The organism is Streptomyces sp. NPDC050264 (assembly GCF_040655895.1).
Taxonomy (GTDB): Bacteria; Actinomycetota; Actinomycetes; order Streptomycetales; family Streptomycetaceae; genus Streptomyces.
Map to the genome: position 1 here is coordinate 1 of NZ_JBFAKV010000024.1, position 114807 is coordinate 114807.

Below are 114807 nucleotides of genomic sequence, written 5' to 3' on the forward strand. Positions count from 1 at the left end.
CTCACGCTCGCCGCGTGACCAATAACCGCGTGCCCACCTTCGTGGGGGAAGGCCCTCAGCACTACATGGCACAGCGCACGCTCGCCCGCGGCATGGGCACCTTCTTCAAGGACTGCGAACACCCGGAGTCTCGCTGGTCCAAGTGCCCGCACGCTTACAAGATCCGATACCGCAGCGCGTCGGGCAACCAGACGGAAGAGGCTGGCTTCGCGACGCAGGATGCGGCGAAGGACCGTTTGACGGAGATCTACAACGAGAAGAAACGCCGACCGGGGTCCCAGGCGAAGGCGGAGCGCATAGCGAAGTACGGTGCCATGCGTTTCGAGGAGTACGCGGAGGAGTGGAAGGGGGGCCAGCGGCACCTGGCTGTTGGGTCCATTCGCCATCTTGATTCGCTCTTGGAGCACCACATCTTTCCAGCGATCGGCAGCCGGAAGATGCTGAGCTTCGATCACAAGGTGGTCGATGGATTCATTAGGTCCATGGAACGGACGCAGACGGGCCTGGCTACGCAGTCCAACGCCTTCGACAAGGTGCGCGCGATTCTCCTCGACGCTCATCGGCTCGGCCTCTACGCGGACAACCCCCTGGACGGAGTGAAGGCTCCGCAGTACGACCCGGATCGGGCCGTGATCCCCTCGCTGGAGCAGCTGAGGTCGCACCGGACGGCCGGGGACGACGCCTTCATGCTGCTGGTCGATCTGATGAGCGGCTGCGGACTGCGCAACGGAGAAGCGGCCGCCGTCAACCTCAAGAACGTCGTCGCGGACGACGTCTATCGCGTGAACGAGCAGGTGGTCCAGGCGACAGGGAAGTACGGGCCGTTGAAGCACCGCAAGGCGGGGGACTACCGCGACGTTCCGCTGCCGGCGCGAGTGCGGGAGACGATCGACTGGTACGCGGAGAAGTACGGCACGGTCGACGGGTACCTGTTGCGTCAGCCGACCAACGCGGCACGGCCGTATCCGCACTGGGGGTTGTCGAACCAGTGGAAGCGCATGAAAGCAGCGGTCGAGGTCGACATCCCAGAGGGGATGGTGATCTACGGATACCGCCACTTCTTCGCGTCGAACTGCCTGACCAACGGGCTCGCTATCACGGACGTCGCGGAGTGGATGGGGCACAAGAGCATCGACGTCACCTTCAAGATCTACCGGCACCTGATGCCCGGGTCGATCGGGAAGGCGGCGCAGATCCTCGACGTGGCGCTGGCTGCGTGAGATGGCAGCGGCTCAGGGTGAGCGAACTCCGGAGCCGCTGCCATCGCTATCCCAGTCGTTGCTGTCGTGTCCACGCGTCCACGTCGGAAACCTTGAACTGCAACTTGGCGTTTCGTCCGCCCCCGAACTTGTAGGCGGCGAGCCCCAAGCGAGGTGCGTCTCGATAGACCCAGGTCACGGACATGTTGAGGTACGTGGCCGTCTGCTTGGCATCCATGAACTGCGGGCGCATTGGACCTCCAGGATGGCGTGGGAGCTCAGTGTCGGTTCAATGCGCCGGCTTGGTCAGACCGGGAAGTCTTGGTACCGACGCGCTATACGACTGGTCAGTCCGCTTGAACTGCGTTCTTCGAGGAACTTCCGGAAAGTCGATGATCAGCCCAGGCGTCGCAGGCGTCGCAGGCTTCGCGGCGCTTCTGATGGAAGGAGGTGTGGGATGCACCCTCCAGGAACAGGACAGCCAGGCTCGCGAAGCCGCCGCGGTCTGTCCCGCAGCCGCTATCAACATCACTGACGGCGCCTGATCCTCCCCAGCACGCCGAGCTCACGGCCGGTTCCGGTGCATCACGGAGCCGGCCGTCCGTGCCCGGGCAGCCCGCACAGGTGCGCATGCCGTCGCCATCGTGGGGTGGCGTAGATCGATCGGGCCTGCCGTCGTTGTCCGGCAGGCCCTCTCCTGCTCCACCTACTCAATATTCAGTAGGCCGGTTGTCTGCAGCCGCATGACGACGTGGGAGGGCCTTTTCGCGAGGCTTAAGGGGTTCCCGAGAGAAGAAGTGGAGTCCCCTTCCATGGCGACATTCCTGTACCGGCTAGGACGTGCGTCCTTCAGCCAGCGCCGATACGTGGTGCTGTTGTGGGTCGCTGTCCTGGCGGCGGTCGGCTTTGCCGCGGCCACTGCCCCTGCGGCTCCCGACGACTCGTCCTCCATGCCCGGTACTGAGTCCCAGAGGGCCTTCGACCTCATGGAGGAGCGCTACCCCGGGGCGGCGGCGGACGGGGCGAACGCCCAGATCGTGTTCGTTGCTCCTGGCGGCCAGAAGATCACCGTGAGTGACAATCGCCAGATCGTCGAGAAGACGGTGTCGGCGGTGTCCGACGACGGGCAGGTCACGTCGGTTAGCGATCCGTTCAAGACGAGCGGAGTCAGCGAAGACGGTACGACTGCGTATACGAGCATCTCGTACAAGGTGGGTGCCGACGACCTCACCGACACGAGCAAGCAGCAACTGCAGGAAGCCATCGACGAGGCGCAGGACGCCGGCCTGACTGTTGACGCTCGCGGCACCGCCGTGGCGGGCTCGGTCGAGTCCGGCGGCATCGGCGAGGTGGCCGGTGTGCTGGTGGCCGCGTTGGTACTGGTGATCACGTTCGGCTCGCTAGCTGCGGCCGGTGTCCCGCTGCTGACCGCGATACTGGGCGTCGGCGTGAGCATGGCCGCCATCATGGCGCTCGGCAGTGCGCTCGGGCTGTCCTCGTCGACCGGCACGCTGGCGACGATGCTGGGCCTCGCGGTCGGTATCGACTACGCGATGTTCGTCATGGCCCGCTACCGGGAGGAGCGAGGCAAGGGACACGATCCGAAGGAGGCGGCGGGGCTCGCCGCCGGCACGGCCGGGTCCGCGGTCGTCTTCGCAGGACTCACCGTCATGATCGCGCTGGCCGGACTCCTGGTCGTCGGCGTGCCGTCGCTGACCAAGATGGGGCTGGCGGCCGCGGGCGCGGTGGGCGTCGGCGTGCTGATCGCGCTGACCCTGGTACCGGCGTTCCTGGGATTCTGGCCCAACGCTGTGCTCGGCCGCCGTGCACGCAAGGGCAAGAAGAAGCCGAAGCAGACGGGCCGGGTCGGCGCCGCTTGGGCACGCCTCGTCCTTCGCCGCCCCCTGCCGGTGCTGCTCCTCTCGGTGGTCGGCCTGGGCGTGATCGCCGTACCGGCGCTGGACCTGCAGCTCGGCATGCCGGGTGACGAGGCGAAGGCGACGTCGACGACGGAGCGTCGGGCGTACGACGCCCTGGCCGACGGATTCGGCCCCGGCTTCAACGGGCCGCTGACCGTGGTGATCGACGCGAAGCCGGTGGACGACGTGAAGACCGCGGTGACGGAGATCTCCAAGGATCTCGCCGCCACCAAGGGCGTGGTGTCCGTCTCCCCGGCTCAGTTCAACGAGGCGGGCGACACGGCGATCGTGGCGGTCACCCCGTCCACCTCGCCCACCAGCGAGGAGACCAAGGACCTGGTCAACACCATCCGGGGCGAGCGCTCCGGAATAGAGGAGAAGTCCGGAGCCACGTACGAGGTCACGGGCACGACTGCCGCGAACATCGACATGGCTCAGAAGATGAGCGACGCGCTGATCCCGTACCTCATCGTGGTCGTGGGCCTCGCCGTCCTGCTCCTCATGGTGGTCTTCCGCTCGATCCTGGTGCCGCTCAAGGCAGCCGCGGGCTTCTTGCTCTCGGTGCTCGCCTCGCTCGGCGCAGTGGTCGCGGTCTTCCAGTGGGGCTGGGCCGCCGACCTGCTCGGCGTCGAGCAGACCGGCCCGATCATGAGCATGATGCCGATCTTCCTGGTCGGGATCGTCTTCGGCCTGGCCATGGACTACGAGGTCTTCCTCGTCTCGCGGATGCGGGAGGCGTACGTCCACGGGGAGCGCCCCGGGCAGGCGATCGTGTCCGGGTTCCGGGCAAGCTCCCGGATCGTGCTGGCGGCCGCGCTGATCATGACGTCGGTCTTCGCCGGGTTCGTTACCGCCGGAGAGTCCATGGTCAAGACGATCGGGTTCGGCCTGGCCATCGCCGTTCTCTTCGACGCGATCGTGGTCCGCATGGCCTTCGTGCCTGCCGTGCTCGCCCTGCTCGGCGACCGTGCCTGGTGGCTGCCGCGCTGGCTCAACCGGGTGCTGCCGAAGGTGGACATCGAAGGCGAGGCACTCTCCCGACGGGCCGTCGACCCTGCCAGCGGGCAAGTCGCCGAGACCGACGACCGCACACCTGCGGGCGTCTGACCTTCACCCCTCCGTGCCCGGCAGAGCAGCAGCTGCCGGGCACGCAGGCGTACATTCCCGCACCGGGCCATGGGCCGCCCCGACCCCCGACGGAGACTTCCATGCTCAAGCAACTTCAGCGCTACCTAGGCACTCACCCACGCACCGCCGAGGCGGGGGCCATCACCGTCGCGTTCGGCCTGGCGGTCTACGCGAGCGCGGAGGGCACCTGGGGCACTACGCCGGACCAGCTCGCCTGGTGGCCAGGCGTGACACTGTCGGCGCTCGCCTGCGTCGCACTCTGGTGGCGCCGTAGCCATCCCCTCGCTGTCGCCCTGATCGTCGCTCTGTGTGTCGGCCCGGAAGTCATCTACGGCTACCTCACGACGCCGATCCTGCTCGCCCCGGCCATGCTCGCTCTGTACTGGCTGGCGATCGAGGGCGATCGCAAGACCGCCCACGTCTACGGCCTGGTCCTGGTCGTGCTGGTGGTGCCGCCTTCAGTCCTCGGCGACAATTTCGGCAACGCGGTCCTGGCAGCCCTCAACCCGGCGTTCTTTCTGTTTCTCCCAGTGGCATGGGGTTCGGCGCTTCAGGCACGTCGTGCCTACCTGGGGTCTCTGCGCACGCGTGCCGAGCTCGCGGAACGTACACGTGAGGAGGAGGCTCGGCGACGGGTGGAGGAGGAACGGGTGCGCATCGCCCGGGAACTGCACGACGTGGTCGCCCACCATCTGGCGCTGGCCAACGCGCAGGCGGGGACCGCTGCTCACCTGGTACGACGCAAGCCGGAGCAGGCCGAGAGCCTCATCAAGGATCTGGCGGGCACGACAGCGTCGGCATTGCGTGAACTCAAGGCGACGGTAGGCCTGTTGCGTCGTCCTGGCGAGCAGGGCTCTTCCACCGAGCCGAGTCCCGGCCTGGGGCGGCTGCCCGAACTGATCGATGAGCACGCGGCCATGGGCCTCTCCGTGACGGTGACCAGCGAGGGGGAGGAACGGCCGTTGGCCCCGGGCGTCGATCTGACCGCGTATCGCATCGTTCAGGAGGCGTTGACCAACGTTCGGAAGCACGCGCTGACGGAGGCAGCGCAGGTGGAGCTGTCGTACACGGGCAACCTGCTGACCATCACAGTCTCCGACGACGGAACAGGGGGAAAGGTCGCTCCTGCCGAGGACACATCCGGCGGATACGGCCTCATCGGTATGCGTGAACGTGCGCATTCCGCCGGCGGTCGGTTCGCGGCGGGGCATCGGCCCGGCGGTGGATTCACCGTCACCGCCGAGCTTCCCGTCAACTTCTGAAATTTCTTCTCTTGCACGACCTCAGGAAGGCTCCCGTCATGCCCCTACGCGTCATCGTCGTCAGCTCCCAGACGTTGACTCGGGAAGCTCTGTGCCGGGTCATCGTGGCCAGCGATGACATCACGGTGGTCGCGGCGGCCGGTGATCACATTGCGGCGGCCGACCTTGTCCGGGCCCACCGGCCCGATGTCGTCATCGCGGAGAGTCGCTCCCTGAGAGGCGATGCGATAGCGGCTTTGCGGGGCGGCACCGACGGGCCCGGCACCCGAGTACTCGTGGTGAACCACGATGCCGAGGACGAGGAGACCACCCGGGCTCTGCGTGACGGTGCGGGCGGGCTCCTCGGCGCAGGCATCACAGCGGCAGAGCTGCTGTCCGCCATCCGTGCCGTCGCCGACGGTGAGATCCCGTTGTCCTCCGGGGTCACCCGAATTCTGGTCTCCCGCTTCCGGTCCGCGCCGTCCCCCGGCCTTCGGAGAGCTCCGAGCCAGCTGCTTTCCCTCACCCCGAGAGAGCGCGAAGTGACCGCCCTTGTGGCGCAAGGCCGATCCAACGACGAGATCGCTGAGTACCTTTGCGTCAGCCCGTTCACCGTACGCACTCACATTCGTCATTCCCTGCGGAAGCTGAGCGCGAGCAATAGAGCCCAGCTTGTGGCCATCGCCTTCAAAACAGGCCTCGTGAGCCCTGTATCCGTAGAAGCGGTATGAATCAGTACGGATCTGTGAACACCTCATGTACCCACGCAACTGATGAAGGACCCCGTTATGCCCATCCGCGTACTCCTTGCAGACGACCAGGCCCTTCTCCGGGCCACGTTCCGCATGCTGATCGACTCCACTGATGACATCGAGGTCGTCGCCGAGGCGTCCGACGGCGCGGAAGCCGTCGAGTTGGTGCGCACACACCGCCCCGATGTCGTCCTCATGGACATCCGTATGCCCGGTACCGATGGTCTGGCGGCTACGGCCACCATCTGCGCGGACCCGGACCTGTCGGGCACCCGGGTGCTGATCCTTACCACCTTCGAGATCGACGAGTACGTCGCTCAGGCGCTGCGGGTGGGAGCCAGTGGCTTTCTGGGCAAGGACGTGGCGGCCGACGCACTGCTCGAAGGCATCCGCACCGTTTCCGACGGGGATGCTCTGCTGTCTCCGGCCGCCACCCGCGTGGTGGTCACTCGATTCCTTGCCACTCCCGAGCCCACCAACGACAAGGTCATGCCCGAGCGCTTGGCCGCGCTCACGGCCCGCGAACGGGAGGTGACAGGACTGGCTGCCGAGGGGAAGTCCAATGCGGAGATCGCCGAGGACCTCTTCCTCAGTCCGCTCACAGTCCGAACGCACATTCAGCGCGCCATGACCAAGCTCGACGCCCGTGACCGTGCCCAACTCGTGGTCTTCGCCTATCAGTCGGGGCTCGTGGAACCCGGCTCTACGGCTTCACAGTGAAGGGGACCGTGCGGTGAACGGCGAGAACGGCGATGTCGTCGTGCTGGCCCCGGCCGGAGAACCGGCGGGCGTCTTCGTAGAGTGACAGCGGTAGTTCATCCGGGGCGAGGTGTGCACGCTCTCGCAGTCGCTCGTCGAGTGGGTAGAAGTTGCCGGCGGAGTCGCGGATCTCGGTGAGTCCATCCGTGGACAGCAGGAGCGTCGCCCCAGCGGGCAGACCGACCTGGTCGATGGTGTGGGGCGCGTCGGACAGGCCGGCCAGCCCCAGCGGCAGGGAAGCGCGCAGTGATGAACCTGGTGTTCTCGGTCCGTGTGACGGCGGAGAGGAACTGTGGTGAGCGGGTGCGAGGCACTCGTACTCCTGTGGCGCGGCCAACTGATGGCCCACACGATGCCACCGTCGCGGATGGCAGCGTCCACGGCCCGCCGATCACTGGTTTCGCTGTGTGCTGCGACGGGCGACGACACACCGGCGGTAAGCCGCGTACTGCGCAGCGGCATCGCGGACCATGGGCATCCCCCTCTGACCGGAGAGTGCGATGCGCAACCGCTTCCTGCACCATCTGCGCGACCACCCGCGCTCGGCCGACGCGCTCACCATCGCGGGGGCGTTGGCGCTGTCCGTGTACTCCAGCCTGCAGGGCACCTGGGGAACGGCGCCGGAAGCAATCGCCTGGTGGCCCGGTCTGGCCCTGTCAGTGGTCGCCTGCACCGCCTTGTGGTGGCACCGCAGCAATCCGAGAGCCGTGGTCGTCGTCACCGGCGTCTGCGCGAGTGCCGCCTCCGGATACGGATATCTGACGACGCCCCTGCTGTTCGCGCCGGCCATGGTTGCCCTGTACTGGCTGGCACTCGAAGTCGACCGCAAGGCGGCGCATCTGTACGCGCTGGGGGTAGCGGTGCTGCTCGTTCCTCCGGCCCTGCTCACGGACACGTACCGGAACCCGGTTCTGGCAGCCATCAACCCCGCGTTCTTCTTGTTCTTGCCAGTTGCCTGGGGCTCGGCGGTGCAGGTGCGCCGCGCGTATGTGGAGTCATTGTTCACGCGGGCTGAGCTGGCGGAGCGTACGCGGGACGAGGAGGCCCGTCGACGGGTGGGGGAGGAGCGGGTGCGGATCGCCCGGGAACTGCATGACGTGGTCGCCCATCACCTGGCGCTGGCCAACGCCCAGGCAGGCACCGCCGCGCGCCTGGTGCGGAGCCGACCGGATCAGGCGGAGTATTTGATCACCGAATTGGCGGGGACAACGGCATCGGCGCTACGCGAGTTGAAGGCCACGGTGGGGTTGCTTCGTCGACCGGAGGAGACGGACGCGCCGCTGGATCCGGCTCCTGGGCTGAGCGGGCTGTCGGAGCTGATGGCGGTGCACCGTTCTGCGGGACTGTCGGTCTCGGTGGTGGTCGAGGGGGAGGAGCGAGCTCTGGCGCCGGGTATGGATCTGACGGCGTATCGGATTCTCCAAGAGGCGTTGACCAACGTGAGCAAGCACGCGGTGGGGGCGACGGTGCGGGTGACGCTGGCGTACGCGACAGATGCTCTGACCATCACGGTGCGTGATGATGGCGGCGGGGGTTCGGCGGGCGTGCCGGGCGAAGAGGTGAGCGGGTACGGGCTGATCGGGATGCGGGAGCGAGCCCAGTCGGCCGGCGGCCGTTTCACGGCGGAGCCCAGCACTGACGGCGGGTTCACGGTCACTGCGGAACTGCCGATCCATCCCTGAATCCATGCGAACTCATGCCAACGGACCGAACTCACGTCAACGAACCGCTACCGGATGGACCATCCCGCCCGTGCTCCACAAGAACTTCTCCGGTGTGGCGCTGAGCAGGAAGGTATAGCGGCCGTCGCTCGCGCAGGCGGTGGCTAGGTCCTCCAGGACCCAGTTCTGCCCCTGGATCATGCCCATCATGATCAGACACAGGACATGGACCGGCAATCCCAAATCTGTCACGTGCGAAGGCAGCAGCTCCATCGGCATGTTGTCGATCGCCACGGCGGCCGCGCCCCGCTCGTGGAAGAACAGCGGAGAGTCGTACTCCAGCGCGGGGACGGAACTCCGGTAGCGCGGGACATCGCCTTCGAGGAAATATGCGGCCTGACCTGTGCGGACCAGGACGATGTCGCCCTCCTCCACGCTGACGCCCTGCGCCTGCTCGACCGCTTCCAGGATCTTCCGGGTCACCGCGAACTTGCCGGGCAGACGATCCACGCCTTGGTGGCGCGCCACATCGAGCAGTACTCCGCGCGACACGATGTCGCCGGCTGCCTCGATGCCGAGCCTGGTGGCTCCGAACGCGTCGATCGCGTTCGCCGGTATGCCGTTGTACATCACGCCGCGGTGGCTGCAGTGGGAGAGGGCGTCCCAGTGGGTGGCCGCCTGGGTCGGAGTGACCACGATGTCGTCGCTGTACGCGCAGGCGTCAGGTGCGTCGAGCATGGGTGTGTTGACGGCGAGCATGGTGCGTACGGGATTGATCCGGCCCGGCACGGCGGTGCCCGGTATCTGAGGGCCGTTGAGTGACAGGCCCATGGACAGGGAGTACGTGTCACCGGTGACGACGGACGCGGTGGCCTTGCGGACCACTTCCGGGGTGACGAGGTTCAGGGTGCCGCGCTCGTCCTCGTGGCCCCAGCGCCCCCAGTTGTTGACCTTCTCGGCGAGCTTGTCGAATTCGGCCACGGTCAGCATGGTGTCCGCCTTTCGGAAGTGGTGGGCGTCAGGTCGGCATTCCGGGCTCGTGCGGAAGACCGAGTACCTGCTCGGCCAGGGTGTTGCGCTGGATCTCCGCGGTACCCGCTCCGATCGTCGAGGCACGTGTGCGCAGGAAGCCGTTCAGCCAGCGTCCCCGCTCCACCGCTTCGTCACTGCCTCGGGCCAGCAGCCCCGCGGTGCCGAGTGCGTCGAGCGCGAACTCGTGCAGGTCCTGCTCGAAGGCGGAGATGTGGAGCCTGGACACCGAGGAGACGGGTCCGGGCTCGCCGCGACGCATGATGTCGGCGATGGTGCGCTGCGCGTTGTATCCCATGATCCGCACGCGGACCTCGAAGTCGGCGAGGCGGTCGCGGATCACGGGGTCGCCGCCCAAGCCTCGTTGTGCGACGAGTTGTTCGAGCTCGGTGAGAATGCGTCGGTAGGCGGCTGCCTGGTTCATCGCGCCTGCGGCGCGCTCGTGACCCAGGCTGGTACGTACGAGGGGCCAGCCTCCGTTCTCCTGTCCGACCCGGTCCGCGACTGGGACACGTACCTCGTCGAAGAAGACTTCGGCGAAGAGATGGCCGCCGGTCAGGTCACGCAGCGGGCGTACGTCGACGCCCGGGGCGTGGGCGTCGACGATGAGGTAGCTGATGCCGTGCTGGCGGGCAGCCGTGGTGCCGGTGCGGACGAGCGTGAAGAAGACGTCGGCTCGGGAGGCATGACTCGTCCACACCTTCTGACCGTTCACTATGTAGTGGTCGCCGTCCCGACGGGCCTGGGTGCGCAGCGCCGGCAGATCCGACCCTGCGCCGGGTTCCGAGTAGCCCTGGGCCCATACCCGGTCCCCGCGCAGCATGGGGGCGAGCCATCGTTGTTTCTGTTCCTCGGTGCCGTACCGGATGATCGTCGGAGCGGCGATGCCCAGCCCGGTGCCGAGGGGAGCGGGGACCCGGGCCCGCGCCAGTTCCTCCTGGTAGACGACCTGGTGGGCGAAGGGCAGCTCCATCCCTCCGTACTCCTTGGGCCAGGCGGGTCCCGCGTAGCCGTGGTCGAAGAGCGTGGCCTGCCAGGTGCGAGCCCAGGCGAATCGTTCTTCGAGACCACGCGGGCGGGGGCCCGGGCCGTGACGACTCAGGAAGTCACGCAGTTCGACGCGGAAGTCGTCCAGGGTTGTGCTGTCGTCGGTGACACGAGGTGAGGCCACCCGGTCTCCCCTTCCTTGTAGAGCCCGACCCGTGTTCACGCGCCGACGTCAGCAGACGAGGCTTCCCGGTCGACCAGCACGGCGAGTCTGGCGCGCTCTTCTCGCGGAGAGGAGAACAGCAACTCGTCGGTCTTGGCGCGGCGCAGGAAAAGATGGGCGTCGTGTTCCCAGGTGAAGCCGATGCCGCCGTGGATCTGCAGATTCTCCTTGGCCGCGTGGGTATAGGCCTCGGAGCAGTACGCGCGCGCGACGGCTGCGGCCGCCGAGGCTTCGCGCCCTGGCCGGCCGACGGCGGAGCAGGCGTAACGGGCCGCGGAGCGGGCGCATTCGACGCGCACCAGCATGTCCGCGCACTTGTGCTTCACCGCTTGGAAGGAGCCGATCGGACGCCCGAACTGCTCGCGGGTGCGGGCGTAGTCGACGGCCATGTCGAGGCAGGCGGCGGCCCCGCCTGCCTGCTCAGCGGCGAGGGCGGCCCGTGCCAGATCGCGCACGGAGGCGAGACCCTCGGAGGCGTCCCCTGGACTGACGCGGACACAAGGGGTGCCGTCCAGTTCGATGCGGGCCATGGGGCGCGTGAAATCCAGGGTGTCCAGCTCGGTGCGCGTGAGGTGGGAAGCGTCGGCCGATACCGCGAACAGGCCTACGCCTTCAGGGCACAGGGCGTTCACCAGCAAGAGGTCCGTCGTGTGGCCGTCCGGTACGTAGGCCTTCACGCCGGTCAGCCGCCAGGCATCTCCGTCCGCCACGGCCCGCGTGGCAGGAGGGGCGTCCCAGCCGGCCGTCGGTTCGGCCGTGCCGAGCGTGGCGGTCAGCCCGCCCGAGACGAGTGAGGGAAGCCAGCGTTCGCGCGCGGTCTCGTCGCCGCACTGCAGCAGGGCCGGGCAGGCGAGTGCCGTCGTGGCGAAGTAGGGACCGGAGTAGAGCGTCCGTCCCATCTCCTCCAGTACGACCCCGAGTTCCTCGGTTCCCATGCCCGCTCCGCCGTACTGTTCGGGCACGGTGATTCCGGTGAGGCCGAGCTCCGTGGTCAGGCGGTGCCAGACGGTCCGGTCGTAACCGGCGGTGTCGGACGACAGGCGCCGGGCTTCGGACACAGGCGCCTTGTCGTCCAGGAATCTGCGTACAAGACCGCGGAGTTCCTCCTGGTCACGGTCCTGCTGAAGAGTGCGGCTCATCGCGGGTCCTGCGAGGTTGTCGTGGCCGTCATGCCGCGGACATTAGCAGAGTAATAAGTAAATGAGTAAGCTATATGCGAGGGGTGAGTCCGGAGCGCCCGGAAGCTCGGTCGGGCAAACATCCATCCAGTAGACTCATTGTTATGAGTGCTACATCTGGAACGAGCGTTGGCCGCCTTGTCCGCGCGCCCAAGACCGCCGAGCTGATCGCGGAGCAGCTGCGCCGTCGGATCGTCCAGGGGCAGCTCAAGCCGGGGGAGACGCTGCCGCCGGAGACGCAGCTCATGGAGCAGTTCGGGGTGTCGCGTCCCACGCTCCGCGAAGCGTTCCGGATCCTGGAGGCCGAAACCCTCATCAGCGTGCGGCGCGGCAGTCGGGGCGGCGCTCAGGTGATGGCGCCGGAGGTGTCGGTCGCGGCCCGGTACGTCGGTCTTCTTCTGCAGTTCCAGGGCACCACCGTCGACGACGTCTACGAGGCCCGCATGGTGGCCGAGCCCGTCTGCGCCCGGCTGCTCGCCAAGCGGCGCACGAAGCAGGACCTCGCCGACCTGACCGCCGTGGTCGACGAACTCAAGGCGGCCATCGAGGCCCCCGACGAGGTCGTGGCGCCCACGGTGGAGTGGTCCGGACTCACCTACCGGTTCCATGAATTGGTCATGCAGAGATCAGGCAACAAGACGCTGGCTTTGCAGGGCGCGGTGCTGCAGGACATCGTCGCGACGCACACCGAGGTCCGCGTGACCCGCAGCTACGACCGCACCGCATCGCCGGAGCGCTTCCAGCGCGCCATCCGGGCCTACGGCAAACTGATCACGCTGGTCGAGGCCAAGGACGCGGACGGCGCCGAGCGCCACTGGCGCGCTCACATGAAGGCGGCCGCCGCGTACCTGCTCCAGGACGACCTGCACAACAAGCCGGTGGTCGACCTCTTCTCCTGATCCGCGAGTCGCACTCGGCTCTCCGGATCTTGTATGCATGGCGCCATCCCTGCCTGGGGTGGCGCCATTTCACATGCGCGTGCGCGGAGTCCACGAGGCCGAAAAGGATCTGTTCCGGTGACCGGAACGACGGCGGGGCCGCGAAATATCGCGCCTCTACTCTCTGTCCACGGCCGAGCGGCGAACGACGCCCAGATCACATCAAGGGGTCGTGAGCGGCCGGTGTCTGAACCGCCGAGGGCCCCGGCGGCAGGCCGGCATACGACGGATCAAGGGAGATCGTCATGGACGTGGGACTGAAATTCCGGCTGTACCGCTTCTCGGTGTGGTGCGGCGTGGCGGTAGCGGTGGCCAACACGCTCGCCTTCTCCGTCATCGGCAAGCTGACCCCACCTCCCGCTCCGACCGACAGCGCCGCGACGGTGGCACAGTTCATGTCCGACAACCGCACCGGCATCCTGTGGGCCGTGGTCCTCATGGGTCTGGTCGTGCCCCTGTTCTATCCGTTCGCGGTGATCACCAGCTTGCAGATGAGGCGCATCGAGGGCGGTTGGGGCCTGCTGTCGATGGTTCAGCTGACCACCGGGGTCGTCGCCCCGACCGGCTGGCTGTACCCGCTCGCCGTGCTGGCCACGGCCGCCTACCGGCCCGAGCGGAGTCCGGAGCTGATACGGCTGCTCAGTGACCAGTTCTGGCTCACCTACGTCGGCGTGGCCGTCATCTTCGTCGTCAACGTCGCGTCGATCGGCATCGCGGCACTCATCGACCGCAGCCCCAAGCCCGTGTTCCCGCGCTGGTTCGGTTGGATCAACATCGTGCTCGCGATCATCTTCCTTCCCGGAGTCTTCGTCTACGTGGTGACCGACGGCCCCTTCGCCTGGGACGGCGCCTACGCGTTGTACGGCCCGACCATCGCGTTCGTCGTCTGGAAGATCGCCATGATCGTCGTCCTGCTGCGCGCGGTGAAGAGCGAAGAGCGCGAGACCCTGCAGCAGCCGGAGGCAGTGCCGGCCGGGGCCTGAACGTACCTGTCAGGCGGCGGGATCGCTCCTGCCGACGGGAGAGCGGCGCGCCTCCGGTCTGCGGGCGCCGTCACACCACACCTGCGATCACCCGCCAGCGGCCCTCGAGGCCTGACGAGGGGACCACATCCATGTCGTCGCCCAGTGAGACAGTCGAGAGAATCCGTCCGTCACGGCCCGTCGCCCTCGTCATCGGAGTGCTGATCTTCGCCGATGTCGTCAGCGCGTTCGAGTCGACCATGATGCTCAACGCGCTACCGCACATTATCGGCGAGTTCCAGGTCTCGGCCATCGACGCCAGTTGGACGCTCACCGCGTTCGCACTGGTCGCGGCGACGTCCGCGGCGGTGTGCGGGCGCCTCGGCGACATCTACGGCCGCCGCACACTGCTCATTCTCCTCCTGCTGGGCTCCGCGGTCGGATCGGTCGTCAGTATTTCCTCCGGCACACTGAGCGGGGTGATCGTCGGCCGGGCGATCCAAGGAGTGTCGGGTGGCATCCTGCCGTTGTGCTTCGGCATCGTCCGGGAAACGGTGCCGAAGCACCGGGTCTCCGTAGCCGTGGCGATGGTCGCCAGTGCCGCGATGCTCGCCGGGGCGTCCGGGACCATCGTCTCCGGCGTACTCATCGACTCACTCGGTTGGCACTACATCTTCGTCTTCGCGGCCGGCGTCGCCGTACTCGCGGCGGCCTGCGCCCTCACGCTGCCCCGGTCGACCATGACGGTCGGCGCGGTCCGGATCGACTGGCCCGGCGCCCTGCTCTTCGCTCCGGCCATCACCCTGTGCTTGCTCGGCGTCACCAACGCCCCGCGATGGACATGGGGCGACTTGCGCACCCTCGGGACGATTCTAGCGGGTGTGGTCATCTTCGCCCTCTGGGTCTGGCGGGAGGCGCGGATCGAGAGTCCGTTGATCAACGTCCGTCTCTTCCGCGACCGGAAGCAAGGGCTGGCGCTGCTCGCCAACTGCCTCCTCTCCGCTGGGGTTTTCGGCTCCACGGGGCTGGCGATGCAGCTGATGATGCAGACCCCTACCAACGCGCCGGTCGGTCTGGGGATGAGCGCGTCAGCCGCGGGCACGGCCGTGTTCTGCGTCTCGATCATCGGCTTTCTGCTGTCGCCGTTCAGCGGCCGTCTTTCGGCCCGCTTCGGGGCCCGTCTTCCGCTGGCCATCGGCAGCACTTTCGGCATCGGCTCAGCCTTTGCCCTCGTCCTGCTCCACGACACCGTCACCCAGATGGTCTGGGCCATCATCGTCCTGAACGTGGCCCTCGTGTTCATGCTGACGTCGCTGCCCAACTTCGTGATGGAGGGGGTACCGGCCGAACACACCAGTGAGGTCACGGGCGTTCACGCCGTGGCCCGTACCGCCTTCTCGGGAGTGGGGTCCTCTGTCGCCACGCTCCTCTTGAGTCTCTCCGTGGCGCCGGGCACACAGTTCAGCACCGAGCACGCCTACAACAACGTCTTTCTGCTCGTCGGCGGATCGAGCGCGGTCGGACTCCTCATCGCCTTCGTCATCGGACGCCGAGGCGGCGAGAGGTCCGCGAGGGGCACCGCGCCTGTGGCGACCTTGGTGGCGGAGGTAACCGAGTGATGGTGACGACGCACGAACTGGGGACCAGCCGACGGCCCGACTGGCAGCTCGCCGTGGTGATCGGCGCGGGCGGACTGGGAACGGCGGTGGCGCGAAGACTCGGCCAGCAGTACCGCGTTCTCGTCGTGGACCTCGACGACGAGCGGGCGAAGACCGTCGCACGCGCGCTGTGCGACGAAGGCGGCGACGTCGAGCCGTTCACCTGTGACATCACCCGCCCCGAGGCGGTGGCGGAACTGGCCGACGAGGTGCGCAGGCGCGGCGGGCTGCGGGTGCTCGCCCACGTGGCGGGTCTGTCGCCGGTCGCCGGAGACTTCGACCGGATCATGCGGGTCAACCTGACCGGCCCGGCGCTGGTCGCCCGGGCGCTGCTGCCCTTGGCATCGACCGGCGCGGCAGCCATTGTCATCGCCTCCCTCGCATCACACACCTTCCGCCCGGCTGCCGACGTGGAGGCCCTGCTGAAACAGCCGCAGGACCTTCGCACGGCCGAGAGGGTGGCAGCGGTACTGGAACCCGAGCAGCGAACCGGCGCCATGGCCTACCAGATCTCCAAGTACGGGCTGTTGTCGCTGTGCCGGCGCGAGGCACAGACATGGGGCGAACGCGGTGCTCGCATCGTGTCCTTGTCGCCAGGGCTCATCGCCACCCCCATGGGAGCCATGGAGTTCGAACGCAGCCCGATCAAGCGAGAGCTCTACGACCGGACGCCGCTCGCTCGCGAGGGCACCATGCTCGAAATCGCTAACGCGGTCGACTTCCTGGCATCCGATGCCGCGTCGTTCATCTCCGGCACCGACCTCCTGGTCGACGGAGGACTGGCCGGAACGTTGCGCGGTGACTGAAGCCGCTTCCAGGAACCCATCCGCCGAGACCTGTGCTCACCCCCTGAGAGAAGGGACCTCCCGATGAAGTCCGCCATCTACAACGGGCCGCTCGACATTGCCCTGACCGAGTTGCCGACACCGACCTGCGGCCCCCACGATGTCCTGCTGCGCAATCTGCACGCCGGAATCTGCGGATCGGACGTGTCGGTCTTCAAGCACGGTCCCGGAGCACACCAGATCCTGCGAGGGGAGCAGTTCGGGCACGAGGTGGTGTCCGAGATCGCAGAGATGGGCAGCGAGGTGACCGGCCTCGCGGTCGGCGACCGCGTCTACCCCTACCCCTTGCTGGCCAAGGGCGACCCGAGGCGGGCCGGCTGCCTGGGAGGCTTCTCGGAGTACATCCATGTACCCAACTGCCGGGTCGGCGAGCAGGTGTTCAAGGTAAGCGACGCGATCCCGACACCTGTCGCGGGGCTGATCGAGCCGTTCACGGTCGGCCACCGGGCCGTGCGCCGCTGTGGCCCCCAGAAGGGTGAGAACGCCGTGGTGTTCGGCGCCGGAACCATCGGCATGGGCGCCGCGGTCGCGCTCAAGAACTTCGGTGTCGACGAGGTCATGGTCGTCGACCTCTCGGACTTCCGCTTGGAGAAGGCGGCGGGCCTGGGCTTCGCGACCTGCAACTCTGCCCGCGAGAACGTCCAGGAGCGGGCCATGGAGCTGTTCGGTTCGGTGACCACGCTGCTGGGCACCTTCCCCGACGTCGACATCTACATGGAGGCAGCCGGCGCCGACGAACTCATCGGGCAGATTCAGTCCATGGCCAAATCGAGCGCCCGGATCGGAGCCGTCGCGGTGCACCCGAAGCCGGTGCCCATCGACCTCGTACGGCTCGCCTATGGCGAGCAGTCGATCATCGGGCCCGGCGGCTACCGGCTCGAGGACGTCATCGACGTCATGAAGATCATGGAGAGCGGTACGTACGACCTCGCCTCGCTCATCACGCACACCTACGAACTCGATCGCATCGTCGAGGCCATCGAGAAGGCGGGCGACCGCGAGACGGCTCTCCACGTCGCGATCGCCTACTGACGCGCTGAGGCATCCAGGCCCCGGGGCCTGGAACTGAGGCCTTTGGGCCGGGAAGGGACGGAAGAAGTGACCGCAACCCTGGGACTCATCGGAGCGGGCCGCATAGGAAGCGCGCTCGCGAAGCTCGCTCTCGCCGCCGGCATCGAGGTGGTCGTGAGCAACTCCCGAGGGCCGCAGACCCTCACCGACCTGGTGGCACGTCTGGGAGAGGGGGTGCGGGCCGCGGATGTGCGAGGCGTCGCCCGAGCGGGCGACGTCGTGGTGGCCACGATTCCCTTCGGCCGGCACCCGGACCTCCCGGTCGCCGAACTGGACGGCAAGGTCGTCATCGACACCATGAACTACTACCCCGAGCGCGACGACCGGTTCGCGGAGCTGGACGCTCAGAAGGTGACGTCCAGCCAACTGACACAACGGCACCTCCCGGGATCACGGGTCGTCAAGGCGTTCAACAACATCGACTTCCTGCGTCTCGAAGTACTGGCAAGGCCGTCGGGCGCGCAGGACCGAACCGCGCTTCCCATCGCGGGTGACGACAACGGCGGCAAGGACGAAGCCCGCGGGCTGCTCGACCGGCTCGGTTACGACGCCCTGGACACCGGGACGCTCGGGGACAGCTGGCGCAGCGAACCGCAGACCGAGATCTACGTGAAGCCGTATCTCCCGGATCGCCCAGCCGAGTTGACCGACCCGTCGGCCGTCATGGACTGGTTCCTGCAAGGTTTCGGAGTGGCGGTCCCGGCCGATCGCACCGAGCGGCTGATCCGCGACACGGCTCGCCAGTCTCCCGCCGAGGCACGCGAAAGCCTCGGATAGCGCACCGGGCCCTGTGCTCCCCAGCCCATCTGTCCTGAACGTCGGAACCTCTCATCGGAGGCAGCACGCCAAGCAGCCGGTCAGTCTCGGCCGTGCCAAAGGCGACCGGGTGGAGGAGTACTCCCTGCCGGTCTCCCGCACCTTCCTCACCGACGACGAGGAGCTGATCGCCCGTCGCGTCGATCCGCTGCCCGAAGGGTTCCTGGATCGGGAGACGATGAACTTCCGTTTCTCGAATCGCAGTTGGGTCGCGCGCGCCGATGGCCTGACGGTCCTTGTGGACCCCTGCACGGGCAACGGCCGCAAGGGCAGAGGGCCGTACTTCGACGATCTGGACGTCCCCGATTTTTGCGCGGGATGAGTACGGGCGTTGGGGCACCACGAGTCCGGCTCGGCACCCCAACACGTTCAACCCGGACGTATTCGACGAATGCGTGCGTCCGGTCGTGGAGGCCCGACCCGCTCGCGTCGTCGCCCCGCCTGAGGCGTACCCCGGAGCCGTTGTCCGGGCGCGCGTCGACTTCGCCGACGTTCAGTACGAGGGCATCACGTCGCGGAACACCACAAATGCTCAATTGGGCGTCCGCTGACCGGAACAAGCGCTCTGCGCGCCATCACCGTCGAAGGAGGATCGGCGTCACGTGGTGACCCCGACGGCAGTTACATGTACAGTCCCAAGAAGTAGATGAGTGCAATCAGTAAGCGGATTGAACCTAGGGTGGATTCGCATGCGCCGTCAGGCCGCGAGAGCCGTCCGAGGTCATCGAGGGAGGGAGTCACATGACCGTGCACAGTGCGTCCGGAGCAGCCGCGTCCGGGCCAGTGGACGAGGCGTTCATCCGGCGGGCGCTCGACGACGCCGACCTCAACGCCCTGCGCATGGCGCTCTACCAGGCGACCGGCGACGAGGAACTGCTCGCGCTGCCCCTGAAGCAGACCCCGATGTACGGCGGTGCTCTCAAGCAGACCGTGATCGAGGGGGGGGCGGCTCAGGCCGTCAAGGACAGGGCGCTCCGTTTTCTGCTGCAGCTTCCCGCCGACTTCACGCCGGTGCAGCCCTCCGACCCGGACCTGCGCGCCATGTACGAGGCGTTCCGCGACGAGAGCCTGACCGACAAGGACTGGTCGTACCGCCGGGACCTGGCCGCGTTCGACGAGCATCCGCGGCTGGCGCGATGGAACGGAGAACGGCCCGCGATCCCCGAGGACTTCGAGGTCGCGATCATCGGCGCCGGCTTCGGCGGGATCGCGGTCGCCGTGCAGCTGCAGAAGCTGGGCATCCCGTACACGGTGTACGAGCGGCGCACCGACCTCGGCGGCACGTGGACGATCAACGCCTACCCGGACGTCCGGGTCGACACCACCAACTTCCTGTACCAGTACTTCTTCGAGAAGAACTACCCCTGGACCGAGTACTTCGCGCGGGCCGACGAAGTGCAGGGCTACCTGGAGCACGTCGCCCGCAAGTACGGGGTGTACGAGCACATCCGTTTCGAGAGCGACGTCACGTCGGCCGTGTTCGACGAGGACGCGGGCAACTGGCGCCTACAGGTGGCCGCCAAGAACGGCACCGCGCACCTGACCGCGACCGCCGTGGTGAGCGCGAGCGGTCTGTTCTCCACGCCGAAGCGCCTCTCGGTCCCCGGCATCGAGGAGTTCGGCGGCGAGATCGTGCACACCGCCGAATGCACCGGCGAGGAGCGGATCGACGGCCGGGACGTCGCCATCGTCGGCAACGGGTCCACCGGTGTCCAGATGATGTCCTCGGTGCGCAAGCGCGCCCGCAACGTCGGTGTCTTCCAGCGCACACCCCAGTGGATCAGCCCCCGTGACCGGTACGGAGAGCCGATCGACCGGGAGACCCGTTGGCTGCTCGACACCATGCCGTACTACTGGAACTGGTACTGCTACTCGATCGCGACCATGCGTCTCGGCGGGCAGCTCCTGCAGGAGCCCGACCCGAAGTGGAAGGCGGCGGGCGGCCTGGTCAACCAGGCCAACGACTCGTACCGCGAGAGCCTCGTCAAGTACGTGCAGACCAAACTCGCCGACCGGCCGGAGCTGTGGCCCAAGGTCATCCCGGAGCACGCGCCCATGGCCCGACGGCTCATCGTGGACAACAACTGGTACGGCTCGCTCCTGGAGGACAACGTCGAGCTGGTCACGGACAAGATCGAGCGGTTCACACCGACCGGCATCCGTACGGCCGACGGCAAGGAACGGCTCTTCGACCTCGTCTTCACCGCCACTGGGTTCGCCGTGCAGAAGTACCTGTGGCCCACCACGTACCAAGGCCTCGGCGGCGCGACACTGGAAGACCGGTGGAGCGACCCCGCGGGCGGCGGCCCGCGCGCGTATCTGAGCCTGACCGTTCCCGACTTCCCGAACTTCTTCATCATGTACGGGCCCAACTCGCAGAACAGGGCCGGCTCGCTGATCGTGTGGATGGAGTCCTGGGCCCGCTACATCGCGCAGTCGATGATCGCGCTGATCGAGGGCGGCCACCGGCATCTGAGCGTGCGCCACGAGGTGTTCGAGCAGTACAACGAGCGCCTGGACCAGGCCATGCTCTCGCTCATCTGGTACGACGAGGGCTCCAAGGACCGCAACTACTACGTCAACGAGTTCGGCCGTCAGCAGGTGAACGTCCCCTGGCGGCTCGAGGACTATCACCAGTTGCTGGAGCGGTTCGACCCGGCCGACTACGACTTCGCCTGACCCGACAGCGGGCCGGCGCGTCCACGGGCGGCGCGCCGAGACAGGCGGGAAATGTGCAGGAGGCGCAGTGACGACGCAGACAACCGCGGACAAGGTCACCATCGAGGTGGTCGACCCCACCCCGGAGAAGATGCAAGCGACCGTGACATCGCTCGCACCGCGGCTGACGACGCTGAACGGGAAGGTCCTGGGCCTGCTGTCGAACAGCAAGCCCAATGCCGACAACGCCCTGCGAGCGGTCGCGGAGAAGATCAAGGAAACCTACCCGGAGATGGAGATACGTCTCTATCCCGGATCGATCCGGTTCGAGCCCGCGCTGCTGCAGCGCGCCATCGAGGAGAGCGACGCGCTGATCGGCGCCACCGCCGACTGCGGCGCGTGCACCTCGTGGCTCATCCACGACGGCGCCCAGGGTGAGAAGGGCGGCGTACCCCAAGTAACCATCGTGGCGCGCGGGTTCGAGAAGGACACGGCCGCCAGCGCCAAGGTGTTCGGTGTGCCGGATCTTCAGTCCGTGGTGGTGCCGCGGGTGTTCACCGCGCTCACCAAGGAACAGGCCATCGAGCAGACCCTGCCGCAGGTGCCGGAGATCATCCGGCTGCTCACCACCGACCCCGATCCCAGCAAGGTGGTCGAGGCGCCAGAGGCCGAGGAGGAGCGACAGGAGTCGTACACCTTCCACGGAACGAGCGCGGCCGAGGCTGTCGAGGCGTTCAACGAGTACTACCTCGACCAGGACTTCAGCGACGGGCTTCCGCTCCACCCGCCCACCCGCGAGCGGGTGGAGGAGCTGATCGCGGCGCAGGGGACGGCGCGGGACGAGCTGATCGTGACGGTGCCGCCGGGGCACGGTCACGGCACCCTGGAACGCATCGCCGTCAACGCGGCCATGGCCGGCTGCCGCCCGGAGGAACTGCCCGTCGTGATCGCCGCGTTGAAGGCGATCCACGACTGCCCGCCGCCGATGAACCTCTCCGTGCTGATGTCGACCGGGGCCTTCGCGCCGGTCATCATGGTCAACGGGCCGGCCGCGAAGACGCTCGGCATCAACAGCGGCCGTAGCCCGCTCGGTCCCGGCCGCGCCAACCGGGTCAACATTCGCATCGGCCGCGCGGTCTCCCTGGCCCTGCACAACCTGGGTCTGTGGACGCCGGGCCGCATGGACCTCGACACCATCGGCACGGTCCGCAAGAACATCCAGGTCCTCGGTGAGAACGAGGACGAGAGCCCTTGGGAGCCGTATCAGGTCACCGCGGGATTCCGCCCTGACGAAAGCACGGTCACCGTGCTGCACACGACGGGGGAGTGGGACCTCGGTTCCAACCACGGTGGGCCGGACCGTCGCATCCGTTCCATCGCCGCCCGAACGCCCACGGCGACCCAGGTCGGGTTCATGACCAGCACGCTGGGCGGCCTGCGCGGCAACGAGGACGGACTGTTCTACCTGCTGCCGCCGGAGACCGCGAAGCGCCTCAACGAGGCGGGGCTCGACAAGCGCGCCGTGCAGCGCTTCCTGCTGCACAACGTCCGGTCCAGCATCAGCGACGTCATCGCCCCGTTCCTCGATTTCCGCGACCGGGGGCTCGTCCGCCCGGAGTGGCAGTGGATGTTCGAGCTGTCGCCCGCGGAGCAGCGCAGCCAGACCGTCCCCGTGTTCGTGGACCCGGAGACGATCAAGGTCGCTGTCGCGGGGCACGGCACGCCCAAGGAGTTCGTGTTCGGGACGATGACGACCCCGATCACCCAGAAGATCGCCATGATCAACCGATGACGGGCCACGAATCCCGCCGGGGACTTTCGGACGGAGGGAGCAGCCCGTGGCAAATGTGCGCGAGCTGACCGATGACGACTTCGACGAGATCGTCCTGGGCGCCGGCCGTGCGGTGCTGGTGGACTTCTGGGCTCCGTGGTGCGGGCCGTGCCGGGGCGTCGCGCCCGTGATGGAGGCGATGGCCGATGACCACCATGACCGCATCGACGTGGGCAAGGCGAATCTGGAGCACGTTCCCCGTGCCGCCGAGCGGTACGGAGTCACCTCTCTCCCCGCGCTGCTGATGTTCCAGGACGGGAAGGTGGTCGCGACGCTCGTCGGCGCCAAACCGCGTTCGCTCGTCGAGAAGGCGTTCGCCGCGTACCTGTGAGGAGAGACCGAGGGGCGCTCTCCGCGAGGAGGCGCCCCTCCTTCATGCCCGCCGTCGCGAACCGACTTGCCGGAAGGGTGAGAGACATGAACAGAGCCTCGAAGCTGGGGACGTGGGTGACGGCGGTGGCCCTGCTGTCGTTGACGGCAACAGGATGCGGGTCCTCCGACGCGGCCGACAGCGGCCCCGCCGCGCAGAAGTTGAGCACCAAGGAACTCGTCAAGAAGGCCAAGGCCGAAGGAGAAGCCGTCTGGTATGCGGGCGGCGTACGCGCCCAGGACGCGGCAACCGCCTTCGAGAAGAAGTACGGCATCAAGGTCCACGTGGAACGGTTGTCCGGCGGAGCACTGAGCCAGCGCGTCCAGGGCGATGTGAAAAGCACGGGCCACCTCGGCGCGGACGTGATCGACAACGCGAACATGGACCTGCTGAACGAGCTGGTCAAACAGGGCCTCGCCCGCCACCTCACCGCCAAGGACATTCCGGGCTACCCCGTGACCGGCGAGGTGAAGGGCGTCGGGAACACCTGCCGGATCAGCGTGGCGGTCATCGGCTACAACACGGACCTGCTCGGGAAGTGGCGGCCGAAGACCTGGCGCGACCTCCTCGATCCCCGACTCAAGGGCAAGCTCATGGTGAGCGACCCGAACGACTCCGACGCCTGGGCCACTCTCTGGTCCCAGGTGCTCCGCACACCCGCCCTCGGCCGCGACTACCTCAAGGCCGTCGCCGCACAGGGCATCCAGCCCGTCGCCTCCAGCCTGGTCGGTGCCGAGCAGCTCGGCGCGGGACAGGGCGCGGCCCTCGTGGCCGCGACCACGTCCCTGCTGGAGGACCAGCAGAAGGCGAAGGCGCCGGTCGGGTTCTTCGTCCCGAAGGACCCCTCTCCCGTCGTCCCCACGGTCTGCATGCCTGCGATCGGCAGTGCACACCCCTACGCCGGTGAGCTGCTGGAGCGCTATCTGCTGAGCAAGGAGGGCCAGCAGGTCCTCAACTCCACCGAGCGTGCGGCATCGGTGTACACCGGGTTGAAGGGAACCCTGGCCCTGCCCCCGAACGCCGCGCCGATGCCGCACGACAAGGACTTCACCGCGCAGACCGCTCGCGTGCGCAAGGACCTCCCCGAGATCAACAAGCTGCTGGGAGTCGGACAGTGACGCGGGAGGCGACGAAGCAGAAGCGGTCGCGGACCGAGGCCGTGGAGCCGGCGCCCGCTGCCGCTGAGGCCACCGCGCGGGCGTCAGCGGCTCTCAGTGTCGAACACCTGCGCCTGACGTTCACGCGCGCCGACGGTACCCACGTGAAGCCGATGGACGACATCTCCTTCAGCATCGAGCGAGGCGAACTGCTCGTGCTTCTCGGCCCCAGCGGCTGCGGGAAGACCACGCTGCTGCGCGCCATCGCGGGCCTGGCCGCTCCCGATGAGGGGACGATCGCCATCGCGGGGCGCACCGTCTTCGACGCGGCCACAGGGAGGGCGCGCGCCGTACCGCCGGAGAAGCGCGGTGTGGGCATGATCTTCCAGTCCTACGCACTGTGGCCGCACCTGACCGTCGCCGAGAACGTCGCGTACCCCTTGGCCGCTGCCAAGGTGCCGCGCCGCGACCGTGCCGAGCGGGTCGAACGTGCGCTGGGCATGGCGGGGATCGCGGAAGTGGCAGGACAGTTGCCGGGGCGACTGAGCGGGGGACAACAGCAGCGCGTGGCACTCGCCCGTGCGCTGGTGGCCGAGTCCGAACTGGTCCTGTTCGACGAGCCCTTGTCCAACGTGGACGCCAAGGTCCGCGAGGAGCTGCGCCTTCAACTCCGCGAGACACAGCGCCGGGTCGGGTTCACGGCCGTCTACGTCACGCACGACCAGGTCGAGGCCATGGAGATGGCCGACCGGATCGCTGTGCTCGACCGAGGACGCGTCGTTCAGATCGGTCCGCCCGACCAGCTCTACCGGCAGCCCGCGTCCGCGTTCGTCGCGCGCTTCATCGGCACGGCCAACGAGCTCACCGCCACCGTCGTCGCCGCTCACGGCGACTCTGTGACGGCGGAGCTGCCGGGCGGCCTGGGACGCTGCGAACTGCCTGCCCCCGCCACCGGCCCCCTCCCCGCCAACGGCACGCCGGTGCACGTCATTTGGCGACCGGAGCACACGGTGATCGACGGTCGTGTACCGGAGCCCGGGGCCCTCGTGCTGCCGGGGAAATTCATCCTGGGCCGCTATCTCGGCGCCTTCAGCGAGGCACTGGTCGAGCTGACCGACGGCACACGGGTGCGGGCAGCCACTACGGACCAAGAGTTCCCCGAGACGGGCCGGCAGTTGAGAGTCGGCGTCGCCCGCGAGAACCTGCATGTCTTTCCGGCGGAGGCGTCGGCATGACCGGTCTCCCCACCCTCCGTCTCCGACGCAGTGACCGCGGGTGGCCCCGGCCGACGACCATGTCCGCGCTGGTGGTCGGCCTCCTTCTGGCCGCGTTGCTGGTGTATCCCCTGGCGAGACTGATCTACGAGGTGTTCGGCACCGACCCCGCCGAACCGTTCCGCAAGGCTTTCGCGCTCCCCGACACCGGCGCGATGCTCCTGCACACGGTGCTGGTGGTCGGGGTGGCGACCGTCTGCTCCGTGCTCGTCGCCGTGTTGTTCGCCTGGCTCAACGAGCGCACCGACGCCCGCCTCGGCGCCGTCACCGCGCTACTGCCGCTCACTCCGCTGCTCGTCCCGCCGCTCGCGGGCACCATCGGCTGGGTCTTTCTCGGCGCGGACCGCGCCGGGCTCCTGAACGTCGTACTGCGGGACATGCTCGATGTCGTCGGCGTGCACATGGACTCCGGGCCGTTCAACATCTACAGCGGTTACGGCCTGGTGTTCCTCTACACCCTGCACATCGTGCCGTTCGTGTATCTGCCCGTTTCGGCGGCGCTCTCCCGGCTGGACCCCGGCCTTGAGGAAGCGTCCCGGATGTGCGGTGTGGGACCGTGGCGCACGCTGCTCAAAGTGACGGTTCCCGCGGTCCGGCCGTCGATCGCCGCAGGAGCGCTGCTCGGAGCCGTGATCGGCCTCGCGACCTTCTCCATTCCGCTGATCGTCGGCACCGGCGCGCGGATCGACGTGCTGGCAGTACGCATCTACCGCCTGCTCACGAACGGATTCCCGCCCCGGACGCAAGAGGCCGTTGCCCTCAGCCTGATCCTCCTCGTCGCGGTGGTGATTCTCTCGCTCTTGCAGCGGCGGGTTTCGGTGCGCGGCGGACACGCGATGATCGGCGGGAAAGGCCTGCGCGCGGAACCGGTGAGCCTGGGCCGGGCCCGCCTGCCGGCCCGCCTGTTCATGCTGGCGTTCGTCGCCGCCTCCTGCGTCCTGCCGTTCCTCGGGCTGATCTATGTCTCCGTGCTGGGACGCTGGGAGCCGCGGCTGCGCCTCGACGGGCTGAGCCTCAAGGCCTACCGGACGACTCTGCTGGACAACCCGCGAACGCAAGACGCGCTCACGAACAGCTTCGTCCTCTCCCTGGCCGGCACCGCTGTGGTTCTGATCGTCGCTGTTGTTGCCGTCAACTACGTTGCCCGACAGGGCGGTTGGGGAGCACGGCTGCTCGACGTACTGGCCAAGGCGCCAGGCGGCCTCTCCCACCTGGTGCTGGCCATCGCGATTCTGACCGCGCTCGCGGGGCCCCCGCTGCGTCTGGGCGGTGGGAACACCATCCTGCTGCTTGCCTTCGCAGTCTTCTTCCTGCCGCAGGCGTACGTCGCCACGGGTTCGGCCCTTGGACAGATCGCGCCGGAACTCGCCGAAGCCTCCGCGATGAGCGGAGCCGGCCCGGGCAGAACCTTCGCCCGGATCACGTTGCCGCTGGCCCGCCCGGGGCTCTCCGGTGCCGCTGTGGTGCTGTTCGTGCTGATGATGAGCGAGGTCACCGGCTCCGCTCTCCTGTCGGGCACCCAATCGCCGGTGGTCGGCTTCGTGATGATCGACTTGTGGGCCAACGGCAGTTTCGCCACCATCGCCGCACTCGGCGTCGTCATGACCGTGGTGACATCGGCGGTGGCCGGGTTCCTGCTTCTCGGCGGGCGCAAGTCGGTGTCACTGCGCTGAGCGATATCGACGGGAGAGTGGGGCGGCGTACTCGAGTACGCCGCCCCACTCAGCCATATGGTGCCGGAAACTCCGCGGATGAGCCGGAGTTGGGTGTGAGCGGTATTGATCAGACACGTCCGGCAGCTTCCGGACTCGGGGATGCGGAGCGTGGGACGGGTCCAGCCGAGCGATCGCTCCATCAGTCGGGAGGTCTGTCGACCAGCTGCCGCCCGTCCAGACGGGCGGTCGGCCCGGCTTCCAGCTCATCGGCAACAGCGACTCAAGGAGCGATCCGTATCGCAGGCCTCATTGCTTCGGCGGGGTTGGCGGATCGGTGGCTGCTCGGGATGTCAGGTCCGCGGCGCGGGGAGTGCGGGTGAACTGTTCATCCAAACCGTGTCGAACTGCTTCAAGGCGATGAAGTACAAGAGGCCGGGGCCCGGGCGTAGAGGCACGGGGACAGTCAAGACCGCACTCGAACCCGCCATCACGGTGTGTCGTACGCGAACCTGCGCCCCGTACCGCCGTCGACGACCAGCGTCTGGCCCGTGATCCATTGGGACAGGTCGCTGAGGAAGAAGAGGATCGCCGAGGCGATGTCGCGCGGCTCGCCCACGCGGCCGAGCGGGACCCTGGCGCCGACCTTCTCATAGTAGTCGGGCTCCGGGTGACGCTCTGCCACGCGCGGGGTGTAGGTCTGCCCCGGGGCCACGGCGTTCACGCGTACCGTGGGTGCGAGTTCCAGTGCCGCCGTGCTGACGAGGTTGACCAGTGCGGCCTTGGCGGCGCCGTACACGGCGTGGTTCGGGGCGGAGCGCTGGCCCGAGATCGAGCCGACGAACACCATGGAGCCTCCCGCCGGCATCGCCCGCGATCCCGCTTGGAGGGCCAGCAGGACGTGTCGCAGATTGAGGTCGAGGCCGCGTTGCCAGGCGTCGTCGCTCACCTTCGTCAACGGTCCCTGTTCCGAGATGCCAATGATGTCGGCGAGCCCGTGCAGCGGCCCGAACCGGTCGACCGCCTCGGAGACGGCTCGCTCGATGTCGGCGCGGGCGGTTGCGTCGGCGACGAGTGCCAAGCCCTTCACCTCCTGGGCCACGGCCTCGGCGCGCTCCGGCAGTGTGTCGACGACTGACACACGGGCGCCGAGTGCGGCAGCCGCGAGACAGGTCTGCCGACCTATTCCCTGTCCACCTCCGAGCACGAGGACGTGTCGGTCCGTCAGGTCGATCAGCCCGCGGTAGTCGGGAGTGGTGTCGTGCCAGGAGCTCATCTGTTCGTCCCTCGCAGAAGTGGGGTTCAAGGCTGCAGCACTGCTTGACGCCGTACGGAACTCTACGGTTAGGATATCAATCAGTGAACCCATTTAAATAAGTAAACCAAGGGCGCTCAAGGCTCCCGGAGCCGCGATGCGGGGCGAGCCGCCCGAATGAGAGGTGGCTCTCCATGGATTGCACGGACGCGGAGCCCTTCGTCCGGGGTGTGTTGCCCTCGTGGGTGAGCGAGGGCTCGCGCCTTCCGGGCGAGTTGTGTCGCAAGCTTCCGATGGACACCGTGCGGGCCGCGCGTATCGCCGCCGGTGTCCATCTCGCCTTCCGGGGGAGTGCTACAGCCGTCGAACTCGCCCTGACGCTCGGGCAGAAGACCACGGTGCCCGCGCCGGCGGCCCCGAACGCTCTGGTGGTACGCGGTGCGCGCCCGCCCTCCGTCCGCGTCCCGCTTCCGCCGGCGCCGGGCGAATGCGTCGTCCGCGTACCCCTGCCCGACCGCGCTCCTGGCGAGGTGGTGAAGGCCTATCTGCCGGAGACCGTCGAGGTGCGCGTCGACGGCGTCGTGGCGGTGGGAGGAACCCTGGAGCCCGCACCGCCGCAGCCGCTGTGGGTGGTCTACGGCGATTCCATCACCCAGGGCTGGTCGGTTTCCGAACCGGGCCTGGCCTGGGGTTCCTTGGTCGCCGAGCGGCTCGGTCTCGACCTGGTCAATCTCGCCTTCGCGGGTGCCGCGCGTGGGGAGGTGCTGGCCGCTGACGCCGTGGCGGGGTCCGGTGCGGCGGCCGTCGCGATCGCCTGGGGCACCAATGCCTGGTCGTCCCTCCCGACCGATGCCGGTGCCATCGCGGAGACGGCCCGGCTGTTCCTGACCGCCGTACGGCAAGGCCTCCCACAGGTACCGCTGGTCGTGGTGAGCCCGCTGCTGCGTCCCGATGCCGAGCGGAAGAAGAACCGCTTCGGCGCCACCCACGCGGACATGCGTACCGCGATGGAGACGGCCGTGCGGCACTTCGCCCGGACCAACGGTGATACGCGCCTGAAGCTCGTCCGTGGGGCGCATCTGGTGCCGACCGATCAACTGGCCGACGGGCTGCACCCAGGGGACGCCGGCCACCGGAGCCTGGCCGACGCGGTGGCGCCCGCGGTGGCGGAAGGGCTCGGGCTCGACGTCGGGGCCCCTGGCGGGCGGCCCCGCGACACGGCGGCACGGCATGCGACGTCACACCCCTAGATTTGATCGACCGGTCGGTCTAACGTACGACGCAGGTCGAGTCCCGGCCACCCCCGCCTCATCTGCGCCTTGTGGCGCGGTGGATCAGTGGAGTCCTAACGCATTTGATCCAACTGGCCCCTGCGGGTCGCCGGTGGTCACGACTTGATGTTCTTGGCGCTGGCGACGGCGCGTCGATTCGGAAGTAGGTGGAGATGGAACTGGCAGAGGTGTTCCGGTTCACCGGGATGACCGCGGTCGTCACCGGTGCGGGCAGCGGGATCGGCAGGGAGACCGCCACCGTCCTCGCCGAGGCCGGAGCCCGGGTGATCGTCGCGGATCTCGACGGCGGTGCCGCGGAAGACACGGCGGCCCACATCGTCAAGGCGGGTGGACAGGCTGAAGCTCGGCAGGTCGATGTCTCCGATCCCGCCGATGTCGCGCGACTGGTCACGGGCGCAGTGGAGCAGACAGGGCGCCTGGACGTGATGGTCAACAACGCCGGAATCATGCTGCGTAAACCGGCGCTCGACATCACGCCGGAGGAGTTCGAGCGGGTGCTCTCCGTGAACCTCAAGGGCGTTCTCTACGGCTGCCAGTCGGCGGCCCGTGTGATGAAGCCGGGGGGCAGCATCGTCAACACCCTCTCCACGATTGTTGACTTCAGCACGGCCGGCACTGGTTCCTACGCGGCGTCGAAGAAGGGCGCCGAGGCGCTGACCCGGACCTTCGCGGTGGAGCTGGGGCCGCGCGGGATCCGCGTCAACGGCGTCGCACCCGGCTGGACGGACACCGGGATCACGCGTGGGCGGAGCTTCGACGAGAACGGCGCGTTCGATCAGCAGGGCTTCGACGCGCTGGCTGGCCGCATGGCCGGATCCGCACCGCTCGGCGCTGTCGCCACCACCCGGGACACGGCCCTGGCCGTGCTCTACCTCGCATCGCAGGCGAGTCGCTGCGTCACGGGACACGTGGTGCGCGTCAACGGCGGAGCCTCCATGGCCTGAGGAGCCGAGAATGACGCAGAGACTGCAGGGCAGAACGGTCCTGATCACCGGCGGAGCCCGCGGGCAGGGCGCGAGCGAGGCCGCGATGTTCGCCGAGGCCGGTGCCCACGTGCTGGTCGGTGACGTACTCGACGAGGAGGGCGTGAGGACGGCGCGGGAGGTGGGCGGCGACTTCTTCCACCTCGACGTGACCTCACCGTCGGACTGGAGCGCCGTGGCCGACACGATCCGAGCCGACCACGGCAGGCTGGACGTCCTGGTCAACAACGCGGGTGTCGCCCCGTCGAAGCCGGGCGGTTTCCACGAGATCACGGTCGAGGAACACCTCCGCCTGTTCGACGTCAACGTGCACGGTGTGTTCCACGGCGTGCGGGCGACGCTGGAGCTGTTGCGGGCCGGCCACGGAGCCTCGGTCGTCAACATCTCCTCCATCGACGGGCTCGCCGGGGTCAGCGCCATGGCCAGTTACGTCGCCTCCAAACACGCGCTGACCGGGCTGACCCGGTCGCTGGCTCTCGAACTCGGCCCCGAGGGTATCCGCGTGAACTCCATTCATCCCGGCGTGATCGACACACCGATGGTGAGCACCGTCAGTCAGGCGCGCCGCGACCGGTTGACCAGGACGGTGGGCCGACAGCCGATCCGACGCATGGGCCGCCCCGAGGAAGTCGCCGCCATGGCGCTGTTCCTGGCATCCGACGAGGCCTCGTACTGCACCGGAGCTCAGTTCGTCGTCGATGGAGGGCACCTGGCGGGCCCCTATCGAGAACCAGCTGTGTGACCTCCTCGCCCCCCGGGGGGGTGGACGGGTCGCACCAGCGTCAGCAAGCACCGTCGCCACCACTTCGTACACAGACAGACCGAGCCGTTCCACCGCTACCGGGCTCCCGCGGGAGCCACTGCCCGGTGATGCCGCGCCGGACGGAGCTTCCCGAAGGGACCGGGACGCGCCGCCACACGCACGGTGTCGCGCATTGGCAAGCAAGGAGGTCGCAGATGTCCGATATCCCCTCGAGCATGGTCGACAGGGTCGTGCTGATTCTCGGCGCCTTCGAGCGTTCCGGCGGCACACTGACGCTGGGACAGATCGCCGCGCGGTGCAGGCTGCCGCGATCCTCCGTCCATCGGATCCTGCAGCAACTGGTCAGCGCCCGCTGGATACGGCGTGACGACAACGACTACACCCTCGGCCTCCGCATGTTCGAGCTCGGCAGCCTGGTCGTGCAGCGCAGCCGACTGTGCGAAGCGGCCAGGCCCGTCATGCAGGAGCTGGCCGCGGCGACCGGTCATGTCGCACACCTGGCCGTCTTGGACGAGCTGGACGTCGTGTATCTGGAGAAGATGATCGGGCCGCTCGCCCCTCCCCTTCCCTCGCGGATAGGGGGACGCATGCCCGCGCACTGCACCGCCGTGGGGAAGGTGTTGCTCGCGCACTCCCCGAGAGCGTTCGTGGAGAGCTACCTGGCGGAGGGGCTGAGCCGCAGGACGGGGGCGAGCATCACCAACCGTCAGGCCTTGACGCAGTCGTTCACGGCCATTCGCGAACACAGCTACGCCACGGAACGAGGCGAGGCCGCTGTCGGTGTGGCGTGCGTGGCCGCTCCGGTCATGGAGTTCGGTATCGCCACCGCGGCTCTCTCGGTGAGCGGGACGCAGGAACGCATGCGCATGCAGGAGCTGAAGGTGCGCGTGCAACTGAGCGCGGCCGAGATCTCGCGCCGGCTCACGGCGTCCTTCCACGCTCGCGACGAACGGCCCTCGGCGCCTGTTCCGCTGACCGGACACCTCGCGGCCACCGTCGGGGCGGCGGCCGCAGGATGAGGAGGCGGTGGGCCGGAGGCCTCGCGGGACACTCCGGTCCACCGCTCGAGTCCGCCGTCGGTGGGACAACGAGCGTAGGGGAGAGAAGCACGTTGCGTACGAAGACGACCGCGGCGCGGGAGGCGGCGGATGCCGCCGCGCGGCGGCTGGAGGAGGCGCAGGCCACGGGCCGGGCGTGTGAGCCGATCGCCGATCTCATCGGCGGCGACGACATCGCGCTGGCCTACGAGGTGCAGCAGAGAGTGACACGGAATCGTCTGGATCGCGGCGCTCGCCTCATCGGCCGCAAGATCGGGCTCACGTCCAAGGCGGTGCAGTCACAAGTCGGGGTAGATCAACCGGACTTCGGTGTCCTCTTCGACGACATGCGGTACGCCGACGGCGAGGTGATCCCGTACGGCCGGCTGCTCCAGCCGAAGGCCGAGGCGGAACTTGCCTTCGTGCTGGGCCGGGACATCACCGACGTCGGTGACCCCCGGACGGTGCGGGAGGCCGTCGAACTCGCCCTGCCCGCGGTGGAGATCGTGGACAGCCGGATCGCCGACTGGCGGATCGGCATCACCGACACGGTGGCCGACAACGCCTCGTCCGGGGTCTTCGTGCTGGCGGACGAGGGACTTCCGCTGGATCTCTTCGCGCCCGCCGACGTGCGGATGACCATGCGGCGCGGAAAAGAAGAGGTCTCCTCGGGCTCCGGCCGCGACTGCCTCGGCGACCCGCTCAACGCTCTCGCGTGGCTCGCCGCGACGGCGATCGACGTCGGCGCACCGCTGCGCGCGGGCGAGGTGGTGCTGTCCGGCGCGCTCGGCCCCATGGCGGCCGTGTGCCCCGGCGACGAATTCGAGGTGTCGATCGAACCGTTCGGCACCCTCACCGCGCGCTTCTCCCAGGCGCAGGCGGACGGAAAGGAGGAGGTATGAGCGGCAGGACGGGCGTGGCGATCGTCGGTTCGGGCAATATCGGAACCGACCTGATGATCAAGGTCATGCGGACCTCGGAGAGTCTGGAGGTGCGCGCCATGGTGGGCATCGACCCGGAATCCGACGGGCTGGCCCGCGCGGGTCGGATGGGCGTGGCGACCACCGCCGACGGAGTCGAAGGGCTCCTGGCCATGCCGGAGTTCGAGGACGTGGCCATCGTCCTCGACGCCACGAGCGCGGCGGCGCACACGGCCAACGCCGAACTTCTCGCACCTCACGGCCGCAGGCTCATCGACCTGACCCCCGCGGCTCTCGGGCCGTTCGTCATTCCGGCGGTCAATCTCGACGAGCACCTCGCAGCACCGAACATCAACATGGTGACCTGCGGCGGACAGGCGACGATCCCGATCGTCGCCGCCGTCTCCCGGGTGACCGACGTGCCGTACGCGGAGATCGTCGCTTCGGTGGCCTCGCGGTCCGCGGGCCCCGGTACACGGGCCAACATCGACGAGTTCACCGAGACCACCGCGCACGCCGTCGAGGCGGTCGGCGGAGCACGGCGGGGCAAGGCCATCATTATTCTCAATCCCGCGGAGCCCCCGCTGATCATGCGCGACACCGTCTTCTGCCTGGTCGGCAACGCGGATCACGAACGGATCCGCGAGAGCGTCCAGAAGATGGTGGCCGAGGTCGCCGAATACGTGCCCGGCTACCGCCTCGTACAGGACGTGCAGTTCACCCCGGTCAAGCAGGACGAGATGACGACCCTGCTGCCCGAAGGGACTGGCGACGTCGACACCCAGGTCTCCGTGTTCCTTGAGGTCGAGGGCGCGGCCCACTACCTGCCCGCCTACGCCGGAAACCTGGACATCATGACGTCCGCCGCGCTCCGCGTGGCGGAGCGGATCGCCCGCAGTGAAGGAGAGGCGGCCGCCCGATGACACCGAACCTGTACATCACGGATGTGACCCTGCGGGACGGCATGCACGCCATCCGGCACCGCATCACCCCCGAGCGCGTCGGAGAGATCGTCTCGGCCCTTGAGCGCGGCGGGGTGACCGCCATCGAGGTCAGCCACGGCGACGGCCTCGCCGGAGCCAGCCTGAACTACGGCCCCGGCAGCCACTCCGACTGGGAGTGGATCGAGGCGGCCGCGGCTCACTGCGACCGTGCCGTTCTGACGACGCTCCTGCTGCCCGGCGTGGGCACCATCGCCGAGCTGAAGCGGGCCTACGAGCTGGGCGTGCGGTCGGTGCGGGTGGCCACTCACTGCACCGAGGCGGATGTCGCGGCACAACACATCGCCACTGCACGCGAGTTGGGCATGGACGTCGCCGGGTTCCTGATGATGGCGCACATGCTCGAACCCAAGGAGCTCGCGGCGCAGGCCCGGCTCATGGAGTCGTACGGCGCACGTTGCGTCTACATCACCGACTCGGCCGGCCGGCTCACCATGGAAGGCGTACGGGCTCGTGTGCGCGCCTACCGGGACACGCTCGACGACGCCACGCAGGTGGGAATCCACGCGCATGAGAACCTGTCCCTCGGCGTCGCCAACGCCCTGACAGCCGTTGAGGAAGGCGCTGTCCGCGTCGACGCGTCGTTGGCGGGACAGGGCGCGGCCGCCGGCAACACCCCCATCGAGGCGTTCACCGCCGTGGCGGCGCTGAAGGGCTGGGACACCGGCTGCGACCTGCTCACGCTCCAGGACGCCGCCGACGACCTCGTGCGGCCGTTGCAGGACCGGCCGGTCCGGGTGGACCGGGAGACGCTGACCATCGGTTTCGCCGGTGTATACGGCAGCTTCCTGCGCCACGCGGAGAACGCGGCCCGCATCTACCAGGTCGACGCGCGGCAGATCCTCATCGAGGCCGGACGGCGCAAGCTCGTCGGCGGCCAGGAGGACATGCTCGTCGACATCGCGCTCACGCTGAGCACCGCCGCTTCCTGAACTCTTCATGCCGTGACGCCCGGTGGCGCCAGGAGAAAGGCACACACGACGATGACGACGACCGCGACCTACGAATCGACCAGGGTGAGCAAGGACGTCGGGGGACTCGGCTTCAGCTACCACGAGGCGGGCGAGGGCGAGCCACTGCTCATGCTGCACGGATCGGGCCCCGGCGTGAGCGCCTGGACCAACTTCCGTGACAACCTGCCCCATTTCGCCGGCCGGTTCCGCGCGATCATGCCGGATCTCCCGGGCTTCGGCGCCACCGAGCTGCCCGACCTCGACGAGGTCTATCCCGTCGCGGCGGCGCGCTGGATCTCCCGGCTCATGGACACGCTGGGCCTCGACTCCGCGTACTTCGTCGGCAACTCGATGGGAGGCGCGGTCGCCGCCGAGCTCGCGGCACTCGAACCGGCACGGGTACGCAAGATGGTGCTCATGGGATCGGGCGGCCTGTCGATGAACACCTTCGCCCCGGAGCCCAGTGAGGGGTTCAAGCGACTGGGCGAGTTCCTCGCGGACCCGACCCGGGAGCGGATGATCGGCTGGATCCGGACGATGGTGTACGACCACACCCTCATCACCGACGAGTTGGTCGACGAGCGGATGCGCAACGCGCTGGCGCCCGGAGTCATCCCCCGCATGCAGGCGATCTTCGGGTCGATGTTCGACCCCAAGCGCAAGGCCGGGTACACGCCGCTCTGGACGAAGGCGGCGAGCGTCGCCACCCCGACGCTGATGGTGTGGGGCCGGGACGACCGGATGCTCCCCTACGACCAGGCGCACTTCGCCAACCGGCACATGCCGGACGTCGAACTGCACACCTTCGCGCGGTGCGGCCACTGGGTGCAGGTCGAGCGCAAGACGGACTTCGAGCGCGTGGTGACGGAGTTCCTCACCCGCGAGTCGCCCGAAGTAGGCAACTGAGACGGTCCATCGCCCGTGGCCCGCGCGGGGCGGGGCGATGAACGCAGTACGAGAGTCGAGGCCGCCTGGAGGCGGTCCCACGTGGCACAGGCAGTGGGGAGAAAGTGCGATGGCGCACGAAGTGGTGGAGCGGGTCGAGCAGATCGGCCCGAAGCTGGCCGCGCTCGCGGACGAGAACGAGAAGCTGGGCAAGCTGAGCGGTGAGACCGTCGCGCTGCTGCGCGAGGCGGGCGTCATGCGGCTGTTGCAGCCCAAGCGGCACGGCGGTTACGCGGCTCACCCGCGCGACTTCGCCGAGGCGGTCATGGCGGTGGCCCGGCACGACGGCGCGGCCGGCTGGGTGTGCGGTGTCGTCGGCGTCCACCCCTGGGAGATTGCCCAGATGGACCCGCGCGTGGGCCAGGAGATCTGGGGCGAGAACCAGGACGTGTGGGCCGCGTCGCCCTACATGCCGAACGGCATCGCGGACCCGGTGGACGGCGGATACGTCCTCAGCGGCCGCTGGCCGTTCTCCTCGGGGACCGACCACTGCGACTGGGTGTTCCTGGGCGCCCTCGTGGGCGACGGCAAGGGCAAGCCGGCCTCGCCCCCTGCCGTCATGCACGTGGTCCTGCCGCGCTCCGACTACGAGATCGTCCAGGACTCCTGGAACGTGATCGGACTGTCCGGTACCGGCAGCAAGGACGTCGTGGTCGACAAGGCGTTCCTGCCCGCTCACCGCACGGTCGACCAGGACGAGGTCTCCGGCGGAGAGGCAGCCCTGCGCAACGGCGTCGAGGAGCCGCTGTACCGGCTGCCGTTCACCTCCATGTTCCCGCTCGGCATCACCGCGGCCGTGATCGGCATCTGCGAGGGCGGTCTCGAGGCCCACCTGGCGGCACAGCGCGACCGTGTCACCGTCATCGGAGTGCAGGTGCGCGACGATCCGTACGTCCTGTCCGCGGCGGGCGAGGCGGCGGCGGAGATCGCGGCCTCCCGGGTCCAGCTGATCGAGGGCATCAGCGCCCTGCACGAGCGGGTCGCCGCGGGCGAGACACCGACGATGGAGGACCGGGCCCGGATCCGCCGCAACCAGGTCCGCTGTGCCTGGCGGGCGGTGTCCGCCCTGGACGAGATCTTCGCCAGGTCCGGGGGCAACGTGATCCGGCGCGACAACCCTCTGCAGCGCTTCTGGCGAGACGCCCACGTCGGTCTGCAGCACATGATCCACGTGCCGGGGAGCGCCTATCACTCGAGCACATTGTCACAGATGGGGATCGAACTGCCGCCGCAACTGCGCGTGATGGTCTGACGGTGGCAGGGGAGAGGAGCAGGGCCATGAAGACGGCGAGTGGGTCGCAGCGCCAGTCCGACGGGGCGGGACAGGAGGCGGAAGAGTTCGACGCACGGGCCTTCCGCGACGTCCTGGGCAACTTCCCCACGAGCGTCGTCGCCATCACCGCCGCGGGGGAGGGCGGGCGGCCCAAGGCGATGATCGTGGGCTCGTTCGCCTCGGTCTCCCTCGACCCACCGCTGGTGTCGTTCCTCGCCGACCGGTCCTCGACCACGCTCGGGAAGATCCTGGCGGCGGGGCAGTACTGTGCGAACGCCCTCGCCGCCGACCAGGAGGGGATGTGCCGGCGGATGGCGGCACGGGGGGCGGACCGGTTCGCCGGTACCGGCTGGCAGCACTCGCCGCTGGGGAATCCCGTGCTGGAAGGGGTCGTCGGCTGGGTCGACTGCACGATCGAGAAAGTGGTGGAGCTCGGCGACCACTTCCTCGTGGTCGGCAGGGCGGTACACCTGCGGACCGAGTCCGAGAAAACCCCGCTGTTGTTCTTCCGCGGCGACTACGGCGACTACTTCTCCACCACGTCGTTGCTCCTGGACCGACTCACGGGTTGGTGACCGGGGCGGCGGAGGGTGTCGCACGCAGGGGTGGGGCCCAGCACGGATTCCGTGCTGGGCCCCACCCCATGACCCGTTGTGCCCGGGTCACGCCCCGGCCGCGGCCGAAGCCCGCACGGTGACCTCGTCGACGGGTACCCCCCTGGTCTGCAGGCCCTCCTCTATGAACGCCTTGAGTGAATCGGCGTCCAGCACACATGTGGAGCAGGCGTCGTTGGTCCCTCGGGCGTAGTCGACGACGAGACGGGACGGCTCTGCGGAGTACTCCGCGAGCCGGATCGAGCCGCCGTCCGGCTCGACCATCGGTTCCAGCAGGGAGAGCACTTCGCGAATGGTGTCCTCGGACTGTGTCATGACCGGCCTCCTCGATTCAGAACGGCTGAAGGTGACGATGTCGTGCGTTGACGTGCGGGAGCTGCTCGGGTGCGGCTCAACTCAATTCATTCTGAGCGGCTTTGAGCAGCGGCAGGCTGGCCCGGGCGTACGCGCTGCGTCGCCTCGGGCTGACCATGAAGGATGGCGGCGCGAGATAGGTGACGTCGCGGGCGAGAGAGTGCCGGCGTCGGCGCAAGGCGGAGCGCACGTCGCTCGTGGTCCCGCACAGGCCGATCGCCTCGACCATGTCGTCGGTGACGGCCCGGGCCATGTCGTCGGTACGGCCGTCGGCGAACGCCTCGCGGATCTTCTCCACCTGGGCGGTCCAGCCGTGGTGGGCCGCGTACGCGTCGTAGGTGCGCACCGTGAGGTAGAAGGCGATCATCCGGCGCATGTCGGTGACGGCCCGCTCCGGATCGTCGTCGTCGATGGCGGTGAGCAGCCAGCCGTGCTCCAAGGGCCTTACGTCGCGGTCGGCTTCGCGGGCTCCCTGCTCGACGGCGGGTCGCACGACGTCGTCCCACCAGACGTCGGTGAACAGACCGTGACCGATCACTCCGTCGGCGCCCTTGCCGGCGAGTGCGGCCATTCGCTTCTGGAAGCCGGCCAGCAGCACCGGCGCGTCGATCCGTCCGAGGACGGGGGCCTTGACCCGTGCGCTGATGCGGTAGAACTCACCCTCGAAGCTGACCTTTTCGCCGTTCTCGGCGTGCAGCCAGGTGCGTACTGCCGCGATCAGCTCCGTCATCCGCGCGACGGGCCGGTCGGCCTCGACCCCGCACCAGTCGCGATTGATCGCGAACGCGCCGGAGCCGAGGCCCACGAACACCCGCCCGGGGGCCTGCGCCCACAGGCTGCGTACCGCGGCCGCGTGGGCGAACGGCGTGCGCGAGAACGCGTAGGCGATGGCGGAGCCCACCTGGGCACGTTCCGTGTTGAAGGCCATCTCGGCGACGGTGACATAGGCATCGTGGTCGGCGAACTCGCCTGTGCAGAAGGCCGCAGAGCCCGCCGCTTCCGCTTCTTTGCCGGCCTCGGCTCCGGGCCAGGGCATCCCGAACTCAGTCATGATGGCATCGTAGCATTCAGTTAGCTATTTAAGTTGATCGAGATGAAGGGTTGCGAGTGGATACCTTCACATGATTTACCTCTCCTTATAAAGTCAACTACTGCTTCGCAACGTGGATCGACTCGACCCGCGGAGGGGACTAGGGATGCCGCACACCGCGACCACATCCGACGACCTGGAGCGTGCCCGCAGCAAGTACCGGGCGGAGCGCGACAAACGACTCGACTCCAACCGCCGTGAACTGCTCGACGTGAGCGGCCATGAGGAGTGGGTGGGCGATCCCTTCACTTCCACGGTCGAGCGCGAACCCTGCCACGACGAGGTGGACGTCCTCGTGGTCGGCGCCGGGTTCGGCGGGCTGCTCGCCGCGGCCCATCTCCGCAAGGCGGGAGTGCGCCGGATACGTCTGGTGGACCGCGCCGGTGACGTCGGCGGCGTGTGGTACTGGAACCGGTACCCCGGCGTCATGTGTGACGTGGAGTCCTACGTCTACCTGCCCATGCTGGAAGAACTCGGATACATCCCGCGGCATCGATACGCGTACGGGCCCGAGATCCGCGCCTACACGCGCAAGATCGCCGAGCACTTCGACCTGTACCCCCTCTCCCTCTTCCACACCGGTGTCACAGGGATGGAATGGAACGAGCAGGAGGGTGTGTGGCGGGTGACCACCGACCGCGGGGACGACTTCCGCGCCCGCTACACCGTGCTCGCCCACGGTTCGTTCACCTCGCTCAAACTCCCCGCGATCGAAGGCATCGAGACCTTCCGAGGCAAGATGTTCCACACCTCCCGCTGGGACTTCGAGTACACCGGCGGCGACACCCTCAGCCCGCTGAACAAGCTCGGCGACAAGACCGTGGGCGTCATCGGAACTGGCGCGACCGCCGTGCAGATCGTCGCCCCGCTCGCCGAAGCCACCCAGCAGCTGTACGTCTTCCAGCGCACCCCTTCCACCGTCGCCCCACGGAACAACCGGGAGACGGACCCGGAGTGGGCGGCCACGCTGCAGCCTGGCTGGCAACTGCGCAGGCGGGACAACTTCACGACGCTCACGAACGGGGAAGGAGCCCCGGAGGACCTGGTTCAGGACGGGTGGACGATCTTCTACAACGCGATGCTGCGTGACGACACCCGGGGAAGGAGCCCGCAGGAACTCGGCGAACAGCGGGAACTGATCGATCTGAGGCACATGGAGGATGTCCGGGCCAGGATCGACACGATCATCGAGGACGAGTCGACCGCCGAGGCCCTGAAGCCCTACTACCGGTACCAGTGCAAGCGTCCCTGCTTCCACGACGAGTACCTGCCGGCCTTCAACCGGCCCAACGTCCAGCTGGTGGACACCAACGGCCAGGGCGTACGGCGCATCACCGAGAAGGGCGTCGTCGTCGGAGACGAGGAGTACCCCCTGGACTGCCTGGTCCTCGCCACGGGATTCGACCAGGACTCGCTGTACACGGACCGGATCGGCTTCGACATCGTCGGCGTGGGAGGCCGAAAGCTCTCCCAGAAGTGGGCGGACGGCCCCGAGACCTTCCACGGAGTCATGAGCAGCGGCTTCCCCGATCTCTTCCTCTTGCCGCCCAACTACACCCAGGGCACCGCCGCGGTGAACTTCGTGCACACTCTGGAGGAGACCGCACGTCATGTGGCCTTCCTCATCGGCGAGTTCGACCGGCGCGAGGTCGTCGCCGATGTGCACGAGGACGCGGAGCGAGCCTATGTGGACAGCGTCGTCGACGGATCGGGACTCGCGCTGCTCGGCGGCGGCCAGTTCCTGCGCGACTGCACGCCCGGCCGGTGGAACAACGAGGGTGCCCCGGACAGCCGCCCCGCTAAGAACGTGAACTACCCGGGCACGTCCACGGCGTACTTCGCGATGCTCGAACAGTGGCGCTCTGCGGGCGACTTCACCGAACTCGGCCTGACCGCGAGGCCCTCGCGCGCGAGCGGAGAAGGCGCATGAAGCACGAGATTTTGGCCGCGCCGCTTCCTGACAGTCCGGTCAGCCGTCGCTTCGAGGGGCAGGTGGTGTTCGTCACCGGCGCCGCTCGCGGTCAGGGCCGGGCCGAGGCCGTGCGTTTCGCGGCGGAAGGTGCGGACATCATCGCGCTCGACATCTGCGCGGATCTGCCCACCACCCAATACCCGGGAGCCACCGAAGAGGACTTGGCGCAGACGGCCCGTATGGTCGAAACGCTCGGCCGCCAGGTGCGGACGCACAAAGCCGACATTCGGGACTACTCCGCGCTCAAGGCGGCCCTCGACGAAAGCGTCCGGGACCTGGGGCGACTGGACGTCGTCGTGGCGAACGCGGGCATGACGACCCAGGCGCCGGCCTGGGAGATCGACCTGGAGAGCTGGGACGCCACCATCGGCATCAATCTCACCGGCGCCTTCCTCACCGCCAAAGCGGCCATTCCGCTGATGCTCGACCAGGGAACCGGCGGTTCCATCGTGTTCATCAGCTCGGTGGCAGGCCTGCGGGGTCTGCCCCTGCTGGCCGACTACGTCGCCGCAAAACACGGTGTCACGGGCCTGGCCAAGACGCTCGCCAACGAACTGGCCCCGCACCGTATCCGGGTCAACTCGGTCCATCCGCACGGAGTCAACACCGATCTTGTGCCGGGAATTCGGACCCGCTTGGAAGCCGACGCGGACCTGTCCGCCTTCTTCCAGGGAACCCTGCCCGACGGAGTCAGTGAGGCCGAGGACATCGCGGCGGCGGTGGCCTGGATCGCGTCCCACGAAGCCCGCCACGTCACCGGCATTCAACTGCCAGTGGACCTGGGCCGCACCAACCGCTGACCGTCGAACGGCGACGTTCGCGCTCGTGTCCCGCTGACCGGTCGCCGAGGCTTCGGGGGCCGTCGGCGGCGGCCAGAGTGGCCGTGGCCAGCTGGCGTTCGAGGCGTCGGGACCGCGTCCGAATCCGTGAGCACAGGAGGAGTTTGTGGTGGGCAGAGACGAGACGTACGACACCTACGACGTGATCGTGGTCGGCTCGGGCGGAGGCGGGCTGATCGGCGCCTACACCGCGGCCGCCCGCGGCCTGAAGACGCTGTGCATCGAGAAGACGGACGTGGTCGGCGGCACCACCGCCTACTCCGGCGCGGGACTGTGGTTCCCCGGCGCGGCACCGATCGACCGCGCCGACGCGGAGAACGACATCGAGGCGGCACGCCGCTATCTGCGGGCCGTGGTTGACGACCCGGACCGTGAACGCCTCCAGGATGCCTACCTGAGCACGGGCGCTCGCCTCATCGACGAGCTCGAACAGAACCCGCACTTCGGGGAGTTCGCGCACCAGCCCGTGCCCGACTACTTCCATGACGCACCGGACGCCTCGCCCGCCGGCCACACCGTATTCCCACCGGACATAGCCGTCGAGGAACTGGGTGAACTCGCAGGATGGGTGCGTACGACGATCTACGCGGAGCGGTTCGGGGAAGACCCCGGGCCGGTGCTCAGCGGCGGCCGCGCGCTGATCGGACGGGCGCTCGCCGCCTTCCTGGCCACCGGACACGGCACCGTGGCCAGGAACACCGCCCTGGAGAGCCTGATCGTCGAGGAAGGCAAGGTCGTCGGTGTCACCGCGGCTCAGGACGGCGGTCAGCTGCGCATCCGTGCCCGCCGCGGCGTACTGCTGGCCGCCGGCGGTTTTGAGCGCAGCAAGGAGCTGCGGGACACCCACCAGCGGCTCGGCCTGACCGGCGAATGGTCCAACGGCGGTCCGGGCAATACCGGAGACGCGCTGCTCGCCGGCCTGGCCGTCGGAGCGGACGCACAACTGCTGGACGAGGCGTGGTTCGTCCCCGGTGTCGTCCAGCCCGACGGCCTGCCGATCTTCCACAGCGGCACCCGCAGCGGTATCTGGGTCAATGCCGAGGGCGAACGGTTCGTCAACGAGACCGCTCCGTACGACCAGGTCGGCCACGAGATGGCCAGGCTGCACCGCGACACCGGCGTGGACCACACGAGCTGCCACTGGGTGTTCGACCAGGCCCACGCGGACCGGGACGGCTTCGGCGGCCCGCCTGAGGAAGGGATCCAGCCGTCGTGGCTGGAGTCCGGGGCGGTCCGTCGGGCCGACACACTGGAGGAACTTGCCCAGATCATCGGCGTACCGGCGAAGGCGCTCGCGGCGACCGTCGAGGAGTTCAACGGGTACGCGAGCACCGGCGTCGACGAGAAGTTCCGGCGGGGTGAGTCGCCGTGGGATCAGATGTACTTCCACATCGTGGGCTTCCCGGCGCGCAATCCGTTGAACTACATGGGCAAGCCCTCACCGCACCTGACCAACCCGCTGCTCATGCCGCTGGAGAAGCCGCCGTACTACGCGGCCCGCGTCGTCCTCGGCGACATCGGGACCAAGGGCGGACTCCGTATCGACGAGCACGCGCGCGTCCTGCGGCACGACGGCAGGCCGATCGAGGGGCTCTACGCCGCGGGCAACACAGCGGCACCGATGTCGGGCCGTGTCTACCCGGGCGCGGGCACGCCGATCGGATCCAGCATGGTCTTCGGCCACCTTGCCGCGCTCGGCATGGCAGACGTGGGGGAGTGACACGAGCCCGTTACGTCCCGCCGACCGCGGCGGGACGTAACGACGGCATCCGATGAGCCAAGTGCTCCGCGCCTCTGGCGTCACACGTCCGCTGTGGTGCGGGTGACGGGGGCGCTCCATAGGCCGGTGAGGGCGTCGATCAGGGTGAGGGCCGTGTCGTGCCAGCCGGATCGGAACAAGGAGCGCCCGTCGGCGAGGGCGCGTTCGCGCTCAAGGCACAGGTGAACGATGAGATGGCGGCTCATGGTGTCCCGGACGGCGTGGACCTCGGGCGGCATGTCGGGCAGGCAGGCGTTGAATCCGTCCATCAGGCCGCACACGGAGGGATGGGCAGCCGATTCGGCTGCGACGGCTTCGTAGAGGGCTGGATCGGTGGAGACCTGGGCGTTGAAGCGGGCGTACCAGGTGGGACCGCCGAGGGCCGCCAGGTGTTCGGTGACGGGGAGAACCATGCAGGTGACCCAGTCCCTCAGACGGGCGGACCCATGGGTCTGGATGACGAGCCGTTCGCGGATCTGCTCGATCTGCTGGGCGTGCCGGCCGGAGATGGCACGCATCAGGTCGATCTTGCTGCCGAAGTGGTAGGTCACAGCCGTCGTATTGCGCTGCCCTGCCGCTTGGCCGATCCGACGGCTGGAGACGTTGTAGATGCCTTGCTCGGCGAACAAGCGCTCGGCGGCGGCCAGGATGGCCTCCCGAGTCGCGTCGACCTTGCTCTCGCGCACCCTGTTGCCTGGCATGATCACCCACGCTGCTGGGTTGGGAATGGGTCCCCGTGCGTCATCGGCGGGTGTCGGACGAGGCCCCGGTGAGCAGAGCGCAGAGCCGGTCCTGGTGCAGGGCCGCGTCACCGTGCAGGACGGCGTCCGCTCGTGCCCGGCGCAGATACAGGTGCAGGTCGTGCTCCCAGGTGAAGCCGATGCCGCCGTGCAGTTGGAGGGCTCGCCCGGACACCTCGGTGGCGCCTTCGGCGGTGAACGCGGCGGCGGCGCTGACCGCTCGGGCGGCGTCTTGGCCCTGCGGGTCGTGATCGGCCGCCATCGCGGCGTAGTAGGTCGCCGCGAACGCACCGTGCACGGTCAGCGCCATGTCGGAGCAGCCGTGCTTGACCGCCTGGAAGCTGCCGATGGGGCGCCCGAACTGGACGCGGGAGGAGGTGTGCTCGACGGTCAGTTCCAGCAGGCGCTCCATCGTGCCGAGCGCGTCCGCGCACCGCAGCACGGACCCTTTGTCGAGCAGCCTCTGCACTGCCGTCGGTCCGCCGCCCAACCGCCGACCTCCCAGGACACGTACCCCCGCCAGGCGGACCTCGTAGAACGTGCGCGTCGGGTCGATCACCCTCTGGCGGCGTACGGTCACGCCCGGAGCCGCGCGGTCCACAAGGAAAGAGGTCGGCTCGCCCCCGTCCAGAGCGGTCACGAGAATCCAGCGTGCGCCACCCGCGTCCTGCACGGCTGTCTTGACTCCGTCCAGGACGTACGACCCGTCGGAGTCGCGGCGGGCGACGGCCCGCACCCCGTCCAGGCTCCACGCCATACCGGGCTCGGCGAAGGCCCACGCCGCCCACGCGCGGCCCGCGACCAGTTCCGGCAGAACTTCGGCGGCCGTACCGGCCTCGCCCTCGTCCACGAGAGCGGCGCCGACCAACGCGGTGCCGAGGTGAGGGCCGCGCGCGAGAGCGCGTCCCCCTTCCTGTGCCAGCAGCGCGAGTTCGACCAGACCCAGTTCCGCTCCGCCGAAGCGCTCGGGCAGGGTCAGCCCCGTCCACCCTGCCTCGACGGCCGCCTTCCACAGGTCGGAGTCGACGTCCTGGTCGCTGTCCAGGAGTTCACGCACCCGTGTGATCGGCGCACGGTCGGCCAGTAGCTCACGCACCGAGTCGCGGATAAGTACCTGTTCGTCGTTGAGCTCGAAGTTCATGTTCCACTCTCCGGTCCTGACGCGACGTGCGGGGTATGACCCGCGGGGTTCACCGGGCCCTCCACTGGTCGCGCGCCACCGCCGAGCGATCCACTTCCGCCTTGCCCAGGGGATTGCCGAGCTGGGTGTACGACAGCCCGGTGCGCAGTGCCTGGGTACGGGTGGAGTCCAGGGACTCCCAGATCGCACGTACGGTGCCCTGGATGGCGGCAGGGGGTTTCGCGGCGATCGCGGCACCCAGCTCGGCGGCCCGTTCCCACAGCTGATCGTTCGGCACGACCTCGCTGACGAGTCCGATCTCCAGGGCACGGCGCGCGGTGACACGCTCGTCGAGGCCGAGGAGCGCGATCCGCAGGGCCTCGCCGAGGGGTATGCGCCGGGCGAGCCCGATGGGCTCCAAGGCCGCGGTCAGCCCATAGCTGACATGCGGATCGAAGAACGTCGCATCCTGCGAACAGATGACGATGTCGGCCTCGTTGAGCCAGTAGAAGGCGCCGCCCGCGGCCATGCCCTGCACCGCGCACACGACGGGTTTCCAGACCTGGTTCAGCTTCGGCGAGAGGTATTCGCCGGGGTCGGTCTGCGACCAGACGTTGGAATGCCGGTCGATGCCTTCCTTGACGTCCATGCCGGTACTGAAGGCACGGTCCCCGGCGCCGCGAAGGACGACGACATGCACATCGTCGTCGTCCTTGACGGTCCGCCAGATCGCCGCGAAGTCCTCCAGCATCTCCTGGGTGAAGCTGTTCAGCGCCTGTGGCCGGTCCAGAGTGATGGTGGCGACATGTTCTGCGACGTCGTACAGGACGGTCTTGAGATCCATGCGACTGCTCCGATCGTGGTCGTCCTCAGCGGGGTTCGCGCGGCATACCGAGTCCGCGCTCCGCGATCTGGGTGCGCAGGACCTCGTTGGCGCCGCCCGCGATGGTGTACGCCCGGGCGTACAGGAAGGCGTCCTGCCACCAGCCCCCGGCCTCCGCTTGCGGATCGTCCTCGGTCAACAGTCCGTCGCTGCCCTGGACACGTGTGCCGAACTCGGTGAGGTCGTGGTTGAGCTCACTGAAGAGGATCTTTCCGAGGGGCGCGTCGGCCGGCTGCTCCGTGCCGTGTGTCGTCCGGGACCGCATGAGGGCGAGCACCGCGCTGTTCACCTCGACCCGGGCAGCGAGAGCCCCCAGCTCGCGACGGGTCGCGGGGTCGTTCAACGCACCCCGCCGCGCTGCGAGTTCGCACAGTTCGGCCAGGTGCATGTGTAGCTCGACGCCGCGCGCGGCCACCCCCGAGCGTTCGCGGGACAGGCTGCTCATGGCGACTCGCCAGCCGCCGCCGACCTCGCCGATGACCTGGGAGGCCGGGATGCGGACGCTGTCGAGGAAGACTTCGTTGAAGTCGGTGGTGCCGGTGATCTCCCGCAAGGGCCGCACTTCGACGCCCGGCGAGCGCATATCCAGGGCGAAGGCGGTGATCCCGCGGTGCCGGATCGCGTCAGGGTCGGTGCGCGCCAGCAGATAGCCCATGCCGGCGTGCTGCCCGTTGGTGGTCCACACCTTCTGTCCGTCGACGACGAAGACAGCCTCATCGCCGTCGCCTTCGCGCCGGGCACGGGTCCGGAGCGCCGCGAGATCGCTGCCTGCCTCCGGCTCGCTGAAGAGCTGGCACCAGATGTCCTCACCGGACCTGATGCGGGGCAGAAAGCGGTCGCGCTGGGCACGGGTGCCGAAGTCGATGAGTGCGGCGGCCGCTAGGGTCGCGGCCCCTATGGGCGGCCATGTGCGAGCCCGGGCGATCTCCTCGGCGACGACGAACGGCTCCAGCGGGTGCGCGTCGGGGCGGCCCCCGTACTCGGCCGGCCAGTCGATGCCCAGGTAACCGGCCGCGTACAGCTCAGCCGTCCACGAGCGGATGGCCGGCAGCTGCCGTGGTGCCGGAGCACGCACTCCCGTATGGAACTTGATGCCCGGCGCGTGAGTGGCGATGAAATCCCGTACTTCGCGCCGGAACGCGTCCAGTAGGGGTGTGGGCTCCAGCTGCATCGCTGTCGGCTCCTATGGTGACCCGGTCGTCCATTGCCAGTCCGAAGGGCGAAGCGCTGGGGCGGTGCGACGGACCGCCCCAGCACAACCTCAGCCCGCCGGCTGCGGCGGCGGAGTGAAGTGGTGACCCCAGAAGGCCCCGTCGGTGATCTCGTAGACGGGCGTCGGCTCGGGCACCTGCAGGCCCTGCCAGCCGAACTCGACGGCGTAGTTCTCCGGCGACCACACATAGAAAGAGACCATGCGGTCGTTGGTGTGCTTGCCGAGCGAGTGCATCATCGGCACTTCCATGCGTTGCGCCCGGTCGAGGGCGAGGCCCACGTCGTCCAGGTCGGCGCCTTCCACCATGAAGTGGAGGAGCCGGCCGGGCCCGGGGGCAGGGGTGATGCCCAGCGTGTGGTGGCGCGGGTTGCAGCCCATGAACCACGTGGTGCCACCGGGGCTCTTCATCGTGTTGCGCTCGATGAAGCCCAACGTCTCCACATAGAAGTCGAAGGCCGACCGCGCGTCCTCGGCCGAGACGATCGCATGCCCGAACCCCTGGTCACCGGTCACGAACCGGGACACGAGCGGCGTGCGGACCGGCACATGGTTCAGCACGGCGCCCCAGTAGAGCTCCACCGGGTTGCCGCCCGGGTCGTTGAACTTCACGAAGCCGCTCACATTGCGCTCCGCGCACTCCTCCGGCGTGCCGGCGGCCACCTTGATGCCGGTCTTCTCGACGGCCTTGGCCAGGCGGGCCAGTTCGCGCTCGTCGATGACCTCGAGGCCGAGCGCCGTCATCCGGTCCTGCGCGCCGGGTGCCACCGCGATGCGTGCGGGGTGATCGTCCATGCGGAAGGTGAGGGTCTCGGTCTCGGCGTTCTCGACGGGCATCAGCCCGAGGAAGTCGGCACCGAACGTCTTCCACTTCGTGGTGTCAGTGGATTCGAGGCGTAGGTAGCCCAGAGAGCTGACGGCCATCCGAATTCTCCCATCATGCTGATGATGTATTGACATCGCTCGCATAGTGCTTGCGTCAGGAATGCACCCGTTGGTTGAACGTAACCAGGGGGCGTCGGCCTCGGGCCGAGGTGTTCCGCTCACCGGGAAACCCGATCGAGCGGGGTGTGCCGGAGCGCTCAGCGAGCGGTCCAGCCGCCGTCCACGGTCAATGTGGAACCGGTGGTGAAGCGTGCCGCGTCGGAGGCCAAGTAGACGGCGGCGCCGCCAAGTTCGTCCGCCTCTCCGACTCGGCCCATGGGGGTGGCGTCCGTGATGCGCCGGCCCCAGCGGCTGTCCAGCAGCCCAGAGCTGAGGTCGGTGCGGAAGTAGCCGGGGGCGAGCGCGTTGACCCGGACCGAGCGGTCCGCCCATTCGACTGCCAGTGCGCGGGTGAGTGCCTCGACCCCGCCCTTGCTCGCCGCGTAGGCGGCGATCCGCTCGAACCCGGTACTGGCGTGTACGGAGGTCACATTGATGATCGACCCCGAGCGTTGGTCCAGCATGACCCTGCCTGCCTCCCGGCAGCAGAAGAACGTGCCCTGGAGATTCACGTCGACCACGTGGCGCCAGTCGTCGTCGGACACGTGCTCGCTACGGGTGAAGTGCGGGCTGATTCCGGCGCAGTTGACAGCGACATCGAGGCGTCCGCTCCAGTCCACGACCGACCGGATCATGTCGCGTACGGCCGCAGGCTCGGCCACCGAACCGGGCAGCACCAGTACCTTGCCGCCGCCTCGGGCGAGTTCGGCCTCCAGGTGATCGAGGTCGGATCGGGTGCGCGCCGTGACGGCCACCTGAGCGCCCGCGTGGCTGAGCGCCGTCGCGATGGCACGGCCGAGCCCCTTGCCTGCGCCGGTCACCCAGGCGGACTTCCCGTCCAGGCGCAGCTCGCCGTGCGCCGTGCTCATGCCTGGTCCTCCCACGGGGTGTCGCGCAGTTCGCGCTTGAGAACCTTGCCGGACGGGGTGCGGGGCAGGAGCGCCACGAAGTCGATCCGGGCGGGCGCCTTGAACTTGGCGAGCCGTTCCAGACAGAAGGCGCGCAACTCGGCCGTCTCCGCGACCTGCCCGTCGCGCAGCACCACGAAGGCGCGGGGCACCTCGCCCCACCGCGGATGGGGCATGCCCACGACGGCGGCCTCCAGCACCGCCGGATGCTCGTAGAGCACCCGCTCCACCTCGGGCGTGGCGATGTTCTCCCCGCCCGAGAGGATCATGTCCTTCTTGCGGTCGTCGACGTACAGGAAGCCGTCGTCGTCGACGTGTCCCATGTCTCCGGTGTGGAACCAGCCGTCGCGCAGGACCGCGGCTGTGGCGGCCTCGTCCCGCCAGTAGCCCGCGAAGACCTTGGGTCCGCGTAGCGCGATCTCACCGATCGCGCCCGCCGGTACCTCCTTGTCGTGTTCGTCCACGATTCTGACCCGGGTGAGCGGTACCGGGCGGCCGACCGAGCCGAGCTTGCTCAGCGCGTGGTCGCGGTCGAGGAAGGTGTCTCCGGACACTGTTTCGGTCAGCCCGTAGGCGTCGGCGAACCAGGCGTTGGGGAACGCCGCCATGATGCGCCGCAGCACGGGTTCGGGGGTCTTCTCGCCACCGCCCAGGATGAATCGGACGGAGGAGGTGTCGTACCACTCGCGGTCCGGGACGTTCAGCACCTCATTGACCATGGCGGGTGCCAGCCACACATTCGTCACGCGGTGTCGCTCGATCCCCTCGATGACATCTCGGGCGTCGAACTTGCGTTGCAGCACCACGCTCCCGCCCGCGTGGAGCACCCCGAGTGCCGGCATGTCCAGGCCGCCCACGTGGTACAGCGGGCCGCACACCAAGGTCGAGTCCTCGGCCGTGATTCCGAAATGCACGATGTGCGCCGTGTTTTTGGCGTGCACGTTCCCGTAGGTGACACGCACGCCTTTGGGGCGTGAGGTGGTACCCGAGGTGTACATGAGACGTTGCAGGTCATCGGCGGACACGTCGGCCGGTTCGACATGTGCGCCTGGGTGGCGTGCCACCAGGTCTTCGTATCCGGTCCAGGGATCCGGAACCGGCTCGGTGCCCGTCACGACACGGGTCCGGAGCTCGGGCAGCGAGGGCGCGAGTCGGTCGACGGCCGGGAGGAACTCGCGCTCGGTCACCACGGCCGTGGCGCCTGCGTGATGCAGGATGTACTGCCATTCCGCCTCCGAAAGGCGGTAGTTGAGCGGTAGGAACACCGCGCCAAGACGGTTGACAGCGTGCACGAGTTCGAGGAACTCGGGACGGTTGTACATGAGCAGCGCCACGACGTCATCGCGGCGTACGCCCAGTGCGCTCACACCAGCGGCCAACTCGTTGACCCGTCGGTGCAACTCGCGGTTGGTCAGAGCGTGTTCGCCCTGCGTGATGGCGACCGAATCGGGCCGCTGCTGCGCGTGGTAGTCGAGGATGCTGGCGGAATTGTGCACGGCGGCTCTCCCGTGTCTGAACCGAATGTTCCAGCCGGTCTGTTGCTCGTACACCGAATTTCGTGTACCCATTGGTCTATAAAACCTTGGGCGCACTGTACGGGTGCCGGGGCCCACCGACAACCGGTCGTGCGCCTAGCGCTTCGACCTGTGAGGACGAGGAGGGCAGCGCGTGGCGCGTATCCGTGCCGACGGCGATGAATCGGTGGTGACCATTCGTCTCGACAATCCGCCGATGAACGCCTTCGATTCGACACAGCGGGATGAACTCGTTGACTGTGTCAGGGAGTTGACCGGCGCCTCCGGTGTGCGGGCGGTGGTGGTCTACGGCGGTGAGCGCTTGTTCGCGGCGGGAGCGGACATCAAAGCGCTGGCCGCGATGGACCCCGGGCAGGTGCGTGGGTGGAACCGCGCGTTGCAGCGGGTCTTCGACGACGTCGCCCGCCTCCCCGTTCCGGTCATCGCCGCGGTGACCGGCTACGCACTGGGCGGTGGGATGGAACTGGCACTCGCCGCCGACTACCGGATCGTCGCCGAGGACGCTGTGTTCGGCCAGCCCGAAGTCCAGTTGGGGATCATGCCTGGTTCCGGTGGCACTCAGCGACTGACCCGCCTGGTCGGCCCGGCCCGGGCCAAACACCTGCTCATGACGGGACGACGGGTGAAAGCATCGGAGGCACTGCGGCTCGGTCTCGCGGACGAGGTCGTCCCCGCCGCCGACGTGTACCCACGAGCGTGCGCCTACGCCCGAGAGCTTGCGAAGGGCCCCGCGGCGGCGCTCGAAGCCATCAAGGAGGCCGTGGACAACGCGGCCGACACTTCCCTCGCCGCGGGGCTCGCCCTGGAGCGATCCCTGTTCACCGGCGTGTTCGGCACCCGTGACGCCACACACGGCATCCAGTCCTTCATCGAGCACGGACCCGGACGCGCCAACTTCGAGGTTGCGCCCGACGGCCGGACCAAGGAGGCGGGCGAGGAATGAAGGCGTTGCGCTGGCACGGCAAGGGCGATCTGCGGCTCGACGACGTACCGGAGCCGACCGCCCCGGCGCCGAACGAAGCCGTGGTGGAGGTCGCCTGGTGTGGACTGTGCGGTACCGATCTGCATGAGTTCCTGGACGGGCCGCACATGATACGCACGGGGCCCCACCCGCTGACCGGACAAGGCCCGCCGCTGGCCCTCGGGCACGAGCTGAGCGGCAGAGTCGTTGCCCTCGGCGGCCCCGCACCCGGCATCGAGGTTGGCGACAGGGTCACGGCGGATCCCGTCTGGAGCTGCGGCAGTTGCTGGTGGTGCCTGCGGGGCGACTACCACATCTGCCCGCGGAGCGGCTCGGTCGGTCTCGCCTCACCGGGCGGGTTCGCCGAGCTGGTCACGGTGCCGCTCTCGGGGCTGACCCGCCTGCCGGACAATGTGAGTGACGAACACGCCGCGCTGGCCGAGCCGTTGGCCGTCGGGCTCCACGCGGTCGACCGTGCCGGCGTCCGGCCGGGCGACAACGTCCTGGTGCTCGGCGGAGGGCCCATCGGCACGGCTGTGGTGATGGCGGCACGCCTCGCCGGAGTGAGTGGACTCTACGTCAGCGAACCGCTGGCGGGACGGCGCGAACTGCTGCACGGCATCGGCGTGACAGAGGTGTTCGACCCCGGCGCGACGGACGTGCGCCGGGAGGTGTTCCTGCGCACCGCGCGCATCGGCCCCGACGTCGTGATCGACGCCACCGGCATCCCGGCATTGGCCGCGCAGGCCGTCGCCACAGTGCGCCGCGGCGGCCGCGTCGTGCTCGCGGGCGTGGGCCACGGCAGCGTGGAGTTCGACATGGGGCAACTCGTCTTCTACGAGCGGTCGGTGCTCGGGACGCTCGGCTACAACTTCGACATCCCGCGGGTCATCGGCCTGATGAGCACCGGCCGGCTGGACCCCGCCCCCCTGCTTACCGGGCGCTTTCCGCTCTCGGCGGGTGCCGGGCTCTTCGCCGAGCTGGCCGCCGACCGGGCCCGTCACCTCAAGGTCGTACTGACCCCGAAGGGACTGTGACATGGACTTCGACCTGCCCGAGGAGACGCGCCAACTACAGCGCATGGTAAGGGACTTCGCCTCGAACGAGATCGCACCCCGTGCGGCGCAGTGGTCCGAGAATGCGGAGTTTCCCACCCACGTCTTCACCAAGCTCGGCGAGCTCGGCCTCATGGGCATGTTGGTCCCGGAGGAGTACGGCGGAGCGGGCTCCGACATGGTGTCCTACGTCGCCGTGATGGAGGAGCTCGGCGTCGCCGACCAGTCCGTCGCGTCATCGTGGAACGCCCACTCGACCATCGCCACGCTGCCGTTGCTCACCTACGGCACTCCCGAGCAGAAGCAGCGGTGGTTGACTCCGCTGGCACGCGGCGAGGCCATCGGCGCGTTCGGGCTCACCGAGCCGGGGGCGGGCAGCGACGCCGCCGGAGTCACGACCACGGCGCGTCGCGCGGACGGCGGCTGGCGCATCAACGGCGCCAAGACGTTCATCACGAACGCCGGCACGGACATCAGTCAGGGCGTCACTCTGCTCGCGACCACCGGCCACGACGAGAACGGGCGTAAGCGTTTCGCCACCTTCTACGTGCCCACCGACACCCCGGGCTACAGCTGCGGCCGGAACCTGAAGAAGCTGGGCTGGCACGCCATGGACACTCGCGAGCTCCTGTTCGAGGACTGCTGGATCCCCGAGGACCATCTGATCGGCGAGGAAGGGGGCGGGCTGCGCCAGTTCCTCGCCGTCCTGGACCGCGGGCGGATCAGCGTGGCCGCGCTCGGAATCTCCCTGGCGCGCGCCGCACTCAGGCTGGCGATCACCCATGCCAATGGGCGGCAGCAGTTCGGCAGGCCGATCGCCAATTTCCAGGCGGTGGCGCACAAGATCGCGGATATCGGGACCGAGTACGAGGCGGCCCGCTGGCTCGTGTACCGAGCGGCGTGGCTGGCCGACCAGGGACGTCCTTACAGCAAGGAGGCCGCCATGGCGAAGCTGTTCGCCTCAGAGGTGGCCAACCGGGCCGCGTCGCAGGCGCTGCAGATCCACGGCGGATACGGCTTCGTACGGGAATCCGAGATCTCCCGCTTCTTCGCGGACGCCAAGATCCTGGAGATCGGCGAGGGCACCAGCGAGATCCAGCGGAACGTGATCGCGAAGGAACTGCTCGGACAGCGGTGAGCACGCCGGGTCATGCCCCCGTGGGTGACGATTCACCACGGGGGTCAAGGTCAACCGATCGCGGCGGACGCGGAGTCGGGAACGACGTCCTGCTCCCACGCGTGCTCGGGGTCCAGGGGGTGACCGGGGTGGCTGCGCTTGAACTCCGCGGCGCGTTCCTCCACGATCGGCAGTGTGTGGTCGGGAGCTCCGAAGCCGCGGAAGAGCGTGGCGCAGTACTCCTGGGAAAGGTAGGCCGGGTCCCACGCGCCCTCCGGCTGCACCCACTGATACGTGTGGTTATGCAGGTTGAAGAACTGCAGCATGGCCAGGCGCGGCGTGAATGCCCGGAGAATCCCTCGGTCCATCGCTTCACTGAGGAGCGTCATCACCAACTGCTCGAACTCCGCGCGCTGGTTGAGGAGCGTCTGCAGTTCGTCCCCGGTCAGGCTGCGGTAGTCGTGCTCGTAGACCCAGATGTGGTCCAGCCTGCGGAAGATGATGGTGAGCAGGGACTCGGAGAGGAGCCGGAGCCGCACCAGCGGATCGGCTTCCAGCCCGGCGATCTGCCGGGCGCGGGCCACCAGCGGCCGCATGACGCGTCCCTGGATCTCGATGAGCAGGTTCTCTTTGGAGCCGATGTAGTAGTACAGCGCGCCCTTCGCCAGCCCCACGGCCCGGCCGAGGTCATTGACCGAGGTGGCGGCGTATCCCTGACTGGCGAACAGGGAGGCGGCCGTGTCGATGATCTTCTGGCGCCTGATCTCGAATTCAGGTCCGTGTCCTGGTGGTCGTGGCAAGGCAAGTCCCCCTGGTCGGACGGCCCCTGACCCTTGCTGCGGGGCTGTCATCGGCGTGGGGAAGCCGTGGTGTCGCCTCCCCGTTTTCCATTGTTAGACCAGACGGTACATTATCCGCGAGTGCAGCGTGCGCCTTGATGCGTCCTGCCACGGCCAGCAGAGCGAGGTCACCCGTGAACGAGTCGCCACGGTCCATGTACGCACCTTCTGGACATGCCGAGAATATTCTGGAGATGTACCGCCGTATGAGCCGCATCAGGCGGTTCGAAGAGCGCGCGGCCGAGTTGTACAAGGCCACCGAGATCCCAGGATTTCTGCATCTTTCCATCGGTCAGGAAGCCAGCGCGGTGGGCGCCTGCTGGCCGTTGGGGGAGCGCGACGGCATCACTTCCACCCATCGAGGTCACGGCCACGTCCTGGCCAAGGGTTTGGACACGGCTTCCATGATGGCCGAACTGATGGGCAAGGAGGCGGGAACCTGCCACGGCCGGGGCGGCTCGATGCACATCGCGGATCCGGGCCAGGGTATCTACGGCGCCAACGGGATCGTGGGCGCCGGTCTGCCCATCGCCGCGGGGGTGGCGACCGCCGCCAAGCTGCGCGCCGCCGGTGATGTCGTCGTGGCGTTCTTCGGTGACGGAGCGGTCGCCCAGGGCATGTTCCACGAAGCCGTCAACCTGGCGGCCGTATGGGACCTGCCGGTTGTCTTCCTGTGCGAGAACAACCACTACTCGGAGTTCTCGGCCGAGGCCGACCAGCACCGTGCGCCGATGTCCGCGCGCGCGGCCGGCTACGGCATCGGCTACGCGCACGTGGACGGCAACGACGTCCTCGCGGTCGCAGGCATGATGACGGACATCGTGGAGGGGCTGCGCGCCGGCGGCGGGCCCGTCCTGATCGAAGCAGAGACGTACCGCTGGCACGGCCACTACGAGGGCGACCCGGAGCGCTATCGCAGCGCGGAGGAGGTCACCGCGGCCAAGGACCGCGATCCGCTGGTGATCGCCCGTCGGCATCTGACTGCGGCAGGAGTGGACGAAGGCCGGATATCCGCTGTCGACGAGGAGATCGGGAAGGAGATCGATGCGGCCGTGGAATGGGCGCGCGGCCTGCCCGAACCGGACCCGGCCGACCTGTACGACTTCGTCAGCGCCCCCAGGCCGGTCCTCGCCGAACCGGCTCCTCCCGCCGCGGACGCGGAAGTCTTCCGCACCATGGACGCGGTCCGCCTCGCGCTGCAGCACGAACTGAGCGCCGATCCGGACGTGTTCGTGGCCGGCATCGACGTCGGCGCGGGCGGGAACGTCTTCGGGCTGACCCGCGGACTCGCCGACGAATTCCCCGGACGAGTACGGGACACCCCCATCAGCGAAAGCGCCATTGTGGGCTCCGCCGTCGGCGCGGCCATGGCGGGCATGAGGCCCGTGGTCGAAGTGATGTACATGGACTTCATCGGCGTATGCCTGGACATGCTGCTCAACCAGGCAGCCAAACTGCGCTTCATGACCGGCGGCCGGGCCACGCTGCCACTGGTCGTCCGTACCCAGTTCGGCGCCGGACGTTCCTCCGGGAGCCAGCACTCGCAGAGCTTGGAGGCACTGCTGGCGCACATCCCCGGGCTCACGGTGGTGATGCCCTCCAATCCAGCCGACACCTACGGGCTGTTGCGCGCGGCCATTCAGGACCCCAACCCGGTCGTCTTCGTCGAGAATCGCCTGCAGTACGGCCTGAAGGGGCCTCGCCCACCGGCGGATCACCTGGTCCCACTGGGCAAGGCCAAGGTGGTGCGGGAGGGGGACGACATCACGCTGGTCACCTGGTCCCGCATGGTCCAGGAAGGCCTCGCCGCGGCCGACGTCCTGGCGGGCGAGGGCATCGGGGTCGAGGTCGTCGATCTGCGCACCATCAGTCCACTGGACCGCGAGACCGTCCTCACCTCCCTGGCCAAGACCAATCGGCTGGTCGTCGCCCATGAGGCCGTACGGGACTTCGGGGTGGGCGCCGAACTGGCTGCCCTCGCCGTCGACGAAGGCTTCTGGCACCTCGACGCGCCCGTCACACGGGTGGCGGCGCCTCCCATGCCGGCGCCGTACGCGCCCTCCCTCGAAAGGGAGTGGCTGCCCTCGCGCGACTCCATCGCCGACACGCTGCGGCGGATCGCGGCAGTCTGAACGGTTGAAGGGGTGCCGCCCGACGCGACCTGTGTCGAGCGGCACCCCTTAAGGGGGACGCCGAGTCAGACAGTGGCGACCGGCGTGAGGGGGCTGCCCTGCGTGCCGGGCAGATTGAGTGGGGGAGCGGTGAGCATGAACCGGCTGCGCCCGTGCTCGCGCAACCAGACGGCCAAGTCATGCAGATACCAGAGTTCGCCGAGGGGCACACCCAACTTGAACAGGCAGAGGTTGTGGATGGGCAGCAGAGTGTGCGGCTCGGTCCGCTCGCTCGCCATCACCCCTTCCACGGCGTAATTGTCCGCGATCAGCGCGGATATCTGTGAGTCCGCGATCCACTGCAGCAACTCGGGGTCGTGCGCATCGAGGTAGGGGGCCGTGGTGTGGATGGCCACGGGATCGGGGTCGCGCTCCCACGCGAGGATCTGCGTGGCGAACCCGGTGTGCAGGAGCAGCATGTCGCCCGGCTCGACCGTGACGTTGTCGGCGGCCATGATCTCGCGGAGCGTCTTGAGGTCGACTGGTTGCCAGGTCGTGCCGAGGTGATGCGCGAGGTCGATGAGTACACCGCGGCCCTGCACGCCATGACTCGCCATGTGTTCGAGACCCAGGTGGCGCGCGTGACTGAGACTGCCGCTGCCGTCCCCCTTGACGTCCTCGCGCGGCCCGATCACATCAGTTCCCGGCCGGTAGCCGTTGTAGTAGACCGGCTCGGCCACTCCGTCCGCGTCGGCATCGAACTCGGCGCCTTGGTGCGACAGCGAGTCCCACTGGGTCGAGTACTGCAGCCACAGGGTGACGACGTCGTCGGACCAGACGTCGATCAGGTGGGGGCTGATCTGCTCGCGCGCCACGACGTTGTAGAAGACGTCCTGGTTGTGTTGCAGGTCCTCGGTCGGCCGGAGGATCGGCGGATATCGGCGCTGGTTCAGGGCCGTCCCGCCCGGGTAGTCCAACGGGAGGCTGAGGCTGAACGTGATGCCGTGCTCCACCTCCCGCACCCCCTCCAAGACCTTCGCGGGGGTCAGGAGGTTGATGCGTCCGAGCTCGTCGTCCTCGCCCCAGTCGCCCCAGGTCGAGCCCGAGGGACGCTGCTTCCAGCGCTTCGTCACGTGTGGTGCCTCCTTGAAGCGTGGCGGCCCCATGAGGCGCCACCTCAGTCGGTGGCCGCATGCTATGAACGTTAGACCACTCGGTCAACTACTCGCGCACAAGCCGATATTGGCTTCTCTTCAATTTCTGGCAGGAGAATAGACTGAAGGGTCGAAATATGGTGCAGTGAGCACTGCCTGGCCAGAGCCGCTCGAAGGGGAGTGCTACATGAAACAGTCCACCGAAGGCGTCGCCGTAGCTGTGCGGGCGGTCATCGCCGCCCACGCGCAGGCCCAGGACGCCGGCCGGACCGACGACATCGTGGCGCTGTACACGGCCGACGCGGTGCTGGAGGTGCCCGGCATGCCAACGGCGAACGGGCGCGAGGCGCTGCGCGCGGCCTTCAAAGGATGGGCCCCTGCACAGCCCCAGCTCCACATCGTGTCCAACACCGTGCTCACCGACAGAGGCGCCGAAGAAGACGGCGAAGTGACAGCCGTCAGCGATGTCGCATTTCTGCAGCGCGGCGATTCAGGCTGGGCAGTGCAGTTGGTCGGCCGGTACGAGGACACGCTGTTCCACGAAGAGGGCGCCTGGCGCTTCAAGCGCAGGAGTTCGACCTTCACGGCGTGAAAGCCCGCGATCAGTTGACGCGAATCCGACCCAGGCAGGGAGAGTTCCATGAGCGAGCGCGACAGTCGGCCGGAGTGGACGGAAGAGGCGGTCACCGCACAGATACAGTCGGCCATTGCCGCGTACGCGCACGCGTTGGACGCAGGGGACCTGGACGGCATCGTCGACCTGTTCTGGCCCGACGCGGTCGCGGAGATCGCCGGTGTGGGCGAGTTCGAAGGACTCGAGGCCATCCGGCAGGCGTACGCGGGGTTCGCGCCGACAGGGCCGCAACTGCACATGGTGGCGAACACTGTTGTCACGCGGAACGACGGTCGGGAGGCCACGGCTGTGAGCGATCTCGCCTTCATGCAGCGCGGTGAATCCGGCTGGGCGGTGCAGCTTGTCGGCCGCTACGACGACACGCTGCTGCGCCGGGGTGACGAGTGGCGCTTCGCGCGCCGGGTCACCACCTTCCGCGGCTGACCGATCCGGACGACGGGCGAAGCCTGCCACTGCTCCCCGCGTTGCCACGGCCCCCGTCGTCCGGACTGCACACCTCGGAACACACCTCACCGCACAGAGCGCCGGTCTCACCGGCCGAGAGGAAAGGTCATCGCCTGCCCATGAAGCCGTACTTGACGAAGCGGGCCTACTTGCCGATCGGCGCCGGGTGTGACGAGGTGCGGTCATGACGGGGGTGTCGCGCGTCGTGGTGGTGGGTCTGGGCGCGGCTGGGCTCGCCACCGCCGAAGCCCTGCGCCGCAAGGGGTACACCGGAGCGCTCACACTGCTGGGGGCCGAGCGGCACGCCCCGTACGACCGTCCTCCGCTCTCGAAGCAGATTCTCTCGGGCGCATGGGAGGCGGATCGCGTCGCTCTGCGCCCTCACGAGGCACTTGCCCAGCTCGACGCCGAACTCCGCCTGGGCGAGGCCGCAGTGGCTCTGGACGTGTCGGAGCGAGCGGTCGAGACCGCCTCCGGAGAGCGAGTGGAAGCGGACGCGGTCGTCATCGCCACGGGCGTTCGGCCACGGCAGTTGCCCGGGGCGGACCGGCTCGCCGGCATGCACGTGCTGCGCACGCTCGACGACGCGCTCGTGCTGCGTGAAGGCCTCGCTAAGGGAACGCGGCTGGCCGTGGTCGGTGAAGGCGTACTCGGTTCGGAGATAGCCGCCACCGCTCGGACACTGGGCGCGGACGTCACGCTCGCCGGACCGCTCGCGGCACCGATGGCTCTGCAGGTAGGCCCTCTGGTGTCGCGGCTCTTGGGCGAACTCCACGTGGAACGTGGTGTACGGCTCCGCCTCGGCGAGGGTGTTGCGGGGGTGCTCGGGACGGACGGCCGGGTCAGCGGGATCCAGCTTAAGGGAGGCGACGTCATACCCGCCGATCTCGTGGCGATCGCCATCGGCGCCACGCCTGACACCGACTGGCTCGCCGAAAGCGGACTGCGCCTCGGCGATGGCGTGGTGTGCGACGCGCACTGCCGGGCGGCCGAGGGCGTCTACGCGGTCGGGGACGTGGCCCGCTGGCATCACGAAGGACTGGGGCGGACGATCCGGCTGGAGAACCGCACCAACGCCACGGAGCAGGCCATCGCCGTCGCCGGGTCGATCCTCGGCGACGATCGACCCTACGCGCCCGTGCCGTACTTCTGGACGGACCAGTACGAAGCAAAACTCCAAGTGCACGGCATGATCCCGCCCGGAGCCGACGCGGAGGTGGTTGAGGGCAGCCCCGCCGACCGTCGGTTCGTGGTGCGCTACGCCGTCGACGGCAGTGTCGTCGGCGTTCTCGGCTGGAACATGCCCAAACAGGCACGGCTTCGCCGCGCCGAGATTCTTGAAGCGCTCGGCTCACCGGCCGGCACGCGCTGAACCATCGCCGGACGACGATCAGGAGAACCGCGATGAAGGTTGTCATCGAGCAGGACAAGTGTGTGGCCGCCGGACAATGCGTGGCCGCGGCCATGGACGTATTCGATCAGAGGGAGGACGACGGCATCGTCGTCCTCCTGGATGAATACCCTGCTCCGGAACTCGCCGACGACGTGCAGCAGGCGGCCGCGGTGTGCCCGGCGCTGGCGATACGTATCGAGGACTGAGTCACATGTTTCTGCCGTCCGCTCAACAGGCGCCGGGCGAATAGGCGGCCCTGGCCTCCTCCCGCAGCCCCCGGCGGATCGCGGCCACCGTGTCGCGGACCATCTGCCGGCTGATCTCGGCATCCTGGATGATCCCCGAGGCGTGGAAGGTCCCCGGGTACACGTGCAGCTCCGTGGGAACTCCCGCGGCGAGGAGCCGCGTCGCGTAGGCCAACGCCTCGTCTCGCAACGGATCGAATTCGCAGGCGGACACATAGGCCGGCGGCAGGCCACTGAGGTCGCTCGCCCGAGCGGGTGCGGCATAGACGGAGACGTCTGTTCCGCCTCGCGCTCCGGCGCCCAGATAGTTGTCCCACATCGCCACGGCATCGGCGCGCCGCAGGCCGGGAGTGTCGGTGAAGGCACGCATCGACGCGGTCTCCAACCGGTCGTCGAGCACCGGCATCCCGAGATATTGAAAGGCCGGGACCGGACCGCCACGGTCCCGTGCGAACAGGGACACAGCGGCTGCCAGACCGCCGCCCGCGCTGTCACCGCCGACACCGATACGGGCAGGATGGACGCTCAACTCGGCGGCGTGCCCGACCAGCCAGTCAAGGACGGCCCAGCAGTCGTCGATCGCATCGGGGAACGGGTTCTCAGGAGCAAGGCGGTACCCGACGCAGACCACCACCGCACCTGTCTCCGCCGCGAGCATGGCCCCGATACCGTCGGCCGAGCCGAGGTCGCCGAGGCAGAATCCGCCGCCGTGGAGGTAGACGAGCGCGGCCTTGATCCGGTCCCCGCCCGTGGGCGTGTAGACACGGACCGGCACCTCGGGCACACCTTCGGCACCTGCGACGTTCAGTGTTCGCACGTCCACGAGGCCGGACGTCTCGCGTGGCGGCCGCCCGGCCGACAGCTCGGCACTCAGGGCGCGTGCCCTGGGGACGTCGTCGAACGGCATCGAGGGCACTTCTGCGGCCCAGGGGGCCAACTCGGGGTCGAGCGCGTAGGGCACGGGATCCTCCCGGAGGGATACGGGCGTCGGCATGAGAACTCCAGCAGCGTGTGGGACGAGGCCGGCCTGATGTCTTCTCCTTCCCGGCCAGTGGAACGGCTCCGCTACCGATCTCCTCGTTGTGCTTAAAGTGACCGAGGCGGTACCGCCGGGAGCCAGTCTGCAGTCGAGGATCCGTCGGGGTCACGGAGGGTGCGTATGCGTCTGGACGGCAAGGTCGCGGTCGTCACCGGAGCGGGTTCCGGGATCGGCAAGGCCATCGCGCAGCGGTTCGCAGCGGAGGGCGCCAAGGTGGTCTGCGCCGGGATCACCGGCAGATCGACCGAAGTGGCGGCCGGTATTGGGGAGGCCGCAGTCGGAGTGCAGGCAGACGTGAGCGAGGAAGATGACGTCCGGCGCATGTTCCGTACGGCCGAGAAGGCGTTCGGCCGCGTCGATGTCCTGGTCAACAACGCCGGCTTCGGCGGGGGCCTGCTGCCCCTGCACGAACAGACCACGCAGACGTGGGACCGGGTCCATGGTGTCAATCTGCGGGGGGTGTTCTTCTGCATGAAGTACGGCATCCTCGCCATGCGCGAGACCGGCGGCGGCTCGATCGTGAACGTCTCTTCGGCGACCGGTGTGATCGGGTGGAAGCATCACGGGGTGTACGGCGCGGCCAAGGCCGGGGTGAACCAGTTGACGAAGGCCGCGGCGCTCGACTACGCCGGAGAGAACATCCGGGTGAACGCCGTCTGCCCAGGTACGGTCTGGACCGGCCTGGTCCCGATGTCGAGCGAGTTCCCCGAGCCGCCCCCGGGGATCCCACGAGTCCCCGGGATACCGATGGACCGATGGGGGAGTTCGGACGAGATCGCCGCCGCTGCCCTGTTCCTCGCGAGTGATGAAGCCTCCTACGTCACCGGCACGCTGATGCCGGTCGACGGCGGGTACTCCGTCGGCTTCTCGGGCCTGGGAGCGGAGATCACCGGAGCGTCCGGCACGTGAGCCGGAGGCCGGAGCGCATCCGCTCCGGCCCGCGTCACCGCGCCGTGGCGCCAGGCTTGATCCGGAAACGGCGGACCTTGCCGACGCTGGTTCGTGGCAGTTCGTCGATGAGGTGCCACTCGCGCGGCCGCGCGGCGGGGACGAGATGGGCCTCGGCGTACTCCCGCAGCCGGTCGGTGGAAGGGGGCGTCGCTGGATCCTTCGGGACCACGTACGCGACCGGCACCTGATCCCGTATCGGATCGGGACGGGCGACAACGGCGGCCTCCAGCACCCCCGGCGCCTGTGCGATGACGGCCTCGCTCTCGGTCAGGCTGACGTTCTCTCCGGATACCTTGATCACGTCGTCGATCCGGCCGGCGAAGCGCAGCGCGCCCGAGCCCTCTGCCGTGGTGACGAGATCGCCGGTCCGCAGCCAGCTGGTGCCGTCCGGCAGGTCGACGAAGCACCGAGCGGTCGTCGCGGGATCGTCGAGGTATCCCACGAAGAGGTCGCGTCCGCGCACGCCCCGGACCCACAGCACGCCCGGCAGCGACGGATCTCTCACCGGCTCATCGTGTTCCGTGTCGGTCACTTTCACCTCACGTCCGGGGAGCGGGTGACCAATGACGTCGTGCCGTGCCTTCTCGCCCCGGTCGGTGGTGACGACCGCGACCGTCTCGGTCATCCCGTAGAGCTGCCGAGGGCGGCAGCCGACCAGCGCGGCGAACTGTTCGTAGTGCGAGTGGCCCAGACTCTGGGCGAACCACACGTGCTCAAGACGCAAAGGCGGGGGAGTGCCACCGCAGCGGGCCAGGATCATCCTGATAGGAGCCGCGAAGAGGCTCGCGTGCGTGACCGACAGTTCCTGTGCCTGCGAGGCCCACCGTGAGGCGGAGAAGGCGTGGGTCAGGGCCACGCTCGCACCGACGGCGATGGCCGGAGCGAAGCAGTAGTACTGCGCGTTGGCGTGGAAGAGCGGCAGCGTGACGAGCCAGCGGTGGCGTTTCCGCAGCCCGGCTGCCGAGGCCATCTCGAGCCCCGCAGTCGCGTAGTTGGCCTGGGTGAGAACGACGCCCTTCGGCGCGCTCGTGGTCCCCGAGGTGAACATGACGGCCAAACGCCGGCCCGGCTCGGGAACCTTCGCCGCGGGCTCTCGCGGCGCGTGGGCAACCAGGACACTGTCTCCACGCAAGTCCGCCGCGGTCTCGGCCAGTTCCATCGTGCACGAGACGGTTTTCCTCGCGGCCTGCCGGTAGGCCGCGGACCGGGCAGCCGCACATATGCCGACCGTCGGCCGGGTCCTGCGGATCTGTGCTTCGAGGTCACGGCGAGTGGATGCGGGGTCCACCGGCACGAGCCAGGCGCCGAGGCGCGTAGCGGCGAGCCAGATCGCGACGAAGGCGGGGCAGTTGCGCAAAGCGACGTGGATCGACGAGCCGGGCCCGACGCCACCGGCCGTCAGCGCGCCTGCCACCCGGGCGACGATGCCGTCGAACTCCGCGTACGTGTAGGTGGTGGTCTCGTTCTCGCCCTGGAACACGAGGAAGGAGGCATCACCATGGCTGTGGACAGCGCGGGACCACAGTGAATGGAAGGTCCTGTTCTCCGGTGGATCCCCTCCCCGGGACGACCGCGTCACTGGGTGAATCCCGGGTCAGTGCGCTCGAGCCGACGGACGAGGGAGGGCCACTCGCGGTCGTTGGACCCGGCCAGATCGGTGGCCCAGGTCCGCGCTGTCAGTTCGACGACCTCCGTCGGAGGTATCCGCAGGGGACGGCCAGTCGCCTGGGCACGCAGTTGAGCGCCCGCGGCCTTCTCGAGATAGAACATCTCCGTGAAGGCTTGAGCCACACTGCGGCCCACTGTGAGGGTGCCGTGATTGCGCAGGACGAGTGCGGTGTTGTCGGCGAGGTCGGCGACGAACCGCCGCTGCTCGTCCAGCGTGAGCGCGATGCCTTCGTAGTCGTGGTAGCCCACCTTGCCGTGGAAACGCATGGCGTGCTGAGTCAGCGGCAGCAGCCCTTCCTCCAGGGCGCTCAGCGCCATGCCGGCCTCGGTGTGCAGGTGCATCACGGATCCGGCGTCCTCGCGTGTGCTGTGGATCGCCCCGTGGATGACGAACCCAGCGGCATTCGGCCGGTGCGGGCTGTCGCCGACGACGTTGCCATCGATATCGATCTTGACCAGGTTGGATGCGGTGATCTCGTCGAAGCCGAGGCCCAGCGGATTGACCAGGAAGTGGTGCTCCGGACCTGGCACCCGGGCCGATATGTGCGTGTAGATGAGGTCGTCCCAGCTGAACAGCGCGCACAGCCGGTACGCGGCGGCCAGATCGCGCCGCACGAGAGTCTCCTCCTCCGTCACGGGCCCGGACTCCGCGATGCGAGTGACCGGCAGCTCGAAGGAGGTGAAGTCGAGTGCTGCGTTGCTTGTCATTGTTCGCCTCTTCTCGGTGTTGGTGTCTCCGCCCGGCAGTGGTTCAGCGGCTGGAGACGGGTGTCTGCGTGGGCCACGGCGAGTTGTCGGGCCGTGCGGAGCCGGCAGGGGGAAGGCGGCGCCGGCTCGACCGTGCCAGGAGCACGGTGGCCAGGGCCGCGGAGACCATGCAGAGCCCTACGGCCCACAATGCCGGCCGGTTGGTCCCGGTCGCGTCGAGGAGAAAGCCGCTGATGTACGGCGCGGCGAACCCCGAGACGTTGCCGAGCGAGTTGATCAGGCCGATGCCTGCGGCGGCCGCCGCGCCGGTGAGATGGCTGGTCGGCAAGGCCCAGAAGCCGACGATCGAGCACAGTACGCCGCAGGCGCACACGGTGACGGCGGCCGTGGCGAGAAAGGGGTTGGACAGATACAGCGTCACAGGAATCGCCAGGCCACCGAATGCCGCCGGGAGAGCGACGCGCAGAGTGTCGCTGAGCCGGACACGGCTCCAGCACAGCATCGCCACCGCGGCGACGGCGAACGGAACGGCGTTGATCAGCCCTCTTTCGACCAGGCTGTACTGCGTTCGGAACTGTTCCTGGAAGCCGTCGACGATGGTGGGGAGGAAGAAGCTCAGCGCGTACAGACCGTAGGTGGCGCCGAAGTACACCCCCGCCAGCGTCAGCACACGACCGCTGGTGAGCGCCTTCCGGACGGATCCCGGACCACTGGAGGCCTTTTGTTCCTGCTCGGCACGGAGCCGTCGGTTCAGCGCTTTACGCTCCGATTCGCTCAGCCAGGAGGCTTTCGCGGGACCTTCTGTCAGGAAGAACCAGGTGATGAAAGCCAGGACGACGGCGGGAACCCCTTCGAGCAGGAACATCACGCGCCAGCCGGACAGTCCGAAGAAACCGTCGGCCGCCTCGATGATGTTGGTGGAGAGTACGGCCCCGAGCGCCGTCGACACGGGCAGCGCGGTCAGGAAGAGCGCGGTCACACGTGTCCGGTGCGCGGTGGGGAACCAGTACGTCAGATACAGGATGACGCCGGGGAAGAAGCCGGCTTCGGCGACCCCCAGCAAGAACCGCAGGGCGATGAGCGTCGTCGGGTCGGGCACGAAGGCCATGGCCGTCGCGACGACGCCCCAGGTGATCAGGATCCTGGCGATCCACCTGCGGGCCCCGAACCGGTGGAGGGCCAGATTGCTCGGCACTTCCAGCAGGAGATAACCGGCGAAGAAGACTCCGGCGGCGACGCCGAACAAGGTCGAGGTGAGGCCGAGTTCGGAGTTCATCCCGTTCGGCCCCGCGAACGCGATGTTGACCCGATCCAGGTAGTTGACGAGGTAGAGCAGCACGAGGAGGGGGAGCAGGCGTCGTGTGGCCCGTCGCACGGCAGAGTCCACCAGGGCTTCGCCGCTTCCAGAGGAGCTGCCCTTCGACCGATGAGCTGTCACACCAAGTCCCTTCTCCTGTGGACCGAACGCCTTGTGATCCCTCGGGGAGCCACGGCGGGAGCGGCTCGGCCGACCCGGCCGCTCCGCTGCCTGCCGCGGGGGCTGTATTGAGATGACCACAGCGGACGACGCGCGGGGGATGGGGAAAGTGCTGCGGATGGCTTCATGAGGTGGTGGGAAATCCACATACTGAGGGAGTGACGACGGACGGGCCCTGCGAGTGGCTGGAACTTCTAGACGACCACCGGTCCCTGGACACCCTCGACGCGCTGCGGCGGCGGCGCCTGGCCGACGGCGCCGCTCCTGACGCGGTGCACTCGGACGCGGACCGCGCCCAGCGCATCCACCGCCAACTCGTGGACCGCAAGCGGCACGGAGACGAGCTGACGGTCCTGAACGACCTGGCCCGCAGACTGACGGGGCTGCGTGACCCCCGGGAAGTGCTCGACGAGGTGGCGGCACAGGCGCGCCGTTTGCTGGCCGTCGACATCGCCTACCTGATGCTGGTCCAGACCGACGGGCGACTGCGCACGGAGGTCGTCTCCGGCACCTTCGGCACCGCGCTCCAGGGCATCGTCCTGGACCGCGGGATCTGCCTGGCAGGAGAGGTGCTCCGCACAGGACGTCCGCTGATGAGCGACGACTACCTCGGCGACCCGGCTTTCTCCCACATTGAAGCCGTCGACGACGCGGCGGCCAGCGAGCACCTCGGAGGGCTGCTGGCTGTCCCTCTCCTTCTCGGCGATGACACGATCGGAGTGCTGTGCGCCGCCGCCCGCGAGCGTCGCCACTTTGTCCACCGGGAGGTCGAGCTTCTGTCCGGTCTCGCCTCGCACGCCGCCGTGGCCATCGCGAACGCACGCCTCTTCGAACAGAACAGCCGGACGCTGGCGGAGCTCGAACAGGCCAACGCGACCCTGCGACGCACGGCCGAATCGCGGCAACAGGCCAACGCCCTCAGGGACCGGCTCACCACCTTGCTCATCCGCGGGAGCGGATTGACGGACCTGGTGGAGGAACTGAGCCGTTCCCTGGGCGGTGCGCTCACCGTGTACGACACCGATGACGCGCCGATCGCCGGTGACCGGGGCCTCTCACTCAGGGAGGCGACGGGCTGTGGTTCAGGGTCCGACATCGCCGCGAGCCCGACGGAACGGCTGATACTCCGGGGGCCGAGCGGGCCGCTTCTCGTCGCGAAGATCAGCCTCGCCACCGGCTACGAAGGTTGCGTGGTCAACATGCGCAGCGGCGAACAGGAGGCCACCGAGGAAGCGGGCGGCCTGCTGGCCGTGGGGGCGACCGCGCTGGCGCTGTACATCGCCTCGCAGCGGTCGGTCGCCGAGGCGGAACTCCGGTCCAGGGGCGAGTTCGTGAGCGCGTTGCTCTCCGCGGACAGCGAAGAGCACGTCATCCGGCGCCGAGCCGGCGTCGCGGGGATCAACCTCGACCGCGTCGTCACGGTTGCCGTCTTCGAGCGCGTGGACCGGGACGCCGGTCCTGTCCTGCGTCTGGCGGACCGGCTCAGCGGCCGACTCGACGGGTGGAGTGCGGAGCACGCCGGACACGTCGTCGCGTTCCTTCCGGATGTGTCGCCGCAGGCGGTCAAGGAAACGCTGATGGACCTGTCCGGATCCGTGCTCCCCACGTCGGTGGGTCTCGAAGACTGTGTCGGAGGGGTGCGGGATGTGCGGCGCGCGTACGAGACGGCCCGACAAACCGTGCTGATGCTCCGTGCATTGGACCGGGACGGCACCTGCGCGCTGAGTGCTGAGCTCGGCCCTTACCGTCTGCTGTTCAGCGCCGGCGGCCGGGGCGAGGTCCGCACGTTCGTCGACAGCACCATCGGGCCGATCCTGGAGCACGACCGCCGCCACCACACGGACCTGGCCGCCACCCTCACGCGTTTCCTCGCCATCGGACAGAATCACACGAGGGCCGCCGCTGATCTGCACATCCATCCGAACACGCTGTACCGGCGCCTCGAACGCGTCACGGCGTTGCTCGGTGCGGGCTGGCGGACGTCTCCCCGACCTCTGGAGGTCCAGATCGCGCTCGACCTGCACGGACTTCTCCGTAAGGTGTGAAGGTCGCGCCTGGCCTCCCGCGGATCACCTGGTGGGACGCGGTCCCGCCAGATCGCGTCCGATGATGTCCTTCATGATCTCAGTCGTGCCGCCGACCAGGGTCTGCACCCGGGCGTCCGCGTACGCGCGTGAAATCGGATACTCGTCCATGTAGCCGTAGCCGCCGTGCAGTTGGAGGCAGCCGGTGACGACGCGGTTCTGCAGCTCGGTCGCCCACCACTTGGCCTTGGCGCCGGTCACGGCGTCCAGGTCGCCTTCGTTCAGGCGCAGGACGCACCGTTCCAGGAAGCTGCGCGTGACATCGGTCTCGGTGGTCATCTCGGCCAGTCGGAACCGGGTGTTCTGCAGGTCGGCCAGGCGCTTGCCGAACATCTGGCGTTGCCGTACATGGTCAAGGGTCCACCGCAGGGCGGCCTCGGAGGCCGCCAGGGCGCGCCAGGCGATCGACAGGCGCTCAAGCGGGAGTTGGGCGGTGAGATGCGCGAATCCGGCGCCCTCTTCGCCGAGGAGCGCTTCCGCGGGCAGACGCACGCCGTCGAAGAACAGCTCCGCCGTGTCCTGCGCGTGCAGACCGAGCTTCTTGAGCTTCCGGCCGCGTTCGAACCCCGGGGTGTCGGTCGGCACGAGAAACAGCGAGAGCACCGCGCGCCCGCGCTCTTCACCGGTCCGGGCGGCGACGATCACCAGGTCGGCGCCGAAGCCGTTGGTGATGAATGTCTTGGCGCCGCCGAGCAGCCAGTCGTTGCCGTCACGCCGCGCCGACGTGCGCATACCGCGCAGATCGCTGCCGCCGCCCGGCTCCGTCATCGCGATCGACGTGACGAGGTCCCCGGTGGCCATCGGCGGCAGCCAGCGCTCTTTCTGTCGCGCCGTGCCGAAGCGCGTCAGGTAGGAGCCCACGATGTCTTCGTTGATGGAGAAGCCGGATGCCGCCGCGGCCGCGCCGACCGCGGCGAACTCCTCCTGCACCACGCACCGGAACCGGTAGTCCGAGCTGCCCGCGCCACCGAACTCCTCAGGTATCCGCAACCCGAGGAGGCCCGAGGCGGCAGCGGCCTTCCAGGCCGCTCGGTCGACCAACCGGTCCTCCTCCCAGGCCTGTTGATTCGGGACGACGGAGCGCTCCACATAGGTGCGTACCGTCTGGCGGAAGGCTTCGTGGTCGTCCTCGTAGAACGAGAAAGGCATGGTCTTCTCCCGGTTCCATCAGGTTAAATCGCTTACTAATATAGCGACTAAGGTTCTGCAGGCGGAGGTTCTGTGATGGAGGAGGCGCGATGACGGCTGATCCACCCCTTGCCGGTCTGCGTGTGCTGGAGTTCCTGGGGCTGGGGCCGGGCCCGTTCGCGGGCATGATGCTCGCCGACCTGGGGGCGGACGTCGTGGCGATCGCCCGCCCTGGGACACCGCGTCCCGCACTCGCCGAGAACCGCCCCGTACTCGAGGTGGATCTGAAGGACCGGCACGGGGCTGACCTGGTCCAACGCCTGGCGAGCCGGGCGGACGTGCTGGTGGAGGGCTTCCGGCCGGGAGTGATGGAGCGGGCGGGGCTCGGGCCCGAACCGCTCCTCGCCCGCAACCCCGGGCTCGTCTACGCGCGCATGACGGGATGGGGCCAGGCGGGCCCGCTAGCCGCACGGGCCGGGCACGACATCAACTACATCTCCATCACAGGGGCGTTGCACCACGCTGCCCGCCGCGGCTCCGCTCCGGCTCCGCCCGCCAATCTTCTCGGGGACTTCGGGGCGGGCGGCCTGTACCTGGTGGCCTCGGTGCTTGCCGCCGTCCACGAGCGGCACCGTACGGGCCGCGGGCGGGTGATCGACGCGGCCATCGTCGACGGCACGACCTATCTGACGTCGATGCTGCACGAGTACCGCTCGCGCGGCACCTGGTCGGACGAGGCCGGAACCAACCGCCTGGACACCGGAGCCCCCTACTACGACGTCTACGCGTGCGCCGATGGGCGATACGTCGCGATCGGCGCCCTCGAAGACAAGTTCTTCACCGAACTCGCCAAGTTGTTGGACCTGGACCGGGCATGGATCGAGCGTCGGCACGACCCGGGGAGCTGGCCCGAGCTGCGGCGGCTGACCGCCCAGGCGGTGCGGCGGCGAACGCGGGACGAATGGTCCCGCCTGGCCGAGGGCACCGATGCCTGCCTGACTCCTGTGCTGTCGCTGGACGAGGCCGCAGGCCATGCGCACATCCGCGCCCGCGATGTCCTCGCCCCGGCGCCACCGGCGCAGGACGGATGGAGGCCCCGACTCACCGGCTGGCCCGCCCCGGAACCGTCCGGCACCGACGACGCCCTGCGGCGATGGGACGTAGAGCGCGCTGAAGACCCGCACACATCCCCGGACCATCCTGAGCGCCATGAGAAGCACGAGGAAGGAAGCAGCCGATGACGGCTCGCGAGGCAGTGATCGTGGACGCGGTACGCACCCCGATCGGCAAGCGCGGCGGAGCGTTGCGAGAGATCCACCCGGTGGATCTCTCGGCACTCGTCCTGAACGCTCTGGTCGAGCGGACCGGCGCCCCCCCGGAATCGATCGACGACGTCGTCTGGGGATGCGTCACACAACTCGGGGACCAGTCCAGCAACGTGGGGCGGTTCGCCGTGCTCGCGGCAGGCTGGCCCGAGTCCGTTCCCGCGTACACCGTGAACCGGGCCTGTGGCTCCAGCCAGCAGGCGATCGAATCCGCCGCACACGCCGTCACCGCGGGAGCGTACGACTGGGTCGTGGCGGGCGGGGTGGAGTGCATGTCCCGGGTGCCGCTCGGCGCGGCCCGCGCGACCGGATTCCCCTACGGGCAGACGGTGCTGGACCGCTACGAGACGGACGAGCTCGCCCAGGGACCGGGAGCCGAGGCGATCGCCCGGAAGTGGGGCCTGTCCCGCCGCCGACTCGACGAGTACGCCTCCCGCTCGCACGAACTCGCCGCGCACGCCATCGACTCGGGCGCGTTCGACCGGCAGTTGGTGAGCGTCGATCCACTGGCCGACCTGAAGCAGGACGAAGGCCTGCGCCGGGGCACCACGCCCGACTCCCTCGCCAAGCTCAAACCCTCCTTCCGGGAGGACGGCGTGATCCACGCGGGCAATGCCTCGCAGATCTCCGACGGAGCCGCGGCCCTGCTCATCACCACGGACGAGCTCGCCCGCGCCCACGGCCTGCGTCCCCTGGCCCGCATCCGTGCGGGCGCAGTGGCGGGCGACGACCCCGTGATGATGCTGACGGCGCCCATCCCTGCCACGCAGAAGGTGCTCGCCCGAGCCGGGCTCTCCATCGCTGACATCGAGGCCTTCGAGGTCAACGAGGCTTTCGCGCCGGTGCCACTCGCCTGGGAGAGCGAGCTGGGCGCCGACCCCGCCCGTGTCAATCCACTGGGCGGAGCGATCGCCGTGGGCCACCCGCTGGGGGCCTCTGGTGCGATCCTGGCGACCCGCCTCCTGCACCACATGCGCGACCGCGGCCTGCGGTTCGGACTGCAGACGATGTGCGAAGGCGGCGGAACCGCCAACGCGACCGTCTTCGAACTGGCCGAGTGAGGACACCGTGACCCCTGAACTCACCGACGACACACGGCGTACAGGACGGGTGGCCGGCCCGGTCGCCCGCGAGCGGGAGCGCGACCTGGCCGTCCTGCGCGCACGCTGGTACGACGAGGGCCTCTATACGACAGCCACGGTCGGCGACACCGTGCGCGATGCCGGCCGACGATTCACCGACACGCGGTTCATCTTCGCCTCCGAACAGAGCAGAGACGTCCTGACCTTCCCCGACGTGCTCGCACGGGCCCGGCGTGCGGCCCTTGGACTGCGCAGGCTCGGCGTCCGGCCGGGCGACACCGTCGCCGTGCAAGTGCCCAACAGACCTGAGCTGGTGGTGTCCTACTTCGCGGTATGGCTGGTCGGCGCCGTGCTCGTTCCGGTCACCCACATCTACGGTGCCGCGGAAGTGAGCCTCATCCTGCGCAGCTCGCGCGCCCGCGTGCTGATCATGCCCGACGCCTGGCGCTCCATCGACTTCGTCGACCGGCTCGAGCGTATGGACGCGGGGCCGTGCCTGGAGAAGGTCGTGGTGATCGGGGAACGTGTGCCGCAGGGCGCCGTGAGCTGGTCGGAACTCGTGGCGGAGGACGGCCCGCTCCCACCCGTGACCGGTGTGACCTCCGACGACGTGTGCACCGTCATCTACACCTCGGGAACCACCGGAACCCCCAAGGGAGTCCAGCACACGCACAACTCGTTCCTGTACGAGCTGCGCAAGGGAGAGCTGCTCAACGAGGCCCGCCCGGACGACCGGCGCCTGATCCCCTGGCCGGCCGGACATGTCGCCGGACTGCTCGCCGTGTGCTGTGGTCTGCCCCGCGGCATGGACGTCGTGCTGATGGACCGGTGGGACGCGGCGCTCGCCGTCGACCTGATCGACGAGTTCGGCTGCACTCTGACCAGCGGCACGCCCCTCCATGTGTCGGCGCTCATCAGGGCCGCGCACGAGCGCGGCCGTGACGTCTCGGCCCTCCGCTTCGTCCAGGTCGGCGCCGCCAATGTGCCGCCGTCCCTGGTGGCCGACGCGGACGCGGCCGGCATCACGGTGGCCCGCGCGTACGGCAGCACCGAACACCCGCGCTGTGCCACCTCGCCCTTGGACGCCGGCCCCAGGCAGCGTGCGGGTACCGACGGCCTGCCACGCTTCGGGGACGAAGTGCGCATCGTCGACGAGCGGATGCGGCCCCTGCCCGTGGGGAAGGAGGGCGAGATACTCACCCGCGGCCCCAGCCAGTTCAGCGGCTACCGCGATGCCCTGCACGACGAGAAGGCCTTCGTCACCGGCGGCTGGTTCCGGTCGGGTGACATCGGACGCCTCGACAAGGACGGACACCTCACGGTCACCGACCGGATGAAGGACATCATCATCCGGGGAGGCGAGAACATCGCGTCCAAGGAGGTCGAAGACATCCTCGTAACCCATCCGCGGGTTCGGCACGCCGCCGTCGTCGCCGAGCCGGATCCCAAATACGGGGAACACGTGGCGGCCTTCGTCGTCCTGGACGGCGGCACCTTGGACCCGGACGAGGTGCGCGAGCTGTTCGCCCGCCATGGTGTCGCGCCGCAGAAGGTGCCCGAGCGGATCGAGGTGGTGGCCGACCTGCCGCGCGCCCCGTCGGGCAAGGTCCGCAAGTTCGAGCTGCGCGACCGGCTCCGGGGCGGGGCAGACCTCCGCCCGGACGAGAGCGGGGCCGCCGATGGGTGACACGGGCCCGCACCAGGTATCCGTCGCGAGGCCCGAAGAGAGGCGCCCGATGCACATTGGTCTGTTGCTGAGCCATAGCGGGCCGTTCGCCGAGACCGCGCGCCAGGTCGTCGACTTCGAGGCGGTGGGCGTCGACACCGTACTGCTTCCCGAGGCCTACACCTTCGACTCGGTGAGTCGCCTCGGCTATCTCGCCGCCCATACGAGCCGGATGGGGATCGCCTCCGGGATCATCAACGCGTACTCCCGTTCACCGGCACTCATCGCGATGACGGCCGCCGGACTCGACGATCTGAGCGGCGGGCGCTTCACGCTGGGGCTCGGTGCGTCGGGACCGCAGGTGGTCGAAGGGTTCCACGGGGTTCCCTACAAGGCGCCGTTGTCGCGGCTTCGTGAGGTGGTGGAGATCTGTCGCACGGTGTGGCAGAGGGATCCGCTGCGCCACGAGGGCCGCCACTTCCAGGTGCCCCTCACCGCGGAGCGCGGCGGCACAGGGGCCGAGGCCAAGGCGCTGCGGCTCATCAACCATCCCGTCCGTCCGCGTATCCCGATCGTGCTCGCCGCACTGGGAGCGCGGACGGTGGAGCTCGCCGCCGAACTCTGCGAGGGCTGGCAGCCGACGTTGTATCTGCCCGAGGCGGCGGGGGAGGTGTTCGGTCCGGCACTCGAAGCGGGACGGGCACGCCGGGACAGCAGCCTGCCGCCCTTGGAGGTGCTGGTCGACATCAAGGTCCGGATCAGCGAGGACGAGCGGGAGCTCGAGGAGGGGCGGCGCGCCGTACGCGACTACCTGGCCCTGTACATAGGCGGCATGGGCGGCCGAGGCCGCAACTTCTATCACGGGCTCGTCTGCCGCTACGGCTTCGAGACGGAAGCGAACCTGGTCCAGGACCTGTACCTGGCGGGGCACAAGGAAGAAGCGGCGGCGGCCGTACCGGACGCTCTGGTCGACGGACTCTCGCTCGTGGGTTCACAGGCAGCCGTCACGGCACGGATAGAGGCTCTGCGAGCGAGTGGTGTCACCGGCTTCCAGGCCTCGCCGGTGGCCCGCACGCACGAGCAACGGGTGCAGGACATCGGCCTGTTGAAGAAGCTGACGGTGTAGGAGTAAGGAAGGGGCCCTGTGGACCAGGCGGTCCACAGGGCCCCTCTGCCTGGTTGACGAACTCGGCACTTTCAGGAAGCGAAATGCTCGATCTCCGATTGCAGGAGATCCTGCAGCGTGGCGGCCGGCGGTTCGGGAAGACGCACGGTGCCGCCTCGACGCGTGGGCAGCAGGACGACGGCCCGGGCGGGCGTGGTGGTCTCGCCCCGCTGATTCGTACAGGCGAGTTCCACATGCACCTCGGCGCGTCCCTCGGTCTCCACCTTGTCCACCACCTTCCCGCGCACCCACGTGGTGTCACCGATGTAGTTGAACTTGCGGTGCTCGCAGCGCAGGCGCATCAGCCAGCCGTCGTCTCCCATCCAGTCCGTCAACGCATGGGTCAGCCACGTCTCGCGCATCGCGCCGTAGTCGTAGCTCATCGGAATGCCCAGCTCGTGGGCGCGCTCGGGCTCCCAGTGCAGTCGCTGCACGGTGTCCGGGATGTTCCGCCCGTTGGGCGGGTACAGGCCCGGCGCCTTGGTGCGCACGCGGCGGGCCAGGGCGAATGCGCCGGGTGGCGTCAGCTGCATGCCCCAGCCCAGGTGCCAGACCACGACATCGGTGACGGTCAGGGGCCCCTTGACCCGCGGCTGGATCTCCTCGCCGATGCGTACGTCCTCGAAGTAGCGAGGACGAGCACCGCGCCGCTCCTCGGCGTCGTAGGCGGCGTCGATCTCCGCCAGTTGCGCGGAGGTGTAGGGCGGGAACTCCGGAGGGGGTTTGCGGGCGGCCCGGTCCTTGCTGTTGTGCCGCTCGGTGTGGATCCATGTCCCGCGCTGCAGGGCGGTGATCTGACCGGCGCCGTTGGCGAAGAGGAAGTCGCTCGTCACGTGCGCAGCCTTTCCGCCGAACGAGCTGGCCTTCACGTTCACTCCGACCTGGGCGCGGATGGAGGAGCAGCGGTCGCCGAGTCGCAGCGGCCGGTAGTACTCGAACTCCATGGCGGCCTGGTAGGCGCCGAGGCCGGCGAACGGATCGCCCTTCAAGAGCGCCTTGCCCTCCGCGTCGGGCTCTTCGGCGTTCTCACCCATTGTGTAGAGGAAGTTGGGCGGTGCGATGAGGCTCTCCCAGCGGGTGCCCGCCGCATGGACGGGATCGCACCACAGGGGATTGTCGTCGCCGTAGCCGTAGGCGAAGTGCCGCAGGCCGTCCGCCGTCACCTCCAGGTTGTGCGGCGGCTGACGCTTCTGCGGAATACCGATTCTGCGTCGTGACCGCTCTATCGCCTCGTCTGTCAGCAGCCCGTATCCGGGCCGGTCGGTCACGGTCACCTGGGTCCTCCAGTGGTCGGCGCCGGTGGCTGCCCGCGGTGGGTCACGGACGGGGGCTCGTTGGTCGGGCGGGCGGCCAGAGCGCTGTCCCGTGCGGCGAGCAATTCCTCGCTCACGTGTCGCCTACTGATCTTGAGTGACGAGGTGCGTGGCATCTGCTCAAAGACTCGCAGGAGCACCGGCATCTGATAGCGCGTCAGCCGCGCCGCCAGATGATCGTGCAACTCCTTCTCGGTGGCGGGGCCGCACAGCGTGACGGCCGCCGCAGGTACCTCTCCCAGACGGTCGTCGGGGAGAGCGACCGCGATGGCGTCACTCACGGCCTCATGGCAGTGCAGCGCGTCCTCGATCACACTGGGCGGGATCTTGAACCCGCCACGGTTGATGGCCTGGTCGGCTCGCCCGTGGATGTAGAGAAACCCGTCCTCGTCGAGTGACGCCAGGTCGGTGGTACGGATCCAGATGTCGGCTCCCGCGGGCAGCTGGGGCCCGCGTACTTCCAGCAGGCCGGTCCGGCCAGTGGGCAGGGGCTGCCCGGATTCCGCTTCCACGATGCGTAGTTCGACGCCGGGGTGCGCCCGCCCGACGCTCCCGCGCTTGCGGGCCGACCACTCCCGGTGGTCCGCGAGGGTCCAACCGGCCACGGCGCCCGCGAACTCCGTCGCACCGTACGTCACGAGTACGGGGACGCCGTACCGCTGCTCGAACTCGTCCCGCAGTTCCGGGGAGAGGGGAGCGGTTCCCGAACCAATGGCCCGTACGCCGTGAAATGTCTCAGGCGGCAGCCCGGCTTGCAGAACCATGCGGATCGCGGTCGGTGGCAGGCGCAGGAAGCGAGGGCGGAAACGCTCGACGAGCGCGACCCACCCGGTCACTTCGAACTTCTCCATCAGGGCGACGTGGCGGCCTTCGACGGCGTGGACGATGGCGAAGTAGAGGCCGCTGATGTGAGTGAGGGACGCCCACAGGATCACCGTCCCCTCGCGCAGTCTGGGGCCGTCGGTGTCACCGAACGAACTGCCGGCCGCACCGAAGGCCGCGGTGATCTGGGCGTAGGTGAGGGTGATGCGCTTCGGCTTGCCGGTGGTGCCGCTGGTGGTCATGGACAGTGCGGTGTCCTCCATCGGCAGACATGCCGGAGCGGCGGTCCACTCCGCGGGCCGTCGTCTGATCGCCCTGTCGTGCGCGCACGACGCGGCGACGGCGCCGATGTCCCGGACCGCTTCGACTACGCCGGTCCGTTCCCAGTCCTCGGCATCAGCGATGACGATGTCCGGTCGCAACTCGGCGATCTCCTCGGCCAGTGCCGCATCGCCCGAGTGCGGTCCCAGCGTGACGACTTGGCGTCCCGTGGCGACCGCCGCCAGCGCCGCGGCCAGGGGACCGGGCCGGTTGCGGAGCACGATGCCGACGCGCCGGGCCTGTGGATGCGGACGCAACAGTGCGTCCAGGTCGTTCCGCGCAGCCGAGAAGTACGACCAGGGGTGATCCGTGCCCGAGAAGTGCAGTGCCCGTGCGTCCGGCCGCAGTTCCAGAACGCGGCAGAGCCATGCGGACAACAAGGGCAGTGGCGGTGACGCGGGATGTGCGCGTGCCTCGGTCTTCATGGGCCCCCTTGGAGGGATGGATGTAACTAGCTAAGCTAAATTAGTTACTTGATTCTACTAGGCAGCCCATTCGCTTCCAAGAGCATCGGGGCGAGGCGGGCGTCACCCGGGCCGGGGCGGGCCCGGCGACTGGAGGGGACATATGCGACTGGACGCGATGACAGCACTGGTCACGGGAGGGGCTTCCGGGCTGGGAGCGGCGACGGCACACGCGTTCGCCCGAGCCGGTGCAGACGTCGTCATCACCGACCTTCCGAACTCGGAAGGCAAGGAGATGGCGGCTCGGATCGGGGCGAGGGCGCGCTTCGTACCCGCCGACATCACGGACGGCGACAGCCTCTCCGCGGCCATGGGCGCCGCGAAGGAGGGCGGCCACCTGCGCGCCGTCGTGCACTGCGCGGGACGAGGAGGCGACCGGCTCCGCATCCTGGACAAGGAGGGAAATCCGGCCGGCCTCGACAGTTATCGCGAGGTACTGGAGGTGAACCTGATCGGCAGCTACAACGTGCTGCGACTCGCCGCAGCGGCCATGGCCGACAACCCCGTCCAGGACGGCGACCGCGGCGCCATCGTGCTCACCGCCTCCGCGGCCGCGTTCGAAGGGCAGATCGGCCAGACCTCGTACGCCGCGTCCAAGGGCGGCGTCCATGCCATGACGATCGTGGCGGCCCGGGACCTGGCCCGGTGGGGCATCAGGGTCAACACCATCGCGCCCGGGACCTTCGACACCCCGATGCTGGACCGGCTGCGTCAGGACATCCGCGACAGCATCGCGGCCACCATCCCGCACCCCAAGCGCCTCGGCGACGCGGCGTCGTACGCGGACCTCGCCCTGTCCATCGTGCGCAACTCGTATCTCAACGGTGAGACCATCCGTCTCGACGGAGCGCTGCGGATGGCTCCGCGGTGAGCGCCGCGGACGATGTCCTCGTCGAGGAGCGCGGCCGCGTCCTGGTCGTGACGATCAACCGCCCGAAGCAGAAGAATGCCATGACGCTGGCGGGCTCGGAGATCATCGCCGAGGCGGTCGACCGCCTGGACGGCGAAGCCTCGCTCGCGGCCGCGGTGCTCACGGGAGCGGGGGACGACTTCTGTGCGGGCATGGACCTCAAACGGTTCGCCGCCGGCGAGCGTCCCGCCCTGCCCGGCCGTGGTTTCGGCGGAATGGTGCAGGCGCCCCCGTCGAAGCCGATCATCGCCGCTGTAGAGGGCTGGGCGCTCGGCGGCGGATTCGAACTCGTGCTTGCGTGCGACCTCGTGGTGGCGGGGGAGAGCGCCAGACTCGGCGTGCCCGAGGTGAAGCGCGGCCTGGTGGCCAGAGGCGGCGGAATGATCCGGCTTCCGCAGCGGCTACCGCGCGCTGTCGCTCTGGAGCTGCTGCTCACGGGGGATCCGATCGACGCCGTCCGTGCCGAGAGGCTCGGCCTGGTCAACCGGGTGGTTGCCGACGGCGGCGCCCTCGGTGCTGCCCTTGAACTGGCCGGACGCATCGCGGACAACGCGCCGCTCGCGGTGGCGTGCGCCAAGGCGGTGGCCGATGCCGCGCCCGAGTGGACGCAGGACGAGGCATGGGAGCGTCAAGCGGCCTTCAGCGACCCGGTGTTCGCGTCGGAGGACGCGCGTGAGGGGGCGCGGGCCTTCTCGGAGCGTAGGGTCCCCGTCTGGCTGGGGCGGTAGGGCCGGGGACAGTGCACACGAACCCGGCGGCTGCGCAGGGCGCGGAGCGGCCGGGTACGGCGCCTTCACCGCGCCAAGCATCGGGGAAGGGCGCGCGGCAGTCACGCCGAGGGTGACCACGACGAGCTCGAACCGGCGACAACGCCGGACACCGCCACCCCAGGGGCTAGTGGCGGGAAGGAATCGACTGGTGCACCGCAGGGGCTCGCTGCCGACTCAGCTCGACGTTTCGGCGAGGGCCGCGGTCTGGCGTTCGATGAAAGCGTTCCAGTCCGTGGCCCGGTTGACGAGCACGTCCCGGACCTGCGGGTCGGTGTAGAGCATGAAGGTGTCGTCGAGGACCGCCTCGGCCACCTGCTCGCCCACTACGGCCGGGTCGAGTACGGCGAACTGTTCGCCAGGGCCGCGCGTGCTCACGGTGGGCCCGAAGGCCGGAGGCAACGATGAGGCGATGTTCGTAGCCACGGGTCCGGGGCACAGGACGGTGACGCCGATGCCCTGTGGTTGCAGGTAGAGACGCAGTCCTTCGGAGATCTGCACGACCGCGGCCTTCGACGCCGCATACGGGAGGCGGTCGTAGGCGTAGGTGTACAGACCCGCGAAGGAGGCGGTGTTGACGATGTGGCCGTGCCCCTGCTCGATGAGCAGGGGCAGGAAGGCGGTGTTGCTGCGCACGACCGAGAGGAGGTTGACCGTGAGAACCCGCTCCCACTCCTCGACAGGCAGGTGGTCCGGGCGGCCCCGGGTGAGCACTCCGACGTTGTTCATCACGATGTCGACCGCGCCGAACGCGACGAGCGCGGCCTGCTTCAGTTCGTCGAACGCTGTCGGGCGCGCGACGTTGCAGTGCACGGCGACCGCCGCGCCGCCGGCTTCGGATATCTCGGCGGCGACCGCGCGGGCGCCCTCTTCGTCGATGTCCGCCACGACGATGTGAGCCCCGCGGCGCGCGAGTGAAAGAGCTGTCGAGCGTCCGATGCCGCTGGCGGCACCGGTGATGACAGCGGCCTTGTCCTGCAGTGTCCGCATGGTGCCGCCCTTCTCAGTTCTGGTCATTGGTCCGCTGGTCGAGGACTTCGCGTCCGACGCGGGCGGCTGTCGACGCCGCGGGGAACCCGGCGTAGCCGGAGGCGTGATAGACGACTTCTTCGAGTTCCTCCCGGGTCAGGCCGTTGCGGAGGCCGATCGTGAAGTGGAACCGCAGCTCGTCCTCGGCGCGGAGCGCGATGAGGACGCCGAGCGTGACGAGGCTGCGTGCACGCCGGTCGAGTCCGGGCCTCGTCCACAGCTGCCCGAAGACGTTCTCCAGGCTCAGCTCACCGAGAGCGGCCGCGAACCCTTCGCCGTCGGCGGTGGCTTCCGGGCCGCTGCCGGAGACGACCTCGGGGAGGATCTCCTGAAGCAGGGCCAGGCCCGCGTCGCGTGTCGTGGTCATGGGAGTGCTCCGTTCTCCGTGAGACGGTTCGCAGCGCGCCCGAGGTTCGCCGTCGTGAAAGGGCTGCGCGCCGGATCGCCCGGCTACTTGCCGGACACGGCGGCGTGGTGAGCGAGAACTCGCTCCGCCAGCTTCGCGTGTGCCGCGTCCACCAGTTGACCGTCGACACTGGTCGCGCCTCGTCCGGTCGCCTCGGCGGCGCGGTAGGCGTCGAGTTGGCGGCGTGCCCGCTCCACCTCCGCCGCGGTGGGCCGGAAGACCCGATTGGCGATCTCGATCTGCGACGGGTGGATGGCCCACTTGCCGTCGAACCCCAGGGAGGCAGCGGCGCGAGCGTTCTGCTCGTACCCTTCCGGATCTTCGAAATCGGGGTAGGGGGCATCGATGGCGGCGATCCCTGCCACTCTTGCCGCCGTGAGGACCTGCATGCGGGCGTAGTACCAGAAGTCGCCCGGATAGGGATCGCGGGGCTGGAAGTTGGTGTCGACCCGTGCTTCCTGGGACACCGACAGGTCTCCGGCGCCGAAGATCACGGCGTCGAGTCGTGGACTCGCCGTCGCGATCCGCTCGGCATGGGCGACTCCCTCAGCGCTCTCGATGAGTGTCTCGAGCCGGATCTGCTTCCGCAGTCCGATCCGCTCCTCGATCTGGGTGAGCAGTACGTCGACCCACCAGATGTCGCGCGCGTCGGAGGCCTTGGGGATGATGATGGTGTCGAGGTTCTCGCGGGCGCCTTCTACGACCTCGACGATGTCGGCGTACGCCCACTTCGTGTCGATGCCGTTGATCCGCACCGCCCGGACCGTGGATCCCCAGTCGTGGTCGTTGAGGGCTTTGATCGCCTTGCCGCGTGCTTCGTCGCGCATCGCCGGTGCCACCGCGTCCTCCAGATCCAGGAAGACGAGATCCGCCGCGGAGCCGGCGGCTTTGGAGATCATCTGATCGCTCGTCGCCGGTGTGGCGAGTTCGGAGCGTCGCAACAACTTTGAACCCACTTTTCCTCCTCGGTTGTAGGGGAGCGTGACTCAGGCGCTTTCGCTCTGCTCCTTCAGCGCCAAGGGGTGGGCCGGACGTTCGAGGGCGAGGTTCTCGCGCAGCGTCTTGCCCTCGTACTCGGTCCGCACGAGACCGCGATCACGGAGTTCTGGCACCACCAGGCGCACGAAGTCCTCGAAGGCGCCGGGGAAGTGGGTGGCGGCGATGACGAAGCCGTCGCACGACCGCGCTTCGAACCACTGCTGCATCTGCTCGGCGACCTGCGGCCCGGTGCCCACGAAGCGAGGGCCCTGAAGCAGGGTCGCCCGATGGTTGGCGAGCATGCGCAGGGTCAGCTTGCCGTCGCCGACGTGCCGCCGGATGCCCTGCACGAGTCCACGGATCCCGGAGACCGAATCGATGAGCTCGTCGGTGACGACATCATCCAGTGAATGGCCGGAGAAGTCGTGGTTGGTCACCTCCGAGAGCAGGGTCAACGACGCCATCGGGTGGACCAGTTGGTCGAGGAAGATCGCCTCCTTCTCGCGGGCGATGGCCTCGGTCTCTCCGACGACGGTGTAGACGAGCGGAAGCACCCGGACGGAGTCGGGATCCCGGCCGGCTGCGCCGATCAGCTGCTTCTGCGCCTGGTAGTGCTCGTTGGCCACCTCCTGGCTCGGGTCGCTGGTGAAGATCAGATCCGCCCACTTGGCGGCGAACGCCTGACCTCGACCCGACTGCCCGGCCTGGATGATGACCGGTCGGCCCTGAGGTGTGCGCGGAACGGTCAACGGGCCCCGCACGTTGAAGTACGTCCCATGGTGGTCGACCTCGTGCACCCGGTCCGGATCGGCGAAGACGCCCGTCTCGCGGTTGGCGACGATGGCGTCGTCCTCCCACGAATCCCACAACTTTGCGACGACATCGATGAACTCGTCCGCACGGTCGTAGCGCTGGTCGTGCGCGAGGTGCTCGGTCATACCGAAGTTCTGCGCCTCCGCGTCGTTCACCGATGTCACGACGTTCCACGCGGCTCTTCCGCCACTGAGGTGGTCGAGCGTCGCGAAGGTTCGTGCCACATGGAACGGCTGGAAGTACGTCGTGGAGTAGGTCGCCCCGAGCCCGATGTGCTGGGTCACGCCCGCGACCGCACCCAGCACCGTGCTCAGGTCCAGCTTCACGGGGCGGGCCCCGTAGCGGACCGCTTCTGACGGCGAGTCGCCATAGCTCGTCGGCATCGCCAGGCGGTCGTCGAAGAACATCAGGTCGAAGGTGCCCTCCTCCAGGACTCGGGCGATGCGCTGGTAGTAGCGCACGTCCAGGAAGTCCGCTGCCGCGCTGGGATAGCGCCATGAACCGGAGTACACCGACACGTTGGAAGCCTGGAGGAACGCGACGAGGGTCATCTGTTCCTGGCGCGCTGCGGTCAACGGAGCCTCCCGGGAGTTGTGAACTTCAAGAGCCGTGCCACGGCTGGGAGTTCGAGTGGAGTCTGCGATGGCGGCGAGGTGGCCGGAGCTGCGTCGACCTTGTCGTCGCTTCTGCGTGCACGCTACCATCAAATCAGCTAACTCTTTGTACTTCGTTTTCGGAATGCTGCCGTATGACGCATGCACCACCAGGAAGGCAGGGAACGCCACCATGAGCCGAGGTCCACTGGCCGGTCTCCGCGTCATCGACGCCGCAACTCTCGCTGCCGGGCCGCTGATCGCGACGTGGCTCGGTGAACACGGAGCCGAAGTGATCAAGGTGGAACAGCCGGACGGAGGTGACCCGCTCAGGCAGTGGGGAGCCCAGAAGGATGGCGTCGGTCTGATGTGGAAGAGCATCGGACGGAACAAGAAGAGCGTCACTCTCAACCTGCGTCGCGAGGCCGGCCAGAGCCTCCTGCGGGACATGGCCGGACAGGCGGACGTGATCGTCCTCAACCTGCGGCCGTCAACCCTGCAGAAATGGGGCCTGGACTACGAGAGTCTGGCTGCGATCAACCCCCGCCTGGTGATGGTGCATGTGACCGGATTCGGAGCGGGCGGGCCGAAGTCCGACCGCCCGGGGTTCGGCACCCTCGGAGAGGCGATGAGCGGATTCGCTCACCTCACGGGCAGTCCGGACGGGCCTCCGACGCTGCCGTCGTTCATGCTCGCGGACGGCGTTGCGGGGCTGACCGCCACCTACGCGGTGATGATGGCCCTCTACCACCGCGATGTGCACGGCGCCGAGGGCCAGTTGATCGATGTGAACCTGATCGAGCCGCTGGCCCGGCTTCTGGAGCAGTCGGTGCTGACCTACGACCAGTTGGGTACGGCCCCGAACCGGACCGGCAACCGCTGGGACATCAGCGCCCCGCGCAACGTTTACCTCACCAAGGACGGGCACTGGCTGGCCATGTCCGGCAGCGCCCCCACGATCGCCAAGCGAGCCCTGGAAGCGGTGGGACGGCCGGAGCTGACCACAGACCCCCGCTTCGCCGAGGCGCAACAGCGCCTCAAGAACGCCACCGAGATCGACACGATCATGGCGGACTGGATCAGCGCCCGCACCCTGGACGAGGCGATGGCCGTCTTCGAGGCGGCGAACGTCGCGGCGGCTCCCGTGTACGACGCGGCACAACTCCTGGCCGACCCCCATCTGTCGGCCAGAGATGCCTACGTGTCTCTCCCGGACAGCGAACTCGGCGCTATGCGGGTGCAGTCACCCGTGCCCAGGTTCTCGGACACCCCGGGAAGCATCGGTCACCTGGGCCCCGTACTGGGTGAGCACAACGAGGAGATCTACGGGCAATGGCTCGGGATCGACCAGGCAGGGCGCCGGGACCTGCGTTCTCAAGGTGTGATCTGACCACGCAATCGGAAGGCGTCATGAGCCGACTCAGCCCGGAAACACTGAAAGCGAAGCAGACGATCGCCGCGTCCCTCATCGACGGAAGGACGGTCGGGACGAGCGAGGTGTACGAGAACATCGACCCGTCGACTGGCCGGTCACTGGGCGACGTGTCGAGGGCCGGCGCCGAACAGGTCGACGAGGCCGTCGCGACGGCCCGCACCGCGCAGCGCAGCTGGCGCACGACCACCCCGGAACACCGTGCCGACCTGCTGTGCCGCCTCGCCGACCTCATCGACGCGCAGGCTGAGGAACTGGCCCGACTGGAGAGCGAGGACTCGGGCAAGCCGCTCTCCCAGGCACGCAACGACGCACACGTGTGTGCCCGGTATTTCCGCTTCTACGGCCGTGCGATCGACTCCTACTACGGCCTGAGCATTCCCCTCCGACCGGACCTGCACGTCTACACCAGGCGCGAGCCGCACGGGGTGACGGGCCACATCATTGCCTGGAACTACCCGCTCCAACTCTTCGCCCGGAGAGTCGCCCCGGCCCTGGCGACGGGCAACTCCGCAGTGGTCAAGCCGGCCGACGAGACCCCTCGCACCGCGCTCGCCGTGGCCCGGCTCGCGATCGAGGCAGGGCTGCCTCCTGGCGTGCTCAACGTGGTGACCGGGCTCGGCTCCGAAGCCGGTGCCGCGCTCGCCGCCCACCCGGGGATCGACCATCTCGGCTTCGTCGGTTCGACCCGCGTCGGCAGTCTTGTTGCCGCGGCCGCTGCCGAACGCGTCGCCCCGGTCACCCTGGAACTCGGCGGCAAGTCGGCGCATGTCGTGTTCGCCGACGCGGACGTGGAGAAGGCCGCCCGCACAGCGGCGCAGGCGATCCTGCAGAACGCGGGCCAGACCTGCTCGGCCGGGTCCCGAGTCCTCGTCCACGAAAGCGTGCACGCCGAGGTGGTGGAGCGGATCGCCGCCCACTTCGCCAAGGTCACGATCGGGCCCGGCACCACCGACCCCGACCTCGGCCCTCTGGTCTCGCGCAGGCAGCAGGAACGGGTGCGCGGATATGTCGAGGGCGTCGACAGCGGTGAGATCGTGTTCGGCGGCACCGTCGCCGAGCCGGCGGGCATCACCGAGGGCGCGTTCTTCACACCGACACTGATCGACGGCGTGGATCCCGCCGCGCCCATCGCGCAGGAGGAAGTGTTCGGCCCCGTGCTCACCACCATGCAGTTCTCCACGGAGGAGGAGGCGGTGGCGCTCGCGAACGGCACCGCTTACGCGCTCCTCGGGGCGGTGTGGACCTCGGATCTGAGCAGGGCGCACCGGATCGCCGCCGAGGTCGAGGCTGGCCAGGTCTACGTGAACACCTATGGCGCGGGCGGCGGTGTGGAGCTGCCGTTCGGCGGTTCCAGGAAGTCCGGGTACGGGCGGGAGAAGGGCGTGGAGGCACTGGACAGCTGCACGGCGACGAAGACGGTCGTCGTGCAGCTGTGAACTGAACGCGACTGAGAGGGCCGGCGTCCGATGGCGCCGGCCCCCTCAGTCGTCGGTTCTACTTCAGCACGATCGGAGTGATCGGCGACCCGGTCGACCCGGTCACCTTCAGGCCAGGTCCGCAGAAGAGGAACTCCCAGACGCCGTCGGCCTCGCAGTCGGCCGCCAGGTCCTCCAGGTTGAACATCTCGCCGAGCGTCAGGCCCATGTCGCGGATCACGACTTGGTGGAAGGGGATGGTGACACCCTCGATGGGGCTCGGCCACACCTCACCGGAGTGGTTGTCCAATGCGAGTGCCGCGACCTCACGCTCGTACAGCCACTCACACGTGTCGAGGCAGGGGCCGGGCGCGTTGCCGAGGAAGTGCTCACGGTCGCCTTCCAGGAACCACTGGTACGACCCGGTCCGCAGGAGCACGATGTCGCCGGACTCCACGCGGACGCCCTGGCGTTCCTCGGCCGCGACCAGATCGGCCTCGGTGATCTCGTACGAGTCCTCCAGCCGGTCCACGCCCTTGAGACGCGCGATGTCGAGCAGGACTCCACGAGAGATGAGCCGCTCCACCGCCTTGTGGAACGAATTGCGGCTGGCGCCGGTGAAGTTGTTCACGGCAGCCGCGGGCACGTTGTTGTAGAACCGCCCGCCGTAGCCCGCGTGGGCGAGACCGTCCCACTGTGTCGCGGCCTGCAGACCGGTGACGATCATGTCGTCGGCGGAGATCAGGCCGTCCGGGGTCATCGCCGTGTCCGACGGCAGCAGGGTCATGATGTGCAGCGGGTTGTTGCGGAAGCCCCCGCTCTTGAACGGGCCGTTCTGGTCGAACGGCATCCCCAGGTCGAACGATTTGCCTGTGCGGACCAGCTGTGCGGCCTCGACGCGCTTCTGCGGGGTGACGAAGTTCAGGGTGCCGATCTCGTCGTCGTCACCCCAACGCCCCCAGTTGTTGAGCTTCTTGCCGAGTTCGTGGTGCGGCCAGATCTTTTCTTCAGTCACGTCTGCTCCTCAGCGGTGGGCCATGTAGCGGCTCACGCAGTCCATGAGATGTGCGGGCACGTAGTAGCCGGGGTGATCCTTGATCCGCTCCAGGTTCTCGACGACCTCCTCGATCGACGCCGGGAGCGGATCGGGTTGCACGTAGCCCTCGGTGATCCCGACGAAGAGGTGCGCGAAGCGTCCGCCCCCCGCGAGGAAGACCTCACCGCTGACATCGCACACCTCGTGGGACAGATAGGCGGCCATCGGCGCCACCAACGCGGGGTCCATCGCGCCGCCGGTGGAGTCGTGCCCCTGCGCCCGTAGGCTGTCCATGCCTTCGGAGGGGCCGCCCGCCAGCCGGGTCATGGCGTTGGGCGCGATGACGTTGACCTTGATGTCGTGGTCGCCGACGGACGCGGTCATGCTGCGGGCCATGCCGATCATGGCGGCCTTGGCCGTGGCGTAGCCGAGGTTGTCCGGGAGCCCGAACATGCCGATCGACCCGGTGAGCACGATCCTCCCGTAGTCCTGATCGAGCATGTGCGGCCAGGCGGCGCGACTGGTGTGGAACGCGCCGCGGACATGCACGTCCAAAAGGCTGTCGAAGTCCTCCACGCTGATGTCGGGAAGCCCGGCGAAGCGCGTGTTGCCCGCGTTGTTGACGACGACATCGACGTGGCCGAAGGCCTCCACCGCGGCCTCCACCGGGCGCCGGCCGCCCTCGGCGGTGGAGACATCGCTCGTGTCGGCGATCGCGATGCCGCCCGTGGCCTCGATCTCCGCGACGACCTCGTGCGCCGGACCGGAGTCCTGCCCGAACCCATCGGTCGAGCCGCCGAGGTCATTGACCACGACCTTCGCTCCGAGTCCGGCGAGCAGGTGGGCGTAGGCGCGGCCGATGCCCCGTCCGGCGCCGGTGACCACCACGACGCGATCGTCGAATCTGTATTTGGGCATGGCTGTGTCGTCCCTTCGGGTTGGTCGGTTCGTGGTGGTGGGTCAGCGCCGACGGGTCACGTGAAGAAGCCTGCGTACGTCGACTGCAGGACCTCGCCCATCGCTTCGCGCAGCTTCGGACGGCCACCGGGGTTGAGCAGGAAACTGCGGGGCTTGCCCGCGATGTTCGCCCCGAAGAAGTAGCTGTGCTCGCCGAACGAGGAATACACGGCCAGCTCGGCGACCATCCGGGTCCACTTCTCCTCCGCTTCGGCCGGCACCTCCATGGACCGGTGGCCGTGGTCACGCATGTACTCCATGGCCGCGGCGACGAAGTTCACCTGGTCCTCGGCGTACCGCGGATTGTTGCCCGCGGCTCCGTGTGGGCCGCCCGGGAAGAAGAGGTTCGGGAAGCCGTGAGCCATCACCCCCAGGGAGGTACGCGGACCGTCCGCCCAGTAGTCCTCCAGCGCCAGGCCGTCGCGTCCCCGGATGCCCATCCGGGTGAGCGCGCCGGTGCCGAAGTCGAAGCCCGACGCCCAGACGATGACGTCGAACTCGCGCAGGCCCTCGCCGGTCCTGATCCCGGTCTTGGTCACCTGAAGCATCGGAGTCTGCCGGAGGTCGACGAGGCTGACCTTCGGATTGTTGTACGCCTCGTAGTAGCCGGTGACGAACGGGGGCCGTTTGCCCGCCCAACCGTGGTTGTCCGGGATGAGTCGCTCGGCCGTCGCCGGGTCGTCGACCAAGGAGCGGATCTTCTCCGCCATGAAAGCGCACCAGTCCGCGTTCACCGCCTGGTCGGTGAGCATGTCGGCGTAGTGACTGATCACCTTGGCGAAGCCGGGGCTCTGCCACATCTTCTCGTAGAACGCCCAGCGTTCCTGCCGCGAGTCGTCGAACGCGCGCCGGTCGAGACGCTCGTGCAGGAACCCGCTCACCGACTCGTCGAGGGCGTCTCGCAGCTCCGTGAAGTGGACCAGCAACTCGTCCTGTCGGGCGTCCGTGATCGGCTCATTGTTGAGCGGGGTGCACCAGTTCGGGGTGCGTTGGTACACCGTCAAGGAGGCGACTTCGGGGACGATCTCCGGAATCACCTGGACGCCGCTCGCGCCGGTTCCCACGACCGCGACCCGCTTGCCGCGGAAGTCGACCGGCTCGTGCGGCCACAGGCCCGTGTGGTGTGCGACGCCTTCGAAGTCCTCACGGCCCGGAACGGGCGGATACACCGGAATGGAGAGCACGCCCGTCGCCGACACCAGGAAACGTGTCCGCAGTTCCGTGCCGTCGTCTGCTCGCACCAGCCAGGTGGCCGAAGCGCTGTCGTAGACGGCGGAGGTCACACGGGCGCCGAACCGGATGTGCGGGCGCAGGCCCAGCTGGTCGACGGCGTAGTTGAAGTAGCCCTCGTTCTCCGGCTGCCCGGCGAACCTCTCGCGCCACTTCCACCCCTCGAAGAGCTCCTTCGAGAACAGATAGCCGTACGTGTAGCTCTCGGAGTCCAGCCGTGCGCCCGGGTAACGGTTCCAGAACCACACCCCGCCGACGCCGTCGCCGGCCTCCAGCAACTGCACCGAGAAACCGGCCTTCTTGGCCTCGTAGAGCTGATGGATGCCGGTCACACCCGCGCCGATCACCAGCACATCGACATCGATATCGGTCCCGGCCTTGAGTCCGGGTTCCGTCGCGCTCATGCGGCATCGCGGGGGTCGCCGGGCGTCAGCCGGGTGGTGAAGCCCCAGGGAATGCCGAGTGCGTTCTCCGGCTCGGCGATGAGCGCGTCGTCCGTGCGGGTGCGGACACCCACACCCTGAGCCTGGAGGTGATGTGCCACCCGGTCGAGGTCGGCGACCTTCCACGTGATCGAGTGATACGTGTCGTCGGGCGCCTTCAGGGCCCAGTCGGCGTGGGCGGCTGTGCCCTCGTCGGGTACCGCGTATTCGAAGACGGCGTCGGACAGGTGGACGTACGTGCTGTCGGCACCGAGGACCTCGTTGCGCCCCTGGTGGACGACGCGCCCGCCCAGGGCGTCGACCACGACGCGCAGGGCCCGGTCGACCCGATCGGTGAGGACCGTGTGGTGGGAGCACCGCTCGATGCCCAGCGGATCGTCCGCCGACACGGGCGGCAGCTCCCAGCCCTCGGACAGCCGGTGGTCGAGGGGGAAGGGGATCTGCGGAAGGAACTCGTAACGCAGCCCGGCGTCCTCGGGGACGGTGAAGAAGATGGGCATCGGTGAGCCGGGCGCGGTGGGCGGATCGTTGCCCTCGGCCGGCTCGTCGAGCTGCCCGACCATCCCGACGCCCGCGTTCCTCAGCGCGCGGTACGCCTCCGCGACGCCGTCGACGTACCAGCCGAACCCTTTGAGGTGCGGGGTGTCGACCGACGCGTAGCGCTGGATCCCGTTCAGGACGTAACGCTTGGGGTCGATCGTGTCGAAGAGGACGTCGTTGATCGGCGTGAACGTCGAGTAGTCGGTCGGATAGCCCTTGCTCGCAGGGGCGTTCTTCGTCATCTCCGCCATGGGATGGCTGCGGCGGCCGAAGACGCGCTCGAACCAGGCCTCCGCCTCGCGCAGGTCGGTCACGTGATGGCTGGGGTGGTACAGCCGCGTCACGCGGAAACCAGTGTCAGACATGTGTCTCTCCGTTTTCGGGTGTGGCCACGTGTCACCAGGCGATGGGCAGGCGGTAGATGCCGTACGCCTGGGAGTCCTCCTTGAACGTCAGGTCGTCCAGGTCGGCGGCCAGGCGCAGCGTCGGAATGCGGCGGAAGAGGGTGCTGAACACCACCTGCAGTTCGATGCGGGCCAACTGCTGCCCGACGCACTGGTGGGGTCCCCAGCCGAACGCGAGGTGGTGGGAGGCGGACCGGGCGAGGTCGAGCGAGTCCGGCTCGCTGAAGGCCGCCGGGTCCCAGTTCGCCGCGGGCAGGCTGGCGATGACTCCTTCTCCGGCGCGTATCGTCTCGCCCTCGAACTCGAAGTCCTCGACCACTGCTCGGCGCGCCAGCAGGTGCGGGAGCGTGAGGTAGCGCAGCAGCTCCTCGACGGCCTTGGCCATGTACGCGTCGTCCCCGGAGCGCTCACGGAGGGCGGCGAGCTGCTCCGGGTGCTGCATGAGCAGCGCCGTGCTCAGCGTGATCATGTTCGCACTTGTGTCGTGGCCCGCGACGAGGAGGATGTGACCGAGCGGCGCGGCCTCCTCCATGGTGAGGTCGCCCGCCTTGATGCGTTCGCCCAGGTCCGAGAGAACGTCCTCGCCCGGGGTATCCATCTTCTTCTTGATGAGGTCCGAGATGTACTTGCGCAGGGTCGCTGTGGTGGCCGCGTTCTCCTCGGGCCGCCTGTTCACCGCGTTGGTGATCGTCGCGTGCTCCTGGAAGAACTCGTGGTCCTCGTACGGGACGCCGAGCAGCTCGCAGATCATCAGCGAAGGAAGCGGCAGGGACAGGGCCTCGTTGAGCTCGGTCGGGTTGGGACCCGTGAGCATCTTGTCGATGAGGTCGTCGGTGATCTGCTGGATGGCCGGCCGCAGGATCTCCATCCGGCGCCGCGTGAACGAACTGGTCAGCATGCGGCGCCAGCGGGCGTGTTCGGGGCCGTCCGTGTTGTTGATCGACGGCTGCATCTCCGCCGCGTGCACCTTCATCGCCTCGGTGGTGTGCGGGTAGCCCGGAGCGCCGATGTTCGCGCTGAGGCGCTGGTCACTGAGGAGGGCGCGCTGGGTGGCGTGCGTGAGGGCTAGCCACGGCGTGGTGCCGTCCCACGACCGTACGCGGACGAGCGGCTTGCCCTCGTCCTGGAGCTTGAGCAGATCCGGTGGGGGAGCGAAGGGACACGTACGGGACCGGGGCGCGGGGAAGCGCGGCAATTCCTCGGTCGTGTCGGTGTCGTGCTTGGATTCACTCATGGTCTTCCTTTCCCAGGTGGCTCACACGAAGTAGCGGCCGCCATTGACGCTGAGGGTCTGCCCCGTCACGTACGCCGCTTCGTCGGACGCCAGGTAGGCGACGGCGTGGGCGATTTCCTCCGGCCGACCGGCGCGCTTCATCGGCATGGTCGCGGCGACCGCGGCCGGGTCGAAGCCCTGCCGGAGCAGCGGAGTGTCGACGAAGCCGGGCGGGACGTTGTTGACGGTGATGCCCTTGTCGGCGAACTCGGTGGCGAGCGCCTTGGTGAGCCCGATGACGCCGCCCTTGGACGCCGCGTAGTGGGCGAGGGCCGGGGCGCCGGTCTGCGCCGACGACGAGGAGATGTTGATGATGCGGCCGTGTCCCGCGGCCAGCATCTCGGGGACGAACGCCTTCGTCACCAGGAACGGGCCCTTGAGGTTGATCTGGATCATCCGGTCCCAGGACTCTTCCGTCAGGTCCGTGAACGGCGCGTAGTTGGTGATGCCCGCGTTGTTCACCAGGATGCCGACCGAGCCCAGCTCCGCACGCGTTCGCTCCGCCGCAGCGGTGATCTGTTCGGGATCCGAGGCGTCGCAGCCCACTGCGATGGCTGTGTGCCCGGCGCTCTTGATCGTCTCGGCGGTCTCCTGCGCTCCGGTGGCGTCGAGGTCCCACACGGCCACGGCGGCGCCGCGCTCGGCGAGCACGATGGCCGTCGCCCGCCCGATGCCTCGGCCGCCTCCGGTGACGACTGCGGTTCTCCCATTGAGCAGCATCATGATTCCCCTTGCACTCGTGCTTGTGTCTCGTCGGGAAGGTCGTCGAGCACCTGCCGGGCCGCCTTGGCGGCGGCCATGGACCGGGGGAATCCCGCGTATCCCGCGGCATGACAGATGACTTCGGTGATCTCGTGCTTGGTGAGCCCGTTGTTCAGCGCTATCCGCACATGACTCGTGAACTCGGTCTCGGCGCCGAGAGCGATCAGGATGCCCAGGGTGACCAGACTTCGGTCCCGTCGCCCGAGGCCCTCGCGCGCCCACAGGGTCGCCCAGACGTTCACGAGGCCGAGCTCGATGACGGCGGCGTCGGGAGCGTCCGGTGGCGGAGCCGTGGAGGCGCCGGCTGGGCGGCCCGGGGCCGCGATGGCCAGCATCGTCTCCAGTCCCAATGCGCGCAGTGTGGCTTCTGTGGGCGGCTCGGCAGAGGCGTGCTGATCATTGACGGCGTTCATTGCGGGGCACCTTCCTTGAGTGGGAAGTGGCACGCGACATGCTGTCCGGGCCGTACTTCGCGCACTTGCGGTTCTGTGGTGGCGCACGCGCCCTGCGCGATCGGGCATCGTGTTCTGAAGCGACAGCCCGAGGGCGGCGACAGGGGAGAGGGAATGTCCCCGGCCAGTGCGGGTCCGGCGAAGCCCCGCTCGGTGTCGATGAGTGGAACGGAGTCGAGCAGAGCGCGCGTGTACGGGTGAGCGGGACGCCGGTAGAGCAGATCCGCGTCCCCGAATTCGCAGACCTTGCCGAGGTACATGACGAGTACGTCATCACTGACGGCCCGCACCACCCCGAGGTCATGAGCGATGAACACCACGGTCAGTTCGTGGGTGGACTTGATCTCCTCCAGCAGGTTGAGCGTCTGCGCCTGCACGGAGACGTCGAGGGCGGACACCGGTTCGTCGCAGATCAGCAGCTTGGGGCCCAGGGCCAAAGCGCGCGCGATGGCGACACGTTGTGCCTGACCTCCCGAGAGCTGGCGTGGTGTCACCTCAGCGAACCGGTCGTATTCCAGTCCCACTTGGGCCAAGGCCGCCCTTACCTTCGACCCACGCTCCGCCCGCGGCATTCCCGCGACGGCCAGGCCCTCCGCGACGAGGTCCTTCACCGCCCGCCGCGGGTTCAGCGACGCCACCGGATCCTGGAAGACCATCTGCATGTGGCGTCGCAACGCGCGCAGCCGCGCCCCGCCCACGTTGTCGATCCGGTCCCCGTCGAAGGTGATGGTCCCGCGGGAGGCATGGTCGAGCCGCAACACGGCCCGGCCCGTCGTGGACTTCCCACACCCTGATTCGCCCACGATGCCCAGGGTTTCGCCGGGCAGCACGTCGAAGCTGATCCCCGAGACTGCCTGAACGACGCCGCCGTCTGTGTGATGTTCGACGGTCAGGTCCCGTACCGACAACAGGGCCTTGTCACCGCGAAGATGTGTGGTTCCGCTACCGGCCAACGCGATCACCTCCCGCCGCCGTGCCCGGTACGGACACGGGGACGCAGCAGGAGACCTGGTGATCCTGCGCCAGCGGGGTCATCTCCGGCCCGGGCTCCGTGCACGAGGCCTGTGCCGACGAGCAGCGCGGCGCGAAGCGGCAGCCGTCCGGCGGGGCCACCGGGTCCGGCAACGTTCCGGTGATGAGGCGCAGTGGTGTGTGCCGCTCGTGGTCGAGGGTCGGCACGGCCCCGAGCAGCGCGTGCGTGTACGGGTGGCGTGGCGCCGCGAACACGGTGTCGGTGGACCCGACTTCGGCGAGGCGCCCCGCGTACATCACCGCGGTGCGGTCCGTTCGGCCCGCGACGACCGCGAGGTCGTGGCTGATCAGCATCAGCGCGGTGCCCCGGTCCTGTTGCAGGCGGCGCAGCAGATCCAGGATCTGGCGCTGCACCGTCACGTCGAGTGCTGTGGTCGGCTCGTCGGCGATGACGAGGTCGGGACGGCAGGCCAGCGCGATCGCGATCATCACGCGCTGACGCATGCCGCCGGACAGCTCGTGCGGATAGCACCGCAGCCGCCGCTCGGGATCGGGTACGCCCACCTCTGTCAGCAGCTCCAGCGCACGCGACCGAGCTTCCGAACGACTGATGCCCAGGTGGCGGCGCATGCCCTCGGTGAGCTGGCGTTCCACCCTTACGACGGGGTTGAGCGAGCGCCCGGGATCCTGGAAGACCATGGAGATGCGGCTGCCCCAGATCTTCGCGCGCTCCCTGCGGCTGAGCGCCAGCAGGTTCTGTCCCTGGAAGATGATCTCGCCGTCACAACCGGAGCGGCCGGGCAGCATGCCCATGATGGCTTTCGCCATCACGGACTTGCCGGAGCCGGACTCGCCCACGACCCCCAGTGCCTGCGCGGGGCCGATCGTCAGCGAGACGTCGTCGACCGCCCGGACGACGCCGCGCGACGTTCCGATATGGGCGCGCAGGTTCCGTACCTCGAGAACGGGTGCTCGTGCCGTGTGGGGCATGTCCTGCCACGACCTCTCAGCCACTGGGAACTGTGGGTGAACGGGATTTTCTGGGGAGTCGGCGGATCAGCTCACTTCTTGACCCACAGCTCCTCGGGGAGCAGCGAGCTGAATCCGTACTGCGTCATGCCGCCGACGTTCTTCTTGGCGATCGCCCCACCGCCGGTGCGGATGATCCACAGCATCGGGTGCAGCGCCGTCAGTCGCTTCTGGACCTGTTCATAGGCGGCCTTGCGGTCCTCGACGCTGGTCGCCGTGCGTCCGGTGAGCAGGGCCGCGTCGAGCTTCTTGTCCGCCACGCCGCTCATGTTGGTCGGCTCGTCGCTGTGGAACGCGGTCCACAGGCGGGGCTCAGGATCACGGAAGGCGGCCGAGGTGACAGCGGCGTCGAAATGGTGCGTGGTCTGCAGGGTCAGGAACTCCGAGAAGTCGACGACCTTGATTTTGACGCTGACGTTGTCGAACTTGCTGAGCTGGGCCTGGAACGCCTCGCCCAGGGCCCGGTTCTCCGTCGCCGAGGTGGTCGTGAAGGTGAAGGAGACGCGCTTGCCGTCCTTTGCGAGCTCGTCGAAGAGCCGCTGGGCCTCGGTCTTGTCCGGACTGCTTGCCGGGATGTCGGCGTAGAGCGGCGAGGACTTGTCGAAGAGTGTGGTGACGGGGCTGGCATCACCCTCGAACACCGAGTCGTTGAGGGAGTTCATGTCGATCGCCGCCGCCACGGCCGCACGGGCGCGCACGTCGTTGAAGGGGGCCTTGCGGGTGTTCAACGCGAGGTACGTGCCGCCGCTGAGCGGCAGCGCGTTGGTCGGAAGGCCGGCCTCCTTGGCCTTCTGGAGGTTCTGCATGTTGGTCTCGATCGCCAGGTCGGCGCCCCCGCTCGTCATAGTGTTGATGCGTTGCGCCGAGTCGAGGGAGACACGCAGCGTCAGACTGTCCAGATACGGCTTGGGGGAGTCCCAGTACTTCGGGTTCTTGGTCAGCTGCATCGACGACTGACGGCGCCACTCCTTCAAGGTGTAGGGACCGGCTCCTACGGGTTTGGAGTCGAACGACTTGGCGCCCTTCTTCAGAGCGGCCGGTGACGCGATCCAGTTCAGCGACGACGTCACGACGGACTGAGCGAACTGCGCGACAGGCTGCGCCATGGTGACCAGCAGCGTGGTGTCGTCAAGGGCTTTGGTGGAGGCGACCATGGAGGCGTCGGAGAGATAGGGCGACGCGGTGGCCGGCTTGCGCATCCGGTCCCAGTTGTACTTGACGGCTGCCGCGTCCAGCGGGTTGCCGTCGGTGAACTTCAGCCCGTCACGCAGCTTCAGCTCGAAGGTCTTGCCACCGTCCTTGGTGTCGAACGACTCCGCCATCGAAGGACGAATCTTCCCGGACGAGGGCGCGTCCACGAGCAGCGTTCCGTAGAGGGCGTTGCCCACGATCCCGCCGCTGGCGAAGTTGTTGCCCATCCTCGCCGGGTCGAGCGTCTGTGAGTCACTGGGCGTGAGCACGGTGGCCGCACCACCGACCACCGGCTTGCCCGACGCGCCCTTCGACGCCGTGGTGTCGGTCCCTCCGCCGCCCCCGCAGGAGCTGAGCAGGAGCGCTGCCGCGGTGGCGATCCCTGTCGCCAAGTAGCGCCTCTTGCAGATCATCGTTGACCTCTCAAAGGGGGGTGGCCGACGGATTGGTGGATGTACGAGACGTGCCGGCGCCACGCGCCGGACAGCGTCATGAGCGAAGACCTCGGTCGAACCGGTGGCGCAGGTGGTCTCCCGCCTGATTCAGGGAGAAGACGGTCAGGAAGATGAACACGGCTGGAACGAACACGACGTGCGGGACGTCGCCGAGCGAGTCCTTGCCGTCGGAGACCATGCCGCCCCAGCTCGGTGTGGGCGGTGGGATGCCCATGCCGAGGAAGCTCAACGACCCCTCGGCCACGATCAGCGCCGCCATCACCACGGGCAGGAAGGCCCCCAGGGTGGGGATCAGATTGGGCAGGATCTCCCGGAACAGGATCCTTCGGTCGCGGGCGCCCAAGGTGCGGGCGGCGGTGACGAACTCTCGGGACGCCCACGCCAGCGTGTTGGCACGGGCCAGCCTGATGAACGTCGGTACGACCATGAGCGTCAGCCCGACGAGGATCGTCCGCAGGCTCGGAGTGAGGACCGAGGCGAGCGCGAGCAGCAGGATCAACGGCGGGAACGCGAGCATCACATCGGCCAGGAGCCGGATGGCCGAGTCGGTCCGGCGCCGAAGGTACCCGGACACCATGCCCAGAATCCCGCCGACGACCGAGCCGACGACGCCGGCCACCGCACCGACGAGCAAGGAGACACGTGCACCGTATATGCAGCGCGACAGCAGGGAACGGCCCAGCCGGTCGGTGCCCAACAGCATGTCGAGAGAGCCCAGTTGCGGAAGTTGCCGGGGGGCTCCGATGGGCCGGTCGTAGGGGGCCAGCGGCAGCACGTCCGCGAAGATCGCTGCCGCGATCACCGCTACGAGCCACACGTAGGCGAGCACGACGAGGACCGAGCGCCGCTCACGGACCGGTGGAACCAGGGGGGCGGGCCGGCTGTCCTGCAGAGGTGTCCCGGTTCGACTCTTGACGGGGTGCTCGACGTCGGTCATGCCGCAGCCGCCTTCCTGACCCGCGGGTCCAGCCAGCTGTAGCTCAGATCGACCAGTGTGTTGACGACCACGTACACCACGACGATGAACACCACGACGCCCTGGACCGCGATCAGATCGCGGGAGACGATCGAGGACACGATGAACTGCCCGAGACCCGGCAGCGAGAACAGGGTTTCCACGACGACGGTCCCGCCGATCAGCCGGCCCACGTTCAGACCGGCGATGGTGACGAGCGAGAACGACGACGGCCGCAGGGCGTGCCGGAAGACGACGTAGCCGTGACTCAATCCCTTGGCACGCGCAGCGCCGATGAAGTCCTCGTGCAGCGTCGAGATCAGGTCTGCCCGGAGCGCCCGGTGGAATGCCGCGATCTCCGTCAGCGCGATCGACAGGGCGGGCAGGATCGCGGTCTGCAGATTGGCTCCGAGGCCGGCGTCACTGACATCGGCCCAGCCGCTCACAGGGAACCAACCGAACTGCATCGCGAAGACGTAGATGAGCACGGGGCCCGCGATGAATGCGGGAACGGACAGCAACACGGATGACAGAGCCGTCAGTGCGCGGTCGACTGCTGTTCCTTCCAGAGAGGCCGAGACCACGGCCAGCAGCATCGCCACGATGAGTGCGATGACCAGTCCCAGACCTGCCAGTTCGAGTGTCACCGGGAGGCGGTCCACCACTGCGTGGAGAACCGACTCATTGGTCACGGGTGAGGTCCCGAGGTCGCCGGTGACGGCCCCCTTGAGCCAGTGCGCGTACTGCTCCCACAGGGGCTGGTCGAGACCCAGTTTGGCGTTCAGTTCGGCCACTGCCTCGGGCGTGGCGTTCTCGCCGAGGATGACGGACGCCGCCGAACCTGGCGCCAGGCTCAAAAGCGCGACCGACCCCATGGTGACCAGGAGCACCACGAGCAGGTTGCGGAGGAGATGCCTCGCAACGGTGAGCACCATGCACCTCCCTCCCGTAGAGAGCCCAAGCCGACTGTGGCAACGCGGGTGGGAAGGCCGATTCAGGTGCCGGTCGCCCACCGGTCACCCAAGAGTGCGTACGGGCAAGGACCCATGGGCTGCGGGCGTCCGCTCAACGGAACGGCATTGTTTTTGGGCCTGGAGATATCGGTGCAAGGCGGTTGCGTGCAGGCCTGGTCGAGCGCATCCCCGACCCGGCCGGCGGCATGGCCCGCAAGTTCCGCATCACCGAGGAGGGCGAGCACCGACTCGACGAGGAGCGCTTGTACATCATCGCGAGCCTGGACGGGATCATGGCCGACTGGTCGGACGAGGACATCGCGACGTTCGCCGATTGCCTCCAGCGATTCAATGGGGGCATCGAGCGTCTTTACGGCATGCCCTGGCCGCGCCCGCAGGAGGTCGAAGGGCGGGCCTGATTCCGCTGTGGCACAGGCGCGATCGGCGCGCGCTGGAAGGGGCGGCGCGGCCTGGAGCTGCTGCTGGGCGGGGCCCCAGACAAGGTGTGGGAACTGGTCGACAGCGCGGAGCCAGACCGTGGACGTCGTCCGGTGAGCAGGGAGATTCACACCATCGGCGGGGGCCGCTGCGCCCGTCTGTTCATCGGGTCGACAGACGGTTACCTGCACGACAAAGAGGTGCTGCAGGTCGAGGACACAGCTGCTGACTGGGCGTCTGTCAACGAGGAGTTGGAGTACTCCGTCTCTGTCGGGCACTCATTGTTGAGAGCCGGAAAACGGCGCCGCTCGTGCCTACCAGAGCACCTGGGTGGGCACGAGCGGCTGTTCGTGGAGTCAGGCAGGTACGCCCGCGTCGGTCATCGGCAGCAGCTGACCGGCGTCCAGCTTGAGTTGCTGCCCCGTGACCCACCGGGACGCGTCGGAGGCGAAGTAGAGGACCGCCTCGGACACGTCCGAGGGAGCCAGCCACGGCATGTCCATCGGCGACTTGGACGCGAGCGAGGGAATCATCTCCTCGCGCGTGGGCGCATCCAGGTCGGGACGGAACGCCTTGTACATGAACTCGTTGTCCATCATCCCGGTGTCGACATTCGTCGGGTGGACGACGTTGACCCGTATCCGTCGGCTCGCGTAAACGCGCGCGAGATCGTGCCCGAGCCGCGCCACGTGACGCTTCGAATGGGCGTAGCCGAGACCGCCCGCCCCCGTGATGTCGACCGAGCCGGACAGGAGCGCCGCGGTCGAACCGGTCAGGATCATGGATGCGCCGCTCTCCAGATGCGGCGCGGCCGCCGTGACGGTGTTGATCACCCCGACGAGGTTGACCTGGACGACGTCGAGGAACGCCTGCGGAGTGTCCAGACCCATGGTCAGGATGCCCGCCTGAGCCACGACGACGTGGAGCCCGCCGAGGTCGGCGACACCCTGGTCCACGGCCGTCTTGAGCTGACCGAGATCGCGGACGTCCGCCTGCGTGGCGATGATGCGCCGGCCGAGTGCCTCCACCTGGCGAACCGTCTCTTCGAGGTCCGTCTTGGTTGCCATCGGGTAGGGGGCCGTCTCGATGTCCTCCAGGAGGTCGACGGCGATGATGTCCGCGCCCTCCTCGGCGAGGCGGACGGCATGGCTTCGGCCCTGCCCGCGGGCTGCTCCGGTGACGAGGGCGACCTTGCCCTCAACTCGTCCCGACATGGGTCACTCCTGGATCGTCTGCATGAACTGCGGTGAATGGGTCGGATGGGCTGGACGGGGCCGCTGCGGTGCGCGCTGCGACTGTCAGGCGCGGCTGGACGGCGGCTCGGCGAGAATCAAGGTCTTGGCCTCCGTGTACGGCAGGAGGCCGTCCGCGCCGCCCTCCCGGCCGACGCCCGACTGCTTGAACCCGCCGAAACCCATCCGGGGGTCGGTGCGGTACCCGTTGTGCCCGACGGTGCCCGCGCGGATGCGGCGGGCGACGTGATGGGCGCGGTCGTTGTCGTTGGTGAAGACCGTGGCGTTGAGGCCGAAGACGGTGTCGTTGGCGAGCTCAACCGCGTGCTCCTCGTCGTCGGCGGGGATGACGCTGAGCACCGGCCCGAAGATTTCCTCCTGCGCGATGGTCCACTGGTTGTCCACGCCGGCGAAGACCGTCGGTTCGAGGTAGAAGCCGGTGTCGAGTCCCTCCGGCCGACCGCCGCCGGTCACGAGCCTCGCGCCGTCCGCGACGCCCTTGGCGATGTAGCCCTCGACGCGGGCACGCTGGCGGTCCATGGCGAGGGGGCCGAGCTGCGCCTCGGGATCGAACGGGTCGCCGATGCGGACCGCGCCGAAGAATGCTCCCAGCGCTTCCGCGAACTCGTCGTGACGGTGTCGGCTGACGATGATGCGGGTGAGAGACGAACAGACCTGCCCGTTGAGGGTGCACTCCGCGTCGGAAAGGGTGCGGGCCGCCGTTTCGAGGTCGTAGTCGTCGAGGATCACCGCAGGCGACTTGCCACCTAGTTCGAGGGTGTAGCGCGCCATCCGGTCACCGCACAGGGAAGCGATCCGCCGACCCACGACGCTCGATCCGGTGAAGGCCACCTTGTCGACGTGCGGGTTGCGGACCAGCTGTTCGGAGACCTCGCGATCGGCGGTGACGACGTTGAGGACACCGGCGGGCAGGCCGATCTCTTCGGCGATCTCGGCGAGCACGTACGCCTCACCAGGGGCCTCCGGCGGCGCCTTGACCACCACGGTGCAGCCCGCGAGCAGCGCGGGCGCCACCTTGTAGGCCATCAGGGACATAGGGGTGTTCCAGGCGACGATCGCCGCCACGACACCGATCGGTTCGCGGACGACCGCGCCGAAGCCGCCCTGCTGGGTGTCGTGCCGCACCTCGAACGGGAAGTCCGCGGCGAGATCCGCGTAGTAGTCGTAGTGCGCCCCCACACGTTCAATTGCCGCGGTCGACATTGTGTGCAGGACACCCACCTGGCGGGTCCAGAGCGTACTGGCGTCCCCCGCGCGCCGGCGCAGCCCATCGGCGATCTTGCGCAGCCAGTCGGCTCGCTCGGCAGGAGCGAGCAGCGGCCAGTTCGTCCGGTCGAACGCCCGGCGCGCGGCCCCGACGGCCTTCGACATGTCGGTCGTGCCGGCCTCGGCGACCTGGTAGTAGAGCTCCTCCGTGGCCGGGTCGACGATGTCGAAGGTCGAGGACTCCGCCGGAGTCACCCACTGTCCGTCGATGTAGAGGCGGTCCGGGTGGAGCAGCGGCACAGGAAGGTCTCGCATCGCGTGCCCGGGCACGCCCCTGGACTGTTCGTTGCTGACGTGGCTGGACATCGAGCCCTCCCCTTTCGATCCCGCGGATGACACCAGGCGGGAGACGGGTGTGTTTCGCCCAAAAGAACGGGCGTTGCCTTACCGAGCTCGCTCAGCATCAAGGCGGGCTGCCGTAATTGTCAAGGACAAGAGCTTAAAACTGCGTCTGTCCTACTCCTTGACAGCGACTGTGGGGCGGAACACACTCTCGCGTTGTATGGATTGTCTGTTCCTTACAACGGAACGGCTGGGTTGTGGCTGTAGAGCCCACATCCACGGCGGAAATCCGCCCATTCTCACGCATCCCGCGGCCGGACCTCCGGCGACGCCCTGATGCCCGACGAAAGAAGCCACGATGCCACCCACCACTGGAACGGAAGCCGAACCGCGTCCTCAACGCCCGGTCGCGCTCATCGTCGTGATCCTTATCTTCGCCGCCGTCGTGAGCTCCTTCGAGGCGACGATGATGTATACGGCCCTGCCTGAGATCATCCAGCAGTTCAAGAGCACGCCCAGCGACGCCGGCTGGATCCTCACCGGCTTCCTCCTGGTCGGCGCCGCGTCCGCGGCCATCAGCGGCCGGCTCGGCGACGCCTTCGGCCGCCGCAACGTCCTGATCGTCGTCCTTCTCGCCTCCATCATCGGTTCGGTCGTCAGCCTCATGTCGGACAGCCTCGCCGGGCTGATCGCCGGGCGGGCGATCCAGGGCCTTGCGGGCGGTCTGGTCCCGCTCTGTGTCGGCATCCTCCGGGAGAGCCTCCCGAGCAAGAGCCTGCCGGTGGCCGTGGCGACCGTCGCCGGAGCCGCGATGTGGGGTGGTGCGGGCGGCAACATCGTCTCGGGCAACATCGTCGACGCCTGGGGCTGGCGCTACGTCTTCGTCGTCGCCGCCGTGGTGGCGGCCGTCACCGCCGCCGGTGCCTTCCTGCTGCCGCGCTCGACCGCCAAGGCGCGACTGGGGCGGGTGGACTGGTTCGGCGGCGTCCTGTTCGCTCCGGGCATCGCCCTCGCGCTGTACGGGGTCCACGAGAGCAGTTCGTGGGGCTGGTCGAGCGGCAAGACCATCGGGTTCCTCGTCGGCGGCCTGGCCGTCCTGGCGCTGTGGGTGGTCTGGGAACTGCGCGTCGAGGACCCGCTCATCAACATTCGCTTCTTCCTCAACCGCAAGCTCGGTCTGACGCTGGTGGCCACCGCGTTCGTCTCGTTCGGCACGCTGGGTGTCTCCGGCTTCGTGGGCCAGCTGATCTGGCAGACCCCGGAAGCGGCGCCGGTCGGTCTCGGCCTCAGCGCGGGCACCGCCGGCGACCTCTCCTTCGGGATCGGCCTCATCGGCTTCGTGCTGTCCCCGCTCAGCGGTCGTGTGTCCCGCAACGGCCGCTCGTGCAACGCCCTGTTCATCGGCACCGTCCTCGCGATCGCGGCCGCGGTCCTGTCCTCGGTGCTGCTCGGTTCCGTCGCGGGATTCTTCATCTCGCAGGTCGTCCTGACCGGCGCCACGGGCTTCCTGCTGAGCTCGCTTCCCAACCTGATCGTCGAGGGTGTGCCCGGCCCCAACACCAGTGAGGCATCCGGCGTTTACATGGTCACGCAGACGGCGTTCTCGGCTGTCGGTACGTCCATAGGTACCGTCCTGCTGTCCAAGAACCTGGAACCGGGCACCTCGTTCAGCTCGCGGGCCGGTTACAACGAGCTGTTCCTGATGGTGGCGGTTGCCGCGGCGGTAGCCCTGGTGGCGGCCTGGTTCATCCGGCGGGGCACGCTCCGGACAGCAAGTCTGCAGCCGCAGCCCGCGCCTGCTCCGGTTCCGGACGCGATCTGACCCCCCCCTCACCCGCGACTGCCTCCGACGGCGACGCAAGCAACCAGACGGTTCGCTCGCTCCGATCGTTCGGGGGCATTCGCCTGCGCGCTCACTGATTGGCGGCCGCATCCTGGCCGGGATGTTCGCGAGTTTCGACGGCACTTGAACTGCTGGAGTCTTCCCCATGACTTCGGATGCGAGGCTGGCATAGCTCGCAAACAGGTAGGAGGGAGTGCCGCGCCACGCTACGAGGGCAACTGCCGGCAGCGGTCCGACTCGGCGCGAGCCACGTCGGCGTCGTACTGACTCGCGTCGAAGTGAAGCTCCGGCAGAAGTGGGGGTGCGGAGCTGCGTGCCTCTCCCGGAACCTCCCAGCCCGACCACTGCACGATCTCTCCGAACCGCTGCACGATCACGGTCAGGAAGCCGCAGCAGCCACCGGTGCAGTCCGGTTCCCCCAGCTGCAGGCGGCGCGCCTCGCCTGTCGCCCGGAGGGGGCTGGGGCAGGCGACTGGCAACGCATCAGCCGCGTACGATCCTCGGCCACCTTCGCCGACCGCCTCTTCGACCAGGTCCTCGCCATTGACCCAGAACCGCAACTGAGCAGCGAACCGGGGTCCCGACGGCAGCACCCGGATCTCCAAACGATCGAACACCACATCAGCCTACGGGGGCGCGCTGACGTTGACGCATGGCCCAGCGACATCTATCCCCCAGCCATCGGGAGGGCCCCGAGGCGCTCAGGCGGCCAACCGTCGAACACCGGCCGTACGCGACTGAGCCCGTGCTGAGGGGAGATGCCCTCGGCACGGGCTCAAGTATGTGCGGTTGTCTCAGGAGGTCTTCACCGGGCTCGCCGCGATGACTCCGTCGGCGAGCAGGGAGTCGATCTCGGAGGCGGGAATGCCCAGTTCTTCCACCAGGATGTCGACGGTGTTCTCGCCGAGCGTCGGAGGGTAGACGGGGTCGACGCCGTCGGTCTCCCCGAAACGAATGGGCGTCGCCACGTTCTCGAAGGAGGACGTGTCATTGCGGACGACCACCAGGCTCCCGTCGTCCGCGGCCCGCGCGTCCCCCAGGGCCTCCAGCACGTTCTTCACCGGAGCCACCGGGACGGATGCCTCGGACAGCAGCTCGACCCACTCGGCCGCGGGCCGTTCGGCGAACCGGGCCTCCAGGATCGCCCACAGCTCCTCCTTGTTGCGCAGCCGGCTCGCGGCGTCGACGAAGCGCTCGTCGACGACCAGCTCCGCGACGCCCAGCACCTTGCACAACCCCTCCCACATACGCGGAGTGTTCGCCGTCACGACCAGCTCGCGGCCGTCCCCTCCGGTGAACGAGCGGTAGGTGGCGATCGAGTCGTGCCGCGCGCCCTGCGGCCCGGGGGCCACGCCGTTGAGGAAGGTGTACAGCGCCTGGTACGAGAGCATCGCCAGCTGGCCGCGGAGCATCGACACGTCGATGACCCGGCCCCGCCCCGTACCGTGGCGCGCTTCGAGGGCGGCCAGGATCCCGATCACGGCGTACAGGCCTGCCACCACGTCACCAGCAGGAATGCCGAGCCGCGCCGCCGGAGCCCCCGGATGACCGGTGAGGCTCATGACGCCGCTGAGCGCCTGGACCACCATGTCGTAGGCGGGCCGGTCCCGCAGCGGTCCGTCCTGGCCGAATCCGCTGATCGACGCCCAAACGAGCGCCGGATGGCGCTCGACGACATCGTGCGGATCGATGCCGAGCCGCGTGGTCACACCAGGGCGGAAGTTCTCGATGACCACGTCCGCGCCGGCGATGAGCCGATTCAGGATCGCGAGCCCACGCGGTGACTTCAGATCGATCGCGATGCTGCGCTTGTTCCGGTTGTTGGCCAGGTAGTAGGCGCTCTCCCCGTCGACAGTCGGTCCGACGATGGCCCGGCTGGAATCCCCGCCGAGCGCCTCGACCTTGATGACGTCCGCGCCGAGGTCGCCGAGGAGCTGGGTCGCCGACGGCCCTGAGAGGAAGGTGGTCAGATCGATGATGCGCAGGCCCGCGAGGGGCGGTCGCTGGTCGCTCGTCATGCCGCCTCAAAGATGTGGATCGTGCACGCGCCGTGGTCGAGGCCCGCCGTGCCACCGCCGGTGACATGCGTCATCGCCGTACGCGCGCTCTCTATCTGACGGGCGCCCGCCTGCCCGGTGAGCTGCCAGAACGCTTCGGCGATCTGGGCGACGCCGCTCGCGCCCACGGGGTGCCCCTTGGACAGGAGACCACCGCTCGGATTGACCACGACATCGCCGCCGAAGGTCGTCCTGCCTTCCCGCAGGAGCGCCACAGCGCTGTGCTTCTCGGTGAGGCCGAAAGCCTCGTAGTAGACGAGCTCCGCAATGGAGAAGGCGTCGTGGAGCTCGATCATGTCGAGGTCCTCCGGGCCGATGCCCGACTGCTCGTACGCGTCGCGGGCCGAGGAGTAGGTGATTTCGGGCTTGGTCATGTCACGGAAGCCCTCCTCGACCTGGCCCGAGTGCAGCACCGAGGCGGCGATCCGCATGCCGCGCGGGGCCATGAGGCGCGCACGGGCGCGCTCGGAGGCGAGTACGACGACGGCGGCGCCGTCGCCCGTCGGGCAGCACATGAGCAGGGTCAGCGGATCGGCGACCGGTCGGGCAGCGAGCACCTGCTCCACGGTGACCTCCTCGCGGAACTGCGCGAAGGGGTTCAACTTGCCGTGCTTGCGCGCCTTCACACTGACCCGCGCGAGGTCCTCGGCCGTGGCCTCGGTCTCGTGCAGGTAGCGCGTGGCTCGCATCGCATAGACGGCGGGCATCACGATGCCCTGCTTGACCTCGCGATCCTCGGGGGAGAGGGGGAGCGTGCCACCGCCGAACTGCGTCAGTTTCTCCACGCCGATCACGACGGCCACGTCGATGAGGCCTTGGGATATCGCCGTCCACGCCTCGTGTACGGCGGTGGCCCCGCTGGAGCAGGCGTTGTCGACGTTCACCGTCGGGACCGTGCCGAGGCCGATCTCCTTGGTGATGCGCTGACCGGTCATCATGCCGCCGTACGAGTGGCCGACATAGACGGCGTCGACGTCGGACTTCTCGATGCCCGCGCCCTGGAGGGCGTCGATGAGCGGAGACACCGCGAGCCCGACGTAGGACGAGGCGCGGTGCTTGGCGAACGGGATCATCGCCGCTGAGACGACGAACACGTTTTCAGTCATGGGAAGTCCTCTCCTCACGCGCCGGCGACCGGTGCGAAGAACCAGCCGTCGTCGTCGACGCCGAGTGCGACGTTCATGCCGGGCTGAAGGGGTACGTCGTCCTCACGGAGATCGGCGAGAGTACGAACGTCGCCGATGTCCACGTAGCCGAGAGGACGCACACCCGCTCCGCCGACGTGGAGGCGGGTGAAGCTGTACAGCACTCCGGACGTCGGCAGCGCGACGCGCGAGATGTCGCGGCCGACGCAGGAACTGCAGACCACTCTGGCGCCGATCATGACTTGGCGGCACCGGTCGCATCGTGAGCCGACGAGGCGCTGTCCCTCGGGGAACTCGGCCAGCAGGCTGTCGCTCTCCAGATCGGCGATGGGCAGGGAGACCGGTGCCTCGGTGTTGGTGGTCATCGCACTCCTCCGTGGTGGGCCGCGGCGGCGCGGGCAATGGAACGGGTCGGGCACACGTTGATCGCCATGTCGACCTTGTCGTCGCTGTCGCCGTTCGGGTCCTGGACGAAGGCGATGCTCAGGTCGTCGAGATCGAAGGTGTTCGGCGCGTAGAAGGTGCACTGCCCCGACCCCATGCATCGGTCGCGGTCGACCGTGATCTCGTCGGACATCAGTCGGCCTTCCGCTCGGTGAACTCCAGGTGGAGGTGCTTGTGCCCGCGGAACTTGTAGCTCTCCATCAGGTCCCAGTGGCGATCGCCGGCCGGGCCGTGGTGCTCGTCGGAGACGGTGATGCTCTCCGTGCGCTCCAACAGCTGCCGGATCGAGAACACCGCTTCCGCGCGGGCCAGCGGGGCCCCGGGGCAGGTGTGGATACCGCGGCCGAAGGCGAGGTGCTGGCGCGCGTTCGGGCGGCGGACGTCGAAGTCCGCGGGGTTGTCGAAGACGCGCGCGTCACGGCCGGCGGCGCCGTGCAGCAGCAGCACGACGGTGCCGGGCGCGAGGTCGAGGCCCCCGATCGTCGTGGCGACCTTCGTCAGCCGGAACGACCCCTTGATCGGCGCCTCGATCCGCAGCGCCTCCTCGATGAACTTCGGGATCAGCGCGGTCTCACGGCGCAACAGGTCCTGCAGCTCCCTGTCCTCGGCGATCCTCGCCAGTGAGACACCGAGCAGCTGGACCGTGGTCTCGTTGCCCGCGGCGAAGAGGTTCGAGGCGATACGGGCGACGTGGATCGGCTCGGGGAGTGTCCCGTCGGGGAACGTCGCCTGTGCCATTCCGGTGAGGATGTCGCCGGTGGGCTTCGCCCGCCGCTCCTCGATCTTCGCGATGAAGAAGTCGTAGAGCCGCTCGAGGCTGTTGTGGTGAGCGACTTGGAGCTGGAGGTTACCGAGCATCGGCGCCTCGGTGGCCAGGAGTTCGATGAGCATGGGGTGGTCGGACTCCGGGACCCCGAGCAGGTCCGCGACGGCGAGCACCGCGTAGCGCTTGGCGTAGTCCCAGATGTAGTCGCCCTTCCCCGCGGGAAGCAGCTCGTCCAGGAACCGATCGGCCGTCCGCTTCAGGAACTCCTCGTTCTCCTTGAGCCGCTTCGGCGTGATGAGGCCCATCAACAGCGCTCGGTGGTCCGTGTGCAGCGGCGGGTCGAACGTCACCATCTGGTCGTTCTGGGGGAAGTACTCGCGATACCGCTCGAGGATCTCGGTGAGGTCGTCACCCACCAGCTCCACGGGCAGGTCGAGCACCGGGCCGCCCGTCCGGTTGATCGAGGAGTAGACCTCGGGCTGGTGGTAGACCTGCAGCGCCTCCTCGTAGCCGGTGACGATGACGACCCCGTACTTCGGTTCCCGCCACACGGGGTGGTGGGCGAGCATGTGGTCGAAGTAGGGCGCCGCGTCCGCCGCCACCTCGGCATCGGTGAAGTAGTCGATCTGGGTCGGGTCCATCTCCGCGGTACTCATCCGCGCCCCTCTCATCGCGATTCCCCTCGGCCGCTTAGACGAGGTGAAACCACTGTCGTTCTACTGAAGCGAACGCACGTACTGTTGTGCGGCGTGCTCAGCATGACTTTGCCCGAGAGGGCGTGTCAAGAAGTAAGCTCCTGTTAGGAAAAGATGAGGCGCCCAGAAGGGGTGCGGCGTTGACAGTCGCTGAGGCTCGACAGCAGAATGCTGGCCATTGCGTTGTAGCGTCTCGCTGTTTCGTTGTACGAGACAGATGGGCGATGAACAACCCACCGGACGCATCGCGGACACCCGTATTCAACAGACGTGACGCCAGCCTAAGGCGGCAACCGACGGGCGCCTCCGGCTCAGCAACGATTTTTGGCACAAGAACGGAGTCAAAGATGACTGACGACCGCCAACCGGATCCGCTCGACCCGTGGGTGCGCGAGATCGCCGACGCGCACGAGAAGGAGCGGCATGTCGAGGGCGTGCAGTGCCGCGGCTCGGTGGCGCTGATCGACGAGACCGCCCGTCTGCGCGGAGCCACGCAGGTGAAGTTCGGCAGGGCCCTCTCGCTGGAGCGTGAGGTCGAGACCCGGCCGGGCCGGCTCGCAGACGGTCGCGAAGCGGCCGAGGCCGAGAAGCGTGACTGGCAGCGACTTGCCATCGCGGAGCTGCCCGACGGTCACGGCGGTGTCGAACTGGATGTGCAGATCGGCATCTACGGGCGTCATGCGCACGGCGGCGATGTCATCAAGTACGACGCGCACGGTGTGCACAACACCCACCTCGACGGGCTTGCGCACATCGGAGCGGACGGCGGCTGGCACGGCCCGATCCCCGCCTCGGCCTCCGAGACCGACGAGGACACGATGGTGAACTGGGCGCAGCACGGCATTGCCACACGCGGTGTGCTGCTCGACATTGCGACTGCCCGAGGCGTCGACTGGATCCCGGCCGAGGAGCCGGTCACGGCGGCGGACCTGGACGCGGCGCTGGCCGCGACCGGCGTCACCCTCGAACCGGGCGATGCCCTGATCATCTATCAGGGCCGTGACCGTTATGAGGCAGCGGGTCATGTCTATCCCAGTGGCGCGGCCGCCGTCCGGCGTCCCGGGATCGGTGCCGACGGCGCTCAGTGGATCGCCTCGAAGAATCCCGGCCTGGTCTTGTGGGACTTCCACGACGCGCGCGACAATCCGGCCGGCTCACTGGAAGTGCACAACCTCATCTACGCGATCGGGCTCTGCCTCGTCGACAACTGCATGCTCGGTCCCGCCGCCGCGACACTGAAGGCGGCCGGGACGTCGACGGGGCTGCTCGTCGCGGCGCCGACGGCGATTCACCGCTCGACGGGCGTCCTTATCAACCCCCTGCTCCTCTACTGATCCCGTACGGGGAAATCCGTCCGGAGCGATGAACCATCGGTCTGGTGCCGCCCGTGCACAGAGGCGGCACCAGACCTTCGCCATGCCTTGCCCCGAACACCGAAGGAGTCGCCGATGCTTATCGGAGTACCACGCGAACCAGCAGGTGAGAGACGCGTCGCAGCCACCCCCGCCACCGTTCGGCAACTGCTCGGCCTGGGATACGAGGTCGTGATCGAGAGCGGCGCCGGTGACCAGTCCTCGTTCGCCGACACGACGTACACCGATGCCGGAGCCCGCATCGGTTCGGCCGACGAGGCTTGGGGAGCCGACGTCGTCCTGCGCGTCGACACCCCTACGCCCGACGACGTCGGCAGGCCCAAGGACGGCGCCGTGCTGGTCTCGACGTTGGCGCCCGGCGCCAACCCCGACCTCGTCGACGCACTCGCCACCCGCAAGCTCACCGTGCTGGCGATGGACGCTGTCCCGCGCATCAGCCGCGCGCAATCGCTCGACGTCCTCTCTTCGATGGCCAACATCGCCGGATACCGCGCCGTCATCGAGGCCGCGCACGAGTTCCGGCGCTTCTTCACCGGCCAGGTCACGGCTGCCGGCAAGGTTCCACCCGCCAAGGTGCTCGTCGCCGGCGCAGGTGTCGCGGGCCTGGCCGCGATCGGTGCGGCGTCGTCGCTCGGCGCCGTGGTGCGCGCCACCGACCCTCGCCCCGAAGTCGCCGAGCAGATCAAGTCGTTGGGCGGTACGTACCTTCCCGTGGTGGTCGACGAGGAGGCGCAGGAGTCCACCGACGGCTACGCAAAGGCCACGTCGGACGGCTACAACGAGGCTGCTGCCAAGCTGTACACCCAGCAGGCCGAGGACGTCGACATCATCATCACCACCGCCTTGGTCCAGGGACGTGCGGCGCCGAGGCTGATCACCGCGGCGGACGTGGCGGCCATGAAGCCGGGCAGTGTCGTCGTCGACATGGCCGCGGGAATGGGCGGCAATGTCGAGGGCAGCGTCGCCGGAGAGAAGGTCGTCACTGACAACGGGGTCACGATCGTCGGCTACACCGACCTCGCCGGCCGGCTCCCCACCCAGGCGAGCCAGCTGTACGGCACCAACCTGGTCAACCTCCTCAAGTTGCTCACCCCGGGCAGGGACGGCCATCTCGTCCTGGACCTGGAGGACGAGGTGCAGCGCGGCATCACCGTGGTGCGTGACGGCGAGAAGCTCTGGCCGCCGCCGCCGGTGAGGGTGTCCGCCGCTCCGGTCCAGGCCCCGGTCGCGGCCCCAGTTCAGCGTGAGGAAAAGAAGCCCCTGAACGCAGGGGCGAAGGTGGGCCTCGTCCTCGCCGGCCTTGCGGCCTTCTTCCTGATCAACGCGTTCGCCCCGGCTCCGATCCCGCAGCACTTCACCGTGCTCGCGTTGGCGGTGGTGATCGGCTATTACGTGATCGGCAAGGTGGCTCACGCACTGCACACGCCGCTGATGTCGGTCACCAACGCCATCTCCGGCGTCATCGTCGTCGGCGCGATCATTCAGGTCGGTGTCGACGACCGGCCGGTGCAGATCCTGGGCGGCGTAGCCGTTCTTCTCGCCGCTATCAACATCTTCGGCGGCTTCGCCGTGACCCGTCGCATGCTCGCCATGTTCTCGAAGGGGGCCTGACATGTCCGCTGACTCGATCGCCATCGCCGCCTATCTGGCCGCGGCACTTCTGTTCATCCTCAGCCTGGCCGGCCTCTCCCGGAACGAATCGGCCAAGCAGGGCTGGACCTACGGTGTGGTGGGCATGGCACTCGCTCTGACCGCCACCGTCGTACTCGCCCTGCACGACTCGACGGCACGGGGCAGCGCCGTCGCGATTCTGGCCGTCGCGGTCGTCATCGGTGCGGCCGTCGGCCTGTGGCGGGCCCGGGTCGTGCAGATGACGGGTATGCCCGAACTGATCGCGTTGCTGCACTCGTTCGTCGGCCTCGCCGCGGTACTCGTCGGTTGGGCGTCGTACTTGGAAGTCGAGCGCGGTGGACTGGAGACCTACACAGGCTCCCTGCTGCGCATCCACCACGCCGAGGTGGTGGTCGGAGTCTTCATCGGCGCCGTCACCTTCACCGGTTCCGTCGTCGCCAACCTCAAGCTGAGTGCGCGGATCAAGTCAGCGCCGCTGGTGCTGCCGGGCAAGAACTTCCTCAATCTGCTGGCCCTGCTCGCCGCCACCGGACTGACCGTTGCCTTCGTGGTCGACTCCGCCCCGTGGGTGCTCGTCGTGGTCACCGTGCTGGCCCTGCTCTTCGGATGGCATCTGGTCGCGTCGATCGGCGGTGGCGACATGCCGGTTGTCGTCTCGATGCTGAACAGCTACTCCGGCTGGGCGGCCGCGGCGTCCGGCTTCCTGCTCGACAACGATCTGCTGATCGTCACGGGAGCGCTGGTCGGCTCGAGCGGTGCCTACCTGTCGTACATCATGTGCAAAGCCATGAACCGCTCGTTCTTCTCCGTCATCGCAGGGGGATTCGGCATCGAGGCAGGTCCCTCGGCGGCGACCGAGGAGGGCGAGCACCGGGAGACCACAGTGGAGGAGACCGCCACACTGCTGGCGAGCGCCGCCACTGTGGTCATCACCCCGGGATACGGCATGGCGGTCGCGCAGGCTCAGTATCCGATCGCCGAGCTCACCCGGTTTCTGCGCGACCAGGGGGTCGACGTGCGCTTCGGGATCCACCCGGTCGCGGGCCGGCTGCCGGGCCACATGAACGTGTTGCTCGCCGAGGCGAAGGTGCCGTACGACATCGTCCTGGAGATGGACGAGATCAACGACGACCTGGGCGAGACCGACGTCGTGCTCGTGGTCGGTGCCAATGACACCGTCAATCCGGCGGCGACCGAGGATCCCAGCAGCCCGATCGCCGGTATGCCGGTGTTGAGGGTCTGGGAGTCGAAGAACGTGATCGTCTTCAAGCGTTCGATGGCCGTCGGCTACGCAGGCGTGCAGAACCCGCTGTTCTTCCGGGACAACTCTCAGATGCTGTTCGGCGATGCCAAGACCAATGTCGAGGGAATCGTACGGGCTCTGCAACGGGTGCCCGCCTGATACAGGTGTGTGTACGGGACGGAGCCCGAGCGGTGACGTTCGGGCCCCGTCCCAGTCAGTCCTGCGCGGTCTGTGGTGCGCCGCGGCCTCCGGTGAACCGGCGCGTCAACGCTCGTGCGGACTCCCGTACGAGCGCGGTCAGTTCCGGCGTCGATGTGGCGTTGAACCGGCTCTCCGGGATGGTGATGCCGACATCCCCGATCACGACGTTCGCCGGGCCGAGAACCGGCGCCGCGATGGCGATAGCTCCGTCGATGCGCTCCCCGTGGGAGATTGCGTACCCGTCCCTGCGGATCCCCTCCAGCCGCTCCTCGAGCCGCGTGGCATCCACCCACGTGCGCTCCGTCAGAGCGTCGAGCGTGCCGTGCG

102 protein-coding genes and 1 pseudogene (1 of these 103 only partly in view) are annotated in these 114807 nt (G+C 68.4%); 55 read left to right on the plus strand and 48 right to left on the minus strand.

Features of this window, described 5'->3' with window-relative positions; translation table 11 throughout:
- From AB0J02_RS33370 to AB0J02_RS33390, 5 genes are all read left to right on the plus strand, one after another.
- A partial coding sequence (locus tag AB0J02_RS33370; protein ID WP_363197564.1) for a site-specific integrase occupies positions 1-1220 on the plus strand: 1220 nt, incomplete at its 5' end.
- 791 nt (positions 1221-2011) lie between these two features.
- A complete protein-coding gene (locus tag AB0J02_RS33375; protein WP_363197565.1) occupies positions 2012-4225 on the plus strand; it encodes an MMPL family transporter in 2214 nt (737 codons plus the stop codon).
- Positions 4226-4326: 101 nt separating this feature from the next.
- Entirely contained in the window at positions 4327-5508 is a 1182-nt protein-coding gene (locus AB0J02_RS33380; RefSeq protein ID WP_363197566.1) for a sensor histidine kinase, read from the plus strand.
- A 38-nt stretch (positions 5509-5546) separates the two neighbouring features.
- Positions 5547-6218, plus strand: a complete 672-nt coding sequence (locus AB0J02_RS33385; protein ID WP_363197567.1) for a response regulator transcription factor — start codon at positions 5547-5549, stop codon at positions 6216-6218.
- Between the two features lie 57 nt (positions 6219-6275).
- Positions 6276-6959 (plus strand): response regulator transcription factor, encoded by a 684-nt coding sequence (locus AB0J02_RS33390; RefSeq protein ID WP_363197568.1) that lies wholly within the window; start codon positions 6276-6278, stop codon positions 6957-6959.
- On the opposite strand, the gene AB0J02_RS33395 is transcribed toward AB0J02_RS33390, so the two are convergent.
- Positions 6943-7347 carry a PP2C family protein-serine/threonine phosphatase gene (locus AB0J02_RS33395; protein ID WP_363197569.1) on the minus strand — a complete coding sequence of 135 codons (405 nt, stop codon included), beginning with the start codon at positions 7345-7347 and terminating at the stop codon, positions 6943-6945. The two genes, AB0J02_RS33390 and AB0J02_RS33395, sit on opposite strands and share 17 nt — an antisense overlap.
- 151 nt (positions 7348-7498) lie before the next feature.
- Here AB0J02_RS33395 and AB0J02_RS33400 point away from each other — a divergent pair, with 151 nt between their 5' ends.
- Positions 7499-8680, plus strand: coding sequence for a sensor histidine kinase (locus AB0J02_RS33400; RefSeq protein WP_363197570.1), 1182 nt, complete (start codon positions 7499-7501; stop codon positions 8678-8680).
- A 36-nt stretch (positions 8681-8716) separates the two neighbouring features.
- Here AB0J02_RS33400 and AB0J02_RS33405 read toward each other — a convergent pair whose 3' ends face one another.
- From AB0J02_RS33405 to AB0J02_RS33415, 3 genes are read right to left on the minus strand one after another with little or no spacing between them, the layout of a single operon-like run.
- Positions 8717-9640: a cyclase family protein gene (locus tag AB0J02_RS33405; protein ID WP_363197571.1), complete on the minus strand. Its 924-nt coding sequence runs from the start codon at positions 9638-9640 to the stop codon at positions 8717-8719.
- Between the two features lie 37 nt (positions 9641-9677).
- Entirely contained in the window at positions 9678-10859 is a 1182-nt protein-coding gene (locus tag AB0J02_RS33410; protein WP_363197572.1) for an acyl-CoA dehydrogenase family protein, read from the minus strand.
- 35 nt (positions 10860-10894) lie between these two features.
- Complete coding sequence (locus AB0J02_RS33415; protein ID WP_363197573.1) at positions 10895-12037, minus strand: acyl-CoA dehydrogenase family protein; 1143 nt, start codon at positions 12035-12037, stop codon at positions 10895-10897.
- A 143-nt stretch (positions 12038-12180) separates the two neighbouring features.
- On the opposite strand from AB0J02_RS33415, the gene AB0J02_RS33420 reads away from it, so the two are divergent.
- The 13 genes from AB0J02_RS33420 (at position 12181) to AB0J02_RS33480 (ending at position 27269) form a co-directional block, all read left to right on the plus strand.
- Positions 12181-12975 (plus strand): FadR/GntR family transcriptional regulator, encoded by a 795-nt coding sequence (locus tag AB0J02_RS33420; protein WP_363197574.1) that lies wholly within the window; start codon positions 12181-12183, stop codon positions 12973-12975.
- A 284-nt stretch (positions 12976-13259) separates the two neighbouring features.
- Positions 13260-13997 carry a hypothetical protein gene (locus tag AB0J02_RS33425; protein ID WP_363197575.1) on the plus strand — a complete coding sequence of 246 codons (738 nt, stop codon included), beginning with the start codon at positions 13260-13262 and terminating at the stop codon, positions 13995-13997.
- A 131-nt stretch (positions 13998-14128) separates the two neighbouring features.
- Positions 14129-15595 (plus strand): MFS transporter, encoded by a 1467-nt coding sequence (locus tag AB0J02_RS33430; RefSeq protein ID WP_363197576.1) that lies wholly within the window; start codon positions 14129-14131, stop codon positions 15593-15595.
- Positions 15596-15648: 53 nt separating this feature from the next.
- Positions 15649-16440, plus strand: a complete 792-nt coding sequence (locus AB0J02_RS33435; protein WP_363197577.1) for an SDR family oxidoreductase — start codon at positions 15649-15651, stop codon at positions 16438-16440.
- Between the two features lie 63 nt (positions 16441-16503).
- Entirely contained in the window at positions 16504-17511 is a 1008-nt protein-coding gene (locus AB0J02_RS33440; RefSeq protein WP_363197578.1) for an alcohol dehydrogenase catalytic domain-containing protein, read from the plus strand.
- Between the two features lie 66 nt (positions 17512-17577).
- Positions 17578-18327 (plus strand): NAD(P)-binding domain-containing protein, encoded by a 750-nt coding sequence (locus AB0J02_RS33445; RefSeq protein WP_363197579.1) that lies wholly within the window; start codon positions 17578-17580, stop codon positions 18325-18327.
- Positions 18328-18436: 109 nt separating this feature from the next.
- Positions 18437-18688 carry a hypothetical protein gene (locus tag AB0J02_RS33450; protein WP_363197580.1) on the plus strand — a complete coding sequence of 84 codons (252 nt, stop codon included), beginning with the start codon at positions 18437-18439 and terminating at the stop codon, positions 18686-18688.
- 419 nt (positions 18689-19107) lie between these two features.
- Positions 19108-21045 carry an NAD(P)/FAD-dependent oxidoreductase gene (locus AB0J02_RS33455; protein WP_363197581.1) on the plus strand — a complete coding sequence of 646 codons (1938 nt, stop codon included), beginning with the start codon at positions 19108-19110 and terminating at the stop codon, positions 21043-21045.
- 67 nt (positions 21046-21112) lie between these two features.
- On the plus strand, positions 21113-22816 hold the full coding sequence (locus tag AB0J02_RS33460; RefSeq protein ID WP_363197582.1) for a hypothetical protein: 1704 nt from the start codon (positions 21113-21115) through the stop codon (positions 22814-22816).
- Positions 22817-22862: 46 nt separating this feature from the next.
- Positions 22863-23186 (plus strand): thioredoxin, encoded by a 324-nt coding sequence (trxA, locus tag AB0J02_RS33465; RefSeq protein ID WP_363197583.1) that lies wholly within the window; start codon positions 22863-22865, stop codon positions 23184-23186.
- An 86-nt stretch (positions 23187-23272) separates the two neighbouring features.
- A complete protein-coding gene (locus tag AB0J02_RS33470; protein ID WP_363197584.1) occupies positions 23273-24343 on the plus strand; it encodes an extracellular solute-binding protein in 1071 nt (356 codons plus the stop codon).
- Positions 24340-25557 (plus strand): ABC transporter ATP-binding protein, encoded by a 1218-nt coding sequence (locus AB0J02_RS33475; RefSeq protein ID WP_363197585.1) that lies wholly within the window; start codon positions 24340-24342, stop codon positions 25555-25557. The genes AB0J02_RS33470 and AB0J02_RS33475 overlap by 4 nt, the downstream gene beginning before the upstream one ends.
- On the plus strand, positions 25554-27269 hold the full coding sequence (locus AB0J02_RS33480; RefSeq protein WP_363197586.1) for an iron ABC transporter permease: 1716 nt from the start codon (positions 25554-25556) through the stop codon (positions 27267-27269). The genes AB0J02_RS33475 and AB0J02_RS33480 overlap by 4 nt, the downstream gene beginning before the upstream one ends.
- A gap of 469 nt (positions 27270-27738) precedes the next feature.
- On the opposite strand, the gene AB0J02_RS33485 is transcribed toward AB0J02_RS33480, so the two are convergent.
- On the minus strand, positions 27739-28524 hold the full coding sequence (locus AB0J02_RS33485) for an SDR family oxidoreductase (RefSeq protein ID WP_363197587.1): 786 nt from the start codon (positions 28522-28524) through the stop codon (positions 27739-27741).
- A gap of 173 nt (positions 28525-28697) precedes the next feature.
- Between AB0J02_RS33485 and AB0J02_RS33490 the strand changes: the two genes are divergently transcribed.
- From AB0J02_RS33490 to AB0J02_RS33535, 10 genes are all read left to right on the plus strand, one after another.
- Positions 28698-29753, plus strand: coding sequence for an SGNH/GDSL hydrolase family protein (locus AB0J02_RS33490; RefSeq protein WP_363197588.1), 1056 nt, complete (start codon positions 28698-28700; stop codon positions 29751-29753).
- A 194-nt stretch (positions 29754-29947) separates the two neighbouring features.
- Positions 29948-30739 carry an SDR family oxidoreductase gene (locus AB0J02_RS33495; protein WP_363197589.1) on the plus strand — a complete coding sequence of 264 codons (792 nt, stop codon included), beginning with the start codon at positions 29948-29950 and terminating at the stop codon, positions 30737-30739.
- A gap of 10 nt (positions 30740-30749) precedes the next feature.
- Complete coding sequence (locus AB0J02_RS33500; RefSeq protein WP_363197590.1) at positions 30750-31520, plus strand: glucose 1-dehydrogenase; 771 nt, start codon at positions 30750-30752, stop codon at positions 31518-31520.
- 215 nt (positions 31521-31735) lie between these two features.
- Positions 31736-32560, plus strand: a complete 825-nt coding sequence (locus AB0J02_RS33505) for an IclR family transcriptional regulator (protein WP_363197591.1) — start codon at positions 31736-31738, stop codon at positions 32558-32560.
- 92 nt (positions 32561-32652) lie between these two features.
- Complete coding sequence (locus AB0J02_RS33510) at positions 32653-33480, plus strand: fumarylacetoacetate hydrolase family protein (RefSeq protein ID WP_363197592.1); 828 nt, start codon at positions 32653-32655, stop codon at positions 33478-33480.
- Complete coding sequence (locus tag AB0J02_RS33515; protein ID WP_363197593.1) at positions 33477-34421, plus strand: acetaldehyde dehydrogenase (acetylating); 945 nt, start codon at positions 33477-33479, stop codon at positions 34419-34421. The genes AB0J02_RS33510 and AB0J02_RS33515 overlap by 4 nt, the downstream gene beginning before the upstream one ends.
- Positions 34418-35431: a 4-hydroxy-2-oxovalerate aldolase gene (dmpG, locus tag AB0J02_RS33520; protein WP_363197594.1), complete on the plus strand. Its 1014-nt coding sequence runs from the start codon at positions 34418-34420 to the stop codon at positions 35429-35431. Before AB0J02_RS33515 ends, dmpG begins: the two co-directional genes overlap by 4 nt.
- 51 nt (positions 35432-35482) lie before the next feature.
- A complete protein-coding gene (locus AB0J02_RS33525) occupies positions 35483-36358 on the plus strand; it encodes an alpha/beta fold hydrolase (protein WP_363197595.1) in 876 nt (291 codons plus the stop codon).
- 109 nt (positions 36359-36467) lie between these two features.
- A complete protein-coding gene (locus AB0J02_RS33530) occupies positions 36468-37649 on the plus strand; it encodes a hydroxylase (RefSeq protein ID WP_363197596.1) in 1182 nt (393 codons plus the stop codon).
- Positions 37650-37675: 26 nt separating this feature from the next.
- The gene (locus AB0J02_RS33535) at positions 37676-38245 is read left to right on the plus strand and encodes a flavin reductase family protein (RefSeq protein ID WP_363197597.1); all 570 of its coding nucleotides are present in this window, start codon (positions 37676-37678) and stop codon (positions 38243-38245) included.
- An 87-nt stretch (positions 38246-38332) separates the two neighbouring features.
- On the opposite strand, the gene AB0J02_RS33540 is transcribed toward AB0J02_RS33535, so the two are convergent.
- Together AB0J02_RS33540 and AB0J02_RS33545 are read right to left on the minus strand one after the other, a co-directional pair.
- Positions 38333-38599 carry a hypothetical protein gene (locus AB0J02_RS33540; protein ID WP_363197598.1) on the minus strand — a complete coding sequence of 89 codons (267 nt, stop codon included), beginning with the start codon at positions 38597-38599 and terminating at the stop codon, positions 38333-38335.
- Positions 38600-38675: 76 nt separating this feature from the next.
- Positions 38676-39689, minus strand: coding sequence for an LLM class flavin-dependent oxidoreductase (locus AB0J02_RS33545; protein ID WP_363197599.1), 1014 nt, complete (start codon positions 39687-39689; stop codon positions 38676-38678).
- A 145-nt stretch (positions 39690-39834) separates the two neighbouring features.
- Here AB0J02_RS33545 and AB0J02_RS33550 point away from each other — a divergent pair, with 145 nt between their 5' ends.
- From AB0J02_RS33550 to AB0J02_RS33560, 3 genes are all read left to right on the plus strand, one after another.
- Entirely contained in the window at positions 39835-41658 is a 1824-nt protein-coding gene (locus AB0J02_RS33550) for an NAD(P)/FAD-dependent oxidoreductase (RefSeq protein WP_363197600.1), read from the plus strand.
- Positions 41655-42500 (plus strand): mycofactocin-coupled SDR family oxidoreductase, encoded by an 846-nt coding sequence (locus tag AB0J02_RS33555; RefSeq protein WP_363197601.1) that lies wholly within the window; start codon positions 41655-41657, stop codon positions 42498-42500. Before AB0J02_RS33550 ends, AB0J02_RS33555 begins: the two co-directional genes overlap by 4 nt.
- A gap of 148 nt (positions 42501-42648) precedes the next feature.
- On the plus strand, positions 42649-44259 hold the full coding sequence (locus AB0J02_RS33560; protein WP_363197602.1) for an FAD-dependent oxidoreductase: 1611 nt from the start codon (positions 42649-42651) through the stop codon (positions 44257-44259).
- A gap of 80 nt (positions 44260-44339) precedes the next feature.
- Here the strand turns inward: AB0J02_RS33560 and AB0J02_RS33565 are convergent, their stop codons facing one another.
- The 7 genes from AB0J02_RS33565 to AB0J02_RS33595 form a co-directional block, all read right to left on the minus strand.
- On the minus strand, positions 44340-44999 hold the full coding sequence (locus tag AB0J02_RS33565; RefSeq protein ID WP_363197603.1) for a helix-turn-helix domain-containing protein: 660 nt from the start codon (positions 44997-44999) through the stop codon (positions 44340-44342).
- Positions 45000-45039: 40 nt separating this feature from the next.
- On the minus strand, positions 45040-46179 hold the full coding sequence (locus AB0J02_RS33570; RefSeq protein ID WP_363197604.1) for an acyl-CoA dehydrogenase family protein: 1140 nt from the start codon (positions 46177-46179) through the stop codon (positions 45040-45042).
- Positions 46180-46228: 49 nt separating this feature from the next.
- The gene (locus AB0J02_RS33575) at positions 46229-47002 is read right to left on the minus strand and encodes an enoyl-CoA hydratase/isomerase family protein (RefSeq protein WP_363197605.1); all 774 of its coding nucleotides are present in this window, start codon (positions 47000-47002) and stop codon (positions 46229-46231) included.
- A 25-nt stretch (positions 47003-47027) separates the two neighbouring features.
- Entirely contained in the window at positions 47028-48212 is a 1185-nt protein-coding gene (locus tag AB0J02_RS33580) for an acyl-CoA dehydrogenase family protein (protein WP_363197606.1), read from the minus strand.
- Positions 48213-48302: 90 nt separating this feature from the next.
- Positions 48303-49175 (minus strand): VOC family protein, encoded by an 873-nt coding sequence (locus tag AB0J02_RS33585; protein ID WP_363197607.1) that lies wholly within the window; start codon positions 49173-49175, stop codon positions 48303-48305.
- Between the two features lie 158 nt (positions 49176-49333).
- Entirely contained in the window at positions 49334-50104 is a 771-nt protein-coding gene (locus AB0J02_RS33590; protein ID WP_363197608.1) for an SDR family oxidoreductase, read from the minus strand.
- A complete protein-coding gene (locus AB0J02_RS33595; protein WP_363197609.1) occupies positions 50101-51639 on the minus strand; it encodes a long-chain fatty acid--CoA ligase in 1539 nt (512 codons plus the stop codon). Before AB0J02_RS33595 ends, AB0J02_RS33590 begins: the two co-directional genes overlap by 4 nt.
- A gap of 172 nt (positions 51640-51811) precedes the next feature.
- On the opposite strand from AB0J02_RS33595, the gene AB0J02_RS33600 reads away from it, so the two are divergent.
- Genes AB0J02_RS33600 through AB0J02_RS33610 form a run of 3 tightly spaced genes read left to right on the plus strand, consistent with a single transcriptional unit; the run spans position 51812 to position 54832 of the window.
- Complete coding sequence (locus AB0J02_RS33600; protein WP_363197610.1) at positions 51812-52621, plus strand: enoyl-CoA hydratase-related protein; 810 nt, start codon at positions 51812-51814, stop codon at positions 52619-52621.
- A complete protein-coding gene (locus tag AB0J02_RS33605; RefSeq protein WP_363197611.1) occupies positions 52618-53676 on the plus strand; it encodes a 2,3-butanediol dehydrogenase in 1059 nt (352 codons plus the stop codon). The genes AB0J02_RS33600 and AB0J02_RS33605 overlap by 4 nt, the downstream gene beginning before the upstream one ends.
- Position 53677: 1 nt before the next feature.
- Positions 53678-54832, plus strand: a complete 1155-nt coding sequence (locus AB0J02_RS33610) for an acyl-CoA dehydrogenase family protein (RefSeq protein ID WP_363197612.1) — start codon at positions 53678-53680, stop codon at positions 54830-54832.
- 50 nt (positions 54833-54882) lie between these two features.
- Here AB0J02_RS33610 and AB0J02_RS33615 read toward each other — a convergent pair whose 3' ends face one another.
- Positions 54883-55611, minus strand: coding sequence for a TetR/AcrR family transcriptional regulator (locus AB0J02_RS33615; protein ID WP_363197613.1), 729 nt, complete (start codon positions 55609-55611; stop codon positions 54883-54885).
- A 245-nt stretch (positions 55612-55856) separates the two neighbouring features.
- Between AB0J02_RS33615 and AB0J02_RS33620 the strand changes: the two genes are divergently transcribed.
- Complete coding sequence (locus tag AB0J02_RS33620; protein ID WP_363197614.1) at positions 55857-57782, plus strand: dehydrogenase E1 component subunit alpha/beta; 1926 nt, start codon at positions 55857-55859, stop codon at positions 57780-57782.
- Positions 57783-57847: 65 nt separating this feature from the next.
- Here AB0J02_RS33620 and AB0J02_RS33625 read toward each other — a convergent pair whose 3' ends face one another.
- Positions 57848-58894 (minus strand): cyclase family protein, encoded by a 1047-nt coding sequence (locus AB0J02_RS33625; protein ID WP_363197615.1) that lies wholly within the window; start codon positions 58892-58894, stop codon positions 57848-57850.
- 208 nt (positions 58895-59102) lie between these two features.
- Between AB0J02_RS33625 and AB0J02_RS33630 the strand changes: the two genes are divergently transcribed.
- The 4 genes from AB0J02_RS33630 (at position 59103) to AB0J02_RS33645 (ending at position 61592) form a co-directional block, all read left to right on the plus strand.
- Positions 59103-59507 (plus strand): nuclear transport factor 2 family protein, encoded by a 405-nt coding sequence (locus AB0J02_RS33630; protein ID WP_363197616.1) that lies wholly within the window; start codon positions 59103-59105, stop codon positions 59505-59507.
- 48 nt (positions 59508-59555) lie between these two features.
- On the plus strand, positions 59556-59972 hold the full coding sequence (locus AB0J02_RS33635) for a nuclear transport factor 2 family protein (protein ID WP_363197617.1): 417 nt from the start codon (positions 59556-59558) through the stop codon (positions 59970-59972).
- A gap of 205 nt (positions 59973-60177) precedes the next feature.
- Positions 60178-61365 (plus strand): FAD-dependent oxidoreductase, encoded by a 1188-nt coding sequence (locus AB0J02_RS33640; protein WP_363197618.1) that lies wholly within the window; start codon positions 60178-60180, stop codon positions 61363-61365.
- Positions 61366-61397: 32 nt separating this feature from the next.
- Entirely contained in the window at positions 61398-61592 is a 195-nt protein-coding gene (locus AB0J02_RS33645; RefSeq protein ID WP_363197619.1) for a ferredoxin, read from the plus strand.
- A gap of 22 nt (positions 61593-61614) precedes the next feature.
- Here AB0J02_RS33645 and AB0J02_RS33650 read toward each other — a convergent pair whose 3' ends face one another.
- A complete protein-coding gene (locus AB0J02_RS33650) occupies positions 61615-62625 on the minus strand; it encodes an alpha/beta hydrolase fold domain-containing protein (protein ID WP_363197620.1) in 1011 nt (336 codons plus the stop codon).
- 165 nt (positions 62626-62790) lie between these two features.
- Here AB0J02_RS33650 and AB0J02_RS33655 point away from each other — a divergent pair, with 165 nt between their 5' ends.
- Positions 62791-63579, plus strand: coding sequence for an SDR family oxidoreductase (locus tag AB0J02_RS33655; protein ID WP_363197621.1), 789 nt, complete (start codon positions 62791-62793; stop codon positions 63577-63579).
- Between the two features lie 34 nt (positions 63580-63613).
- Here AB0J02_RS33655 and AB0J02_RS33660 read toward each other — a convergent pair whose 3' ends face one another.
- The 3 genes from AB0J02_RS33660 to AB0J02_RS33670 are packed head-to-tail and all read right to left on the minus strand — an operon-like array spanning position 63614 to position 67372.
- Positions 63614-65200: a class I adenylate-forming enzyme family protein gene (locus AB0J02_RS33660; RefSeq protein ID WP_363197622.1), complete on the minus strand. Its 1587-nt coding sequence runs from the start codon at positions 65198-65200 to the stop codon at positions 63614-63616.
- The gene (locus AB0J02_RS33665) at positions 65197-65997 is read right to left on the minus strand and encodes a class II aldolase/adducin family protein (RefSeq protein ID WP_363197623.1); all 801 of its coding nucleotides are present in this window, start codon (positions 65995-65997) and stop codon (positions 65197-65199) included. The genes AB0J02_RS33660 and AB0J02_RS33665 overlap by 4 nt, the downstream gene beginning before the upstream one ends.
- A gap of 43 nt (positions 65998-66040) precedes the next feature.
- Positions 66041-67372, minus strand: a complete 1332-nt coding sequence (locus tag AB0J02_RS33670) for an MFS transporter (protein ID WP_363197624.1) — start codon at positions 67370-67372, stop codon at positions 66041-66043.
- 260 nt (positions 67373-67632) lie between these two features.
- Here AB0J02_RS33670 and AB0J02_RS33675 point away from each other — a divergent pair, with 260 nt between their 5' ends.
- Positions 67633-69519 carry a GAF domain-containing protein gene (locus AB0J02_RS33675; protein ID WP_363197625.1) on the plus strand — a complete coding sequence of 629 codons (1887 nt, stop codon included), beginning with the start codon at positions 67633-67635 and terminating at the stop codon, positions 69517-69519.
- Between the two features lie 24 nt (positions 69520-69543).
- Here AB0J02_RS33675 and AB0J02_RS33680 read toward each other — a convergent pair whose 3' ends face one another.
- Positions 69544-70707 (minus strand): acyl-CoA dehydrogenase family protein, encoded by a 1164-nt coding sequence (locus AB0J02_RS33680; protein ID WP_363197626.1) that lies wholly within the window; start codon positions 70705-70707, stop codon positions 69544-69546.
- Positions 70708-70796: 89 nt separating this feature from the next.
- Between AB0J02_RS33680 and AB0J02_RS33685 the strand changes: the two genes are divergently transcribed.
- Genes AB0J02_RS33685 through AB0J02_RS33700 form a run of 4 tightly spaced genes read left to right on the plus strand, consistent with a single transcriptional unit; the run spans position 70797 to position 75885 of the window.
- Positions 70797-71927: a CaiB/BaiF CoA-transferase family protein gene (locus AB0J02_RS33685; RefSeq protein WP_363197627.1), complete on the plus strand. Its 1131-nt coding sequence runs from the start codon at positions 70797-70799 to the stop codon at positions 71925-71927.
- Positions 71924-73072, plus strand: a complete 1149-nt coding sequence (locus tag AB0J02_RS33690; protein ID WP_363197628.1) for a thiolase family protein — start codon at positions 71924-71926, stop codon at positions 73070-73072. The genes AB0J02_RS33685 and AB0J02_RS33690 overlap by 4 nt, the downstream gene beginning before the upstream one ends.
- A 7-nt stretch (positions 73073-73079) precedes the next feature.
- Entirely contained in the window at positions 73080-74780 is a 1701-nt protein-coding gene (locus AB0J02_RS33695; RefSeq protein WP_363197629.1) for an AMP-binding protein, read from the plus strand.
- A 49-nt stretch (positions 74781-74829) separates the two neighbouring features.
- Entirely contained in the window at positions 74830-75885 is a 1056-nt protein-coding gene (locus AB0J02_RS33700) for an LLM class F420-dependent oxidoreductase (protein WP_363197630.1), read from the plus strand.
- Between the two features lie 71 nt (positions 75886-75956).
- On the opposite strand, the gene AB0J02_RS33705 is transcribed toward AB0J02_RS33700, so the two are convergent.
- Positions 75957-77198, minus strand: a complete 1242-nt coding sequence (locus tag AB0J02_RS33705) for a MaoC family dehydratase N-terminal domain-containing protein (protein ID WP_363197631.1) — start codon at positions 77196-77198, stop codon at positions 75957-75959.
- Positions 77195-78805, minus strand: coding sequence for a fatty acid--CoA ligase family protein (locus AB0J02_RS33710; RefSeq protein ID WP_363197632.1), 1611 nt, complete (start codon positions 78803-78805; stop codon positions 77195-77197). The genes AB0J02_RS33705 and AB0J02_RS33710 overlap by 4 nt, the downstream gene beginning before the upstream one ends.
- A 142-nt stretch (positions 78806-78947) precedes the next feature.
- On the opposite strand from AB0J02_RS33710, the gene AB0J02_RS33715 reads away from it, so the two are divergent.
- The gene (locus AB0J02_RS33715; RefSeq protein WP_363197633.1) at positions 78948-79715 is read left to right on the plus strand and encodes an SDR family NAD(P)-dependent oxidoreductase; all 768 of its coding nucleotides are present in this window, start codon (positions 78948-78950) and stop codon (positions 79713-79715) included.
- On the plus strand, positions 79712-80482 hold the full coding sequence (locus tag AB0J02_RS33720) for a crotonase/enoyl-CoA hydratase family protein (protein WP_363197634.1): 771 nt from the start codon (positions 79712-79714) through the stop codon (positions 80480-80482). The genes AB0J02_RS33715 and AB0J02_RS33720 overlap by 4 nt, the downstream gene beginning before the upstream one ends.
- A gap of 216 nt (positions 80483-80698) precedes the next feature.
- Here the strand turns inward: AB0J02_RS33720 and AB0J02_RS33725 are convergent, their stop codons facing one another.
- The 4 genes from AB0J02_RS33725 to AB0J02_RS33740 form a co-directional block, all read right to left on the minus strand.
- On the minus strand, positions 80699-81538 hold the full coding sequence (locus AB0J02_RS33725; protein WP_363197635.1) for an SDR family NAD(P)-dependent oxidoreductase: 840 nt from the start codon (positions 81536-81538) through the stop codon (positions 80699-80701).
- Positions 81525-81917, minus strand: a complete 393-nt coding sequence (locus AB0J02_RS33730) for a carboxymuconolactone decarboxylase family protein (protein WP_363197636.1) — start codon at positions 81915-81917, stop codon at positions 81525-81527. Before AB0J02_RS33730 ends, AB0J02_RS33725 begins: the two co-directional genes overlap by 14 nt.
- Positions 81918-82000: 83 nt before the next feature.
- The gene (locus AB0J02_RS33735; RefSeq protein ID WP_363197637.1) at positions 82001-82912 is read right to left on the minus strand and encodes a CoA ester lyase; all 912 of its coding nucleotides are present in this window, start codon (positions 82910-82912) and stop codon (positions 82001-82003) included.
- Between the two features lie 30 nt (positions 82913-82942).
- Positions 82943-84322, minus strand: a complete 1380-nt coding sequence (locus AB0J02_RS33740; protein WP_363197638.1) for an LLM class flavin-dependent oxidoreductase — start codon at positions 84320-84322, stop codon at positions 82943-82945.
- Between the two features lie 211 nt (positions 84323-84533).
- Here AB0J02_RS33740 and AB0J02_RS33745 point away from each other — a divergent pair, with 211 nt between their 5' ends.
- A complete protein-coding gene (locus AB0J02_RS33745) occupies positions 84534-85730 on the plus strand; it encodes a CoA transferase (RefSeq protein ID WP_363197639.1) in 1197 nt (398 codons plus the stop codon).
- A gap of 20 nt (positions 85731-85750) precedes the next feature.
- The gene (locus tag AB0J02_RS33750; protein ID WP_363197640.1) at positions 85751-87211 is read left to right on the plus strand and encodes an aldehyde dehydrogenase family protein; all 1461 of its coding nucleotides are present in this window, start codon (positions 85751-85753) and stop codon (positions 87209-87211) included.
- Between the two features lie 58 nt (positions 87212-87269).
- Here the strand turns inward: AB0J02_RS33750 and AB0J02_RS33755 are convergent, their stop codons facing one another.
- The 12 genes from AB0J02_RS33755 to AB0J02_RS33810 form a co-directional block, all read right to left on the minus strand.
- The gene (locus AB0J02_RS33755) at positions 87270-88205 is read right to left on the minus strand and encodes a cyclase family protein (protein WP_363197641.1); all 936 of its coding nucleotides are present in this window, start codon (positions 88203-88205) and stop codon (positions 87270-87272) included.
- Positions 88206-88214: 9 nt separating this feature from the next.
- Positions 88215-89144, minus strand: a complete 930-nt coding sequence (locus AB0J02_RS33760) for an SDR family NAD(P)-dependent oxidoreductase (RefSeq protein ID WP_363197642.1) — start codon at positions 89142-89144, stop codon at positions 88215-88217.
- A gap of 56 nt (positions 89145-89200) precedes the next feature.
- Entirely contained in the window at positions 89201-90817 is a 1617-nt protein-coding gene (locus AB0J02_RS33765) for an NAD(P)/FAD-dependent oxidoreductase (RefSeq protein ID WP_363197643.1), read from the minus strand.
- Complete coding sequence (locus AB0J02_RS33770; protein ID WP_363197644.1) at positions 90814-91761, minus strand: hypothetical protein; 948 nt, start codon at positions 91759-91761, stop codon at positions 90814-90816. Before AB0J02_RS33770 ends, AB0J02_RS33765 begins: the two co-directional genes overlap by 4 nt.
- A 31-nt stretch (positions 91762-91792) precedes the next feature.
- Positions 91793-93034, minus strand: a complete 1242-nt coding sequence (locus AB0J02_RS33775; protein ID WP_363197645.1) for a cytochrome P450 — start codon at positions 93032-93034, stop codon at positions 91793-91795.
- Positions 93035-93055: 21 nt separating this feature from the next.
- Entirely contained in the window at positions 93056-93796 is a 741-nt protein-coding gene (locus tag AB0J02_RS33780; protein WP_363197646.1) for a 3-oxoacyl-ACP reductase family protein, read from the minus strand.
- Positions 93793-94248: a carboxymuconolactone decarboxylase family protein gene (locus AB0J02_RS33785; protein ID WP_363197647.1), complete on the minus strand. Its 456-nt coding sequence runs from the start codon at positions 94246-94248 to the stop codon at positions 93793-93795. Before AB0J02_RS33785 ends, AB0J02_RS33780 begins: the two co-directional genes overlap by 4 nt.
- A complete protein-coding gene (locus tag AB0J02_RS33790) occupies positions 94245-95249 on the minus strand; it encodes an ABC transporter ATP-binding protein (RefSeq protein ID WP_363197648.1) in 1005 nt (334 codons plus the stop codon). The genes AB0J02_RS33785 and AB0J02_RS33790 overlap by 4 nt, the downstream gene beginning before the upstream one ends.
- Entirely contained in the window at positions 95230-96249 is a 1020-nt protein-coding gene (locus AB0J02_RS33795) for an ABC transporter ATP-binding protein (RefSeq protein ID WP_363197649.1), read from the minus strand. Before AB0J02_RS33795 ends, AB0J02_RS33790 begins: the two co-directional genes overlap by 20 nt.
- A 71-nt stretch (positions 96250-96320) precedes the next feature.
- Entirely contained in the window at positions 96321-97892 is a 1572-nt protein-coding gene (locus AB0J02_RS33800; protein ID WP_363197650.1) for an ABC transporter substrate-binding protein, read from the minus strand.
- A gap of 76 nt (positions 97893-97968) precedes the next feature.
- Positions 97969-98871, minus strand: coding sequence for an ABC transporter permease (locus AB0J02_RS33805; protein ID WP_363197651.1), 903 nt, complete (start codon positions 98869-98871; stop codon positions 97969-97971).
- Positions 98868-99824, minus strand: coding sequence for an ABC transporter permease (locus AB0J02_RS33810; RefSeq protein WP_363197652.1), 957 nt, complete (start codon positions 99822-99824; stop codon positions 98868-98870). The genes AB0J02_RS33805 and AB0J02_RS33810 overlap by 4 nt, the downstream gene beginning before the upstream one ends.
- Before the next feature lie 179 nt (positions 99825-100003).
- On the opposite strand from AB0J02_RS33810, the pseudogene AB0J02_RS33815 reads away from it, so the two are divergent.
- Positions 100004-100261, plus strand: a pseudogene (locus AB0J02_RS33815) (MarR family transcriptional regulator); the annotation flags it as partial.
- A 375-nt stretch (positions 100262-100636) separates the two neighbouring features.
- On the opposite strand, the gene AB0J02_RS33820 reads toward AB0J02_RS33815, so the two are convergent.
- On the minus strand, positions 100637-101494 hold the full coding sequence (locus AB0J02_RS33820; RefSeq protein ID WP_363197653.1) for a mycofactocin-coupled SDR family oxidoreductase: 858 nt from the start codon (positions 101492-101494) through the stop codon (positions 100637-100639).
- An 84-nt stretch (positions 101495-101578) separates the two neighbouring features.
- Positions 101579-103105: an aldehyde dehydrogenase gene (locus AB0J02_RS33825; RefSeq protein ID WP_363197654.1), complete on the minus strand. Its 1527-nt coding sequence runs from the start codon at positions 103103-103105 to the stop codon at positions 101579-101581.
- A 334-nt stretch (positions 103106-103439) separates the two neighbouring features.
- Here AB0J02_RS33825 and AB0J02_RS33830 point away from each other — a divergent pair, with 334 nt between their 5' ends.
- A complete protein-coding gene (locus AB0J02_RS33830) occupies positions 103440-104903 on the plus strand; it encodes an MFS transporter (protein WP_363197655.1) in 1464 nt (487 codons plus the stop codon).
- 227 nt (positions 104904-105130) lie between these two features.
- Here the strand turns inward: AB0J02_RS33830 and AB0J02_RS33835 are convergent, their stop codons facing one another.
- From AB0J02_RS33835 to AB0J02_RS33860, 6 genes are all read right to left on the minus strand, one after another.
- Complete coding sequence (locus AB0J02_RS33835) at positions 105131-105541, minus strand: hypothetical protein (protein ID WP_363197656.1); 411 nt, start codon at positions 105539-105541, stop codon at positions 105131-105133.
- A gap of 177 nt (positions 105542-105718) precedes the next feature.
- The gene (locus AB0J02_RS33840; RefSeq protein ID WP_363197657.1) at positions 105719-106942 is read right to left on the minus strand and encodes a CoA transferase; all 1224 of its coding nucleotides are present in this window, start codon (positions 106940-106942) and stop codon (positions 105719-105721) included.
- Complete coding sequence (locus AB0J02_RS33845; protein ID WP_363197658.1) at positions 106939-108087, minus strand: thiolase family protein; 1149 nt, start codon at positions 108085-108087, stop codon at positions 106939-106941. The genes AB0J02_RS33840 and AB0J02_RS33845 overlap by 4 nt, the downstream gene beginning before the upstream one ends.
- A gap of 14 nt (positions 108088-108101) precedes the next feature.
- Complete coding sequence (locus tag AB0J02_RS33850; protein WP_363197659.1) at positions 108102-108491, minus strand: hypothetical protein; 390 nt, start codon at positions 108489-108491, stop codon at positions 108102-108104.
- Positions 108488-108703: a ferredoxin gene (locus AB0J02_RS33855; protein ID WP_363197660.1), complete on the minus strand. Its 216-nt coding sequence runs from the start codon at positions 108701-108703 to the stop codon at positions 108488-108490. The genes AB0J02_RS33850 and AB0J02_RS33855 overlap by 4 nt, the downstream gene beginning before the upstream one ends.
- Complete coding sequence (locus tag AB0J02_RS33860; protein ID WP_363197661.1) at positions 108703-109992, minus strand: cytochrome P450; 1290 nt, start codon at positions 109990-109992, stop codon at positions 108703-108705. The genes AB0J02_RS33855 and AB0J02_RS33860 overlap by 1 nt, the downstream gene beginning before the upstream one ends.
- Before the next feature lie 425 nt (positions 109993-110417).
- On the opposite strand from AB0J02_RS33860, the gene AB0J02_RS33865 reads away from it, so the two are divergent.
- The 3 genes from AB0J02_RS33865 (at position 110418) to pntB (ending at position 114438) form a co-directional block, all read left to right on the plus strand.
- Positions 110418-111365, plus strand: a complete 948-nt coding sequence (locus AB0J02_RS33865) for a cyclase family protein (RefSeq protein WP_363197662.1) — start codon at positions 110418-110420, stop codon at positions 111363-111365.
- A 114-nt stretch (positions 111366-111479) separates the two neighbouring features.
- Complete coding sequence (locus AB0J02_RS33870) at positions 111480-113015, plus strand: Re/Si-specific NAD(P)(+) transhydrogenase subunit alpha (RefSeq protein ID WP_363197663.1); 1536 nt, start codon at positions 111480-111482, stop codon at positions 113013-113015.
- 1 nt (position 113016) lies between these two features.
- Positions 113017-114438 carry a Re/Si-specific NAD(P)(+) transhydrogenase subunit beta gene (pntB, locus tag AB0J02_RS33875; protein ID WP_363197664.1) on the plus strand — a complete coding sequence of 474 codons (1422 nt, stop codon included), beginning with the start codon at positions 113017-113019 and terminating at the stop codon, positions 114436-114438.
- 55 nt (positions 114439-114493) lie between these two features.
- Here the strand turns inward: pntB and AB0J02_RS33880 are convergent, their stop codons facing one another.
- A protein-coding gene (locus AB0J02_RS33880; protein ID WP_363197665.1) for an IclR family transcriptional regulator crosses the window boundary here: on the minus strand, positions 114494-114807 show its end. It continues 514 nt past the right edge of the window; only the last 314 of its 828 coding nucleotides appear in the window; its start codon lies off the right edge, out of view; its stop codon occupies positions 114494-114496.

What these genes read in the sequence shown, in the direction of transcription:
- AB0J02_RS33375 (WP_363197565.1), top strand. Translation starts at nt 2,012, where the DNA reads ATGGCGACATTCCTGTACCGGCTAGGACGTGCGTCCTTCAGCCAGCGC.
- AB0J02_RS33380 (WP_363197566.1), top strand. Translation starts at nt 4,327, where the DNA reads ATGCTCAAGCAACTTCAGCGCTACCTAGGCACTCACCCACGCACCGCC.
- AB0J02_RS33385 (WP_363197567.1), top strand. Translation starts at nt 5,547, where the DNA reads ATGCCCCTACGCGTCATCGTCGTCAGCTCCCAGACGTTGACTCGGGAA.
- AB0J02_RS33390 (WP_363197568.1), top strand. Translation starts at nt 6,276, where the DNA reads ATGCCCATCCGCGTACTCCTTGCAGACGACCAGGCCCTTCTCCGGGCC.
- AB0J02_RS33400 (WP_363197570.1), top strand. Translation starts at nt 7,499, where the DNA reads ATGCGCAACCGCTTCCTGCACCATCTGCGCGACCACCCGCGCTCGGCC.
- AB0J02_RS33415 (WP_363197573.1), bottom strand. Translation starts at nt 12,037, where the DNA reads ATGAGCCGCACTCTTCAGCAGGACCGTGACCAGGAGGAACTCCGCGGT.
- AB0J02_RS33420 (WP_363197574.1), top strand. Translation starts at nt 12,181, where the DNA reads ATGAGTGCTACATCTGGAACGAGCGTTGGCCGCCTTGTCCGCGCGCCC.
- AB0J02_RS33425 (WP_363197575.1), top strand. Translation starts at nt 13,260, where the DNA reads ATGGACGTGGGACTGAAATTCCGGCTGTACCGCTTCTCGGTGTGGTGC.
- AB0J02_RS33430 (WP_363197576.1), top strand. Translation starts at nt 14,129, where the DNA reads ATGTCGTCGCCCAGTGAGACAGTCGAGAGAATCCGTCCGTCACGGCCC.
- AB0J02_RS33440 (WP_363197578.1), top strand. Translation starts at nt 16,504, where the DNA reads ATGAAGTCCGCCATCTACAACGGGCCGCTCGACATTGCCCTGACCGAG.
- AB0J02_RS33455 (WP_363197581.1), top strand. Translation starts at nt 19,108, where the DNA reads ATGACCGTGCACAGTGCGTCCGGAGCAGCCGCGTCCGGGCCAGTGGAC.
- AB0J02_RS33470 (WP_363197584.1), top strand. Translation starts at nt 23,273, where the DNA reads ATGAACAGAGCCTCGAAGCTGGGGACGTGGGTGACGGCGGTGGCCCTG.
- AB0J02_RS33480 (WP_363197586.1), top strand. Translation starts at nt 25,554, where the DNA reads ATGACCGGTCTCCCCACCCTCCGTCTCCGACGCAGTGACCGCGGGTGG.
- AB0J02_RS33485 (WP_363197587.1), bottom strand. Translation starts at nt 28,524, where the DNA reads ATGAGCTCCTGGCACGACACCACTCCCGACTACCGCGGGCTGATCGAC.
- AB0J02_RS33490 (WP_363197588.1), top strand. Translation starts at nt 28,698, where the DNA reads ATGGATTGCACGGACGCGGAGCCCTTCGTCCGGGGTGTGTTGCCCTCG.
- AB0J02_RS33495 (WP_363197589.1), top strand. Translation starts at nt 29,948, where the DNA reads ATGGAACTGGCAGAGGTGTTCCGGTTCACCGGGATGACCGCGGTCGTC.
- AB0J02_RS33500 (WP_363197590.1), top strand. Translation starts at nt 30,750, where the DNA reads ATGACGCAGAGACTGCAGGGCAGAACGGTCCTGATCACCGGCGGAGCC.
- AB0J02_RS33505 (WP_363197591.1), top strand. Translation starts at nt 31,736, where the DNA reads ATGTCCGATATCCCCTCGAGCATGGTCGACAGGGTCGTGCTGATTCTC.
- AB0J02_RS33515 (WP_363197593.1), top strand. Translation starts at nt 33,477, where the DNA reads ATGAGCGGCAGGACGGGCGTGGCGATCGTCGGTTCGGGCAATATCGGA.
- dmpG (WP_363197594.1), top strand. Translation starts at nt 34,418, where the DNA reads ATGACACCGAACCTGTACATCACGGATGTGACCCTGCGGGACGGCATG.
- AB0J02_RS33525 (WP_363197595.1), top strand. Translation starts at nt 35,483, where the DNA reads ATGACGACGACCGCGACCTACGAATCGACCAGGGTGAGCAAGGACGTC.
- AB0J02_RS33530 (WP_363197596.1), top strand. Translation starts at nt 36,468, where the DNA reads ATGGCGCACGAAGTGGTGGAGCGGGTCGAGCAGATCGGCCCGAAGCTG.
- AB0J02_RS33535 (WP_363197597.1), top strand. Translation starts at nt 37,676, where the DNA reads ATGAAGACGGCGAGTGGGTCGCAGCGCCAGTCCGACGGGGCGGGACAG.
- AB0J02_RS33540 (WP_363197598.1), bottom strand. Translation starts at nt 38,599, where the DNA reads ATGACACAGTCCGAGGACACCATTCGCGAAGTGCTCTCCCTGCTGGAA.
- AB0J02_RS33545 (WP_363197599.1), bottom strand. Translation starts at nt 39,689, where the DNA reads ATGACTGAGTTCGGGATGCCCTGGCCCGGAGCCGAGGCCGGCAAAGAA.
- AB0J02_RS33550 (WP_363197600.1), top strand. Translation starts at nt 39,835, where the DNA reads ATGCCGCACACCGCGACCACATCCGACGACCTGGAGCGTGCCCGCAGC.
- AB0J02_RS33555 (WP_363197601.1), top strand. Translation starts at nt 41,655, where the DNA reads ATGAAGCACGAGATTTTGGCCGCGCCGCTTCCTGACAGTCCGGTCAGC.
- AB0J02_RS33565 (WP_363197603.1), bottom strand. Translation starts at nt 44,999, where the DNA reads ATGCCAGGCAACAGGGTGCGCGAGAGCAAGGTCGACGCGACTCGGGAG.
- AB0J02_RS33570 (WP_363197604.1), bottom strand. Translation starts at nt 46,179, where the DNA reads ATGAACTTCGAGCTCAACGACGAACAGGTACTTATCCGCGACTCGGTG.
- AB0J02_RS33575 (WP_363197605.1), bottom strand. Translation starts at nt 47,002, where the DNA reads ATGGATCTCAAGACCGTCCTGTACGACGTCGCAGAACATGTCGCCACC.
- AB0J02_RS33580 (WP_363197606.1), bottom strand. Translation starts at nt 48,212, where the DNA reads ATGCAGCTGGAGCCCACACCCCTACTGGACGCGTTCCGGCGCGAAGTA.
- AB0J02_RS33585 (WP_363197607.1), bottom strand. Translation starts at nt 49,175, where the DNA reads ATGGCCGTCAGCTCTCTGGGCTACCTACGCCTCGAATCCACTGACACC.
- AB0J02_RS33590 (WP_363197608.1), bottom strand. Translation starts at nt 50,104, where the DNA reads ATGAGCACGGCGCACGGCGAGCTGCGCCTGGACGGGAAGTCCGCCTGG.
- AB0J02_RS33605 (WP_363197611.1), top strand. Translation starts at nt 52,618, where the DNA reads ATGAAGGCGTTGCGCTGGCACGGCAAGGGCGATCTGCGGCTCGACGAC.
- AB0J02_RS33610 (WP_363197612.1), top strand. Translation starts at nt 53,678, where the DNA reads ATGGACTTCGACCTGCCCGAGGAGACGCGCCAACTACAGCGCATGGTA.
- AB0J02_RS33620 (WP_363197614.1), top strand. Translation starts at nt 55,857, where the DNA reads ATGAGCCGCATCAGGCGGTTCGAAGAGCGCGCGGCCGAGTTGTACAAG.
- AB0J02_RS33630 (WP_363197616.1), top strand. Translation starts at nt 59,103, where the DNA reads ATGAAACAGTCCACCGAAGGCGTCGCCGTAGCTGTGCGGGCGGTCATC.
- AB0J02_RS33635 (WP_363197617.1), top strand. Translation starts at nt 59,556, where the DNA reads ATGAGCGAGCGCGACAGTCGGCCGGAGTGGACGGAAGAGGCGGTCACC.
- AB0J02_RS33640 (WP_363197618.1), top strand. Translation starts at nt 60,178, where the DNA reads ATGACGGGGGTGTCGCGCGTCGTGGTGGTGGGTCTGGGCGCGGCTGGG.
- AB0J02_RS33645 (WP_363197619.1), top strand. Translation starts at nt 61,398, where the DNA reads ATGAAGGTTGTCATCGAGCAGGACAAGTGTGTGGCCGCCGGACAATGC.
- AB0J02_RS33650 (WP_363197620.1), bottom strand. Translation starts at nt 62,625, where the DNA reads ATGCCGACGCCCGTATCCCTCCGGGAGGATCCCGTGCCCTACGCGCTC.
- AB0J02_RS33655 (WP_363197621.1), top strand. Translation starts at nt 62,791, where the DNA reads ATGCGTCTGGACGGCAAGGTCGCGGTCGTCACCGGAGCGGGTTCCGGG.
- AB0J02_RS33665 (WP_363197623.1), bottom strand. Translation starts at nt 65,997, where the DNA reads ATGACAAGCAACGCAGCACTCGACTTCACCTCCTTCGAGCTGCCGGTC.
- AB0J02_RS33680 (WP_363197626.1), bottom strand. Translation starts at nt 70,707, where the DNA reads ATGCCTTTCTCGTTCTACGAGGACGACCACGAAGCCTTCCGCCAGACG.
- AB0J02_RS33685 (WP_363197627.1), top strand. Translation starts at nt 70,797, where the DNA reads ATGACGGCTGATCCACCCCTTGCCGGTCTGCGTGTGCTGGAGTTCCTG.
- AB0J02_RS33690 (WP_363197628.1), top strand. Translation starts at nt 71,924, where the DNA reads ATGACGGCTCGCGAGGCAGTGATCGTGGACGCGGTACGCACCCCGATC.
- AB0J02_RS33700 (WP_363197630.1), top strand. Translation starts at nt 74,830, where the DNA reads ATGCACATTGGTCTGTTGCTGAGCCATAGCGGGCCGTTCGCCGAGACC.
- AB0J02_RS33710 (WP_363197632.1), bottom strand. Translation starts at nt 78,805, where the DNA reads ATGAAGACCGAGGCACGCGCACATCCCGCGTCACCGCCACTGCCCTTG.
- AB0J02_RS33715 (WP_363197633.1), top strand. Translation starts at nt 78,948, where the DNA reads ATGCGACTGGACGCGATGACAGCACTGGTCACGGGAGGGGCTTCCGGG.
- AB0J02_RS33725 (WP_363197635.1), bottom strand. Translation starts at nt 81,538, where the DNA reads ATGACCAGAACTGAGAAGGGCGGCACCATGCGGACACTGCAGGACAAG.
- AB0J02_RS33730 (WP_363197636.1), bottom strand. Translation starts at nt 81,917, where the DNA reads ATGACCACGACACGCGACGCGGGCCTGGCCCTGCTTCAGGAGATCCTC.
- AB0J02_RS33745 (WP_363197639.1), top strand. Translation starts at nt 84,534, where the DNA reads ATGAGCCGAGGTCCACTGGCCGGTCTCCGCGTCATCGACGCCGCAACT.
- AB0J02_RS33750 (WP_363197640.1), top strand. Translation starts at nt 85,751, where the DNA reads ATGAGCCGACTCAGCCCGGAAACACTGAAAGCGAAGCAGACGATCGCC.
- AB0J02_RS33760 (WP_363197642.1), bottom strand. Translation starts at nt 89,144, where the DNA reads ATGCCCAAATACAGATTCGACGATCGCGTCGTGGTGGTCACCGGCGCC.
- AB0J02_RS33765 (WP_363197643.1), bottom strand. Translation starts at nt 90,817, where the DNA reads ATGAGCGCGACGGAACCCGGACTCAAGGCCGGGACCGATATCGATGTC.
- AB0J02_RS33770 (WP_363197644.1), bottom strand. Translation starts at nt 91,761, where the DNA reads ATGTCTGACACTGGTTTCCGCGTGACGCGGCTGTACCACCCCAGCCAT.
- AB0J02_RS33775 (WP_363197645.1), bottom strand. Translation starts at nt 93,034, where the DNA reads ATGAGTGAATCCAAGCACGACACCGACACGACCGAGGAATTGCCGCGC.
- AB0J02_RS33780 (WP_363197646.1), bottom strand. Translation starts at nt 93,796, where the DNA reads ATGATGCTGCTCAATGGGAGAACCGCAGTCGTCACCGGAGGCGGCCGA.
- AB0J02_RS33785 (WP_363197647.1), bottom strand. Translation starts at nt 94,248, where the DNA reads ATGAACGCCGTCAATGATCAGCACGCCTCTGCCGAGCCGCCCACAGAA.
- AB0J02_RS33795 (WP_363197649.1), bottom strand. Translation starts at nt 96,249, where the DNA reads ATGCCCCACACGGCACGAGCACCCGTTCTCGAGGTACGGAACCTGCGC.
- AB0J02_RS33800 (WP_363197650.1), bottom strand. Translation starts at nt 97,892, where the DNA reads ATGATCTGCAAGAGGCGCTACTTGGCGACAGGGATCGCCACCGCGGCA.
- AB0J02_RS33805 (WP_363197651.1), bottom strand. Translation starts at nt 98,871, where the DNA reads ATGACCGACGTCGAGCACCCCGTCAAGAGTCGAACCGGGACACCTCTG.
- AB0J02_RS33810 (WP_363197652.1), bottom strand. Translation starts at nt 99,824, where the DNA reads ATGGTGCTCACCGTTGCGAGGCATCTCCTCCGCAACCTGCTCGTGGTG.
- AB0J02_RS33820 (WP_363197653.1), bottom strand. Translation starts at nt 101,494, where the DNA reads ATGTCGGGACGAGTTGAGGGCAAGGTCGCCCTCGTCACCGGAGCAGCC.
- AB0J02_RS33825 (WP_363197654.1), bottom strand. Translation starts at nt 103,105, where the DNA reads ATGTCCAGCCACGTCAGCAACGAACAGTCCAGGGGCGTGCCCGGGCAC.
- AB0J02_RS33830 (WP_363197655.1), top strand. Translation starts at nt 103,440, where the DNA reads ATGCCACCCACCACTGGAACGGAAGCCGAACCGCGTCCTCAACGCCCG.
- AB0J02_RS33840 (WP_363197657.1), bottom strand. Translation starts at nt 106,942, where the DNA reads ATGACGAGCGACCAGCGACCGCCCCTCGCGGGCCTGCGCATCATCGAT.
- AB0J02_RS33845 (WP_363197658.1), bottom strand. Translation starts at nt 108,087, where the DNA reads ATGACTGAAAACGTGTTCGTCGTCTCAGCGGCGATGATCCCGTTCGCC.
- AB0J02_RS33850 (WP_363197659.1), bottom strand. Translation starts at nt 108,491, where the DNA reads ATGACCACCAACACCGAGGCACCGGTCTCCCTGCCCATCGCCGATCTG.
- AB0J02_RS33855 (WP_363197660.1), bottom strand. Translation starts at nt 108,703, where the DNA reads ATGTCCGACGAGATCACGGTCGACCGCGACCGATGCATGGGGTCGGGG.
- AB0J02_RS33860 (WP_363197661.1), bottom strand. Translation starts at nt 109,992, where the DNA reads ATGAGTACCGCGGAGATGGACCCGACCCAGATCGACTACTTCACCGAT.
- AB0J02_RS33870 (WP_363197663.1), top strand. Translation starts at nt 111,480, where the DNA reads ATGCTTATCGGAGTACCACGCGAACCAGCAGGTGAGAGACGCGTCGCA.
- pntB (WP_363197664.1), top strand. Translation starts at nt 113,017, where the DNA reads ATGTCCGCTGACTCGATCGCCATCGCCGCCTATCTGGCCGCGGCACTT.